Origin of the sequence: Paraburkholderia sp. BR10923, from assembly GCF_040948765.1 — a bacterium.
Lineage (GTDB): Bacteria > Pseudomonadota > Gammaproteobacteria > Burkholderiales > Burkholderiaceae > Paraburkholderia > Paraburkholderia youngii.
Map to the genome: position 1 here is coordinate 228,078 of NZ_JBFPKO010000001.1, position 114,106 is coordinate 342,183.

101 protein-coding genes, 3 tRNA genes, 2 pseudogenes and 1 riboswitch (2 of these 107 only partly in view) are annotated in these 114,106 nt (G+C 64.3%); of the genes and pseudogenes, 57 read left to right on the plus strand and 49 right to left on the minus strand.

All coding sequences use genetic code 11. The features are described 5' to 3' along the window. Window positions 1-3,641, plus strand: partial view of a hemagglutinin repeat-containing protein gene (locus AB3X94_RS01065; RefSeq protein WP_368610604.1) — the final stretch only. Its footprint begins 4,585 nt before the window's first position; only the last 3,641 of its 8,226 coding nucleotides appear in the window; the start codon falls outside the window, past its left edge; its stop codon occupies window positions 3,639-3,641. A gap of 500 nt (window positions 3,642-4,141) precedes the next feature. Beyond that, window positions 4,142-5,899 carry a ShlB/FhaC/HecB family hemolysin secretion/activation protein gene (locus AB3X94_RS01070; protein ID WP_368610605.1) on the plus strand — a complete coding sequence of 586 codons (1,758 nt, stop codon included), beginning with the start codon at window positions 4,142-4,144 and terminating at the stop codon, window positions 5,897-5,899. Between the two features lie 712 nt (window positions 5,900-6,611). On the opposite strand, the gene AB3X94_RS01075 is transcribed toward AB3X94_RS01070, so the two are convergent. After that, complete coding sequence (locus AB3X94_RS01075) at window positions 6,612-7,877, minus strand: MFS transporter (RefSeq protein WP_368610606.1); 1,266 nt, start codon at window positions 7,875-7,877, stop codon at window positions 6,612-6,614. Between the two features lie 477 nt (window positions 7,878-8,354). Here AB3X94_RS01075 and AB3X94_RS01080 point away from each other — a divergent pair, with 477 nt between their 5' ends. Further along, window positions 8,355-9,956, plus strand: coding sequence for a methyl-accepting chemotaxis protein (locus AB3X94_RS01080; RefSeq protein ID WP_368610607.1), 1,602 nt, complete (start codon window positions 8,355-8,357; stop codon window positions 9,954-9,956). On the opposite strand, the pseudogene AB3X94_RS01085 reads toward AB3X94_RS01080, so the two are convergent. Further along, window positions 9,911-10,225: pseudogene (locus AB3X94_RS01085) on the minus strand (hypothetical protein); the annotation flags it as partial. The gene AB3X94_RS01080 and the pseudogene AB3X94_RS01085 overlap by 46 nt on opposite strands. 110 nt (window positions 10,226-10,335) lie before the next feature. Between AB3X94_RS01085 and AB3X94_RS01090 the strand changes: the two are divergent. From AB3X94_RS01090 to AB3X94_RS01100, 3 genes are read left to right on the plus strand one after another with little or no spacing between them, the layout of a single operon-like run. Continuing rightward, window positions 10,336-11,652: a DUF2974 domain-containing protein gene (locus AB3X94_RS01090; protein ID WP_176108057.1), complete on the plus strand. Its 1,317-nt coding sequence runs from the start codon at window positions 10,336-10,338 to the stop codon at window positions 11,650-11,652. Window positions 11,653-11,666: 14 nt separating this feature from the next. Further along, entirely contained in the window at window positions 11,667-12,488 is an 822-nt protein-coding gene (locus AB3X94_RS01095; protein WP_176108058.1) for an ankyrin repeat domain-containing protein, read from the plus strand. Window positions 12,489-12,506: 18 nt separating this feature from the next. Next, complete coding sequence (locus tag AB3X94_RS01100; RefSeq protein WP_368610608.1) at window positions 12,507-13,325, plus strand: ankyrin repeat domain-containing protein; 819 nt, start codon at window positions 12,507-12,509, stop codon at window positions 13,323-13,325. Between the two features lie 114 nt (window positions 13,326-13,439). On the opposite strand, the gene AB3X94_RS01105 is transcribed toward AB3X94_RS01100, so the two are convergent. The 4 genes from AB3X94_RS01105 to AB3X94_RS01120 are packed head-to-tail and all read right to left on the minus strand — an operon-like array spanning window position 13,440 to window position 18,393. Further along, window positions 13,440-14,339 (minus strand): HlyD family secretion protein, encoded by a 900-nt coding sequence (locus AB3X94_RS01105; protein ID WP_176108060.1) that lies wholly within the window; start codon window positions 14,337-14,339, stop codon window positions 13,440-13,442. 13 nt (window positions 14,340-14,352) lie between these two features. Next, the gene (locus AB3X94_RS01110; RefSeq protein ID WP_013089944.1) at window positions 14,353-14,553 is read right to left on the minus strand and encodes a DUF1656 domain-containing protein; all 201 of its coding nucleotides are present in this window, start codon (window positions 14,551-14,553) and stop codon (window positions 14,353-14,355) included. After that, complete coding sequence (locus tag AB3X94_RS01115) at window positions 14,543-16,759, minus strand: FUSC family protein (protein ID WP_368610609.1); 2,217 nt, start codon at window positions 16,757-16,759, stop codon at window positions 14,543-14,545. The genes AB3X94_RS01110 and AB3X94_RS01115 overlap by 11 nt, the downstream gene beginning before the upstream one ends. A gap of 8 nt (window positions 16,760-16,767) precedes the next feature. After that, entirely contained in the window at window positions 16,768-18,393 is a 1,626-nt protein-coding gene (locus AB3X94_RS01120; protein ID WP_368610610.1) for an efflux transporter outer membrane subunit, read from the minus strand. A 211-nt stretch (window positions 18,394-18,604) separates the two neighbouring features. On the opposite strand from AB3X94_RS01120, the gene AB3X94_RS01125 reads away from it, so the two are divergent. Both AB3X94_RS01125 and AB3X94_RS01130 read left to right on the plus strand, forming a co-directional pair. Beyond that, window positions 18,605-19,543, plus strand: a complete 939-nt coding sequence (locus tag AB3X94_RS01125; RefSeq protein ID WP_176108063.1) for a LysR family transcriptional regulator — start codon at window positions 18,605-18,607, stop codon at window positions 19,541-19,543. A 198-nt stretch (window positions 19,544-19,741) separates the two neighbouring features. Continuing rightward, window positions 19,742-19,894, plus strand: a complete 153-nt coding sequence (locus tag AB3X94_RS01130) for a hypothetical protein (RefSeq protein ID WP_176108064.1) — start codon at window positions 19,742-19,744, stop codon at window positions 19,892-19,894. 19 nt (window positions 19,895-19,913) lie between these two features. Here the strand turns inward: AB3X94_RS01130 and AB3X94_RS01135 are convergent, their stop codons facing one another. From AB3X94_RS01135 to wrbA, 4 genes are read right to left on the minus strand one after another with little or no spacing between them, the layout of a single operon-like run. Beyond that, on the minus strand, window positions 19,914-20,720 hold the full coding sequence (locus tag AB3X94_RS01135) for a metallophosphoesterase (RefSeq protein ID WP_176108065.1): 807 nt from the start codon (window positions 20,718-20,720) through the stop codon (window positions 19,914-19,916). 52 nt (window positions 20,721-20,772) lie between these two features. Further along, window positions 20,773-22,191: an FAD-binding oxidoreductase gene (locus tag AB3X94_RS01140; protein ID WP_368610611.1), complete on the minus strand. Its 1,419-nt coding sequence runs from the start codon at window positions 22,189-22,191 to the stop codon at window positions 20,773-20,775. A 32-nt stretch (window positions 22,192-22,223) separates the two neighbouring features. Next, window positions 22,224-22,742 (minus strand): DUF2069 domain-containing protein, encoded by a 519-nt coding sequence (locus tag AB3X94_RS01145; RefSeq protein WP_368610612.1) that lies wholly within the window; start codon window positions 22,740-22,742, stop codon window positions 22,224-22,226. Between the two features lie 10 nt (window positions 22,743-22,752). Next, window positions 22,753-23,355, minus strand: coding sequence for an NAD(P)H:quinone oxidoreductase (wrbA, locus tag AB3X94_RS01150; protein WP_176108068.1), 603 nt, complete (start codon window positions 23,353-23,355; stop codon window positions 22,753-22,755). A gap of 142 nt (window positions 23,356-23,497) precedes the next feature. Here wrbA and AB3X94_RS01155 point away from each other — a divergent pair, with 142 nt between their 5' ends. Further along, window positions 23,498-24,808: a YihY family inner membrane protein gene (locus tag AB3X94_RS01155; RefSeq protein ID WP_176108069.1), complete on the plus strand. Its 1,311-nt coding sequence runs from the start codon at window positions 23,498-23,500 to the stop codon at window positions 24,806-24,808. 34 nt (window positions 24,809-24,842) lie between these two features. On the opposite strand, the gene AB3X94_RS01160 is transcribed toward AB3X94_RS01155, so the two are convergent. From AB3X94_RS01160 to AB3X94_RS01170, 3 genes are all read right to left on the minus strand, one after another. Further along, a complete protein-coding gene (locus tag AB3X94_RS01160) occupies window positions 24,843-25,163 on the minus strand; it encodes a DUF962 domain-containing protein (protein ID WP_176108070.1) in 321 nt (106 codons plus the stop codon). Between the two features lie 117 nt (window positions 25,164-25,280). Continuing rightward, complete coding sequence (locus AB3X94_RS01165; protein ID WP_368610613.1) at window positions 25,281-26,114, minus strand: alpha/beta fold hydrolase; 834 nt, start codon at window positions 26,112-26,114, stop codon at window positions 25,281-25,283. Beyond that, window positions 26,111-27,448 (minus strand): O-acetylhomoserine aminocarboxypropyltransferase, encoded by a 1,338-nt coding sequence (locus AB3X94_RS01170; protein WP_368610614.1) that lies wholly within the window; start codon window positions 27,446-27,448, stop codon window positions 26,111-26,113. Before AB3X94_RS01170 ends, AB3X94_RS01165 begins: the two co-directional genes overlap by 4 nt. A gap of 287 nt (window positions 27,449-27,735) precedes the next feature. Here AB3X94_RS01170 and AB3X94_RS01175 point away from each other — a divergent pair, with 287 nt between their 5' ends. The 3 genes from AB3X94_RS01175 (at window position 27,736) to aroC (ending at window position 31,570) form a co-directional block, all read left to right on the plus strand. Further along, complete coding sequence (locus AB3X94_RS01175; RefSeq protein WP_176108073.1) at window positions 27,736-28,203, plus strand: CBS domain-containing protein; 468 nt, start codon at window positions 27,736-27,738, stop codon at window positions 28,201-28,203. A 189-nt stretch (window positions 28,204-28,392) separates the two neighbouring features. Next, a complete protein-coding gene (locus AB3X94_RS01180; protein ID WP_368610615.1) occupies window positions 28,393-30,330 on the plus strand; it encodes an MFS transporter in 1,938 nt (645 codons plus the stop codon). Window positions 30,331-30,469: 139 nt separating this feature from the next. Then, on the plus strand, window positions 30,470-31,570 hold the full coding sequence (gene aroC / locus AB3X94_RS01185; RefSeq protein ID WP_176124022.1) for a chorismate synthase: 1,101 nt from the start codon (window positions 30,470-30,472) through the stop codon (window positions 31,568-31,570). Window positions 31,571-31,745: 175 nt separating this feature from the next. Here aroC and AB3X94_RS01190 read toward each other — a convergent pair whose 3' ends face one another. Next, window positions 31,746-33,419 carry an electron transfer flavoprotein-ubiquinone oxidoreductase gene (locus AB3X94_RS01190; protein WP_368610616.1) on the minus strand — a complete coding sequence of 558 codons (1,674 nt, stop codon included), beginning with the start codon at window positions 33,417-33,419 and terminating at the stop codon, window positions 31,746-31,748. Between the two features lie 187 nt (window positions 33,420-33,606). On the opposite strand from AB3X94_RS01190, the gene AB3X94_RS01195 reads away from it, so the two are divergent. Next, window positions 33,607-34,383: an SDR family oxidoreductase gene (locus tag AB3X94_RS01195; protein ID WP_013089927.1), complete on the plus strand. Its 777-nt coding sequence runs from the start codon at window positions 33,607-33,609 to the stop codon at window positions 34,381-34,383. A gap of 55 nt (window positions 34,384-34,438) precedes the next feature. Further along, the gene (locus AB3X94_RS01200; protein WP_018435249.1) at window positions 34,439-34,870 is read left to right on the plus strand and encodes a thioesterase family protein; all 432 of its coding nucleotides are present in this window, start codon (window positions 34,439-34,441) and stop codon (window positions 34,868-34,870) included. Between the two features lie 49 nt (window positions 34,871-34,919). Here the strand turns inward: AB3X94_RS01200 and AB3X94_RS01205 are convergent, their stop codons facing one another. Continuing rightward, complete coding sequence (locus tag AB3X94_RS01205; protein WP_176108078.1) at window positions 34,920-35,465, minus strand: LuxR C-terminal-related transcriptional regulator; 546 nt, start codon at window positions 35,463-35,465, stop codon at window positions 34,920-34,922. A 223-nt stretch (window positions 35,466-35,688) separates the two neighbouring features. Here AB3X94_RS01205 and AB3X94_RS01210 point away from each other — a divergent pair, with 223 nt between their 5' ends. From AB3X94_RS01210 to AB3X94_RS01280, 15 genes are all read left to right on the plus strand, one after another. Then, window positions 35,689-36,393, plus strand: a complete 705-nt coding sequence (locus AB3X94_RS01210) for a CoA transferase subunit A (protein WP_368610617.1) — start codon at window positions 35,689-35,691, stop codon at window positions 36,391-36,393. A gap of 2 nt (window positions 36,394-36,395) precedes the next feature. Continuing rightward, a complete protein-coding gene (locus AB3X94_RS01215; RefSeq protein ID WP_013089923.1) occupies window positions 36,396-37,037 on the plus strand; it encodes a CoA transferase subunit B in 642 nt (213 codons plus the stop codon). 225 nt (window positions 37,038-37,262) lie between these two features. Further along, window positions 37,263-38,177, plus strand: a complete 915-nt coding sequence (locus AB3X94_RS01220; RefSeq protein WP_176108080.1) for an alpha/beta fold hydrolase — start codon at window positions 37,263-37,265, stop codon at window positions 38,175-38,177. 78 nt (window positions 38,178-38,255) lie between these two features. Then, window positions 38,256-38,609 (plus strand): RidA family protein, encoded by a 354-nt coding sequence (locus tag AB3X94_RS01225; protein ID WP_368591847.1) that lies wholly within the window; start codon window positions 38,256-38,258, stop codon window positions 38,607-38,609. A gap of 69 nt (window positions 38,610-38,678) precedes the next feature. Continuing rightward, entirely contained in the window at window positions 38,679-40,922 is a 2,244-nt protein-coding gene (locus AB3X94_RS01230) for a bifunctional (p)ppGpp synthetase/guanosine-3',5'-bis(diphosphate) 3'-pyrophosphohydrolase (protein WP_368610618.1), read from the plus strand. 105 nt (window positions 40,923-41,027) lie between these two features. After that, a tRNA-Val gene (locus tag AB3X94_RS01235) sits at window positions 41,028-41,104 on the plus strand. 253 nt (window positions 41,105-41,357) lie between these two features. Then, window positions 41,358-43,265 carry a threonine--tRNA ligase gene (gene thrS / locus AB3X94_RS01240; RefSeq protein WP_176368087.1) on the plus strand — a complete coding sequence of 636 codons (1,908 nt, stop codon included), beginning with the start codon at window positions 41,358-41,360 and terminating at the stop codon, window positions 43,263-43,265. A gap of 48 nt (window positions 43,266-43,313) precedes the next feature. Continuing rightward, the gene (gene infC, locus AB3X94_RS01245) at window positions 43,314-43,838 is read left to right on the plus strand and encodes a translation initiation factor IF-3 (RefSeq protein ID WP_115108343.1); all 525 of its coding nucleotides are present in this window, start codon (window positions 43,314-43,316) and stop codon (window positions 43,836-43,838) included. A 258-nt stretch (window positions 43,839-44,096) separates the two neighbouring features. Then, window positions 44,097-44,294, plus strand: a complete 198-nt coding sequence (rpmI, locus tag AB3X94_RS01250; RefSeq protein ID WP_006052501.1) for a 50S ribosomal protein L35 — start codon at window positions 44,097-44,099, stop codon at window positions 44,292-44,294. Between the two features lie 29 nt (window positions 44,295-44,323). Next, window positions 44,324-44,683: a 50S ribosomal protein L20 gene (gene rplT / locus AB3X94_RS01255; RefSeq protein ID WP_006052502.1), complete on the plus strand. Its 360-nt coding sequence runs from the start codon at window positions 44,324-44,326 to the stop codon at window positions 44,681-44,683. A 158-nt stretch (window positions 44,684-44,841) separates the two neighbouring features. Next, window positions 44,842-45,855 (plus strand): phenylalanine--tRNA ligase subunit alpha, encoded by a 1,014-nt coding sequence (gene pheS, locus AB3X94_RS01260; protein ID WP_018435256.1) that lies wholly within the window; start codon window positions 44,842-44,844, stop codon window positions 45,853-45,855. Window positions 45,856-46,014: 159 nt separating this feature from the next. After that, window positions 46,015-48,450 carry a phenylalanine--tRNA ligase subunit beta gene (gene pheT, locus AB3X94_RS01265; RefSeq protein ID WP_368610619.1) on the plus strand — a complete coding sequence of 812 codons (2,436 nt, stop codon included), beginning with the start codon at window positions 46,015-46,017 and terminating at the stop codon, window positions 48,448-48,450. Window positions 48,451-48,519: 69 nt separating this feature from the next. After that, on the plus strand, window positions 48,520-48,930 hold the full coding sequence (locus AB3X94_RS01270) for an integration host factor subunit alpha (protein ID WP_176108086.1): 411 nt from the start codon (window positions 48,520-48,522) through the stop codon (window positions 48,928-48,930). Between the two features lie 43 nt (window positions 48,931-48,973). Continuing rightward, window positions 48,974-49,390 (plus strand): MerR family transcriptional regulator, encoded by a 417-nt coding sequence (locus AB3X94_RS01275; protein ID WP_176108087.1) that lies wholly within the window; start codon window positions 48,974-48,976, stop codon window positions 49,388-49,390. 76 nt (window positions 49,391-49,466) lie between these two features. Next, window positions 49,467-49,543 (plus strand) — tRNA-Pro (locus AB3X94_RS01280). A 101-nt stretch (window positions 49,544-49,644) separates the two neighbouring features. Here AB3X94_RS01280 and AB3X94_RS01285 read toward each other — a convergent pair. From AB3X94_RS01285 to AB3X94_RS01295, 3 genes are read right to left on the minus strand one after another with little or no spacing between them, the layout of a single operon-like run. Next, entirely contained in the window at window positions 49,645-50,808 is a 1,164-nt protein-coding gene (locus AB3X94_RS01285) for an acyl-CoA dehydrogenase family protein (protein WP_176108088.1), read from the minus strand. 12 nt (window positions 50,809-50,820) lie between these two features. Further along, on the minus strand, window positions 50,821-52,029 hold the full coding sequence (locus AB3X94_RS01290) for an acyl-CoA dehydrogenase family protein (protein WP_368610620.1): 1,209 nt from the start codon (window positions 52,027-52,029) through the stop codon (window positions 50,821-50,823). 30 nt (window positions 52,030-52,059) lie between these two features. Further along, the gene (locus AB3X94_RS01295) at window positions 52,060-54,180 is read right to left on the minus strand and encodes a 3-hydroxyacyl-CoA dehydrogenase NAD-binding domain-containing protein (protein ID WP_368610621.1); all 2,121 of its coding nucleotides are present in this window, start codon (window positions 54,178-54,180) and stop codon (window positions 52,060-52,062) included. Between the two features lie 126 nt (window positions 54,181-54,306). Here AB3X94_RS01295 and AB3X94_RS01300 point away from each other — a divergent pair, with 126 nt between their 5' ends. Beyond that, entirely contained in the window at window positions 54,307-55,215 is a 909-nt protein-coding gene (locus tag AB3X94_RS01300; protein WP_176368081.1) for a LysR family transcriptional regulator, read from the plus strand. Window positions 55,216-55,225: 10 nt separating this feature from the next. Here AB3X94_RS01300 and AB3X94_RS01305 read toward each other — a convergent pair whose 3' ends face one another. Further along, window positions 55,226-56,092, minus strand: coding sequence for a hypothetical protein (locus AB3X94_RS01305; protein ID WP_368610622.1), 867 nt, complete (start codon window positions 56,090-56,092; stop codon window positions 55,226-55,228). A gap of 327 nt (window positions 56,093-56,419) precedes the next feature. Between AB3X94_RS01305 and AB3X94_RS01310 the strand changes: the two genes are divergently transcribed. Both AB3X94_RS01310 and AB3X94_RS01315 read left to right on the plus strand, forming a co-directional pair. Then, window positions 56,420-58,096: an acyl-CoA synthetase gene (locus AB3X94_RS01310; protein WP_368610623.1), complete on the plus strand. Its 1,677-nt coding sequence runs from the start codon at window positions 56,420-56,422 to the stop codon at window positions 58,094-58,096. A gap of 49 nt (window positions 58,097-58,145) precedes the next feature. Then, on the plus strand, window positions 58,146-58,526 hold the full coding sequence (locus AB3X94_RS01315) for a DUF5594 family protein (RefSeq protein ID WP_176108094.1): 381 nt from the start codon (window positions 58,146-58,148) through the stop codon (window positions 58,524-58,526). Window positions 58,527-58,636: 110 nt separating this feature from the next. Here AB3X94_RS01315 and AB3X94_RS01320 read toward each other — a convergent pair whose 3' ends face one another. From AB3X94_RS01320 to AB3X94_RS01340, 5 genes are all read right to left on the minus strand, one after another. Continuing rightward, a complete protein-coding gene (locus AB3X94_RS01320; RefSeq protein ID WP_368610624.1) occupies window positions 58,637-60,754 on the minus strand; it encodes a phosphocholine-specific phospholipase C in 2,118 nt (705 codons plus the stop codon). Window positions 60,755-60,874: 120 nt separating this feature from the next. Next, on the minus strand, window positions 60,875-61,186 hold the full coding sequence (locus tag AB3X94_RS01325; RefSeq protein WP_368610625.1) for a hypothetical protein: 312 nt from the start codon (window positions 61,184-61,186) through the stop codon (window positions 60,875-60,877). Between the two features lie 121 nt (window positions 61,187-61,307). Further along, a complete protein-coding gene (locus tag AB3X94_RS01330; RefSeq protein ID WP_176108097.1) occupies window positions 61,308-62,168 on the minus strand; it encodes an alpha/beta fold hydrolase in 861 nt (286 codons plus the stop codon). Between the two features lie 11 nt (window positions 62,169-62,179). Next, window positions 62,180-63,769, minus strand: coding sequence for a benzoate-CoA ligase family protein (locus AB3X94_RS01335; RefSeq protein ID WP_368610626.1), 1,590 nt, complete (start codon window positions 63,767-63,769; stop codon window positions 62,180-62,182). A gap of 73 nt (window positions 63,770-63,842) precedes the next feature. Continuing rightward, entirely contained in the window at window positions 63,843-64,310 is a 468-nt protein-coding gene (locus tag AB3X94_RS01340; protein WP_176108099.1) for a DUF4863 family protein, read from the minus strand. A 214-nt stretch (window positions 64,311-64,524) separates the two neighbouring features. Here AB3X94_RS01340 and AB3X94_RS01345 point away from each other — a divergent pair, with 214 nt between their 5' ends. The 5 genes from AB3X94_RS01345 to AB3X94_RS01365 all read left to right on the plus strand — a co-directional run bounded on the left by AB3X94_RS01345 (window position 64,525) and on the right by AB3X94_RS01365 (window position 71,036). Then, window positions 64,525-65,526, plus strand: a complete 1,002-nt coding sequence (locus AB3X94_RS01345) for a helix-turn-helix transcriptional regulator (RefSeq protein WP_368610627.1) — start codon at window positions 64,525-64,527, stop codon at window positions 65,524-65,526. 115 nt (window positions 65,527-65,641) lie between these two features. Further along, entirely contained in the window at window positions 65,642-67,321 is a 1,680-nt protein-coding gene (boxC, locus tag AB3X94_RS01350; protein ID WP_368610628.1) for a 2,3-epoxybenzoyl-CoA dihydrolase, read from the plus strand. Window positions 67,322-67,418: 97 nt separating this feature from the next. Then, on the plus strand, window positions 67,419-68,846 hold the full coding sequence (gene boxB / locus AB3X94_RS01355) for a benzoyl-CoA 2,3-epoxidase subunit BoxB (protein ID WP_368610629.1): 1,428 nt from the start codon (window positions 67,419-67,421) through the stop codon (window positions 68,844-68,846). A gap of 59 nt (window positions 68,847-68,905) precedes the next feature. After that, a complete protein-coding gene (boxA, locus tag AB3X94_RS01360) occupies window positions 68,906-70,144 on the plus strand; it encodes a benzoyl-CoA 2,3-epoxidase subunit BoxA (protein ID WP_368610630.1) in 1,239 nt (412 codons plus the stop codon). A gap of 112 nt (window positions 70,145-70,256) precedes the next feature. Beyond that, a complete protein-coding gene (locus AB3X94_RS01365; protein WP_368610631.1) occupies window positions 70,257-71,036 on the plus strand; it encodes an amino acid ABC transporter substrate-binding protein in 780 nt (259 codons plus the stop codon). A gap of 128 nt (window positions 71,037-71,164) precedes the next feature. Here AB3X94_RS01365 and leuA read toward each other — a convergent pair whose 3' ends face one another. Continuing rightward, complete coding sequence (gene leuA, locus AB3X94_RS01370; protein WP_368610632.1) at window positions 71,165-72,871, minus strand: 2-isopropylmalate synthase; 1,707 nt, start codon at window positions 72,869-72,871, stop codon at window positions 71,165-71,167. 330 nt (window positions 72,872-73,201) lie between these two features. Here leuA and AB3X94_RS01375 point away from each other — a divergent pair, with 330 nt between their 5' ends. Beyond that, entirely contained in the window at window positions 73,202-73,534 is a 333-nt protein-coding gene (locus tag AB3X94_RS01375) for a hypothetical protein (protein WP_368610633.1), read from the plus strand. 44 nt (window positions 73,535-73,578) lie between these two features. Here the strand turns inward: AB3X94_RS01375 and AB3X94_RS01380 are convergent, their stop codons facing one another. After that, window positions 73,579-74,196 (minus strand): cadmium resistance transporter, encoded by a 618-nt coding sequence (locus tag AB3X94_RS01380; protein ID WP_368610634.1) that lies wholly within the window; start codon window positions 74,194-74,196, stop codon window positions 73,579-73,581. Window positions 74,197-74,341: 145 nt separating this feature from the next. On the opposite strand from AB3X94_RS01380, the gene AB3X94_RS01385 reads away from it, so the two are divergent. Beyond that, the gene (locus AB3X94_RS01385) at window positions 74,342-74,785 is read left to right on the plus strand and encodes a hypothetical protein (protein WP_176108108.1); all 444 of its coding nucleotides are present in this window, start codon (window positions 74,342-74,344) and stop codon (window positions 74,783-74,785) included. A 50-nt stretch (window positions 74,786-74,835) separates the two neighbouring features. Here AB3X94_RS01385 and AB3X94_RS01390 read toward each other — a convergent pair whose 3' ends face one another. Further along, window positions 74,836-76,089, minus strand: a complete 1,254-nt coding sequence (locus AB3X94_RS01390; RefSeq protein ID WP_176108109.1) for a DUF3443 domain-containing protein — start codon at window positions 76,087-76,089, stop codon at window positions 74,836-74,838. 70 nt (window positions 76,090-76,159) lie between these two features. After that, window positions 76,160-76,624, minus strand: a complete 465-nt coding sequence (locus AB3X94_RS01395) for a DUF2844 domain-containing protein (protein WP_368610635.1) — start codon at window positions 76,622-76,624, stop codon at window positions 76,160-76,162. 398 nt (window positions 76,625-77,022) lie between these two features. Between AB3X94_RS01395 and bamC the strand changes: the two genes are divergently transcribed. After that, window positions 77,023-78,252 (plus strand): outer membrane protein assembly factor BamC, encoded by a 1,230-nt coding sequence (gene bamC / locus AB3X94_RS01400; protein ID WP_176108111.1) that lies wholly within the window; start codon window positions 77,023-77,025, stop codon window positions 78,250-78,252. An 83-nt stretch (window positions 78,253-78,335) separates the two neighbouring features. Here the strand turns inward: bamC and AB3X94_RS01405 are convergent, their stop codons facing one another. The 6 genes from AB3X94_RS01405 to AB3X94_RS01430 all read right to left on the minus strand — a co-directional run bounded on the left by AB3X94_RS01405 (window position 78,336) and on the right by AB3X94_RS01430 (window position 85,144). After that, entirely contained in the window at window positions 78,336-79,265 is a 930-nt protein-coding gene (locus AB3X94_RS01405) for a DMT family transporter (RefSeq protein WP_368591823.1), read from the minus strand. 291 nt (window positions 79,266-79,556) lie between these two features. After that, a complete protein-coding gene (locus tag AB3X94_RS01410; RefSeq protein ID WP_368610636.1) occupies window positions 79,557-81,155 on the minus strand; it encodes an L-lactate permease in 1,599 nt (532 codons plus the stop codon). 218 nt (window positions 81,156-81,373) lie between these two features. Beyond that, a complete protein-coding gene (locus AB3X94_RS01415) occupies window positions 81,374-81,841 on the minus strand; it encodes a hypothetical protein (protein WP_368610637.1) in 468 nt (155 codons plus the stop codon). A 244-nt stretch (window positions 81,842-82,085) separates the two neighbouring features. After that, window positions 82,086-82,310 (minus strand): glycine zipper 2TM domain-containing protein, encoded by a 225-nt coding sequence (locus AB3X94_RS01420; RefSeq protein ID WP_176108115.1) that lies wholly within the window; start codon window positions 82,308-82,310, stop codon window positions 82,086-82,088. 150 nt (window positions 82,311-82,460) lie between these two features. After that, entirely contained in the window at window positions 82,461-84,392 is a 1,932-nt protein-coding gene (gene thiC, locus AB3X94_RS01425) for a phosphomethylpyrimidine synthase ThiC (protein WP_176136876.1), read from the minus strand. An 88-nt stretch (window positions 84,393-84,480) separates the two neighbouring features. Next, a riboswitch (TPP riboswitch) is annotated at window positions 84,481-84,598 on the minus strand. A 141-nt stretch (window positions 84,599-84,739) separates the two neighbouring features. Further along, a complete protein-coding gene (locus AB3X94_RS01430) occupies window positions 84,740-85,144 on the minus strand; it encodes a GreA/GreB family elongation factor (RefSeq protein WP_368610638.1) in 405 nt (134 codons plus the stop codon). 589 nt (window positions 85,145-85,733) lie between these two features. On the opposite strand from AB3X94_RS01430, the gene AB3X94_RS01435 reads away from it, so the two are divergent. The 6 genes from AB3X94_RS01435 (at window position 85,734) to AB3X94_RS01460 (ending at window position 90,450) form a co-directional block, all read left to right on the plus strand. Then, window positions 85,734-86,192: a hypothetical protein gene (locus tag AB3X94_RS01435; protein WP_368610639.1), complete on the plus strand. Its 459-nt coding sequence runs from the start codon at window positions 85,734-85,736 to the stop codon at window positions 86,190-86,192. A gap of 108 nt (window positions 86,193-86,300) precedes the next feature. Continuing rightward, entirely contained in the window at window positions 86,301-87,164 is an 864-nt protein-coding gene (locus tag AB3X94_RS01440) for a DUF1223 domain-containing protein (protein ID WP_368610640.1), read from the plus strand. Between the two features lie 49 nt (window positions 87,165-87,213). Further along, entirely contained in the window at window positions 87,214-87,864 is a 651-nt protein-coding gene (locus AB3X94_RS01445; RefSeq protein WP_368610641.1) for a cytochrome b/b6 domain-containing protein, read from the plus strand. Between the two features lie 75 nt (window positions 87,865-87,939). Beyond that, window positions 87,940-88,743, plus strand: coding sequence for a molybdopterin-dependent oxidoreductase (locus tag AB3X94_RS01450; protein WP_176108121.1), 804 nt, complete (start codon window positions 87,940-87,942; stop codon window positions 88,741-88,743). 93 nt (window positions 88,744-88,836) lie between these two features. Beyond that, window positions 88,837-89,085, plus strand: coding sequence for a pentapeptide MXKDX repeat protein (locus tag AB3X94_RS01455; protein ID WP_176108122.1), 249 nt, complete (start codon window positions 88,837-88,839; stop codon window positions 89,083-89,085). A 435-nt stretch (window positions 89,086-89,520) separates the two neighbouring features. After that, on the plus strand, window positions 89,521-90,450 hold the full coding sequence (locus AB3X94_RS01460) for an EamA family transporter (protein ID WP_176368056.1): 930 nt from the start codon (window positions 89,521-89,523) through the stop codon (window positions 90,448-90,450). Window positions 90,451-90,485: 35 nt separating this feature from the next. Here the strand turns inward: AB3X94_RS01460 and AB3X94_RS01465 are convergent, their stop codons facing one another. Then, entirely contained in the window at window positions 90,486-92,528 is a 2,043-nt protein-coding gene (locus AB3X94_RS01465; protein WP_368610642.1) for an FAD-dependent oxidoreductase, read from the minus strand. Between the two features lie 308 nt (window positions 92,529-92,836). On the opposite strand from AB3X94_RS01465, the gene AB3X94_RS01470 reads away from it, so the two are divergent. Then, on the plus strand, window positions 92,837-93,637 hold the full coding sequence (locus tag AB3X94_RS01470; RefSeq protein WP_368610643.1) for a DUF4397 domain-containing protein: 801 nt from the start codon (window positions 92,837-92,839) through the stop codon (window positions 93,635-93,637). A gap of 258 nt (window positions 93,638-93,895) precedes the next feature. Here AB3X94_RS01470 and AB3X94_RS01475 read toward each other — a convergent pair whose 3' ends face one another. Both AB3X94_RS01475 and AB3X94_RS01480 read right to left on the minus strand, forming a co-directional pair. After that, complete coding sequence (locus AB3X94_RS01475) at window positions 93,896-94,033, minus strand: entericidin A/B family lipoprotein (protein WP_013089876.1); 138 nt, start codon at window positions 94,031-94,033, stop codon at window positions 93,896-93,898. A gap of 218 nt (window positions 94,034-94,251) precedes the next feature. Then, on the minus strand, window positions 94,252-95,889 hold the full coding sequence (locus tag AB3X94_RS01480; RefSeq protein WP_368610644.1) for a sensor histidine kinase: 1,638 nt from the start codon (window positions 95,887-95,889) through the stop codon (window positions 94,252-94,254). Between the two features lie 40 nt (window positions 95,890-95,929). Between AB3X94_RS01480 and AB3X94_RS01485 the strand changes: the two genes are divergently transcribed. The 5 genes from AB3X94_RS01485 (at window position 95,930) to AB3X94_RS01505 (ending at window position 98,387) form a co-directional block, all read left to right on the plus strand. Next, window positions 95,930-96,106 carry a DUF1328 family protein gene (locus tag AB3X94_RS01485; RefSeq protein ID WP_026225929.1) on the plus strand — a complete coding sequence of 59 codons (177 nt, stop codon included), beginning with the start codon at window positions 95,930-95,932 and terminating at the stop codon, window positions 96,104-96,106. Between the two features lie 93 nt (window positions 96,107-96,199). After that, window positions 96,200-96,361 (plus strand): DUF1328 domain-containing protein, encoded by a 162-nt coding sequence (locus AB3X94_RS01490; RefSeq protein WP_006052455.1) that lies wholly within the window; start codon window positions 96,200-96,202, stop codon window positions 96,359-96,361. Window positions 96,362-96,579: 218 nt separating this feature from the next. Next, window positions 96,580-97,125 (plus strand): bacterioferritin, encoded by a 546-nt coding sequence (locus tag AB3X94_RS01495; RefSeq protein ID WP_176108127.1) that lies wholly within the window; start codon window positions 96,580-96,582, stop codon window positions 97,123-97,125. 181 nt (window positions 97,126-97,306) lie between these two features. Next, window positions 97,307-97,939, plus strand: a complete 633-nt coding sequence (locus AB3X94_RS01500) for a response regulator transcription factor (RefSeq protein ID WP_062129555.1) — start codon at window positions 97,307-97,309, stop codon at window positions 97,937-97,939. Window positions 97,940-97,955: 16 nt separating this feature from the next. Beyond that, window positions 97,956-98,387, plus strand: a complete 432-nt coding sequence (locus tag AB3X94_RS01505) for a response regulator (protein ID WP_176108128.1) — start codon at window positions 97,956-97,958, stop codon at window positions 98,385-98,387. Window positions 98,388-98,409: 22 nt separating this feature from the next. On the opposite strand, the gene AB3X94_RS01510 is transcribed toward AB3X94_RS01505, so the two are convergent. The 9 genes from AB3X94_RS01510 to AB3X94_RS01550 form a co-directional block, all read right to left on the minus strand. Then, complete coding sequence (locus tag AB3X94_RS01510) at window positions 98,410-98,763, minus strand: DUF1493 family protein (RefSeq protein ID WP_368610645.1); 354 nt, start codon at window positions 98,761-98,763, stop codon at window positions 98,410-98,412. After that, entirely contained in the window at window positions 98,763-99,194 is a 432-nt protein-coding gene (locus AB3X94_RS01515; protein ID WP_176108130.1) for an STM2901 family protein, read from the minus strand. Before AB3X94_RS01515 ends, AB3X94_RS01510 begins: the two co-directional genes overlap by 1 nt. A gap of 228 nt (window positions 99,195-99,422) precedes the next feature. Next, a complete protein-coding gene (locus AB3X94_RS01520; RefSeq protein ID WP_176108131.1) occupies window positions 99,423-100,622 on the minus strand; it encodes an MFS transporter in 1,200 nt (399 codons plus the stop codon). A 142-nt stretch (window positions 100,623-100,764) separates the two neighbouring features. Next, on the minus strand, window positions 100,765-101,589 hold the full coding sequence (locus AB3X94_RS01525) for a phosphodiesterase (protein ID WP_368610646.1): 825 nt from the start codon (window positions 101,587-101,589) through the stop codon (window positions 100,765-100,767). 55 nt (window positions 101,590-101,644) lie between these two features. Next, the gene (locus AB3X94_RS01530; protein ID WP_176108133.1) at window positions 101,645-102,691 is read right to left on the minus strand and encodes an ABC transporter ATP-binding protein; all 1,047 of its coding nucleotides are present in this window, start codon (window positions 102,689-102,691) and stop codon (window positions 101,645-101,647) included. Then, the gene (locus AB3X94_RS01535; protein ID WP_368610647.1) at window positions 102,688-103,617 is read right to left on the minus strand and encodes an ABC transporter permease; all 930 of its coding nucleotides are present in this window, start codon (window positions 103,615-103,617) and stop codon (window positions 102,688-102,690) included. Before AB3X94_RS01535 ends, AB3X94_RS01530 begins: the two co-directional genes overlap by 4 nt. 14 nt (window positions 103,618-103,631) lie before the next feature. Further along, complete coding sequence (locus tag AB3X94_RS01540) at window positions 103,632-104,456, minus strand: ABC transporter permease (RefSeq protein WP_176108135.1); 825 nt, start codon at window positions 104,454-104,456, stop codon at window positions 103,632-103,634. Continuing rightward, window positions 104,453-105,535 (minus strand): ABC transporter substrate-binding protein, encoded by a 1,083-nt coding sequence (locus AB3X94_RS01545; protein ID WP_368610648.1) that lies wholly within the window; start codon window positions 105,533-105,535, stop codon window positions 104,453-104,455. The genes AB3X94_RS01540 and AB3X94_RS01545 overlap by 4 nt, the downstream gene beginning before the upstream one ends. A gap of 97 nt (window positions 105,536-105,632) precedes the next feature. Next, window positions 105,633-106,700 (minus strand): LacI family DNA-binding transcriptional regulator, encoded by a 1,068-nt coding sequence (locus tag AB3X94_RS01550; RefSeq protein ID WP_368610649.1) that lies wholly within the window; start codon window positions 106,698-106,700, stop codon window positions 105,633-105,635. Window positions 106,701-106,841: 141 nt separating this feature from the next. On the opposite strand from AB3X94_RS01550, the gene AB3X94_RS01555 reads away from it, so the two are divergent. Further along, window positions 106,842-106,926, plus strand: a tRNA-Leu gene (locus AB3X94_RS01555). Window positions 106,927-106,999: 73 nt separating this feature from the next. On the opposite strand, the pseudogene AB3X94_RS01560 reads toward AB3X94_RS01555, so the two are convergent. Beyond that, window positions 107,000-107,227, minus strand: a pseudogene (locus tag AB3X94_RS01560) (helix-turn-helix domain-containing protein); the annotation flags it as partial. A gap of 288 nt (window positions 107,228-107,515) precedes the next feature. Here AB3X94_RS01560 and AB3X94_RS01565 point away from each other — a divergent pair. After that, window positions 107,516-108,019: a M48 family metallopeptidase gene (locus tag AB3X94_RS01565; protein ID WP_176108139.1), complete on the plus strand. Its 504-nt coding sequence runs from the start codon at window positions 107,516-107,518 to the stop codon at window positions 108,017-108,019. Between the two features lie 38 nt (window positions 108,020-108,057). On the opposite strand, the gene AB3X94_RS01570 is transcribed toward AB3X94_RS01565, so the two are convergent. Then, window positions 108,058-110,394, minus strand: a complete 2,337-nt coding sequence (locus AB3X94_RS01570; protein ID WP_368610650.1) for an FdhF/YdeP family oxidoreductase — start codon at window positions 110,392-110,394, stop codon at window positions 108,058-108,060. Window positions 110,395-110,534: 140 nt separating this feature from the next. Between AB3X94_RS01570 and AB3X94_RS01575 the strand changes: the two genes are divergently transcribed. Both AB3X94_RS01575 and AB3X94_RS01580 read left to right on the plus strand, forming a co-directional pair. After that, window positions 110,535-111,956, plus strand: a complete 1,422-nt coding sequence (locus tag AB3X94_RS01575; RefSeq protein WP_176108141.1) for a PLP-dependent aminotransferase family protein — start codon at window positions 110,535-110,537, stop codon at window positions 111,954-111,956. Between the two features lie 47 nt (window positions 111,957-112,003). Then, the gene (locus AB3X94_RS01580; protein ID WP_368595210.1) at window positions 112,004-112,294 is read left to right on the plus strand and encodes an ArsR family transcriptional regulator; all 291 of its coding nucleotides are present in this window, start codon (window positions 112,004-112,006) and stop codon (window positions 112,292-112,294) included. Between the two features lie 66 nt (window positions 112,295-112,360). Here AB3X94_RS01580 and AB3X94_RS01585 read toward each other — a convergent pair whose 3' ends face one another. After that, a complete protein-coding gene (locus AB3X94_RS01585) occupies window positions 112,361-112,954 on the minus strand; it encodes a lysozyme inhibitor LprI family protein (protein WP_368610651.1) in 594 nt (197 codons plus the stop codon). 259 nt (window positions 112,955-113,213) lie between these two features. Here AB3X94_RS01585 and AB3X94_RS01590 point away from each other — a divergent pair, with 259 nt between their 5' ends. Continuing rightward, window positions 113,214-114,106: the 5' portion of an SH3 domain-containing protein gene (locus AB3X94_RS01590; RefSeq protein WP_368610652.1), read on the plus strand. Its footprint extends 4 nt past the window's final position; only the first 893 of its 897 coding nucleotides appear in the window; its start codon is at window positions 113,214-113,216; the stop codon falls past the right edge of the window.

The window sequence follows — 114,106 nt, forward strand, 5'->3', positions numbered from 1 at the left end:
ACGGTCCGCTGATCGCGGCGACCGACATCGATCTGCAGAACACGCAGACATTCACGAATAGCGGCACGATGCAGGCAGGCAATACGATGTCGATCCAGGGCCAGCAGATCGACAATGCGTTCGGCAAGCTGCAAAGCGGCGGCCTGATGTCGCTGGCGACCACCGGCAATGTGGACCTGACCTCGGCCACGGTGAATGCGGGCAGCCTCGCGCTGAACGCAGGCGGCAACCTGATCCTCAATACGGCGGTGAATACCGTCGATCAGGTCAGCGCGACGGGAGCGACGCGTACCACGACCACGCTCGGCCCCATTGCGAACCTCAACGTCAAGGGCGACGCGGCCATTGTGACGGGGGGCAACCTTGAGCAGAACGGCGGCAACCTGAACGTGGGCGGCAACCTCGGCATGGCCGTGGGCGGCAACTACGATCTCGGCTCGGTGCAGACCGGCGAGCATAAGGTGGTCGCGGGCGCGAACGGCGTATCGAATACCGACTTCAACCAGACGACAGGCAGTTCGATTAACGTCGGCGGCGTCTCGCAGATCGGCGTGGGTGGCAACCTGACCGCGACGGGCGCTGATATCAACCTGGGCGGTGGCGGGACGGTTGCGGCGAACGGCGACGTCACGCTCCAGGCGGCGAAGGCGACCTCGACCGTCGACAGCAGCAGTTCCGGTAGCGATAGCCACGTCAGCTATTCAGCGTCGCAGCATACCTCAGCCGATACCCTGACAGGGACGACGCTCCATGCCGGAGATTCACTGACCGTCGCATCGGGCCACGATCTCAACCTCATCGGCAGCACGATCAGTCTCGACCAGGGGGCGGCGACGCTGGCGGCAGCGAACAACGTCAACATCGGCGCGGCCACCGCGACCTATGTCGACAATTCGCAGGAACAGCACAGCCACAGCAATATCGTGAGCGGCAAGGAAGTGGCGAGTTCGAGCAACACCACCGCCACGCGCTCGCAGGGCAGTCTCGTGTCGGCTGACGCCGTGACTATCGCCAGCGGTAACGACATCAACGTCAAGGGCAGCACGATTGTTGGCACGAACGATGTCGCGCTCAGTGCTGCGCATGACGTGAATATCACGACGACGCAGGACACCATGCAGTCGTCCAGCACCTATCAGGAGACCCGAACGGGTCTGGGGACGAGCGGCCTGAGCGTGACGGTCGGCACCAACAAGCTCGCGACGACCAGTGAGGCATCGGGTGTCACGAACAACGCGAGCACGGTCGGCTCGCTGAACGGCGACCTGTCGATCCAGGCGGGTAACACCCTGCACGTCACCGGCAGCGATCTTGTCGCGGGCGGGAACCTCGCCGGAACGGCGGCCAACGTCATCATTGACGCGGCCACCGATACCTCGCACCAGGCGCAGACGCAGAAGACCAGCAGCAGCGGCCTCACGATTGGTCTGGCGGGTTCGGTCGGCGATGCGATCAACAACGCGTATTCGGAAAGTCAGGCAGCGAAGAATTCGGCCAGCACGGGCAATGACCGCGCGGCTGCTCTGCACAGCATCGCGGCGGCTGGTGACGTAGGTCTGACCGGTATGGCGGCGGCTGACGCGGCAGCAGGTGGCAAGCCGGATATCGGCATCAAGGTCAGCATCGGGTCCAGCAAGAGCGAAAGCCAGTCGTCGGAAGATCAGACAATGCAACGCGGCTCCAGCGTGCAGGCAGGCGGCACGGCGGGATTCGTGGCAACGAACGGCAACCTGACTATCGCCGGGTCGAACATCAGCGCGAACGATGTCATTCTGGCGGCGAAAAACCAGGTGAACGTCATCAACACGACCGACACCGATTCGACGCGCAGCTCGAACAGTTCCAGCAGCGCGAGCGTCGGCGTGCAGTACACGCTGGGCGGCGGCTTTGGCGTCTCGGCGGCGATGTCGAACGCGCATGGCGATGCGAACAGCGACGCGTCGATCCAGAATGCGTCGCATGTGAACGGCGCGAACAGCGTCACGGTGATATCGGGCGGCGACACGAACATCATCGGCTCGCAGATCAACGGCAGGCAGATCGCGGCTGACGTGGGCGGCAACCTGAATATCGTGAGTGTGCAGGACGTGACGAACAGCGCCGCGCACCAGAGCAGCACGGGCGGCGGGTTCACGATCAGTCAGGGCGGCGGCAGCGCCAGCTTCAGCGCGCAGAACGGTCATGCCGATTCGAACTACGCGGGCGTCAACGAACAGGCTGGCATCAATGCGGGCGATGGCGGGTTCAACATCAACGTCAAGGGCAACACGGACCTGACGGGCGGCGTGATCTCAAGCACGGCCGACGCGTCGAACAACAGCCTGACGACCGGCACGCTCACGTTCAGCGATATCCAGAACCAGTCCCACTACAGCGCGAACAGCAACGGCATCAGTGCGGGCGTGGGCTTCGGTGGTAACACCGGCAAGGCGGTTGGCCCCGGCTCGGTGAGCGGCCATCCAGGCGTGTCGCCGATGATTTCGCAGAACGAAAGCGGCGACCAGAGCGCAACGACGCGCAGCGCGATCAGCGCGGGCACGATCAACGTGACGAACGGCGCGGGCCAGACGCAGGACGTGGCGAACCTGTCGCGCGATACAACAAACACGAACGGCACGGTTGCAAAAACGCCGGACGTGAACGCGATCCTGTCGCAGCAGGCCGACACGATGCAGGCTGCACAGGCGGCGGGTCAGACGGTGTCGCAAGGTATCGGCGCGTATGCGGACATGAAGCGTGACGACGCGCTCGACGCAGCAAAAACCGCCTACAAGAACGGCGACCTTGACGGCATGGCGGCTGCGCTGGCCGACTTCGATTCGTGGAGTGAGGGAGGCGATGCCAGAGCGGGCCTCCACTTCGCGGGCGGTGCGCTGATCGGCGGCCTGGGTGGCGGTGCGTTCGGTGCGGTGGGCGGCGCAGCAGGCGCGGCGATTTCTTCGAAGCTGGCTGACCAGATGAAGGGGCTCAGCGATTCGGTATCGGGCGCGACCGGTTCGTCGCTGCTCGGCAATCTGGCGGGGAATATTGCGTCGGGTCTTGCGGGCGCAGCGGTTGGTGGCACGGCGGGCGCGGCGATGGCATCGAACGTGAACCTGTACAACGCCGCGAACGACAAGAACGACACCGAGGCGAAGAAGGAGGCGCAGGAACTGAAGCAGGCGCTCGACAAGGAGCGCGCGATGCTGGGGCAGGCAGGTGCCAAAGTGCCAGCGGGTACCCAGGCCGCGACCGTGCCTTCGACACCGCTGGCTGCGGCGGCGGCAGCGGCCGGCAAGGGGGCGAAGGCCACAAACACGTCTGGCGATGCCGCACGGCTCGTGGGGCAAGGTCGCGAAACATCTGTCGCCAACATCGTCAATGGTTCAATATCAGGCGAGCAGGTTGCTGTCCCAGGGCTTGGCTCCACGGATATTGACGTCGTCGCGGCGAACGGTAATCTAATTGCTGTGGGTGGTCCGGCGAAAGCGAATAATCTCGGAAAGTTGGGGCAGGAGCTTCGTATCTACCAGACGATCGCTGATCAACGCGGGGTATCCGCACAAGCCTACTTCGCCGAGGGTACACCTCAGTCGGCAATCAACCTTGCAACAAAAATACTTGGTGAAGGTAACGTCAAGATTATTCCCGGGAGCAAATGATGGCGAAGCCTGTATGTCGAGTACTGATTCCCGAAACTTTGGAGCAAGCATTCCTCTTTGTCGTTGCCTTGCTGGACGGCCTAGGTCTGACGCTTACGAATCCAGACAGCTCAAAGATAACTACATGGACCGATGACGGGGACCAAGTAGAAATCGCTACCGGGAAGGTGCTCTCGGAAGTGCTCTCGGGGTCTCTGCGTAACGTCCAATTCTGGAGAAGCGCGAGTGAAGACGTTTTTGTTGCATGGGAGAATGCTCAAGGTCAATGTACTTTCACAATTTACCTTGATGGCTTGGATTCCGCTTTCGCGGTAGCGCTGACTGCGAAGTTCGCGGAGTCGGTATTGACGAAGTTTCGGTCTGGTTACGTTGATGGTCAGGCGTTCGCTGTTGAGTTTGAATAACGGTGGCATTTGTCCCGTCATTGTGATTTAACGTCCACGCCAAGTAGAAAATTCGGGGTGTGATCTTCCGGTCACACTCTCCTTGCTCACTTATACATGAAACTCCAAAAAAGGCTGGCGGCTCTGCCGCTCACAGCCCTGATAACGCTCGCCCATGCGCAGCAGACGCCGACGCCCACACCAGCGGACAAAGCAGCAGCGGCGCGCGCCAACGCTGAGCAGAACCAGCAGGTCGAGCAGCAACGCAATGCACAGGAACGCGAAGCGACGGTTAATGCGCCCTCGGTGCGCTCGGCGGTTGAGCGCGCCTCTGGCTGGTCTGATCTGCCGGCTGAAACGCCGTGCTTCCGCATTGACTCGTTCGTGCTTGACGTGCCAGTGACGCTCCCTGATGCCGTGCGCTCACAAGGCGCATCCGCATTGCCGCTCGACCGCTTCGCGTTTGCCCGCGAATGGCTCGACCACTACACGGGGCAATGCGTGGGCAAGGCAGGACTCGACACGCTCACGAAGGGACTGCAACAGGTCATCCTGAGCCGGGGCTACATCACCACGCGCGTGCTGCTGCCCGAGCAGGACCTCTCTACCGGCGCACTGAAGTTCGCGCTGGTGCCGGGTGTCGTGCGTGCGATCCGCTTCGCCGAACCTGCTACGCGCGGCACATGGAAAACCGCCTTCCCGGCCCGCGAGGGTGACCTGCTGAACCTGCGCGACCTCGAACAGGGACTCGAACAGATGAAGCGCGTCAGCAGCCAGGACGTGGACATGAAAATCGAGCCAACTGATGTACCTGGCGAAAGCGACATTGTCGTCACGGTAAAGCGCGTGAAGCCGTGGACAGTGGTCGCCTCGGTGGACAACTCGGGCACACGCGCGACCGGCAAGCTCCAGGGCAACCTGAGCCTGGGTATCGACAATCCGCTCGGGCTGAACGACGTTTTCAACGCCGATGTGAGTCAGGACCTCGAATTCGGCGACAAAGGCCTCGGCTCGCACGGCTGGAACGGTTTCTACTCGATTCCGTGGGGTTACTGGACTGGCACGCTGTCGGCCTATACGAACACGTACTATCAGCAGATCGCAGGCGTCAACACGACTTTCGTGTCGAGCGGCAATTCTCAGACGGTTGATTTGAAACTGGCGCGGGTCCTGATGCGCAGCCAGAACAACGTACTCGGCGCGCAGTTCAGGCTCACGAAGCGCTTCGGTGAAAGCTTTATTGAAGACACCGCTATCCCGCAGCAGCGGCGCAACAACACATTCATCGAGGCGGGACTGACCGACCGTCACTACTTCGGCGCATCGCAGTTCGACGGCAGTCTCGCGTACCGTCAGGGTGTGGGCGGACTTGGAGCGACACCAGACTTCTACGAGAATGGCCCGACCTACCGCTTTCGCATGGCCGTCCTCGACGCGAACCTGTCGGTGCCGTTCCAGATTGCGAACCAGCCGCTACGCTACGTCACAAGCGTTCACGGACAGTTCACCAACAACACGCTCAACTACATCGATGACCTGACCATCGGCAGCCGCTACACGGTGCGCGGCTTCGACGGCGAAACGATGCTGGCCGCCGAGCGCGGTTTCTTCTGGCGCAATGAGCTTCAGTTACCCATCGGCTCGACGGGCCAGTCTCTGTATGCGGGTATCGACTACGGCCGCGTGTTCGGGCCGAACACCGCATTTCTCGCCGGTACCCAACTCGCGGGCGCGGTGATCGGTGTGCGCGGCAGCGGATCGGCAAAGGTCGGTGCGCTCGCCTATGACCTTTTTGCAGGTACGCCGGTCTATAAACCGTCGGGCTTTCCAACTGCACGCGTGACGCTGGGCTTCCAGTTGACGGCGCAGTTCTGACAGACCGTCTGCGCCGTTTCCGCGCAGTCGTCGCAACTTCCCCACCTGCTCCCCACGGGACGCGTTTTGACGGACGCAGCGACCGGCCAAATCGCTGGAAGCCTTATGGGACAAGGCTTGTAGGGTATACGGGTTTACTCTTATAATGCCCCTGTGCGGGGCGGCACCTACTTTCTTTGCTGCTGCAAAGAAAGTAGGCAAAGAAGACAGCTAAAACCGTCAGCTCATAAGCGGGTCCCCTGGCTTGGTTGGGGCAGTGGTGCATCTGGAATCCGTGCCCCCGCACATTCCCCGTTCGTGACAAAGCCATCATCCCTCCCACTCCGCACTACGTGCGTCGCGGACGGGTCCGCCTGGGAAACCGGCGGGCTTGCCCGCGCAGCGGGAGCCCTCGGCTCCGCCTCGGCGACACGCCGAAATGACCAGTGGTTTTGGAGCGGGGATTCGGCGCGCGGAGCGCCGCCGGAAGAATGACTGCCTTGCCACGAACGCGGAATGTGCGGGAGCACGGATTCCAGATGCACCACTACCTTGTGTGGACCGAGGGACCCGCTTAAGAGTTAGCGGTTTGAGCTGTCTTCTTTGCCTACTTTCTTTGCAGCAGCAAAGAAAGTAGGTGCCGCCCCGCACAGGGGCAACGCTAATAGACCGATAACAAAGCAAGGAAAGGCCAACACTCTGGGAAGAACGAAAGGCCCATCCCGCAGCGATATCACCCCTTCACCCGCTTCTCTTCAACATCCGGCAGCAAAACAGTCAACACCCCAATCAACGGCAAGAACGAACAAACCTTATAAACAAACCCAATACTGGTAGCGTCAGCCAACTGCCCAAGCACTGCGGCGCCAACGCCGCCAAGCCCAAAGGCAAAACCAAAGAACAACCCGGCAACCATCCCCACCTTCCCAGGAATCAATTCCTGCGCATAAACAAGAATCGCCGAGAACGCGGAAGCGAGCACCACCCCGATCACAACAGTCAGCAACCCGGTCCAGAACAGATTCGCATACGGCAGCAGCAGCGTGAAAGGCGCGACGCCAAGAATCGACACCCAGATCACATATTTACGCCCGATCTTGTCGCCAATCGGCCCGCCGATCACCGTCCCCGCCGCGACCGCCGCGAGGAACACGAACAGATGAATCTGCGCGGCCTGCACCGACAGATGGAACTTGTCGATCAGATAGAACGTGAAATAGCTGTTGATGCTCGCGAGGTAGAAGTACTTGGAGAACACCAGCAGCACCAGCACGCTCATCGCGAGGATGATCTTGTTACGCGGCAGCGCCGCCTGCGCCGCGTGGCCGCGTGCCTTCCTGACCGACGGATGCCGCTTGTACCAGCGGCCGATCTGCGTGAGCACGACGATCGCCACGAGCGCCGCCGCCGAGAACCACGCAATGCTGCGCTGGCCATGCGGAATCACGATCAGCGCGGCCAGCAGCGGCCCGAGCGACGAACCCGCATTGCCGCCGACCTGGAACAGCGACTGCGCGAGACCGTGACGGCCGCCCGACGCCATCCGCGCGACCCGCGACGACTCCGGATGAAACACCGACGAGCCGCAGCCGACCAGCGCCGCGGCGACCAGCAGCACGCTGAAGTTCGGCGCAACCGACATCAGCAGCAGACCAGCAAGCGTGAAGCCCATGCCGACCGGCAGCGAGTACGGCTTCGGATGCTTGTCGGTATAGCTGCCGACGAGCGGCTGCAGCAGCGACGCGGTGATCTGATAGGTCAGCGTGATCAGACCGATCTGCCCGAACGACAACGAAAAGTTGTCCTTGAACATCGGGTAGATGGCGAGGATCAGCGACTGGATCATGTCGTTGAGCAGGTGCGAAAAGCTGATTGCACCAAGCACGGAATACACGGTGCGCTGCACCTTGGCGGCCGCCGGCGCGGCGGTGACCGGGGAGGCGCTCGCCCCCGTGGCGGATGCGCCGGCGAGGGCGCTTTTATCGAGGCTGGTTTCCATACGCGAGCAGAAGAAGATCAGGCAAATGTGAGAAAAAATCGGCGCTGGAACCGGTGCGGCAGCGCGCTTCGTAGGCGCGTTCCGCAAACCGCTGCGTCATTTGGTCGCGGCACCCGGCGTTTTGACTATTCAGCCGAAGTTTAATGTGGCCGGAGTGAATTGTAAGGACAAGTTTTGTCGCGAATCGGACATGGGGCCGGATGACTTCGCTTTCGCTGACGAATGGCGAATCGTCTGCTCTGCGCTGTCGAGGCATTTTTGGCGGGTTTTTGTCTGCGGTATAAAGCGCTCGCGAATGCGCGGCTCACGAAGCGGCGCGTCGAACATGGGATCGGGAACGGCCGGCGGGGCACGACCCGCCGTCGTCTGATCGCGCGACATTCAAGATCGCGCGGCAGGCTGCCGTAGACCCGGAGAGACAAGCGGGGACGCCGGAACCGACCTTTCCGGCGCGTCGACACGTGGGGATTGGGGACTATGGAAGCAGTGGCACACAGCGCGGCGGCAACGAAGTTCAACGGCCTGTCGGTAAAGGCGACGCTGCGGATCGCGTTCGCGATCCTGCTCGCCGGCACACTGCTGATCGGCGTGTTTTCGCTGCTGCAGATCGGCCGGCTGAACGCGTCCACGCAATCGATCTACGACCAGGGCCACGTCGCGAGCCGCGCCGCCGAGGAAGCGCGCGGCCACATGCTGCGCGCGAGCCGCGCGCAAAAAATGCTGCTGACCGCGACCACCGCGAAGGAGCGCGATGAACTCGGCGCCGACATCGAGCGCGGCCTCGCCGGCCTGAACGAGCAACTGCGCACGCTGCAACAGTACGTCGATCCGTCCGACGCGAAGGCGGTCGCCGCGCAGAAGGCGTTCGCCGCGGCGATTGGAACCTGGAGCACCCATCTGCGCGACTTCGTCACGCTCGTGAAAGCGCAGCCGCTCGATCTGTCGCAGATGAACTGGCAGGTCGGCACGCAGGACGTGTCGCTGCTCGTCGAAACCGGCAAGCTCGAAAAGCTCGTCGACGAACTCGTCACCCAGCGCGGCACCGCCGCGAAGGCGACGATCGACGCGTCCGGCTTCATCTACCAGTCGTCGTTCGTGATGATCGCGGTGATGACGCTCGCACTGATCGTGCTCGCGTTCGGCATCGCGGCGTGGGTCGTGCGGCGGCTCACCGCGCAGCTCGGCGGCGAGCCCGCGTACGCGAAGGAAATCGCGCGCCGCATTGCCGCGGGCGATCTGTCGAACCGCATTACGCTCGGCGGCAAGGACCGTTCGAGCATGCTGTTCGCGCTGTCCGACATGCAAAGCGGACTCGCGACGACGGTCGCCGACATCGCGTCGAGCGCCGATGCGATCGCAACCGCGTCCGGACAGATTTCGATGGGCAACCTGGACCTGTCGCAACGCACCGAACAGCAGGCGCTCGCGCTCGAGCGCACCGCGAGCAGCATGGAACAGCTGACGTCGACGGTGCGTCAGAACGCCGACAACGCGAAGCAGGCGAGCACGCTCGCGAACAACGCGTCGGAGATCGCCGAGCAGGGCGGCGCGGTCGTGAGCCGCGTGGTCGCGACGATGAACGACATCAACGACAGCGCGCACAGCATCGGCGACATCATCGGCGTGATCGAGGGAATCGCATTCCAGACCAACATCCTCGCGCTGAACGCGGCCGTCGAGGCGGCGCGCGCGGGCGAGGAGGGGCGCGGCTTTTCGGTGGTGGCGGCGGAAGTGCGCAATCTCGCCCAACGGAGTGCTGCGGCCGCGAAGGAGATCAAGGGCTTGATCCAGACGTCGGTCGAGCGCGTCGGCAACGGCTCGACGCTCGCCGCGGACGCCGGTCAGACGATGGACGAAGTCGTCAAGGCCGTGAAGCGCGTGACCGACATCATCGGCGAGATTTCGGCGGCGTCGTCCGAGCAGAGCGCCGGTATCGAGGCGATCAATCTCGCGGTCACGCAGATGGACGCGGGCACGCAGCAGAACGCGGCGCTGGTGGAGGAGGCCACCGCCGCCGCCCGCTCGCTCGACGATCAGGCACGCGGGCTGAAGGCGATGGTGGGGCAGTTCCGGCTGTAAAAAGCGGCGCGGTGGGAACTGGGGGCCGTTTCTGGCCCGACGACTACCATGCAGGTCGTGCCCGCCGCCAGCATCAGATCGGCCGGCACCGAGTCGATCTTCACGCGCACAGGCACGCGTTGCGCGAGGCACTTCGGCCGGATCGCTGACGCGCACGTGCGGCAGCCTGGCTTCCTCGAAATAGCCATACACCCCAACGAGTGACTATCGAAGATCGCGAGCTTCGCGGCGCCGGCGGTCGCATAGTCGCAGCTGAACACCGCGAGGTTCATCGAAAGCCGATTTTGGGCGGTCGCCCATGTACGGACTGCCTGTCGCACGGTAATTATCTGACTCTGTCAACTCCGGCAGCGACTTCAGATAGACCAACGACACACCTATGTCCCTGTCCGTATTTGAGATGCACTCCGTGGAGCTGTTCTGCCAGCGGCCACTGGGTGCCTGTTACGTCATCTGCGACGAATGGCGCTATAAGGCGTCCCTCGGCAAGGCCGCGGACCTTCCGAAGGCCAGGGCGGAGACCCGGGAATTTCTTGAGATTGCCGAACTAAATCACAGGAAGTGGGAGCAGGACCGGAAGTTGGTCAGGAATCTCCTTGACAGTCACTGGCTGTTTTTTCATAACGTGCGGGACCGTAACCCTGACACCGATGGATGGTGGGTTATCGTGGCTCTTCTCGAAGAGGTTCGCCGGGGCAAACTGCTTGCCATTAGAGGTCCGCGTAATAGCCTGTTTCCGTCACCCTACAGCAGCACGCCGTTAAGGAATCCCGTAGCGAGGACCGGCAGTCATCCGGACGGCGAACCCATTCTGTCCGTCGAGTATGATCCGGCCACCTGGCAAGCCCAGTTAGCCGCTGCGCGCGCAGCCAGGGCGACACCGCCACACATCGAGATACCACAGGCACTGACCAAGGCGCAGCGGTGGCAGACGCGCAAGGCGCTGATTGCGGCGGGAAATGCGGCCATGTCCGGGCGCGTGCGGACGGCGGCTGAACGGCTCGCACGCAACAATGTCGCGGTGGAGAAGGCCAGACTCTCCGATCATGTCTACGAGCCGTCCGGGCCAGTGCCCGAAGGGTGGGCGAACCGCAGCGGGAATATGGGATTGCTACGGCAGTACGGCTTGAAGCCAAAAGACCTGGAAATCGAAGACTCGAATTTCAGGGCGCAGCTATACGAACCGGATGCGGCGGTCTTCGGTGCCGACATGAATCCGACACTCGCCTTCAAGGGAACCGAAATGACGAGCCTGAGCGACTGGTCGAACAACTTCAACCAGAGCGTGGATATGAAGTCGCCTTACTATAGGCGAGCCGTAAATATTGGGGAAAAGCTGCGCGATAGTCGCTCGCCAATTGATATTGCCGGACACTCGCTAGGTGGCGGTCTGTGTTCTGCCGCTTCTTTGGCCAGCGGCAAGGACTGCTGGAGCTTCAATGCCGCCGGTCTGCACCCGGAGACGGTCGAACACTACGGCGGCCAGGTCACGCCATCGAACATCAATGCCTACCATGTGAACGGCGACATTCTGACCGTCGCACAGACGTGGACTCCCCTGCCCGGTGCAGTCGGAACTCCCTATCTCCTTCCCGGCAGCGGCTCGCCCGTGTCGCGGCACTTCATCACGCAGGCAATTGACGGCATCGAGCAGCAGAAGGCGGAGGACATCTCCGTACTTGAAACACTGTCATAGCGAGGCTGAAAGCGATGAAAACACTCAGCCGAATCCTTATCCTGCCGGTGCTGTTACTGGCGCTATCCCCTGTGGTTCATGCAATGAAAAAATTTCCCGCCACTGATTTCTTTAGCGGCCCGCAACTCGAACTGGCGCAGGCCATCGAACGCGGCGACATGGAGCAGGTCCGGCGACTGGCACCGAAGACGGATCTGAACACGCCTGGGCGCAAGAACATGACGATGCTGTTTTTTGCGTTTCAGGAAGCATTGCAGCGCGACCCGCATCGGCTTGCGGTTGCGTCGCAGGTGGTGAGGGCCGGGGCTGATCCCTTGCAGGCTGTACCGGATTTTGGCAGCCCCCTCGGGGTCCTGCTCAACAGCTCCCACCCGGAATTCCTGAGCGCGATGCTGGACGGGGGCGTTGATCCTAATCTGGTCTACAAGGGAGATCCACTAATTTTCTTTGTTGCAGGAGAGTCGACATCTGGCTCACTCGAACTGCTGGTGGAGCGTGGCGCAGATGTGAACCGGCGCGATTCGTTGCGTAATTCAGTGCTGTATGAGGCGCTGGCAAATCGCGCGCTAGATCAGATTGACTACTTGCTGGATCATGGGGCGAATCCCAACACCTACGATATCAAAGGCCTGTCGTTTCCTCAGGCGCTATCAACGCGCATTGCCGATAACGCATCCGCGCCGAATTCCCCGACCTACATAAAGCTAATCGAGATTCGGGATCGCATCATCAGGATGGGCGTGAAATGGCCCCCGGAGACACCGGCACAGATACGGGCGCGCTGGGGGGCAAACGCACCGCGGTGGCTCGATGACCGCAAGCTTCCGCTGCCTTGAATAACGAGGCTGAAAGCGATGAAAACACTCAGCCGAATCCTGATCGTGCTGGTGCTGTTACTGGCGCTATCCCCAGTGGTTCATGCAATGAGAAAATTTCCCGCCACTGATTTTTTTAGCGGCCCGCAACTCGAACTGGCGCAGGCCATCGAGCGAGGTGACATGGAGCAGGTCAGGCGGCTGGCACCAAAGGCGGACCTGAACACGCCTGGACGCAAGAACATGACGATGCTGTTTTTTGCGTTCCAGGAGGCATTGCAGCTCGACCCGCATCGGCTTGCGGTTATGTCGGAGGTGGTGAAGGCCGGAGCCGATCCCTTGCAGGAAGTGCCGGATTTTGGTGACCCGCTCGGGGTCATGCTCAACAGCGCGCAACCGGAATTCCTGCGTGCGATGCTGGACGGCGGTGTTGATCCCAACACCATGATCGAGGGCCGCAGACCCATCGTTTTCTTTGTTACAAGCGATCGCAAATTGGGCTCACTCCAGTTGCTGGTGGAGCGTGGCGCGGATGTGGACCAGCGCGATTCGTTGCGCAACACATCTCTCTACGAAGCGCTAACTGGCTATGACACCGGGGCAGTCAATTACCTTCTCGATCACGGAGCAAACCCGAACACTTACAACATCAATGGAATCTCGTTTCCGAGACAATTGGAATCGCAAATGGAACATGTAGGCCCCACCTCCGAATCAGGTGTCAAACTGGTCGAAATCCGGGACCGCATCATCAGGATGGGCGTGAAATGGCCCCCGGAGACTCCGGCGCAGATACGGGCTCGTTGGGGAGCCAATCCTCCGCGCCGGCTCGATGACAGCAAGCTTCCGCTGCCTTGACGCAGCTACACGCTGGCGAGAGGTTAGAAGTTCTTAACCGCCTCGCATACGACAAGGCGGATAGGGCTGAAGGCGAAGATGAGACAGTTCCGGCTATAAAAAACGATGCGCTCGTCAGCTCGCGTTGGCCGACGCGAAGTGGGAGTTGGAACCCGTCCCCGGCCGCACTACCACCGTGCAGGTCGTGCCCGCCGCCAGCATCACATCGGCCGGCACCGAGTCGATTTTCACGCGCACCGGCACGCGTTGCGCGAGGCGCACCCAGTTGAAGGTCGGATTCACGTCCGCAAGCAGCTCGTGGCTTTGCGGATTGTCGCGGTCGTAAATGCCGCGTGAGATGCTCTCCACATGGCCTTGCAGCGTGCCGCCGCTCATCAGCCGCACTTCGGCCTGATCGCCGATGCGCACGTGCGGCAGCTTGGTTTCCTCGAAATAGCCATACACCCAGAACGAACGACTATCGACGATCGCGAGCTTCGCGGCGCCGGCGGTCGCATAGTCGCCGCGGAACACCGAGAGGTTGGTCACGTAGCCATCGACCGGCGACACGACGCGCGTGCGCTCGAGGTTCAGCTTCGCGGCGTCGAGCGCGGCGAGCGCCTGCTGATAGGCGGCATCGGCGGCGGACGCGGTATGCGTCGCGTTTTCGCGGGCCTCCTTCGACACCACCTGCGAATCCATGTCGGCACGCCGTTGCGCGTCGTCGCGCTTCATCTGCAATTCGGCCTTGCGCGCGGCCACCGCGGCCTGCGCCTGCTCCACCGCGATCTGATAATGCGACGGATCGATCTGCATCAGCAGCTCGCCCTTCTTCACGAACTGGTTGTCCTTGACCGGCAGATCGACGATCGCGCCCGACACGTCCGGCGCGACGTTGACGATCTCGGCGCGTACGCGGCCGTCGCGCGTCCACGGTTCGTCCATGTAATGGACCCACAGCACGCGGCCAATCAGGATCGCGACGATGAAAATGACGGCTGTCGCGATGAAGCCCACAAGATTTCGGATGGTCATGTTTCGACTCTGATCAACGATAAACGGCGAGGCCGAGAAGGCCGCACACGGACACGAGCAAGCTCGCCCGGAACAGGGAGGGATGCCACACCACGCGATAGAGGCCCGTATAGGCGATCACGCGATCGAGTAGCCAGGTCAGCGCGGCGCCCGCGATGAACAGCAGCAGAATGGCCGGCACATAGGCATCTAGCACGGCGATATCACGCGGCATGAGGAGCTCCTTCTTCTGAGGTGTCCGCGCGCGCGCCGATCGCCGAGGCGAGCGGCGACTGCGGATCGAGCAGCGCGGTACGAATGAAATGCAGTTGACTGAGGATGCGCAGCAGCTGATGGCGTTCTTCGCGCGATGGCGTGAAGCCGGCCATCAACTGCTGTACTTGCGCGATCGCGTCGGCGGTCGCCGCGAGAGCGCGCGCGAATTGCTGTTCCCGCGGCCGCTCGAACAGCGCCGCGAGCGCATCGCGCAGCGCACGCAGTGCGACGCGCCACGGTGCCGCCTTGTGGTAGCGCGGCTCGTTGGGCAGCGTCGCGATTTCGCGGCGCAGGTCGATCACCGCGTTGCCGACCTCCAACACCGAAAACAGCCAGCGCAGCGTGTCGCGCTTCGTTTCGGGCTCGTTCTGCGACAGCGAGTTGATCTGGAACATCAGATCGCGCGCGCCGCTCTCGAAGCGCGAGCGCACGCGCGCAAGACTCGCGCGGCCAGCCAGCACCACCTGGCGGCGCAGGTCGACGAGCAGGCGGTTGCGCAGCCACGGCGTGGAGGGCGGCAGCAGCACCGCGAAAGCGATCGACGCCACCAGCATCGACAGCACCAGCGCGAGCGCGTCGTTCATGAACGAGCTCGGGTCGTAGTGAATCACGTTGTCGGGGCCGGCGAGGAAGCAGAAGAAGATGCAATAGCCGACGCCGTAGCCCGCGAGCTTCGCACGCGTGGTCATGAACACGCCGAGCAGCAGGAACGGCGTGAGCGCGACGCACAGCATCACGAAGCCGTCGATGTGCGGATAGACGCCGAACACCGCGGTCATGCCCATCAGCGTTGCGAGCACCGTGCCGCCGGCCATCTGGAACGCGGTGCGCTTCGGGTCCGGCGACGACGACGCGAGCGCGCACACGGCCGCCGCGTCCAGCGTCAGCGTCGAGCCGCTCGGCCACGCGGTCGCGATCCAGAACGCGCCGAGCACCAGCATCACGATGGCTGCGCGCAGGCCCGCGACGCCGGCCGCGATCGCGTTGGTTTTCGGTTCGTAGCGCTCGATCCAGCGTTCGCGCGCGTGCGTGTCGACCGCGAGCGACGCGTAGGTCGCCGCGTACGCGTGCAGGTCGTCGATGAAGCGGTACAGCAGTTCGGCGCCCGTGTCGAAATCGAGCAACGGCGCGTCGGGATGCGTTTCGAGCTCGTCGCGCGTCGCGCGCACGCGTTTCGGCAATTCGCTCCTGTAGGTGTCGAGCTGCGCCGCGGCGTGCGCGGCGTCGACCGCGCTCAGCACCGGCTCGCCCGACTTCGCGAGCAACGGCGCGATCTCCTTGAAGTACGGCTCGAGAGCGTCGATCGCAATCGACGCGCCGTGGGTGCCGTTCTCGCGCAGACGGTTCATCAGCTGATGCAGCGCGTGAAAGCGCGTCGACGCGGTCATGAACTCGCTGTTCAGACGCGCGAGGCGCCCGCCGCGCATCCGCGAATCGGGACCTTCGAACATGGCGATGCTGCGCGCGGCCTCGAAGCCGACGATGTCGGCGACGAAGCGCGCATTGGTCGCCTCGATCTGCGCGCGGTCGTTGCGGCCGGCCAGCGACGCCGACACGTATTCGACGAAGGCCGAGAAGCGCGCGCGCACAGTGCTGCGCATCTGCTGGCCGGCGAATTGCGGAAACACGAGGCCGCTTACCGCGCCCGCGCAGATGATGCCGATCACGACTTCGGCGACCCGCGTGAGCGCGCTGAGAAACGCGCCGTCCGGATGCTGCCACGCCGGGATGCCGATCAGCGCGGCCGTGTAGCCGGCCAGCACGAAGCCGTACGAACGGAAGTTGCGATTGCGCGCGGCGCCGGCAGTGCAGATGCCGACCCAGATCGCGGTCGTAATCAGAAACAGCTCCGGCTGCTGCGCGAACAGGCCGATCAGCGCGAGCATCACGACCAGACCGACCAGCGTGCCGCAGATCCGGTAGAAGCTCTTCGCGAACACGGCGCCGCTTTGCGGCTGCATCACGATGAACACGGTGGTCATCGCGGTGCGCGGCTGCGGCAGATCGAGTTTCATCGCGATGCCGAGCGCGAGGAAACACGCGGCGAGCGATTTGAACAGGTACATCCACACGAGGCCGTCGGTGCGCGCCCAGTGGGCGGCGGCTTCGTAGAGTGCGGCGAACGACGCGTGGCGCGCGGTCGACGGGGAGGGCGACGAGGACATGGCCTTTCTTACTCGGACGCGGGCGCGTTCGGGGCGCGCGAGGCGGTGGTGGCGGTGGTGACTGCGATCGTCCTGGCGTTGGCATTCGCATCCGCCTTTGCCTTCGCCGTGCCGGAATCCGCCGAGCCGCTCTTGCCTTCGTTGCTGCCCTTGCCATGCGCCGGCAACGTTTCGTTATCCCGCGGACCGTTGGCCGGATCGTCGAGACCGCCGCCGAGCGCCGTCATCAGCGACGCATGCGCGCCAAGACGCTCGGCCTGCACCTTGGCGACGCCTTCCTGCGCACGCAGCAACTGGTTTTGCGCGACCAGCACGTTCAGATAGTCGGTCAAGCCGCGCCGGAAACCCTCGCGCGACAGATCATAGTTCCTGCGCGCGGCAGCGACCGAGCGGTCGGCGTCGTCGGCCTGGGTGGTCAGCGAACGGATGCGGATCACCTGGTCGGAAATGTCCTTCAGCGCGGTGACGATCGACTGGTTGTAGCGCTCGACCGCTTCGTCGTAGCCCGCCGACGCGGCGCCGAGCTGCGAGCGCAGCCGGCCGCCGTCGAAGATCGGCAGCGTCAGCGCGGGGCCCACGCTCCAGCTATGTGACGGACTCTTCAGGAACTGGAACAGCGGCCCCATCGCCGCATAGCCGCCGATCGACGCGAGCAGGTTGATGTCCGGATAGAACCCGGCCTTGGCGACGTCGATGCCGCGCGCCTGTGCGGCGACCGTCCAGCGCGCCGCGACCACGTCGGGGCGGTGGCCGATCAGATCCGCGGGCAGCGCGGCCGGCAAACCGGCGGGCGCGGCGAGCGACAACGTCGGGCGCTGGATCGCGTCGCCGGCGCCTGGACCCTTGCCCGCGAGCGCGGCCAACTGATTGCGGCCGAGCGCGATCTTTTCCTCGATCGCGTCGATCTGGCGCTCGTACTCGGGCATCGGCGTTTCGGCCTGGCTCACTTCGAGCTGCGTGCCGATGCCGCCCCTCAGGCGCCGGTTCGCGAGGTCGACGATTTGCTGCTGTTGTTGCAGCGTGGCCTTCGCGATATCGAGCAGCGCGTAGTTCAGCGACATTTCGATATAGGTGCGCACGACGTTCGCTTGCAGTTCGAGCTGCGCGGCGCGCGCGTCGGCGGCGCTCGCGTGTGCGAGGTCGAGCGCGCGCTCGGCGGCGTTCTTGTCCTTGCCCCAGAAGTCGAGGTGATAGGCGAGGGCGAGGGTACCGGTGTTGTTCCACGACTGCTCGCCGGCGAGCGGCCCCGGCCCGTAGAACACATTGTCGGGCCATTGCTCGCGCTGGATCGACAGGCTGCCGTGGACTTGCGGCGCGAGCGCGGAGCGCGCGACACCGGCCATCGACGCCGCCTCGCGCACGCGCGCCTGGGCGACCGCGAGACTCGGATTGCCGGCCTGTGCGTCCGCGATCCACCGGTTCAGCTGCGGATCGTCATAGGCGCGCCACCAGTCGGCGGCGGGCCACTGCGCATCGGCGTTGGCGGCGCGAATCGCGTTGCCGGCGTCGAGCGATGAAGGATTGATCGTGCGCGTTTGCGGCGCCACGCCCCCGGTACTTGCGCATCCGGCGATTGTTAATAGGATCGTAAGAACCGAGGCTGCGGCGATCCCTTTGTGTACCGGAGACTGCACGATTTCCTCCAAATTTGACTATAGAACCTTGTGCGCAATTATATTTTTCGATCAATTGCGGAATAACCGGTAAAGATGCAAGGCATTTTTACGGGACATGAGATAATGGCCATTGCTGATCGTGTAACAATCGCTGCCGATTTTTCGCAACTGTGCTGCATGGGATCGGAGCAAGGGCTAGAGCGCAAACTCCGGTCGACAGAGGATAGGTATGGACACGCTTCAAAACATGCGCGTATTCGTCCGCGTCGTCGAAGCGGGCAGCTTCACGGGCGCCGCGCAACATCTGAATACGACGACGGCCTACGCGTCGCGCGCGGTTTCCGATCTGGAAGCGCATCTGCGCACGCGGCTGTTGAACCGGACCACGCGCCGCATCGCGCTGACCGAGGCGGGCGAGCGCTATCTGCAGCGCTGCGAGCAGATCCTCGCGTACGTGGATCAGGCGGAGGCCGAGGCGAGCGACGCGCACGCGCGCCCGTCCGGCAAGCTGAAGGTTCACGCGATGACGAGCTTCGGCCAGCACTACGTGGTGCCGGCCGTGAGCCGTTACCAGCAGCGCTACCCGGACGTGCATGTCGAACTGACGCTCGCGCAGCGCATGCCGGATCTGCTCGACGAAGGCTTCGACGTGTCGCTGACGCTCGCCACCGTCCTGCCGGACTCGGGGCTCGTGTCGCAGCGCATTGGCAGCGCGTTCAGCATTGCGTGCGCGTCGCCTGCGTATCTCGAGCGGCGCGGCGTGCCGCAAACGCCCGCGGACCTCGCGCAGCACACCTGCCTGCAGATGGTGACGCCGGTGTACCCGCCCGACAAATGGACCTTCGACGGCCCGAACGGCGAGGAAGTCGTGTCGCTCGGTTCGGCGACGTTCCAGGTGAACGTGGCCGAGGCGATGGTCGTGGCTGTCGCCCAGGGCATGGGCATCGCGCTGATTCCGATCTACTCGGCGATCAGTGGTTTGCGCAGCGGTGAACTGGTGTGGCTGCTGCCCGAGTACACGTCGCAGCAGATGAATCTGTATGCGCTGTATCCGTCGCGGCAGTATCTCGATGCGAAGATCCGCACATGGGTCGAATTCCTGCGCGACGAGTTGCCCTCGACGCTGGCGGCGGATCAGGAAGAATTGCGGCAGTTCGCGCGAACCTGAACGGTCTGCTCGTCAAGCGTTGACGTTCGAGGCGCGCGCGACGTGACAGCCTGTTACACACGCGCCGCGTCGCAACATTTCTTTACTTCTGCCGCGCAGTCGATTTGTTAACGTGTCGTTCACGCGTCGCCGCTCTGGCCGGACGCGCTGGATTCGCCGCCGTTCGGCACCTCGCAACCACTGAAGGACGACACATCCATGGATACGCACCTGATGATCGGCTTGGCCGTCATGTTCGGATTGATCGGCGTCGCCGCGTCGCGCGATTTGCTGCGCCGCATGCGTGTACAGCAGCCGCGGCTCGTGCCGGTCGAAGTCGAGTCACAGGATGCGCCGCGGCCAGAGCGGTGAGCGGGCCCGCTAGAACCAGCTAGATCTCGACGACCTTGTCCCACGCAAACAGCGGATTTTCCCACTCGCGCGTGCGCCGGTCGAAATAGCCGCGCGGATTGCACACCACACGCGTGCCGTCCACCACATAGTCGAACGACGTATGCGTGTGGCCGTGAATCCACAACGCGACGGGCGCGCGCACGAGCTCCGGCAGGTGATTGACGAAGCCCGCCGACACGCGGTCCTCGGCAAAGCGCTCGGCGAGACTCAGCCGATGCGGCGCATGGTGCGTGACCACGATCGTTTGGCCGGCGAATGGTTTGGTCAGCTCGCTTTCGAGCCACGCGCGCGCATGCTGGTGCAGCGCGAGCGAATCGGCCGGCGTGAAGTCGCGCGCGGCATCGCGCGGGTCGTGCGGCCAGTTCATCTGGATCAGCCCGCGATAATCGAGCATGACGCGCCGCGCGGCGACGATCGATTCCTCGATTGCTTCGGGCGTCGCGCCGTACAGCGCAAAGTCTGTCCACAACGTCGTGCCGAGCACGCGCCAGCGCCCCTGGCTATCGACGAGCGTGGCGTTGTTCAGCACGTGCACGTTATCGACCTGTGCGGCCGCGTCGAGCGTCGCGCTCTCCAGCGCGCCGAACTCGCCGTCGTAATACTCGTGATTGCCCGGTACGTAGACGACCGGCACCGTGTCGTCGAACGCCTGCGCGGCCCAGCGCGGGCCGGCCGCGTGGTTGTGAATGTCGCCCGCCAGCACGACCAGATCCGCCTGCGCATGCGGGATCAGTTCAGGCTCGTCGTTTTCCAGATGCAGATCGGACAGCACGCGAATCTTCACGGACGCGCCTCCTGCGAAACGCCGCCGCGCCGGATCGCGGAGGCTTCAAACATTAGCGTAGCACCTTGCCCGGATTCATCAGGTTCAGCGGATCGAGCGCCTGCTTGATCGCGCGCATCATCCGCACCTCGACGTCCTGTTTGTAGTGCGCGGCTTCGTCGATCTTCAGCTGGCCAAGTCCGTGTTCCGCGCTGATGCTGCCGCGGTGCGCATTCACGCTGTCGTAGACGATCCGGTTGATCGGGCTCTGGTACTGGCGCAGAAACGCCTTCGCATCGACGCCCTCGGGCGCCTGTACGTTGTAGTGCAGATTGCCGTCGCCGAGATGGCCGAACGTGACCATGCGCGCGCCCGGCGCGGCTTGCGCGATCGCGGCATCGGTCGCTTCGATGAAGTGGCCGATGCGTGAGATCGGCACCGCGATGTCGTGCTTGATGTTCAGGCCTTCCTCGGCCTGCGCGAGCGGAATGTGCTCGCGCAGATTCCAGAACGCGCGCGACTGCGCGAGGTTTTCCGCGACCACGGCGTCTTCGACGAGACCCTGTTCGAGCGCGGTTTCCATCAGCCCCTCGAACAGCCTGCGCGCGTGCTCTTCGCTTTCGCTGTCCGACAGTTCGAGCAGCACGATTTGCGCATGCGGTTCGGCGAACGGATAACGCATCTGTTCGAAATGCCGGCCAACGAGGCGCAGGCAGAAATCCGACATCAGTTCGAAGCCGGTCAGGAGCGGCCCGGCGACGCGTTGCGTGAGCGCGAGAAAATCGAGCGCCGCATGCGGCGATGCGAGCGCGGCGAGCGCGGTCACGCGCGCGGCCGGCTGCGGATGCAGCTTCATCACCGCCGCGGTGATCAGGCCGAGCGTGCCTTCCGCGCCGATGAACAGGTCGCGCAGATCGTAGCCGGTGTTGTCCTTGCGCAGCCCGCGCAGGCCGTCCCACAGGTCGCCTTGCGGCGTCACCAGTTCGAGGCCGAGGCACAGCTCGCGCGTGGTGCCATAGCGCAGCACGCCGGTGCCGCCCGCGTTGGTCGACAGATTGCCGCCGATCGTGCAGCTGCCTTCGGCGGCGAGGCTCAGCGCAAACAGACGCCCGGCCGCTTCGGCGTGCTTCTGCACGTCGGCGAGGATCACGCCGGCTTCGACGGTGATCGTGTTGTTGTGCGGATCGATGTCGCGCACGCGATTCAGGCGACGCAGGCTGATGACCGCCTGCGCGCCGCTGGCGTCAGGTGTCGCGCCGCCTGCGAGGCCGGTGTTGCCGCCCTGCGGCACCAGCGCGACGCGATGTTCGACCGCGAGCCTGACGAGCGCGGCGGCTTGCGCGGACGTGGCCGGGCACAGCACCGCGCAGGCCGCGCCGGTGTAGCGGCGGCGCCAGTCGGTCAGAAAGGGAGCGGTGTCGTGCGGATCGGTCAGGACGTGAGCCGCGCCGATGGCGTCGCGGCAGGCGGCGAGAAAAGCGGTGTGATTCATGTGGATCGGTTGACGGTTTTGAGGCTTGGACGTCAGCGGGGCGGGGTTGGTTCGCCGGTGGTTTGCTTTGCAGCCCGCTTTGCGGCTTGCTTCGCGGCTCGTTTCGCCGCGCGCTTGAACGGCCCGACATACGCGAGCGCGCAGGCGAAGAAGACCACGGCGAGCGCCGCTTGCAGCCCGCCGAGCCGCGCTCCCAAGCCATGATCGCTCCAGCCGCGCACGACGCCTTCGGCGAAATACAGCAGGATCAGCATCGACGCCCATTGCATCGTATAGAGCCGACGTCGCCACACGCCAGGCAACGCGGAGAGCAACGGCAACGCCTTCAGCACGAGCAGCGAGCCGCCGGGCCGCAATGGCGCGAGCCACCATTCCCATGCGACCGCCAGCACGATCATCGCGACCAGTGTGAAAGCGGCGACGAGCGCGGCGGCGGCTTTGGGCTGCACGGGTGCAACGGTTGCGGCTGCCGACGTGCTTGCGAATTCCGCGCCGCTGGCGTCCCGACGGGCGTCGTGGCGTTCGGTTGGTTGCGGATGCGGGTCGTTCACGGCTTTGCGCTCAGGGCCGTTCGGACATCGACGCCGCCGTGCGCGCAACGCGCGCACCCAGCGCAATGGCCAGCGTCCGTTCGTCGGCGGAGATGCCATGGCCGGCCGTGCCCGCGCGCGCGAAATGCGACGCGCCATACGGCGTACCACCGGTTTGCGTGGTGGTCAGCGTGCTCTCCGTGTACGGAATGCCGACGATCAGCATGCCGTGATGGAGCAGTGGCAGCATCATCGACAGCAGCGTGGATTCCTGGCCGCCGTGCAGGCTGCCGGTCGACGTGAACACACAGGCCGGCTTGCCTGACAGCGCGCCGGATAGCCACTGCGGCGTGGTGCCGTCGAGAAAGTATTTGAGCGCGGCCGCCATGTTGCCGAAGCGGGTCGGTGAGCCGAGCGCGAGGCCCGCGCATTCTTCGAGGTCACGCAGCTCGACGTACGGTGGTCCTTCGGCGGGGATGTCCGGCTCGCTCGCCTCGCAGACCGTGGAAACCGCCGGTACGGTGCGCACGCGCGCCTGCATGCCGGGGACGCTGTCGACGCCGTGCGCGATCGCCAGCGCGAGCTCGCGCGTGGCGCCGTGACGGCTGTAATAAAGCACGAGAATGTCTTTCATAGGCCTCATCATTGAACGGGTATTATAGGGGTTCGGTCCGTTGCACAGGCCATTCATAGCCGTTCGGCCAGGAGGTTCGGCCAAACGCCGCAAGGGGTTCCCGCAGTCCCGTTCTGACGGTTCAGCAAGCAAGGAGGCAGGTTTGTTGGTTAGGGTGCGTTTCGATCTCGACACGCTCAAACGGCTCGCGCAATTCGCCGCGCAACGCATCGGCGAAGACCGGATTCCGCAGGTCGCGGGCAGCCTGACGTTCACCACGATGCTCGCGCTCGTGCCGCTCGCCACCGTCGCGTTTGCGCTGTTCACCGCGTTTCCGATCTTCAGCTCGTTCCAGGCGTCGCTGCAGTTTTTTCTTGCCGATCACCTGATGCCCGCGCAACTGAACGATCAGATCTTCAAGTATCTGAACCAGTTCGCGTCGAAGGCCAAAGGGCTGACAACGATCGGCATGATCATTCTGTTCGTCACCGCGGTGATGACGATGATGACCGTCGAGTCCGCGTTCAACGTGATCTGGCGCGTGCGCAAGGCGCGGCCCGTCGCGCAGCGCATCCTCGTGTACTGGGCGATCATCACGCTCGGTCCAATCCTGATCGGCGTGAGCCTGTCCATCTCGTCGTATCTGTTCACGCAATCGATGTCGTTTAGCGCCGCGCAGCGCATCACGCCGCTGATCGAATGGGCGCTCGCGAGCGCCACGCTGCCGTTCACGATGCTCGCGTTCACGATTCTTTACGTTTATTTGCCGAACTGCCGTGTCGAATGGCGCGACGCGGTGGTCGGCGGCGTGATCGCCGCGGTCGCGTTCGAGCTCGCCAAGCGCGGTTTCGGCTACTACGTGCGCCGTATTCCGACCTATACGGCGGTGTACGGCGCGTTCGCCGCGGTGCCGCTGTTCCTGGTGTGGATGTACCTCTGCTGGTTCATCACGCTGACCGGAGCGATGATCGCATCGGCGTTGCCGGCGATCCGCATCGGTCAGTTTCACCGCCCGGTGTTCTATGGCAGCAATCTGTTCGATTCGCTCGAATTGCTCGCGCGGCTGTGCGAAGCGCGTGAGGGCGGCAGACGTGGCTACACGATGCCCGAGCTTGCGCGCATGCTTCGCCGCGACAAGGATACGACGCTGATGCTGTTGCAGCGTCTCGAGGAGATCGAATGGATCGCGCGGCTGGAGGAGGACCATACCGGCCCGCACTACGTGCTGCTCGCGAACCCGGCGCAGGTGACCGTGCAGCGGCTGTACGACCTGTTCGTGATCGACCGCGCGGAGCTTACGTATCAGCTCGAACTCGACTCCACGCGGGTTGACGGCGGAATGCTGCTCGCCGCGCTCGACAACGACCAGCTGAAGGTGACGCTCGCCGCGCTCCTTGCCTCGCGCGCGGCGGCAAGGGCAGCGCGACCCGGAAACGAGCGCGCGGCGGCTTCGATGCCGCACCAGGCGGCGTGACAGGGCGGCTCGACTTCGAGCCGCGTTGGTAAAACTACAACGAAATCTTCCCCACGCAGATGTCCTTGAACATCACCCAGTCGCCCATCAGGCTGTAAAGCGGATGACGGAAGGTGGCCGGCTTGTTCTTTTCAAAGAAGAAATGGCCGACCCACGCGAAGCCATAGCCGCACACCACGGCCGCCGGCAGCCATACCCAGTTGCCGGTGGCGAGCGCCATCGCGAGAAAGCCAATGACTCCGAGCGAGCCGACGAAATGCAGCCGCCGCGATGCGATGTTGCGATGCTCGCTCAGGTAGTACGGATAAAACTCCGCGAAGCTCGCGAAGTGATCGGTATGTGCTGTATGAGCCATAGCGGCCTCCGGAGGCTGAAAAAGACAGCTTCAATCATTCTCCGGCGATCGCCTGCCTAACGCAACCTGGCCATTCGGCCGATGGCGCGGCGGGTTCGGCGTGGATATCGTCGTGATTCAGCGCCCTTCGTGCGGTGCCCGCGTGGCGAAGCTGTACAGCGCATCGAGCGTCGCGTCGGGTTGCTCGGTCATCAACGCGTGGCCCGCATCGAGCGTGACGGTGTCGACCGGCGTGCCCGCCTGCGCGAGCGCATCGGCGAGCGCTTTCGCCGCGCGCGGTGGCGTCATCGCGTCGCGGCGGCCGACGATCAGGCGCGTCGCGCAACGCACCTGCGCCGCGCGGGCGAGGCCGTCCGCATAGGTATGGCAGGCGGTGAAATCGGTGTGGAACAGATGCGGCTCGCCGCTGGCGGACACGTGCTCCATCAGCCGCTGGTTCATACCGTGCAGCCAGAAGCCGGGGCCGGGGCACGAGGGCTTCGCGGCGAGCGTCGAATGCGACCACTGGTTGACCATGTCGATCGCCTCGGGCTCGCGATTGAGCGCCGCGTCGAGCAGCGCGTCGGAGACCGTCATCGGCAGCGCGGTCGCGAGCAGCGCAAGATGCGTGGCGCGCTGCGGATAGCGGCCGGCGAAGTCGAGCGCGATCAGCGAGCCCATGCTGTGACCGGCGACGAACGCACGCGTGACGCCCACGGCATCGAGCAGCGCGGCGAGCCAGTCGGCCAGCGCGACGATGCTGGCGAGCGCGGGGCCGGCGCTGCGTCGGTGGCCCGGCAGGTCGAGCGCGAGCACGCCGAAGCCGTGATGCGCGAAATAGCGGCTTTGGAGCGCCCACACGCTGTGATCGTGCTCGGCGCCGTGGATGAACACCGCGGTCGGCAGGCCCGCGTCGAAGGGTTTGCCGCCGGTGTAGGCGTAGGCCGGTTTGCCTTGGACGGTGACGATCATGGGGACTCCGGGCGGGCGGGGGCGTTCGTGGCGGTGGGCGCCGCAGCGGCGGTTCTTTGCGCGGCCTTCAGCGCGCGCTTGAGATCGTCGATCAGGTCATCCGGATCTTCGAGGCCGATCGACAGACGGATCGTGCCTTCGGTGATACCGGCCGCGGCGAGCGCGGCGGCATCCATGCGGAAGTGCGTCGTCGATGCCGGGTGGATCACCAGCGAGCGCGCGTCGCCGACGTTCGCGAGGTGCGAGAACAGCGTCAGCGCTTCGATGAAGGCGCGCCCGGCCGCGCGGTCGCCGCGCAGGTTGAAGCTGAACACCGCTCCGGCGCCGCGCGGTAGCAGCCGCTTCGCGAGCGCGTGGTCGGGATGCGTCGGCAGCTCGGGATAGGCAACCGATTCGACCACCGCATGAGCGGCGAGAAACTCGACCACGCGGCGTGTGTTGGCGACGTGCCGCTCCATGCGCAACGGCAGCGTCTCGATGCCTTGCAGCAGTTGCCACGCGGCCTGCGGATGCAGGCACGCGCCGAAATCGCGCAAGCCTTCGCGCCGCGCGCGCAGTAGGAACGGCGCGACGGTGCTTTCCTCGGCGAACACCATGCCGTGGAAACCGTCGTATGGCTCGGTGAACTCGGGAAAGAGGCGGGAAGCCTCGAAGTCGAACGTGCCGCCGTCGACCAGCACGCCGCCGATCGTCGTGCCGTGGCCGCCGAGAAACTTGGTCGCCGAGTGGTAGACGAAGTCGGCGCCGTGCTCGAACGGGCGCAGCAGGTAGGGCGTCGTGAAGGTCGAATCGACCAGCAGCGGCACGCGGTGCGCGTGTGCGATCTGCGCGAGCGCGGCGATGTCGAGCACCTCCAGGCCCGGATTGCCGAGCGTTTCGCCGAATAGCAGGCGCGTGTTGGGGCGCAGCGCGGCGCGCCACGCGTCGAGGTCGCCGGGCTTCACGAAGGTCGTCTCGATACCGAAGCGCCGCAGCGTGTAGTGCAGCAGATTGTGCGAGCCGCCGTACAGCGCGCTCGACGCGACGATGTGGGAGCCGGCGCCCATCAGCGTCGCGATCGCCAGATGCAGCGCGGCCTGGCCGCTTGCGGTGCCGATCGCGCCGGCGCCGTTTTCGAGCGCGGCGACGCGCTCTTCGAACACGGCGACGGTCGGATTCGAGATGCGCGAGTAGACGTGGCCGGCGCGCTCCATGTTGAACAGCGCGGCGGCGTGGTCCGAGTCGCGGAATGAAAACGACGTGGTCTGGTAGATCGGCGTCGCGCGCGCGCCGGTGGCGGGGTCGGGGGCAGCGCCGGCGTGCAGCGCAAGCGTATCGAAACGGTTGGCGGACATCGTGTGCGGCGGGCCGCGAGGGGCCACGCGAATGATCAGGGTAGGCCGGCCATCCTATCATTGGCGCGCGCCGCTTCAAGCGCGGTTTTCCCGTGGGATGGACCGCGGATTTGTGCGGCTCGTGCCGGGAGCGGGGCATGCTCGCTATCTGGAAGTCAGATGAATTGGAGCCCCCGAAACCCCGCCGAGCCTTGGCTGGCGGGCCGCTTTCCTTTTATGGGCCTTTCCGATAGGATCGAAACAACCATTTAATGCACTGCAAGATTGGCGGTACCAGGAGATAGATCATGCGAGTCAGCGACATTCTTAAAGTCAAGGGCAACACCCTTTTTACGGTCACGCCGGATACCACGCTGCATGACGCCGTCATTACCATGGCCGAGCACGACATCGGCTCGCTCGTCGTGATGGAGTACGGCGACCTCGTCGGCATGCTGACGTTTCGCGAAATCATTCTGACCTTGAGGGAAAACGGCGGCAGCGTCGGTACTTCGACGATCCGCAAGGTGATGGACGACCATCCGCTCACCTGCACGCCCGAAACCGACGTCAACGAAGTGCGCCGCATGATGCTCGAGCATCACGTGCGTTATCTGCCGGTCATGGAAAGCCGCACGCTGATGGGCGTCATCTCGTTTTACGACGTTGCGAAGGCGGTGGTCGAGGAGCAGGGGTTCGAGAATCGCATGCTGAAGGCCTATATCCGCGACTGGCCGGAAGAGCAGGAAGGACAGGATCAGCAGCCGGCGCGTTGATGCGCGTGGCTCGAAGGTCGCGCTCCGGCCGTCGCCGCGAGCGCGAATCCGCCGACAGGGCGCGCGCGCAAGCGGGCGCTTTTTTTGTGTCCGGGCCGGTGCCCGGATCTGGAGCGCGCGTCGCACCGGCCCGTTTGTCCGCCGCTCCGCGCGCTTCATCGCCATTTTCCGCGCCGTTGTTCTGACTTCATGAACGATCGTCCGTTGCCTGCCGCCCGCCGCGCCGCTCGCGCGCACGAAGCGCACGAATCCCAGTTCCGCCTGCTCCGCCAGCGCCGTTTCGCGCCGTTCTTCTGGACACAGTTTCTCGGCGCGATGAACGACAACGTGTTCAAGATCGGCTTCACGTCGCTCGTCACCTATCAGGCGGCGCAGTTTTCGGGCGTCGATCCGAAAACCGCGGCGTTCCTGATCTCCGCGATTTTCATTCTGCCGTTCGTGCTGTTCTCGGCCACTTCCGGCCAGATCGCGGACAAGTACGACAAGGCGTTGCTCACGCGACTCGTCAAGACTTTCGAGATCGCGGTGATGCTGGTCGGCGGCGCCGGCTTCTGGCTGCATAGCGCGCCGCTGCTGTATCTGTGCACGTTCCTGATGGGCGTGCATTCGACCGTATTCGGGCCGGTCAAGTACTCGTATCTGCCGCAGCATCTGTCGAAGGCCGAATTGGTCGGCGGCAACGGCATGATCGAGATGGGCACCTTCGTCGCGATCCTGGTCGGCACGATCGTCGGCGGCGCGGGCGCGGGGTTCGCCGAGCATGGCGCGGTGGTGCTCGCTGGCGCGTGTATCGCGATCGCGCTGATCGGGCGCGGCGTGTCCGGCTTCGTGCCGGCTACGCCTGCGTCGCAGCCCGGCTTGCGCATCAACTGGAACCCGGTCAGCGAAACGTGGCGCAATCTGAAGCTCGCGCACGAAAACCGCACGGTGTTTCTGAGCCTGCTCGGCATCTCGTGGCTGTGGTTCGTCGGTGCGACGTTCCTCGCGTCGTTCTTCAATTTTGCGAAGGACGTGCTGTCCGCCGATCCGGACGTCGTGACCGTGCTGCTCGCCACGTTTTCGATCGGCATCGGCATTGGCTCGCTGCTGTGCGAACGGCTGTCGAAGCGGCGGATCGAAGTCGGCCTCGTGCCGCTCGGCTCGATCGGCATGAGCGTGTTCGCGATCGATCTTTTTTTTGCGAGCCATGCGCTGCCGCCGGCGGGGCATCTGCTCAGCGTCGGGGAATTTCTCGCGCGGCTCGCGCATTGGCGCGTGCTCGCCGATCTGTTCCTGCTCGCGATGTTTGGCGGCTTCTACAGCGTGCCGCTGTATGCGCTGATTCAGAGCCGTAGTCAGCCGAGTCATCGCGCGCGCATCATCGCCGCGAACAATATCCTCAACTCGCTGTTCATGATCGTGTCGGCGCTGATGGCGATGGGCCTGACCGCCGCGGGCTTCGCCATTCCGGCAATTTTTCTCGTCACCGCGCTGCTGAACGTGGTGGTCGCGGGCTACATCTATTCGCTCGTGCCCGAGTTTCTGCTGCGCTTCGTTGCGTGGCTGCTCGTGCATACGTTTTACCGGATCCGGCTCGTGCACGCGGAGCGGATTCCGGAGCGCGGCGCGGCGGTGCTCGTGTGCAACCACGTCAGTTTCGTCGATGCGATCGTCATCATGGCCGAAAGCCCGCGGCCGATCCGCTTCGTGATGGACCATCAAATCTTCCGCTCGCCGTTCGTCGGCTGGCTATTCCGGCATGCGAAGGCGATTCCGATCGCGCCCGCGCATCAGGACGCGGCGCTGCTCTCGCGTGCGTACGATCTGTGCGCGCGGGCGCTCGCGGACGGCGAACTCGTCTGCATCTTTCCCGAAGGCAAGCTGACGCGCACCGGTGAGCTGAACCCGTTTCGCCACGGCGTCGCCGAGATCGTCAGACGCACGCCGGCGCCGGTTATTCCGATGGCGCTGCGTGGTCTGTGGGGCAGCGTGTTTTCGCGCGCGGTCGATGCCCACTGGCCGCGTCCGCTCAGAAAGGGCGTGATGAGCCGGCTGAGCCTCGCGGTCGGCGAGCCGATCGACCCGGCGCTCGCGACGCCGGAAACACTGCAGCAGATCGTGACCGAGTTGCGCGGCGCGCGCAAATAGCCTTGGGCCGGCGCGCGGATGCCGAGGTCGCTAGCTCGTCCACTATCACCCGCATTCGGCAGCGCTGTCGCCACGCCCGTCTTCGGGGCGAGCGGGCTGGCATAATAGCGTTCTCCCCGAATTTCTTTGGACGACGCTCATGTCCGGCAACACGCTCGGTACGCTTTTCACTGTCACGACCTTCGGCGAATCGCACGGCCCCGCTATCGGCTGCGTGATCGACGGCTGCCCGCCGGGCATGGCGCTCAACGAAGCCGATATCCAGTTCGAACTCGATCGCCGCAAGCCGGGCACGTCGCGCCACGTGACGCAGCGCCAGGAAGAGGACAAGGTCGAGATCCTGTCGGGCGTGTTCGAAGGTCAAACCACCGGCGCGCCGATCGCGCTGCTGATCCGCAATACCGACCAGCGCAGCAAGGACTACGGCAACATCGCCGAGACGTTCCGTCCGGGCCACGCCGACTACACGTACTGGCAGAAGTACGGCATTCGCGATTACCGCGGCGGCGGCCGCTCGTCGGCACGGCTGACGGCGCCCACGGTCGCGGCGGGCGCGGTGGCGAAGAAGTGGCTGCGCGAGAAGTTCGGCACCGAGATTCGCGGCTATATGGCGGCGCTCGGCGAGATCGACGTGCCGTTCGTCGATTGGGCGCAGGTGCGCGAAAACCCGTTCTTCGTGCCGAATGCGCAGATCGTTCCGCAGCTCGAGGCGTATATGGACGCGCTGCGCAAGGACGGTGATTCGATCGGCGCGCGCATCAACGTGGTCGCCTCCGGTGTGCCGGTCGGCCTCGGCGAGCCGCTGTTCGACCGTCTCGACGCCGACATCGCGCACGCGATGATGGGCATCAACGCGGTGAAGGGCGTCGAGATCGGTGCGGGCTTCGCGAGCGTCGCGCAACGCGGCTCGGTGCATGGCGACGAGCTGACGCCGGAGGGCTTCGTCGGCAATCACGCGGGCGGGGTGCTCGGCGGCATTTCGACGGGACAGGACATCACGGTGTCGATCGCGATCAAACCGACCTCGAGCATTCGCACGCCGCGCCGTTCGATCGACAAGGCGGGACAGCCGGTGGTCGTCGAAACCTTCGGGCGGCACGACCCGTGCGTCGGCATTCGCGCGACGCCGATCGCCGAGTCGATGCTTGCGCTCGTGCTGATCGATCACGCGCTGCGCCATCGCGCGCAATGCGGCGATGTGGCCGTGAGCACGCCGAAGATCGCGGCGAGCGCGCCGTAACGCTGACGCGGCCCCGAGATTGGCGGCGAACGAGCCGCCATGAAAATGAATAGCGAAGGGGACGGACGAAACGCGCGAGAATGCGCGCAGACGAAGGCGCGAGCGCGCTATCGGAATTTGCCTTCGCGACGCTGCCGCTTATCGCACAGCGCCGCAAAAGCAAACAGCACAACAATTACATGTTCGGATAGTTCGGACCGCCACCGCCTTCCGGCGTGACCCACACGATATTCTGCGTCGGGTCCTTGATATCGCAGGTCTTGCAGTGCACGCAGTTCTGCGCATTGATGACGAGCCGCTCGTTGCCTTCGTCGTTCTTCACGAACTCGTACACGCCAGCCGGGCAATAACGCGACTCCGGTCCGGCGTAAGTCTGCCAGTTCACGTTGACCGGCACGCTCGGATCTTTCAGCGTCAGGTGCGCCGGCTGATTTTCCTCGTGGTTCGTGTTCGAGATGAACACCGAAGAGAGCCGGTCGAACGTCAGCTTGCCGTCCGGCTTCGGATACGTGATCGGCTTGCACTGCGAAGCCGGCTTCAGCATCTCATGATCGGAATGCTGGTGATGCAGCGTCCAGGGCACGTTACCGCCGAGCAGCTTCTGCTCGACGCCGACCATCAGCGTGCCGAGGTAGAGACCCTTGCTCATCCACTGCTTGAAGTTACGCGCGCGATACAGCTCGGTGTACAGCCACGACGTCTTGAAGGTTTCCGGATAAGCGGTCAGTTCGTCCGACTGACGGCCGGCCTGTACGGCGGCGAATGCGGCGTCGGCGGCGAGCATGCCGGTCTTGATCGCGGCGTGCGAACCCTTGATGCGCGACGCGTTCAGGAAGCCCGCGTCGTCGCCGACAAGTGCGCCGCCCGGGAACACCAGCTTCGGCAGCGACATCAGACCGCCCGCGGTGATCGCGCGCGCACCGTACGACACGCGCTTGCCGCCTTCCAGAATCGCGCGGATCGCCGGATGCGTCTTGTAGCGCTGGAATTCCTCGAACGGTGACAGATACGGATTCGAATAGCCGAGGCCGACCACGAAGCCGACCACGACCTGGTTGTTGTCCATGTGGTAGAGGAACGAGCCGCCGTAGGTGTCGTTCTCGAGCGGCCAGCCGGCCGTGTGCATCACCAGACCCGGCTTGTGCTTGGCGGGATCGATCTCCCACAGCTCCTTGATACCGATGCCGTACACCTGCGGATCGACGCCGTCGCGCAGCTTGAACTTCTCGTTCAGCTGGCGGCCGAGGTGGCCGCGCGCGCCTTCGCAGAACAGCGTGTACTTCGCGTGCAGCTCCATGCCGAGCTGGAAGTTCTCGGTCGGCTCGCCGTCCTTGCCGATGCCGAGGTTGCCGGTCGCGACGCCCTTGACCGAGCCGTCGTCGTTGTACAACACTTCAGCCGCCGGAAAGCCCGGGAAAATCTCGACGCCGAGCGCCTCGGCCTGTTGACCCAGCCAGCGCGTCACGTTCGCGAGGCTGATCACGTAGTTGCCGTGGTTCTTGAAATTGTCCGGCAGCGCCCAGTTCGGCACGCTCTTCGCGCCCGTCGCCGACAGGAACAGGAAGCGGTCTTCGGTCACCTCGACCGTCAGCGGCGCGCCTTTCTCCTTCCAGTCCGGGATCAGCTCGGTCAGCGCGCGCGGGTCCATCACCGCGCCCGACAGGATATGCGCCCCGATCTCAGAGCCTTTTTCGAGTACGCAGACGCCAAGCTCGACGCCTTGTTCGGCGGCGCGCTGCTTCAGACGAATGGCAGCCGACAGGCCCGCAGGGCCGCCGCCGACGATGACGACGTCATACTCCATCGACTCGCGCGGGCCGTACTGCTCAATGAGACTTGCGGGGGTCATTGATGCTCCTCTTACCGTTAGAATGCTTTTTTCGGGTTCGTATTGTGGGCGATCGATCCCTACGCCGCAACCCAAAAGCCACAGATTAGCACGAGCGTACTATTTCATGATACGGTATAGACCCTTATCGCGGTCGTACCAAACCCCGTCAACCGCAGTTGTCACTACAACCGAGCAAGGAAAGACAATGGGCCGTTCGATCAATCTGGAAGGCAAGGTCGCGCTGATCACTGGCGCCTCGAGCGGGTTGGGCAAGCGCTTCGCGCAGGTGTTGTCGCAGGCGGGCGCGAAGGTCGTGCTGGCGAGCCGACGGACCGAGCGGCTCAAGGAACTGCGCGCGGAAATCGAGGCGTCCGGCGGCGCCGCGCACGTGGTGTCGCTCGACGTGACCGACTACCAGAGCATCAAGTCGGCGGTCGCGCACGCGGAGACCGAAGCCGGCACCATCGATATCCTCGTCAATAACTCGGGCGTGTCGACTACGCAGAAGCTGTCCGAGGTCACGCCGGCGGACTTCGAATACGTGTTCGACACCAATACGCGCGGCGCTTTTTTCGTCGCGCAGGAAGTCGCCAAGCGCATGATCATGCGCGGCAACAACGCGCAGAAGCCGTCGTACCGGATCATCAACATCGCGTCGATGGCGGGCTTGCGCGTGCTGCCGCAAATCGGCCTGTATTCGATGAGCAAGGCCGCGGTCGTCCACATGACGAAGGCGATGGCGCTCGAGTGGGGCAAGCATGGCATCAATGTGAACGCGATCTGCCCCGGCTATATCGACACCGAGATCAACCACCACCACTGGTCGACCGATCAGGGGCAGAAACTGATTGCGATGCTGCCGCGCCATCGGGTCGGCAAACCGGAGGATCTCGACGGGCTGCTCCTGCTGCTCGCGGCGGACGAATCGCAGTTCATCAACGGCTCGGTGATCGCCGCCGACGACGGTTTCGGGCTCGCGTGAGCGCGCAGTCAAACGTTTCAACAGTCAGGCAGCAAAGGAAGAACGGAAGTAAAGCATGAGCGATTTTCACGCAGTTTTCGAAATGACGATGCCGATCCGCTGGGGCGACATGGACGCCTTCGGTCACGTCAACAACACGGTTTATTTTCGCTACATGGAGCAGGTGCGGATTTCCTGGTTCGAACAGATGGACTTTCTCGGCGAGCGCCCGGACGGGCAGGGACCAGTGATCGTCAATGCGTCGATGGAGTTTCTGAAGCAACTCCACTATCCGGGTGACGTGATCGGCCGGATGTCGGTGGCCACGCCGGGGCGCAGCAGCTTCGATACGGCTTTCGAGCTTCTGCGTGCCGATGAGCCGGATACGCTCTATGCGCGGGGCGCCGCGCGATGCGTGTGGATCGACTACGCGGCGGGCAAGTCGATGCCGGTGCCCGACGTGCTGCGCGCGGCCATCGAGAGCGCGGCTCTCGTCAAGGCGGCCTGACGGCGCTGCCCTGAGCGCGCGGTCGCGCGCCTCATACTCTCTTTCTCTGTCAATCTCCGAGCAGCCGCTGCAACAGCTCGGTCGCATTGCCCGTATCGTATTTACGCATGAGCCGCGCACGGTAGACGTCGACCGTGCGCGGGCTGATGTCGAGCACGCGGCCGATCTGCTTGCTGGTCTTGCCCGTCACCAGTTGCGCGGCGATTTCGCGCTCGCGCGGCGTCAGTTCCACCGCGACCCGGCGGGTCGCGCTCAGATCCTCGAAGGTCCAGACACCCGCCGCGTGCGGGTCGGTGCGCTGCTGCGCGCGGCCCGTCACGTGACACCAGAACAGCTCGCCGTTCGCGCGTTTCATGATGCGGTCGTCCGCGTAGCTGCCTTGCGCGGTCATGATCGGCGGAATGCGCGCGCCGATCCGCTCGAACTCATCCGCCGATGGGTACAACACCTGGAATGACTGACCGATCAGCGCGTCGCGCGCGTAGCCGAAAATCGACGCGAGCTCGTCGTTGCAGTCTTCGATGGTCCGCTCGCGCGACAGCACGAGTCCGATCGGCGCGAGGTGAAATGCAGTGCGGTAATCCAGGGAGGGCATGGGCGGGGCGGCAAGTACTTATGTATTTTTGCGTATTGTGCCGTATGGCGGGCCCAGCGTACTCTTTCGGGCAGATGACAACGCGGCGCATGCCGCGGATGACTACTAGAATGACGTAGCGGTATCGTGAGGCGACGTGAAGTTCGCCAGTTGCGATATCAGCCGCAATGATCCGGCGGCCTGCGTTCAGGTTTCGGGTTTCCATAGAGGAAGGGACATACAGATGAACAAGGTCTATCCAGGCGCCGCCGAGGCGCTGAAGGACATCATCAAGGACGGGCAGACGTTCGCCGTCGGCGGCTTCGGCTTGTGCGGCATTCCCGAGGCGCTGATCGCGGCGCTGCGCGATTCGAAGGTGCGGGGCATCACCTGCATCAGCAACAACGCGGGCGTCGACGGTTTCGGCCTTGGCCTGCTGCTCGAGACGCGTCAGATCAGGAAGATGATCTCGTCGTACGTCGGTGAGAACAAGGAGTTCGAGCGCCAGTACCTGGCCGGCGAACTCGAGCTCGAATTCACGCCGCAAGGCACGCTCGCCGAGAAGCTGCGCGCAGGCGGCGCGGGCATCCCGGCGTTTTTCACGAACACTGGTTTCGGCACGCAGATCGCCGAGGGCAAGGAAACCCGTCAGTTCGGCGAGAACCACTACGTGCTCGAACATTCGCTGACCGCGGATATCGGGCTCGTCAAGGCATGGAAGGCCGACAAGGCCGGCAACCTGATCTATCGCCGCACCGCGCGCAACTTCAATCCGATGTGCGCGATGGCGGGCCGCATCACCGTCGCGGAGGTTGAAGAGATCGTCGAAGTGGGCGAGCTCGATCCGGACGCGATCCATACGCCTGGCATCTTCGTGCAGCGCATCGTGCTGAATGCGCATCCGGAAAAACGCATCGAACAACGCGTCGTCCGCGCGAAAGGAGACTGATCATGGCATGGACTCGTGACGAAATGGCCGCGCGCGCGGCGAAGGAACTGCAGGACGGCTTTTATGTGAACCTCGGCATCGGCTTGCCGACGCTGGTCGCGAACCACGTGCCGGCGGGCGTCGAAGTGTGGCTGCAGTCGGAAAACGGTCTGCTCGGCATCGGCCCGTCGCCGACCGAAGACGAAGTCGACGCCGACCTGATCAACGCCGGCAAGCAGACGGTGACGACGCTGCCCGGTTCGTCGATTTTCTCTTCGGCGGATTCGTTCGCGATGATTCGCGGCGGCCACATCAATCTGGCGATTCTCGGCGCGATGCAGATCAGCAAGAAGGGCGATCTCGCGAACTGGATGATCCCGGGCAAGATGATCAAGGGCATGGGCGGCGCGATGGACCTGGTCGCGGGCGTCAAGCGCGTGGTCGTGCTGATGGAGCACGTCGCCAAGGGCGATCAGCACAAGATCCTCGAAGAATGCACGCTGCCGCTGACGGGCGTGGGTGTGGTCGATGAGATCATCACCGATCTCGGCGTGATCGAAGTGACCGAAAACGGCTTGAAAGTGACCGAACTTGCGCCGGGCGTGAGCGTCGACGAAATCAAGGCGAAGACCGGCGCGCCGCTCGATGTGAGCGCGGTGAGCTGACGCGGGTTGAGACGCCGCTGCGCGCGTCGATGCGAGCGCGGCGGCAACGATGCTTTCCGGACGGGCGAGACGCGAGTCTCGCCCGTTCTATTTTTGGCGCGCGGCGCCGGATGCGCCGGACGGTTTGCACGATCTTCCTAAGCCTTCTGGCCGATGCTTGCCGCGCGACGAAGCGGTTTACAATCGTTCGCAGCCCAATCCGCAGCGTCTTTGCAAGGACACCAGATGACCGCAACGACTTATGCTTCCACCACCGGGCGGCCCGCGCCGCGTCAACGTTACGTGCAGTGCGCGAGCGCGGCCGGCCTGCATCGCGTCTCCTATACCGAGTGGGGCGATCCGGACAATCCGCGCGTGCTGCTGTGCGTGCACGGACTGACACGATCGGGGCGCGATTTCGACCGACTCGCTGCCAACTTCGCGGACACCTATCGCGTGGTGTGCCCGGACGTGGTTGGCCGGGGCTTGTCGTCGTGGCTCGCGAACCCCAACTTATATGCGGTACCGCAGTACGTCGCCGACATGGTCACGCTGATCGCGCGGCTCGACGTCGATACCGTCGACTGGTTCGGCACCTCGATGGGCGGCCTGATCGGCATGGGGCTCGCCGGTCTGCCGGACACGCCGATCCGCAAGCTGCTGCTGAACGACGTCGGGCCGCATCTGGAGCCGGTCGCGGTCAAGCGCATCGGCGATTATCTGGGCAAGCCCGCACGCTTCGATACGCTGCAGCAGGGTGTCGACTACGCGGCGCAACTCGCGCAGGGCTTCGGCCCGCTGACGCCTGACGAATGGCGCGAAATCAATACGCCGTTGCTGCGCGAAGAAGACGGCGCGTGGGTGCTGCGCTATGACCCGCGCATCGCCCAGCCGTTCGCGGCGGTCACCGAGGAAGCGGCGAAGCTCGGCGAAGCGGCGCTGTGGCATTCGCTCGCGTCGTTCCAGGGGCCGGTGCTCGTGGTGCGCGGCGAGCAGTCGGATTTGCTGTCGCGTGAAACGGTCGCGAAGATGGTGGCGGCCGGGCGTGCGGTATCGAGCGTGGAGATCGCGGGCGTCGGTCATGCGCCGGCGTTTCTCGCGGCGGACCAGATCGCGCTCGCGAGGGAGTTCTTCATCGGCTCGGCCGCGAACGGGTCATAATATTGAGTTCCGCATGAAGCTTTTATTAACAGTGTCGTGCGGCGTGTAGTTCGATCAACCCTCAGCTCAGGACATTTCATGGCAGTCATTCGTTATCACGTCGGCAAGCGTCTCTCGGAAATGGCCGTGCACAACGGCACCGTGTACCTCGCGGGTCAGATCGCCGAGGACGACGAGCAGGACATCACCGGCCAGACGCGCGAAGTGCTCGGCCACATCGACCGTCTGCTCGCTGAAGCGAACAGCGACAAGTCGCTGCTGCTGTCGGTGCAGATCTATATCTCGGACATGGCGCATTTCGCCGGCATGAACGCAGTGTGGGACGAGTGGGTCGCGCAGGGTGACACGCCGCCGCGCGCCACCGTCGAAACAAAGCTCGCGAATCCAAAGTGCCTCGTCGAAATAGTCGTGATCGCGGCGCAGCGCAGCTGATTTGCGATTGAGAGGCCGCACCGTTGTTGATTTTCCGTTGAATCGTCTGGCCCGGCGGGCCGTCGCACCATGAATACCGAAACCGTTCCGAACGCGCCTCATCCCCATCGTTCCTTCGACGAAGCGATGGCGTTCGTGCGCGAACATGCGGGCGAGGTGCGGCTGTCGTCGGGCGAATTGCTCGCGGATCACGCGGCGGGCACCGCGTCGATCATGCGCAAGCTCAACGTCGATCCGCCGGCGGTGCTGGCCGCGGCCCTGTTCGCGCTGACACCGCATCTGCACGATCCGGAGCGCGTGATCGCCGACAACTTCGGCGAAGAAGTCGCGCAACTGGTCGGCGACGTGCGCAAACTGCTGCGGCTCGGCACGGTCAGTTTGCGTGCGGCGCAAAACGCGATGCCCGAGGCCGGGCGTGACGCGCAGGCTGCGCGCCGCGCGCAGGTCGAGGCGCTGCGCAAGATGCTGCTCGCGTTCGCGCAGGACATTCGCGTCGTGCTGATCCGCCTCGCGTCGCGGCTGCAATCGCTGCGTTACTACGCGGCCGCGAAGATCACGCCGTCGCCCGACGTCGCGCGCGAAACCCTCGATATCTACGCACCGCTCGCGAACCGCCTCGGCATCTGGCAATTGAAGTGGGAGCTCGAGGATCTCGCGTTCCGTTTCGAGGAGCCGGACACCTACAAGCGCATCGCGAAGCTGCTCGACGAGAAGCGCGTCGAGCGTGAGAGCTATGTCGCACAGGCGATCGAACGCCTGCAGCAGGAGCTGGCCGCCGCGCACATCCGCGCCGAAGTGAGCGGTCGGCCGAAGCATATCTACAGCATCTGGCGCAAGATGCGCGGCAAGCAGCTCGACTTCGCGGAGCTGTACGACGTGCGCGCGTTTCGCGTGATCGTGCCGGACATCAAGGACTGCTACACCGTGCTCGGCATCGTGCACAACCTGTGGCAGCCGGTGCCGAAGGAGTTCGACGATTACATTTCCCGGCCGAAGCCGAACGGCTACAAGTCGCTGCACACGGTCGTGATCGGCGACGACGGCCGCGCGTTCGAAGTGCAGATCCGCACGCAGGAAATGCATCGCTTCGCCGAATACGGCGTGGCCGCGCACTGGCGCTACAAGGAAGCGGGTGCGCGCGGCTATGGCGGCACGTTCACCGCGAGCGAGAAATACGACGAGAAGATCGCCTGGTTGCGACAGCTGCTCGCGTGGAAGGACGAGGTGTCCGAGGGCGAGCATGGCGAAGCGGGCGCGGTGCAGCCATGGGAGCAGTTGCGGCAGGCCACGCTCGACGACGATCACATCTACGTGCTGACGCCGCAGGCGCGCGTGATTCCGTTGCCGCACGGCGCGACGCCGATCGACTTCGCGTATCACCTGCACAGCGAGCTTGGGCATCGTTGCCGCGGCGCGCGCGTCGACGGCGTGATGGTGCCGCTCAACACCGCATTGCAGAATGGCCAGACGGTCGAGATCGTGGCGGTGAAGGAGGGTGGTCCGTCGCGCGACTGGCTCAATCCGCAGCTTGGCTATCTGCAAAGCGGGCGAGCGCGGCAGAAGGTGCGCGCGTGGTTCAACGCGGTCGAGTTGCAGGAGCACATCGCGAACGGTCGCGCGATGGTTGAAAAAACCCTGCAGCGCGAAGGCAAGACCTCGGTCAATCTCGATCAGCTGGCCGCGCGGCTTGGTTTCAAGACCACCGACGACCTGTTCTCCGTGATCGGCAAGGAGGAATTCAGCCTGCGGCTCGTCGAGCAGGCGCTGCAGGACGCGCCGCCGCCCGAGCCCGAGCTCGAGGCGCCGGAAAAATTCGAGAAACGCAGCAGTGGCGCGAGCGTCGCGCGCGGCGCGTCTACCGGCGTGCTGGTGGTCGGCGTCGATGCATTGCTCACCCAGCTCGCGCGCTGCTGCCGGCCCGCGCCGCCCGACGACATCTGCGGCTTCGTCACGCGCGGCAAGGGCATGTCGGTGCATCGCAGCGACTGCGCGACGTTCCGCCGGATGGCAGAGCGCGCGCCGGAGCGCGTGCTGCAGACCGCGTGGTCGGCGGACGTGATGAGCGGTCGCGGCCAGTCCGTCTACCCGGTCGACCTCAGCATCGAGGCGACGGACCGACAAGGCTTGCTGCGCGATATCTCCGAAGTGTTCGCGCGGGAAAAGATGAACGTGATTGGCGTGAAGACGCAAACGCGCCGCAATGCCGCGTTCATGCAATTTACCGTCGAGGTTTCTAGCTCTGCGCAGATCCAGCGCGCGTGCACGTTGCTGGGCGAAATCACGGGCGTGGTGCGGGCGACGCGCAAGAACTGAGGCGCAGACGATTGGAAAAGGGCCTGCCGACGGCGAGACGAATTAAAGTCGCTGCATAAAAGTACTTGCCAAGCTGGGCTGTACCCCATATACTCTCGTTTCTTCAGGCTCGTAGCTCAGCTGGTTAGAGCACCACCTTGACATGGTGGGGGTCGTTGGTTCGAGTCCAATCGAGCCTACCAACGAAATGGAATTCCGGTCTCGCCGGGGTTTCGCAAGATGCAGTAAGCGCTTTGAGCGCAAAAAGGCGAATACGGTTATGACACCGCGAACGTTGACCGAAACCACTTCGGAGCGACGCTAGTCGAGGACCTCTTTCGCCAGTGATGTTTGCGTAAAATGTGAATGCGGCCCCTCGAAAGTGGGGCCGCATTTTTTTTGTCTTTTTGACCCTGGTTGTATGTGCCGCCGCCGGTCGGCACCACGGAGAACGCAATGGTTTCGATACGTTTGCCTGACGGTTCTGTTCGACAGTACGAGCATCCGGTGACCGTCGCCGAAGTGGCCGCCTCGATCGGCCCCGGCCTCGCGAAAGCCGCACTCGGCGGGAAGATCGACGGGGAGTTGGTCGATACGTCTGCGCTGATCGATCGCGACGTGGCGCTCGCCATCATCACGGAGAAGGATGCAGACGGACTCGATATCATCCGCCACTCGACGGCACACCTGCTCGCGTATGCGGTGAAGGATCTTTACCCCGAAGCGCAGGTTACGATCGGCCCCGTCATTGACAACGGCTTTTATTACGACTTCTCGTACAACCGTCCTTTCACGCCGGAAGACCTCGAAAAGATCGAAAAGCGCATGCAGGAGCTCGCGAAGAAGGACGAGCCGGTGTCACGTCGCGTGGTGTCGCGCGACGAAGCGGTCGAGTACTTCAAGAGCATCGGCGAAAAGTACAAGGCCGAAATCATCGAATCGATTCCCGCCAGCGACGAAATCAAACTGTACTCCCATGGCGGCTTCACGGACCTGTGCCGCGGCCCGCACGTGCCGTCCACCGGCAAGCTGAAGGTCTTCAAGCTGATGAAAGTCGCGGGAGCCTACTGGCGCGGGGACTCGAAGAACGAGCAGTTGCAGCGAATTTACGGCACGGCCTGGACGAAGAAGGAAGACCAGGAAGCATACCTGCACATGCTCGAAGAGGCCGAGAAGCGCGATCATCGGAAGCTGGGCAAGCAGCTCGACCTGTTCCACATGCAGGACGAGTCGCCGGGCATGGTGTTCTGGCATCCGCGCGGCTGGACGCTGTGGCAGCAGGTCGAGCAGTACATGCGCCGTCGCGTGAATGACGCCGGCTACCTTGAAATCAAGACGCCGTTGATCATGGACCGCTCGCTGTGGGAAGCGTCGGGACACTGGCAGAACTATCGTGAAAATATGTTCACGACCGAATCGGAAAAGCGCGACTACGCAATCAAGCCGATGAACTGCCCCGGTCACGTGCAGGTGTTCAACCACGGTCTGCGCTCGTATCGCGATCTGCCGCTGCGTTACGCTGAGTTCGGTTCGTGCCATCGCAACGAATCGTCGGGCGCGCTGCATGGACTGATGCGCGTGCGCGGCTTCGTGCAGGACGACGCCCATATTTTTTGTACCGAAGACCAGTTCATCAGCGAATCGATCGCGTTCAACACGCTGGCGATGAGCGTCTACCGCGACTTCGGCTTCGACAACGTTGAGATCAAGCTGTCGCTGCGTCCGGATGCGCGCGCCGGCACCGACGAAACGTGGGATCGCGCGGAGCAGGGGCTGCGCGAGGCGCTGACGGCCTGCGGCGTCACGTGGGAAGAACTGCCCGGCGAGGGTGCGTTCTACGGCCCGAAGGTCGAGTATCACATCAAGGACGCGCTCGGCCGCTCGTGGCAGTGCGGTACGCTGCAACTCGACATGGTGCTGCCGGAGCGTCTGGGTGCCGAATACGTCGCCGAAGACAATAGTCGTCGTCGCCCCATCATGCTCCACCGGGCAATCGTCGGATCGATGGAACGCTTCCTCGGGATTCTCATCGAGCACCATGCTGGTGCAATGCCCGCCTGGCTCGCGCCGATCCAGGTCGTCGTGATGAATATCGCGGAAAGTCAGGCCGAATATGCGCAGTCGCTAGCCCAATCGTTGCAAAAACAAGGGGTTAGAGTCGAGGCCGATTTGCGCAACGAGAAGATTAGCTATAAAATACGCGAGCACACGCTGGAAAAGGTGCCGTACCTGCTGGTGGTCGGCGACAAGGAGCGTGAAGCGCAAACGGTAGCCGTGCGTGCCCGTGGTGGTGTCGATATGGGTGTGATGCCTGTTGACGCCTTCATTGAGCGTCTGCGCCAGGATGTGCAGTCGTTCAACTAACCACTCGGTACCCGGCTCGTTTTTTTTAATTTTTAGAGGAAACGTAACATCGCTACTGATAAGTCTGCGCACCGCATCAACGGTGAAATTACAGCACCCGAGGTGCGTCTGGTCGGCGTCGAGAACGAACCGCTCGGCATCGTGAAACTCGCTGATGCGTTCCGCTTGTCGGAACAGCAGGACGTGGATCTGGTCGAAATCGCCCCGCAAGCGGTTCCGCCGGTTTGCCGCTTGATGGACTACGGCAAGTTCAAGTACCAGGAAGCGAAGAAGCAACACGAGGCCAAGCTCAAGCAGAAGGTCATTCAGGTCAAGGAAGTCAAATTCCGCCCGGGTACCGACGACGGCGATTACAACGTCAAACTGCGCAACCTCGTCCGCTTCCTCGAAGACGGCGACAAGACGAAAATCACGTTGCGTTTCCGTGGCCGCGAAATGGCTCACCAGGAAATCGGCATGCGCATGCTCGAACGCCTGCGCACCGACCTCGACGAAGTCGGTCAGGTCGAGCAGATGCCGAAAATGGAAGGGCGCCAGATGATCATGGTGCTCGCTCCGAAGAAAAAGAAGTAAGCGGGGAGCAGTTGGCCGGAGCGGCGGCGTGCCATGCGGCCCGCTCTCCGGTAGCGCAAGGTTGTTTGACGCTGTGCTGGGTGTCTGGCGCGGTGTTGGAAAATTTCGGAACGTCGCGCATGCAAGCGCGCAGTCGTTCCCGAAAAGCGGCCGCTGGCGGTATCGGCGGCCTGCATACCAAGTGGAATGGGTTTCGAAGGGCGGGAAATGGCCATCTGGCCGACCGCACACCCATGTCCATCTAATAATGGAGTTGTCATGCCGAAGATGAAGACCAAGAAGAGCGCTGCAAAGCGCTTCGTGGTGCGTCCGGGCGGTACCGTTAAGCGCGGTCAGGCCTTCAAGCGTCACATTCTTACCAAGAAGACCACCAAGAACAAACGCCATCTGCGCGGCTCCACGGCAGTTCATGATTCCGATCTGAACTCCGTTCGCGCAATGCTGCCGTTCGCTTAACCCTTAACCGACACTCATAGGAGCGAAACATGCCTCGAGTAAAACGTGGGGTTACCGCACGGGCCCGTCACAAGAAGATCATCAAGCTGGCCAAGGGTTACCGCGGCCGTCGCAATAACGTCTATCGCATCGCCAAGCAGGCGGTCATGCGCGCAGGCCAGTACGCCTACCGCGATCGCCGCAACAAGAAGCGGGTGTTCCGCGCACTGTGGATCACGCGTATCAACGCGGCGGTGCGTCAGCACGACATGACGTACAGCGTGTTCATCAACGGCCTGAAGAAGGCGTCGATCGAACTGGACCGCAAGGTGCTGGCCGACATGGCTGTATTCGACAAGGCTGCTTTTGCTGCGATCGTTCAGCAGGTGAAAGCCGCCGTTGCAGCCTGATTGCGCTTCTGGCAATTAAAACTGCGTGGTTCGTTGCAGCGAACATCCGGTAGTCTCGGTGACGCTGCAACAAAAACGGGGCTCCTCACCGAGCCCCGTTTTTGTTGGTAGAACCAGTTTTGTTTCGATAGAACACTGACGTTGAAATGATGGGATCAATGGATCTGGACCAGATTGTCGCCGACGCGCAAAAAGCCTTCGCAGAAGCCCCCGACGTCACCACCCTCGAGAACGAGAAAGCGCGCTTTCTCGGTAAGGCGGGTGCGCTGACCGAGCTGTTGAAGGGCCTTGGCAAACTCGATCCCGAAACGCGCAAGACAGAAGGCGCTCGGATCAACCTCGTCAAGCAACAGGTCGAAGCCGCGTTGACGGCACGTCGTCAGTCGCTCGCCGACGCGCTTCTGAACCAGCGCCTCGCCGCTGAAGCGATCGACGTCACGCTGCCGGGCCGCGGCGCCAATGCTGGCAGCCTGCACCCGGTGATGCGCACCTGGGAGCGCGTCGAGCAAATTTTTCGTACGATCGGATTCGACGTGGCCGACGGCCCCGAGATCGAAACCGACTGGTACAACTTCACTTCGCTGAACAGCCCGGAAAACCATCCGGCGCGTTCGATGCAGGATACCTTCTACGTCGACGGCAAGGACGCCGACGGCCGCCCGCTGCTGCTGCGTACGCATACGAGTCCGATGCAGGTACGCTACGCGCGTACCAACACGCCGCCGATCAAGGTGATCGTGCCCGGCCGCACGTATCGCGTGGATAGCGACGCCACGCATTCGCCGATGTTCAACCAGGTCGAAGGCCTGTGGATCGACGAGAACATCAGCTTCGCGGACCTGAAGGGTGTCTATACCGACTTCCTGAAAAAATTCTTCGAGCGCGACGACATTCTCGTGCGCTTCCGTCCGTCGTATTTCCCGTTCACCGAACCGTCGGCCGAGATCGACATGCAGTTCGAAACGGGCAAGAACGCGGGCAAGTGGCTCGAAATTTCGGGCTCCGGCCAGGTGCATCCGACCGTGATCCGTAACATGGGTCTGGACCCGGAGCGCTATATCGGCTTCGCTTTCGGCAGCGGCCTCGAGCGTCTCACGATGCTGCGTTACGGCGTGCAGGACCTGCGCCTGTTCTTCGAAAACGACCTGCGTTTCCTGCGTCAATTCGCGTGAACCGGCGCGCGCGAGCGCTACAAAGCAAAGAACGCGGCAGCGCACCCGGTGCGCGCCGCGAGCGTCCCCGGCAGAGTTCGCTGAACCGGCGCAAGACCACCGGCTTTACGAAGCACCTGCCGGACGTGGACCTAACCTGATCAGAACGTACACAGAACCATGCAATTTCCGGAATCCTGGCTCAGAACTTTTGTCGATCCCCGACTGACCACCGACGAACTGTCGCACGCGTTGACGATGGCGGGTCTCGAAGTCGAGGACCTGCGGCCGGCCGCGCCGCCGACCTCGAAGATCGTTGTCGGCCAGGTGCTGGAAGTCGTCAAGCACCCGGATGCGGACAAGCTCAACGTGTGTCAGGTCAACGCCGGCACCGGCGCGACGCTGAACATCGTATGCGGCGCGCCGAATGTCGCGCCCGGCATCAAGGTGCCGGTCGCGCTGGTCGGCGCGCAACTGCCGCCGGCCGAAGAAGGCGGCGCGCCGTTCGCGATCAGGCTGTCGAAGCTGCGCGGCGTCGAAAGCCAGGGCATGCTGTGTTCGGCGCGCGAGCTGAAGCTCTCCGAAGATCACAGTGGTCTGATGATCCTGCCGGAAGATACCCCGATCGGCCAGGACATCCGCGAGACCCTCAACCTCGACGACACCGTTTTTGAAATCAAGCTGACGCCGAACAAGGCCGACTGTTTGTCGGTATTCGGCGTCGCGCGCGAAACGTCGGCGATTACCGGGGCACCGCTGCGCTCGCTCGACATCAAGCCGGCTCCGGTGAAGCTGAATGAAATGCTGCCCGTGAAAATCTCGGCGCCCGATCTGTGCGGCCGTTTCTCGGGCCGCGTGATCCGCGGCGTCAATGCGCGCGCGAAGTCGCCGCAATGGATGGTCGAGCGTCTCGAGCGCTCCGGCCAGCGTAGCATCTCCGCGCTCGTCGACATCTCGAACTATGTGATGCTCGAGCTGGGGCGTCCGTCGCACGTGTTCGATCTCGACAAGATCCACGGCGGCATGGACGTGCGCTGGGGACGCAAGGGCGAAACGCTGAAACTTCTGAACGGCAACACGGTCGAGCTCGATGAAACGGTCGGCGTGATCGCCGACGAGCAGCACATCGAAAGCCTCGCGGGCATCATGGGCGGCGACAGCACCGCGGTCACGCTCGACACCACCAACATCTATCTCGAAGCCGCGTTCTGGTGGCCCGATAGCATTCGTGGCCGCTCGCGCAAGTACAACTTTTCGACCGATGCAGGCCATCGCTTCGAGCGCGGCGTGGATTACGCAACGACCGTCGATCATATCGAGCACATCACGCAGTTGATCCTCGACATCTGCGGCGGCGAAGCGGGTCCGGTCGACGATCAGATCGTCAACGTGCCAAAGCGCGCGCCCGTGAAGATGCGCGTTTCGCGCGCGAACCGCATCATCGGCGTCGCGATCGGCGCCGATGAAATCGGGCAGATCTTCACGCGCCTCGGCCTGTCGTTCGAGCGTGACGGCGATACGTTCTCGGTGATGCCGCCGTCGTACCGCTTCGATATCGAAATCGAAGAGGATCTGATCGAAGAAGTCGCACGTATCTACGGCTTCGAAAAGATTCCGGCGCGCCCGCCGGTCGCGACCAGCGAAATGCGCGCGACCAAGGAGACGCAACGCTCGATCCACGCGCTCCGGCATGCACTCGCCGCGCGCGACTACGCGGAAACGGTGAACTTCAGCTTCGTCGACGCCGAGTGGGAGCAGGACTTCGCGGGCAATAGCAATCCGGTGCGTCTGATTAACCCGATCGCAAGCCAGCTGTCGGTGATGCGCACGACGCTGTTCGGCAGCCTGATTCATGTGCTGCGCACGAACCTGAACCGTCGCGCGGCGGACCGCGTGCGCGTGTTCGAAGCGGGCCGCGTGTTCCTGCACGATCCGTCGATCAAGGACGGCGAGCTGACGGTCGAAGGTTTCGCGCAGCCGAAGATGATCGGCGCGCTCGCCTATGGTCCCGCGCTCGACGAGCAATGGGGCGCACCGACGCGTGCCGTCGACTTCTTCGACATGAAGGGCGACATCGAAGCGCTGCTCGCACCGGCGCTCGCGCGGTTCGTAAAGGCCGAGCATCCGGCGCTGCATCCGGGACGCAGCGCGCGTATCGAATTGAATGGTCGCGCAGTGGGCTGGATTGGCGAATTGCATCCGCGCTGGATGCAAAAATATGATTTGCCGCATGCGCCGATTCTGTTTGAAATCGAAGCGGAAGCATTAATGCAACGGGTATTGCCGGTTCCGTCGGAAGTTTCAAAATTCCCGCCGGTACGACGTGATATTGCGGTGGTCGTCGATCAGAAAATCGAGGTTCAGGCGCTGCTCGACGAGCTCCAGAAGGCCCAGTCCGAACCGGCCTGCAAGGCTGTCCAGAAGGTTGCGCTTTTCGACGAATTTCGTCCAAAATCAAACACTTCCGGTGGTCTGGCCGCGCACGAGAAAAGCCTTGCGTTCCGGGTGACCTTGCAAGATACTGGCGGAACCCTTCAGGATGAAACGGTCGATCTGGCTATTCAAACTCTGGTGGAACGTCTGGCTCGAGTATATGGCGCACGGTTGCGCGGATAACCCGCATTTAACATTTGCACGGCTGTTTCCGCATCCATTGTTTTATGCTTGGCGCGCCATTTGATAGATATGAATGAAATGAACTCGAGTGATTTCGAAGCCCTTCTTACGGCGCAACGCAGCGCCATGATTCGAGAAATTCCGACATCACCCGCCGTCGTTTCCAATGAAACGCCGACGCTCACCAAGGCGGAACTTGCCGAGTTGCTGTTCGACAATGTCGGGCTCAACAAGCGGGAAGCGAAGGACATGGTCGAGGCGTTCTTCGAGGTGATCCGCGATGCGCTCGAGAGCGGCGACAGCGTCAAGCTGTCGGGCTTCGGCAACTTCCAGTTGCGCGATAAGCCGCAGCGTCCCGGCAGAAATCCGAAGACGGGCGAGGCGATTCCGATCGCCGCGCGTCGCGTGGTGACGTTTCATGCAAGTCAAAAGCTGAAGGCGCTCGTCGAAAACGGCGCCGAAGCGAGCTTCGCGCGCTGATCGACTGGCGCGCTTTCGGGCAACCCATCACGGCTAACTGACGATGACAGCGACGATCGAAAAAGTCGTCTTGCCTCCGATTCCGGCGAAGCGATACTTCACGATTGGTGAGGTCAGCGAACTTTGCGGCGTGAAGCCCCACGTGCTGCGTTACTGGGAGCAGGAGTTCACCCAGTTGAGGCCGGTCAAGCGGCGCGGCAATCGTCGGTATTATCAGCATCACGAGGTGCTGCTGATCAGGCGGATTCGAGAGTTGCTGTACGAGCAGGGTTTTACAATCAACGGCGCCCGCAACCGGCTCGATTCGCATGGCAGCGGTGGGCCGGATGCCGTCATCGAAGAGGGTGAGGCTGCCGCCGGAGCCGCGGGGCAGGTCCAGGCATCGGCGGCAACGGTTGCTGTCGATGTCGAGAAGTTGCGCGAGGAACTGCAGAGCGTAATCGATCTGCTGGGCCACTAGTTAATGGGCTCGTTCGCTTTGTTCGTGTCGGGCAGTTCTAATCGAATGAAGTGTCTGTTATAATTTTTCTTCTGTTCGGGGCGTAGCGCAGCCTGGTAGCGTACCTGCATGGGGTGCAGGTGGTCGGAGGTTCAAATCCTCTCGCCCCGACCAAGATCAAAAAGGACTTACGGTGAAAGCTGTAAGTCCTTTTTTCTTGCCCGTCGCGGATAACTGCGACGCTCCGCGTCTCCGACAAGCAGGGCGCCTGATGATCAGGCCTGCGCGAGCGACGCCGCAGCTCCCAGCGCCACAAACCGCTCCAAATGATGATCCTCATCGCCAAGCTGATGATCGATCATCACGAGCCGCTTCGCGTAATGCGCAAGCGGCAACTCCCATGTCATGCCGATCGCGCCGTGCATCTGGATGCATTCCTCTGCGACCCGGGTGCCGATCCGGCCGATGCTGTACTTCGCCGCCGACACCGCGCGCTCGCGCGCATTGCGTTCACCATCGAGAGCCGCCGCCGCATTGATCACCGCCGAGCGCGCCTGCTCGATTTCGAGCAGCAAATCGGCCATGCGATGCTGCAACGCCTGGAAGCTGCCGATCGGCACGCCGAACTGCCTGCGCGTGCGCAGATAGTCGAGCGTGTAGTCTTTCGCGACGTCCATGGCGCCGACCGCTTCCGCGCACAGCGCGAGCACGCCGCAGCTCATCGCATATTCGAGCGTCGCAAAGCCCTGGCCGACTGAGCCGAGCACGGAGTCGTCGTCGAGCGTGACATTGTCGAACGTCACTTCGGCCGCGCGTCCCCCGTCGATCTTCCGATAGCCGCGCACGCTCACGCCCGCCGCGTCCCTCGGCACCAGAAACAGCGTGATGCCGGCTTCGGCATCGTCTTCGCCGCTCGTGCGTGCCGAGACGAGGAACACCTGAGCATGCTCGCTATGCTGAACGACGGCCTTCGCGCCATACAAAGTCCACGCGCCCCTGTTGCCTTCAACGCTGCGCCGCGCGCGCGTCGCTGCGACACGAGCCAGTTCGTAATGACTGTCCGGTTCGCCATGCGCGAGCGCAACGATTCGCGAGCCGTCGATCAACGAATCCAGTGCCGATTTTTGCGCGTCACTGCCGCTGCGAGCGATCGCCCGGCCGACGATCAGCGTATCGAGAAACGGCTCGACGACGAGGCCCCGGCCGATACTCTCGAACACCACGGAAATATCGAACGCGCCGCCGCCAAAACCGCCGCTCGCTTCGTCGAACAGTGCGCCGATCACGCCAAGCTCCGCGAAGCGCGCCCACAATTCGGTGCTGAAGCCTTGCGTCGAGCGCGCGATCTGGTCGCGCGTCGCGAAGCCGTACTGCTCGCTGATAAACCGGTTCAGCGTATCCGCCAGCATGCGGCGGTCTTCGGTGTGCTGGAAATTCATGACGCGCGCCTCTTACAGTCCGAGGATCGTTTTGGAAATGATGTTCTTCTGGATTTCGTTCGAGCCGCCGAAGATCGACAGCTTGCGATTATTGAAGTACTGCGACGCGGCACTCGCGGCTTCGTCGGGGCCGACCGGCACGCCGTCGAAACCTTCGTACAGCGCTTCCTCGACGAATGGCTGCGCAAAAGCGCCCATCGCGCGCCGCGTCAGCGACGAGATTTCCTGACGGATTTCGGTACCGCGAATCTTCAGCATCGAACTCTCGGCACCGGGCACGCCGCCGCCCGCCACTGCCGCGATCACGCACAGGTTGGTCGTCTTCATGTTCTCGAGATCGATCTCGACGCGCGCCATGCGTGCCGCGAACGCGGGATCCTCGGCGAGCGGCCGGCCATTGCGCAGCTGTTTCGCGGCGATCTTGCGCAGACGGTTGAACGCGGCGACCGAAAAGCCGACGCCCGCGATATTGGTGCGCTCGTACGTGAGCAGATATTTCGCGTAGGTCCAGCCCTTGTTCTCTTCGCCGACGAGATTTGCGGCAGGCACGCGCACGTCGGTGAAAAACACTTCATTGACTTCGTGCTCGCCGTCGAGCGTGATGATCGGCCGCACTTCGACGCCCGGCGTATTCATGTCGATCAGCAGAAAGCTGATGCCTTCCTGTTTGCGCACGTCGGTCGCGGTGCGCACGAGACAGAAGATCATGTTCGCGTAATGCGCGAGCGTGGTCCACGTCTTCTGGCCAGTGACGATGTAGTGTTCGCCCTGCGCATCCTTGCCGCGCACCGCCGTCGTTTTGACTGACGCGAGGTCGGAGCCCGCGCCCGGCTCCGAATAGCCCTGGCACCACCAGTCGGAACCATCGAGAATGCGCGGCAGCCAGTGACGCTTCTGCGCTTCGCTGCCGTACCTGATCAGCACGGGCCCGAGCATGTTGACGCCGAACGGTACGACGCGCGGCGCGCCGGCCAGCGCGCATTCGTTCTCGAAGATGAACTTCTGCACCGCATTCCAGCCTGGGCCGCCGTATTCCTTCGGCCAGTGATTCGCGAGCCAGCCCTGCGCGTTCAGAATCGCGTGCCACTCGGCCATGTCGTCGCGCGTCAGACGCCGGCCGGCGTGCACCTTGCCGGCGAGGCGTTGCGGCAGCTTGTCGCGCAGAAACGCCAGCACGCTGGCGCGAAACGCTTCTTCTTCAGGGGTGAAGTTCAGATCCATCGCAGTCGTACCGTCCGGGTTCGTGGCGGCTCAGGCCGTCGTGTTCAGGCTCGCGAAATCCGCTCCGCGCTCGACCAGTTCAACGAGCAGCGGCGACGGCCGCCAGAACAGCGGGTCTTCCTTCGCGTACTCGCGGATGTCGGCGAGGATCGTCGCGAGGCCGACGCTGTCCGCGTATTTCATCGGACCGCCGCGGTAGCGCGGAAAACCGTAGCCGTACAGCAGCGTCACGTCGACGTCGAGCGGGCGCAGCGCGATGCCTTCGTGCACGACGTTCGCGCCTTCGTTGATCATCGCGGCCATATAGCGGCGAATGATCTGCTCGTCGGTGAAGCTGCGCGGCGTGACGCCCGCGCGCTTACGTTCGGCGTCGATGATCGCCTCGACTTCGGGATCGGGCATGCCGCCGCGCGATCCTTCGGGGTACAGATAGAATCCGCGGCCCGTCTTCTGGCCGAACCAGCCGCGCTCGCACAGGCGGTCGGCGATCTGCACGTAGCGTGCGTTCGGGTCGCGCGTGGCCGCACGGCGTTTGCGCGCCGCCCAGCCGATGTCGCCGCCCGCGAGGTCGACCACCTGGAACGGGCCCATCGGCAAGCCGAACGCGCGCACGGCCGCGTCGATCTGATACGGCGACGCACCGTCTTCCATCAGCGCGTCCGCGGCGGCGCGATAAACGGCGAGCAGGCGATTGCCGATGAAACCGTCGCACACTCCCGCGCGCACCGGCGTCTTGCGCAGCTTCTTCGCGAGCTCGAACGCGGTCGCGACGACGTCGGCGCTGACGTGCTTCGGCACCACGACTTCGAGCAGCTTCATGATGTTGGCGGGCGAGAAGAAGTGCAGGCCGATCACATCGGCGGCGCGCGGGATGCTGGCCGCGATCGCTTCGATGTCCAGATACGACGTGTTGGTCGCGAGCACCGCGCCGGGCTTGCAGACGCGATCGAGCTCGGCGAACACGGCCTTTTTGACGTCGAGATCTTCGAACACGGCTTCGATCACGAGGTCGACGTGAGCAAGCGCATCGTACGACGTGCTGCCGCTCCAGCGCGCCATGGTCGCGGCTTTCTTTTCCGCGGTGAGGCGGCCTTTGGCGATCAGCCCGTCGTAGACCTTGTCGATGTGCGCGCGGCCGCGCGCGAGCGACGCTTCGTCGCGTTCGATCATCGTGACGGGCAGACCAGCGTCGAGCAGCGCGACCGCAATGCCGGCGCCCATCGTGCCGCCGCCGATCACGCCTATCGCCTCGAGCGCGCGCGGTTTCGCGTCGCGCGTTTCGGGCGCTTTCAGCACTTCGCGCTCGGCGAAGAATGCGTGCACGAGACCGGCTCGCTGCGGGCTGTCGAGGCATTGCAGGAACAGCGTGCGTTCGAACTTCAGGCCTTCGTCGAAGGGCTGTTCGATCGCGGCTTCGACGGCGTCGACGATTTTTAGCGGCGAGAACAGGCCGCGCGCTTTCTTCGCGGTTTCGTCACGCGCTTTCGCGACGGCGGCGAGGCTCGCGGCGCGATCGTTCAATGCGGCGGCGTCGCGCGTGCGGCGCACCGGCGCATGCGCGGCGAGCAATTCGTGCGTGTAGGCGAGTCCTTCGGCGAGGATGTCGTCGCTGTCGCCGAGACGGTCGATCAAGCCCAGCGCGAACGCTTCCTTCGCGCTCGCATGACGGCCGCTCAGGATCAGATCGAGCGCGGCCGGCGCGCCGATCAGGCGCGGCGTGCGTTGCGTGCCGCCCGCGCCGGGCAGCAGGCCGAGCTGCACTTCGGGCAGGCCGAGCTTCGCGCCCTCGACGGCGATCCGGTAATGCGCGGCGAGCGCCACTTCGAGCCCGCCGCCGAGCGCGGCGCCATGCAACGCGGCAATCACGGGTTTCCCGCAGGCCTCGATGCGATTGCACACGTCCGGCAGCGAAGGCGGCACCGGCGGCTTGCCGAACTCGCGAATATCGGCACCGGCGATGAAATTGCGCCCCGCGCCGACGATCAGCACGGCTTCGACGTCGCGATCGGCGTCGGCGGCTTCGATCGCGGCCAGCAGGCCGCGCCGCACGTCGGCAGAGAGCGCGTTGACCGGCGCGTGGTCGATCGTGACGAGCAGGACCTTGCCGCGCAATTCGCGCATGACGACGTCTGCTGTGGGGGAATGGTTCATCGTGGGTGTCTCCGTATGAGGGTGGCGAAGTGCGCCGGATCGCCCCATTCTGGAGTGGTCAACGTTCATTGACAATCACATGGCTGATTGACAGACTGTCAAAATCATTTTGACAACGGCATGCCAATGGACGTCAACTCGCTGACCCTGCTCGTCGACATCCTCGATGCCGGCAATCTGAGCGAAGCGGCGCGCCGGCTCAAGATGAGCCGCGCGAACGTTAGCTATCATCTGAACCAGCTCGAGCGTTCGGTGGGCCTGCAATTGGTGCGGCGCACCACGCGCCGCGTCGAGCCGACCGAGATCGGTCTGCGGCTCTACGAGCACGGCCGTACTATTCGCAACGCATTGCTGGCCGCGCGCGAGTCGGTGACGACGCTGGGCCAAAGCCTGCAAGGGCGAGTGCGGCTGAGCGTGCCGAGCGGCTATGGCCAGCTCGTGATGTCCGACTGGCTGATCGCGTTCAAGCGGCTGTATCCGGGCATCGTGCTCGACGTAATGTTCGAGAACCGCGTCGAGGATCTGATGCGCGACGAGATCGACATCGCCGTGCGCGTGATGTCGGAGCCGCCGCAAAACCTCGTCGCTCGGGACATGGGGCCGGTCCGGTACGTGGCCTGCGCATCCCCCGAATTCGCGCGGACGCACGGCATGCCCGCGACGCTCGACGACCTGCGCAGCGCGCCGTTGATTACCGCGGCCGTGATCGGCAAGCAATTGCGGCTCGCCGCGTATCTGCGCGACGAGCGTCATGAAGTGCTGCTCGAACCGACGATTATTTCGGAAAACTTTCTATTTTTGCGGCAGGCGGTGCTGGCCGGTCTGGGCGTCGGACTCGTGCCGGACTACGTGGTGCAGGACGATCTGAAGCGCGGCGCCGTGCTGAGCGCGCTCGATGCCTGGCGGCTCAGCATCTTCGGCACCCACATGTACATGCTGTACATGCCGAACCGGCACCACACGCGCGCGGCCGCGACGTTCATCGACTTCGTGCTGGAGCAGGCGCAGGGCTCGGGCAGGGGCGGCGCGAACTGAAGCGGCGAACTCAGGCGCCGAGTCTGCGCGCAATGGCCGTCGTGACCATCGGCACGCCGACGCGCAGCAGCTTGCGCACGCCTTCGTCGCTGCCGACTTTCTCCACCGCGTTGTCGATCATCGCCTGCATCACGCTGGCCGGATAAAACTCGCGAAACAGCTCGTTGGCGCCGGTTTGCTCGAAGACGTGATGCAGGAACGACCCAACGGGCGGGCCGATGCGCTTGAAGAGCCCCATCTTGACGACCCGGTTGTTGCACAGATGCAGCGTGTACGCGTCGGAACAGAGCGCCGCGCATTCTTCGAAATAGCGCGGCAGGAACACCTTGTAGTAATCGTTGAAGTGCACCGGATAGAACAGGCTTTCGGGAAGACCGGCCTTCACGCCGTAGACGGCGGTCAATAGACGCGGGCCGGTGTCGCCCCACTTCAGTGCGGTGCCTTTCATCGCTTCGACCCGTTCGATCGCCTCGTGCAAGCGCGGCTGATCCGGATCGAGCCTCAGAATCGCATTGCAGATGCTCGTCTGGGTCTCCCGCCCGATCAGGTCGCCCTTGGCGTTGAGGTCGAAATCACGAAGCAGCAGCATGTCCGTGTCGACCCAGATCTCGTCGGTCTTCGTGAACATCACGAAGCGGAAATAGTCGGTGAAATGCTGCATCGACGGCACCCCGCGAATCGGGAAGTCGTTCAGCGAATCGCGCGGCAGTATCGTGGTCGCATCTTTCGCACTCACGCCGGGCGGCAATTCAGCGATCGGCTCGTAGCTATAAAGCGCGACCTCGCTGCCGTACTGCGTGAACGAACTTAGACAGGCGACTTCATAGGGAGATAGTTCCGGACCGTGCCAGAACGATGCAAATCTTGCCTTGCGCATATGTCATCCGGGGTAGCGATCATGCGGCGCAACATAGGCACCGAACCTGTGTAACGATCCTAGACGGGGACGGCACTGGTCAGATCTAAAGGGCTTGAATCACACAGGAGTTGTCGCAAAACGTTGAGTTCAGCGCGACGTGTCGGCGATTATGTGCGGGACTATGTCGTATTTGGCAAATCCAATTGCGCAAGGCGACGCGGCGAACGGGACAGGCAAGATCGTGGGCTTAAACTGCGGAACACCGGCCATGCGCGCGCAGTAGAAGCAAGCAATGGGCCATGCATTACTCCATGCAGCGATAGCGACGATATTCAGGAGAACGCGATGAACCTCGACGGCGAGACTTACGATTCGCTCACGGCCAATTTCACGTGGCGCATTCCACCGCGCTACAACATCGGCGTCGATGCATGCGACAAGTGGGCCGATGGCTCGGGGCGTCTCGCGCTGATCTACGAAGATGCCGACGGCCGCGCGACCCGCTATACGTTCGACGAACTGAAAGCCCTGTCCGACCGCTTCGCCAATGCGCTGCTCGCGGCGGGCGCACGGCGCGGCGAGCGCGTCGGCATCTTCCTGTCACAATCGATCGAAACGGCCATCGCGCATCTCGCGGCCTACAAGGCCGGCATGGTCGCGGTGCCGTTGTTCGCGCTGCTCGGCGTCGACGCGATCGAGCATCGGCTCGGCGATAGCGGTGCGGTCGCACTCATCACTGATCACGCCGGCGTGCAAAAGATCGACGAAATCCGCGGCGCGGTGCCGGAGTTGCGACACGTGTTCAGCGTCGATATCCAGCAGGATGACGAAGCATCGGACGCGCCCGTGAGGTCGTTCTGGCAGGCGTTGCATAGCGCTTCCGCTGAGTTCACGCCGGCCGATACCGCCGCGGACGATCCGGCGATCATCATCTATACGTCGGGCACGACCGGAAAACCGAAGGGCGCGCTGCACGGGCATCGCGTGTTGCTCGGGCATCTGCCCGGCGTCGAGATGTCGCAGCAGGGCTTTCCCGCGCACGCGACGCTGATGTGGACGCCCGCGGACTGGGCGTGGATCGGCGGTCTGTTCGATGTGCTGCTGCCGTCGTGGCATCACGGCGTCGCGGTGCTCGCGCGCCGTTTTGCAAAATTCGACGGCCACGCCGCTTTCGATCTGCTCGCGCGTCACGCGGTCTCCCATGCGTTTTTACCGCCGACCGCGCTGAAGATGATGCGCGGCGTCGAGCGGCCCGCTCATCTGCGGCTCGCGTTGCGATCGGTCGCGAGCGGCGGCGAATCCCTTGGCGAGGAACTGATCGGCTGGGGGCGCGATGCGCTCGGCGTGACGATCAACGAGTTCTACGGGCAGACCGAGTGCAACGTCGTGGTGTCGTCGTGCGCGGCGCTGTTCGAGCCGCGCTTCGGCGCGATCGGGCGCGCGGTGCCGGGGCACCATGTCGCGATCGTCGATGCCGCCGGCAGCGAACTGCCGCCCGGCGCGATCGGCGATATCGCGGTGGCCGCGCCCGATCCGGTGATGTTTGTCGGCTACTGGCGCAACGAGGCGGCGACGCGCGAGAAATTTCGCGGCAAGTTTCTGCTGACCGGCGATCTCGGCACGCGCGACGCGGACGGCTTCATTCGCTTCGTGGGCCGCGGCGACGACGTGATCACGAGCGCCGGCTACCGGATCGGGCCCGCGTCGATCGAGGATTCGCTGCTGCGTCATCCGGCCGTCGCGATGGCCGCCGTGGTCGGCGCGCCCGATCGCGACCGCACCGAAATCGTGATGGCGTTCGTCGTGCTGAAAGCGGGCTTCGTCGGCGACGATGCGCTGGTGCGCGAGATCCAGCAGCACGTAAAGACGCGTCTGGCTGCGCACGAATATCCGCGCGAGATTCGCTTCGTCGAAAGTCTGCCAATGACGGCCACCGGCAAGGTGATCCGCAAGGCGCTGCGCGAGGCGCTGGGGGAGACCGGCGCGCACGACCCGGACGCGATCCCACCGGCGAAAAACTGAGTCTGCTACGATGACCCACCCACGATGAGAGTCACAGCGGAGACATGGGATGCGCCCCGAGAGTGCAATTCGTTTCGACCAGGAGTTCGCGCCGCGCATTGCCGAGGCGATCGCCGCGTGTGTCGGGAAGACCGTTCACACCGACGTGCTGCCGCATGGTGAACCGGGGCAGCCCACCCGCGTGCGGATTCACGCAACGCCGCTCGATGAACTCGGTCATTACCCGCATCCATTGAATCTGTATCTGACCTGGGACAGCGATGAAATAGAAAGACTGATGGGCGAGCAAGGCGCGACGCGTTTCGCCAGATATCTGGCCGCGTTGCCGCGCAAGCTCAACGCGTGGACCCAGGCGCGCGAACTCGATTTCTCCACGCACACGCAGGGTGAACCGGTTACGTTGATCGGCGGGCTCGATTTCGAAGCGTAGACGCTCGCGCGCGTTTGCGGGTTTGCGCTCGAGATAGCTGGATAAAAAGCGGCCGCTGTGCTCGAAGAGCCAGCGGCCGTTGCTTTTGCAGCGTTGGGTGAGCGCGATGTTCAGGCGCCCAGCGCCGGATCGCTGATGCTGTCATTGCCCGTCTCGACGTGACCGGCGATGCGGCGGGCAAACGTCGGGTCCGTATCGACGGTGATCGCGAGATCGTACCAGCCGTATGCTTTGCGCAGATCGAGGTACAGATTGTCGGTGTCGCCGCCGCGCACCGAATGCTTGATGACATGGTCCTTGTCGTACGCGTTGACGATCGTGAACTGGCACCGCGCGCTGCCGACGTTCTCGAGCCGCAGTTGCAGATTGCCGTTCGCGACGTCGTAGCCTTCGACGACGGCCGGCCGTGCGGTGTCCGAACCAATCCACCAGTTCCGCGCAACCACTTTGCCCGCGAAGCGGCGCAGGAAGCCGTTCGGTCCGTGCACGCTGAAGTCGTAGCTGCCATCGGCGTTGAGCATCAGCGTGTCCTGCAGATGCTTGCCCGCTTCGACGGTATAGCTGCGCGGCGCGTCGGCGCTATCGGCCGCGTACACGAGGAACACCGCGCCCGCGCGGCCCGTGTTGACGAAGCGCATCGTCAGCTTGCCGTTCGAGCCTTCGTCGACGCGCACGAACAGTTCGTATGGCAGCGCGCGTGCCGGGCGCACGCCCGCTTCCTGCTTCGGTACCGTCTGCACCGTCGGCGTTTGCGGCACGTAGTCCGGGTGACGGTTCTGGTCGGGCGGCACGTAGCCGCTCGTGCTCGGCAGCGACGGCACCGACGCGTTCGGATTCGCGAAATTGAACGCAGAGGTCAGATCGCCGCACACCGCGCGACGCCACGGCGTGATGTTCGATTCGCCGAGATTGTGCTCGCGGCCGAAGCGCTTTTCGATGAAGCGAATCACCGACGAGTGGTCGAACACTTCGGAGCACACGTAGCCGCCTTTGGACCACGGCGACACCACCAGCATCGGCACGCGCGGTCCAAGCCCGTACGGCCCGGCGACGTTCTTCGGATCGCCCGGATAGATTTCATTCGCGATCTCGACGGTCGACAGACCGTTCGCGCTCGACGCGGCCGCGAACGGCGCGGCGATGTGATCGAAGAAGCCGTCGTTTTCGTCGTAGTTGATCAGCAGCACGGTCTTGCTCCACACGTCCGGGTTCGACGTGAGGATCTGCAGCACCTGGTCGATGTACCACGCGCCGTAGTTGGTCGGCCAGTTCGGGTGTTCGCTGTACGCTTCGGGCGCGACGATCCACGATACCTGCGGCAGCGTGCCGTTTTGCACGTCGCGCTTCAGGATGTCGAAGTAGCCGTCGCCGTTCGCCGCGTTGGTGCCGGTACGTGCGTTGTCATACAGCGGGTTGCCCGGCTGCGCGTTGCGATACTGGTTGAAACAGAGCAGCGAGTTGTCGCCGTAGTTGCCGATATACGCGTTCTGCGTCCAGCCCCAGGAGCCGTTCGCGTCGAGCCCGGTGCCGATGTCCTGATAGATCTTCCACGTGATGCCCGCGTTCTGCAGCACTTCGGGGAAGGTCGACCAGCCGTAGCCGAGCTCCGAATTGTCGATCACCGGACCGCCGCCGCTGCCGTCGTTGCCGACCCAGCCGCTCCACATGTAGTAGCGGTTCGGATCGGTCGGACCCATCAGCGAGCAGTGGTACGCGTCGCAGATCGTGAATGCGTCGGCGAGCTGATAGTGGAACGGGATGTCGTCGCGCGTCAGGTAGGCCATCGTGGTCGCGCCTTTCGACGGTACCCACTGATCGTTGCGGCCGCCGTTCCATGCGGCGTGTGTGGTGCCCCAGTCGTGCGCCAGATCCTGCAGGAATTGCAGGCCGAGGTTCGGCGCGCTCGGACGGAACGGCAGCACGTAGCTGGCGCCGGTGGTATCGGTGGTGAGCGGCTGATACCACACCGGCTGGCCGTTCGCGAGGTTGATCGCACGCGTGTCGCCGAAGCCCCGCACGCCCTTGAGCGTGCCGAAGTAGTGGTCGAACGAGCGGTTCTCCTGCATCAGCACGACGATATGCTCGACGTCGCGGATCGTGCCGGTGCGGTTGTTGGCCGGAAGCGCGAGCGCATTGCGGATGCCGGGCGGCAGCATGCTCAACGCGGTGAAGGAAGCGGCGGCTTGCGCGGCCGAGCGCAGAAAATCACGGCGATCTGTTGAAGTCATGGTTATGGCTCAAATCTTCGGTGGAGGAAAAAGGCACGGGGAAGACGAGTTGCGGTACTGAAACGGCAATGTTGCGTCGGACGCGCGAAGGCAGGCTAGTCTCCGCGCGCGGCGCAATTCTCAATCGACGGTATGGATGACGGGGCGGGCAAGCGGCGGTGAGGCGGCGGACAGCGCCGTGCCGGCTTCGGATGCCGGTGCCGCCGGTGTCTGGATCGTCAGTGTCGGCGGCGCGAAGTCGGCCGGCGGCTGGGCGATCGACGGGGCGCCGGGGTTAGCGGCGGAATGTTCCGTTGAACTGATCGTATTCGTGCTCGCGGGCGGGTCGTCGTTGCTGCATGCTCCCGCTAGCGCGCACAGCGCGATGACCGTCACGGCGCCGGTCAAACGTTTGCGGCGCGGCGCACGAACCGGCTTCGACACGAAAGGCATGGCACTGTCTCCGGGCGGGGAAGGGATGCCTCGCCATCGATGTGCCGAGGTCAGCGATGCCGCAGCATAATCGCCGATCCGTGTAATTTTTATGAAGTATCGGTAACAGCCAGGGCGCCGCTTATCGCTGCGCGCGAACGAACGCAGCGATCGCGTCGTTGAGCGCCGCGGGCGCATCGCGATGCGGCGAGTGTCCGCATGCGTCGAGCTTCACGAGTTGCGCGTGTGGCACGCGCGCGGCGATCGTGTCGATCTGCGCCATCGTGCCGTAGTCGTCGTCGTGGCCCTGGATCGCGAGCAGCGGTCGGCGGATCGGCGCGAGCGCCTCGACGATCGACCACTGCCTGAACTCGGGATCGAGCCAGATATCGTTCCAGCCGTAGAACGCGGAATCGACGTCCGCGTGATAGCGGGCGAGCTTCGCCCGCAGATCGGTGGTTTCGTAAAGCTGCTTCGTCTGCGCGATGCTTTGCACCGAGATGTCTTCGACGAATACGTGCGGTGCGATCACGACCGCGCCCGCGAGCGCATCGGGATACAGCGCCGCGTACAGCAGCGCGATCGAGCCGCCGTCGCTATGGCCGATCACCCACATCCGCTGGCGTTGCCGCAAGTCGATATCGAGCGCGTCGAGCAAGGCGGGGAGAATGTCGCGCGCCTGCGCGGTCATGAAATCGACCGGCCATTTCTCGTCAGGCGCACGCGGGGTCGAGAGTCCGTAACCGGGCCGCGAATAGACGAGCCCGCGCATGCCGAGCCGCTCGCACAACGTCTGCGGCCAGTCGCGCCACATCGCGATCGAGCCGAGACCTTCGTGCAGGAAGACCGCGATCGGCGCATCGTCCTGTTGAGCATTCGCCTGCTCGTTGACCCAGCAATACTCGATGTGCAGCGAGCCATGCGACGCAGTCGCCTGCAGTTCGGCGAAGCCTCCCGCGGCCCCCGCGGAGGAAGTGGCAGGAGCGGTACCTCGGTTCTGCATCAATGAAACACCTATGACAGTTCGCGCAGCTTGAAGCGTTGAATCTTGCCGGTGGCGGTTTTCGGAAGATCGTCGGTGAATACGATATCGCGCGGGTACTTGTGCGGCGCGAGCCGTTCCTTGACGAAGGCCTTCAGTTCATCTGCGAGCAGATCGGACGGCATGAAGTCGCGCTTGAGTACGACGAATGCGCGCGTTTTAACGAGTCCGCCATGATCGACGCCGACCACCGCCGCTTCGAGCACCGCCGGATGCGCGACGAGCACCATCTCGACCTCGATTGGCGACACATACTGGCCGCTTACTTTCAGCATGTCGTCGCTGCGGCCCGCGTAGACGTAACAGCCGTTCGTGAGACGCCGATACTTGTCGCCGCTTCTGATCCATTCGCCGAGAAACGTCGCGCGCGTTTTCTCGCGATTGCTCCAGTACATCAGCGCCGCGCTCGGCCCTTTGATGAACAGATCGCCGACTTCGCCATCGGGCACTGGCCGCCCAGCTTCGTCGCGCAACTCGACTTCGTAGCCCGGCACGGGGCGCCCGGTCGTGCCGTATTCGACTTCGCCCGGGCGATTCGACAGGAAGATGTGCAGCATTTCCGTCGAGCCGATGCCATCGAGAATCTCGGCACCGAAGTGCGCGGTGAAGCGTTCGCCGACATCGCGCGGCAACGCCTCGCCGGCCGACGCGCACACGCGGATCGCGACGTCGGCGCGTGCGGGCAGATTGGGCGACACCAGCATGTTCGCGTACAAGGTCGGCACGCCGCAGAACACGGTCGGGCGCTGCTTGACGAGGCGCGTGAAAATCGCGTCGGCGGTCGGGCGCACGGCCATCAGGATCGCGGTCGCGCCGACCGACAGCGGAAACGTCAGCGCGTTGCCGAGCCCATACGCAAAGAACAGCTTCGCCGCCGAAAAAACCACGTCGCTCTCGACGATGCCGAGCACCGGCTTCGCATACAGCTCGGCGGTCCAGTACAGATTCGCGTGCGTGTGGACGGTGCCTTTCGGCTTGCCGGTCGAGCCCGACGAATAGAGCCAGAAGGCGATGTCGTCCGCGTTGCTCGCACAGCCTTTAACGGCCGGTGTGGCGGTATCGACCAGCGTTTCGAAGTGGGGCGCCCCGAGCGGCTTTCCGGTGGAAGCGTCTGGCTGCGAGACGATCAGGTGGCAGCCGTCGTCGTCGATGCTGCTCAGCGCCTGCGTCACGTTGGATAGCAACGGTTCCGACACGATCACCGCGCGCGCATGGCTGTGCGTCAGCATGTACGTATAGTCGGCGGCGGTCAGCAAGGTGTTCGCGACGACCGGCACGATGCCCGCGTACAGCGCGCCGAGAAACGCGACCGGCAACGATACGGTGTCGAGCATCACGAGCAGCACGCGCTCCTCGGGATGCACGCCGAGCGCACGCAGTGCGCTGGCGCAGCGCCGAGCGCGCTGTTCGAGTTCGCCGTAAGTCGTCGCGCCGTGGTCATCGATATAAGCGACTTTGCTCGCGCGAGCTTCGTTCAATTGGAACAGATGCCTCGCGAAGTTGAACAGTGGGGGCGGCGGCGCAACCGGCTCGCGCGCGCTCGTTTCCAGCAGGGCTTCCATATGTCTCCTCCGTCCGTGGACGCGGTCCGGCTTTTGTGTGCGCGTGATCCGCTCGATGCTGGCCGCTCGCGGCTCAAGCGCGCGTGAATTCGATCGCCCCTTGCGGCAGCAGATACAGCACCAGCGCCTGGCCGTTCGCGACGGTCGGCCGATGCGCGGAGCCGGGGCCGTACACGCACCAGCCGGCCGGATGGCCGTCGAACGTCGCGCCTTCGGTGAGCGGCATGATCAGATCGATCTCGCCGTGCGGATGGACGTGGTGCGGACCGGCAATGTCCTGCATGTCGACGACGTCGACGGAAAAGCCGTGCGTGTCGGGCAACGCCTTGAAGATGCGGCCGTAGCGGATGCCGCCGGCCTCGCGGTTGCACAGCCAGCCTTCGGCGACGCCTGTGCGGCATGCGTTCGCGAGTTCGTGAAAGGTGGGACTGTCGGCGGGCCAGGTGTCGTTCAGCCAGTCGGCGAGCGCGGCGTCGAGCGGCCGCCCGGCGAGTTGCCCAGTGACGCCTGCGATCAGGCGCTGGAATTCCTGTGCGGACATGCGAGCCTCCAGAAGCGCGCTCACGCAGGCCGGTTGGCCGGCCCCCTGAACTTTGGTGCATGCGTGGTGCGGCGCCGTCTCCGTGACGCGGCCGGAATGCCAGGGCGGCGCGCGACTGTTTGTGATTGGATCAGCTTTTGGCGAAAATTAAACCGTTCATCTGGTGCGTGTCAAGCACTATAGTACATATATCGTAGTCACGAGCTCGGAAAACATGAACCAAAAGTACCCTCCCGCATCGTTGGACGCAACCGACGGCGACGCGGCCCGCGCCGAACGCACCGAGCGCGCGGGTGACCGCGCGGCCGAACGCGGCGGTGATCGCGAAGAACGCGACCCGTTCCTGACCGCGATGGGCGAGCGCGTGCGTTTGCTGCGCGCTCGCCGCGGCATGACACGCAAGACGCTGGCGGCCGAAACCGGTTTGTCGGAGCGGCATCTGGCGAATCTCGAATCCGGCGTCGGCAATGCGTCGGTGCTGGTGCTGCGGCAGCTCGCGGCCGCGCTGAACTGCCCGCTCGCCGAGGTGATCGGCGACGAAACCACTGCGTCGGCCGAATGGCTGCTGATTCGCGAACTGCTGCAGGGGCGCGACCAGGCCGCGCTGCAGCGCGCGCGCATCGCGCTCGCGGAGATGTTCGCGCAGGCGCCGCGTGACCCACATCGCAAGGACCGTATTGCGCTGATCGGTCTGCGCGGCGCGGGCAAGTCGACGCTCGGACGCATGCTCGCGCAGGAGCGCAAGGTGCCGTTCATCGAACTCACGCGCGTGATCGAACAGCTCGCGGGTTGTCCGCCGTCGGAGATTCATTCGCTATACGGCGCGAGCGCGTATCGACGCTACGAGCAGCGCGCGCTAGAGGCGGTGATCCACGAACATTCGCGCGCGGTGATCGCGTCCCCGGGCGGGCTCGTGTCGGAATCGGGCACGTTCAACGTGCTGCTGTCGCACTGCTTTACCGTGTGGTTGCAGGCGACGCCCGAAGAACATATGCGCCGCGTCGTCGCGCAAGGCGATCTGCGGCCGATGTCCGGCAACCGCGAGGCGATGGACGACCTGAAACGCATCCTTGCCGGGCGCGCGGAGCTGTACGGGCGGGCCGACATGACGTTCGACACCAGCGAAAAGACGCTCGCCGATGCGTACCTGCAGTTGCGCGACCGTCTCGCCGCGCGTCTCGCGGCGGAAGCGCCCGACGAAGCGCGCGTGAACTGACCGATCGGGAGCGCCAGGGTTTCCCCGTAAAAATGCACTAAAGTGCTTTACGCTGGTATGCTGATGCACTATTGTTCAACAAAACAGATTGCATCGTCCAGTCAGGAGACGCCCCATGTCCACAGCACCTACCGTCGTTGCCGAGGCCGCGCCGGTCGACTACCGCACCGAGCCGTCGCAGTACAAGCACTGGAAGCTGAGCTTCAACGGCCCGGTTGCGACGCTCGGCATCGACATCGCCGAGGACGGCGGCATTCGCGGCGGCTACAAGCTGAAGCTCAATTCGTACGACCTCGGCGTCGACATCGAGCTGCATGATGCGATCCAGCGGATTCGCTTCGAGCATCCGGAAGTCCGCACGGTGGTGGTGACGAGTCTGAAGGACCGGGTGTTCTGCTCGGGCGCGAATATCTTCATGCTGGGACTGTCGTCGCACGCTTGGAAGGTCAACTTCTGCAAGTTCACGAACGAAACGCGCAACGGGCTCGAAGATTCGTCGCGCCATTCGGGGCTGAAGTTTCTCGCCGCGGTGAACGGCGCGTGCGCGGGCGGCGGTTATGAACTCGCGCTCGCCTGCGACGAAATCTATCTGATCGACGATCGTTCCTCTTCGGTGTCACTGCCGGAAGTGCCGCTGCTCGGCGTGCTGCCCGGCACCGGCGGCCTCACGCGCGTGACCGATAAACGCAAGGTGCGCCACGATCGCGCGGATATTTTCTGCACGGTGGTCGAGGGTGTGCGTGGCGAGCGTGCGAAGGCATGGCGTCTCGTCGACGAAGTCGTGAAGCCGAACCAGTTCGAGCAGGCGATTCAGGCGCGCGCGCTCGAACTCGGCGCGCACAGCGATCGTCCGGCCGATGCCAAGGGCGTCGCGCTCACGCGCATAGAACGCACGGATCGCGAAGACGGCCTCGGCTATCAAACCGTGGACGTGACCATCGATCGCGCGAAACGTGTGGCGACCTTCACCGCGCGCGCGCCGCGCACCGAGCAACCGACCGACCTGGCCGCGATCGTCGCGGCCGGCGCCAACTGGTGGCCGCTGCAATTCGCCCGTGAACTCGACGACGCGATCCTGTCGATGCGCACCAACGCGCTCGACATCGGCACCTGGGTGTTCAAGACCGAAGGCGACGCCCGCCACCTGCTCGCCGTCGATGCGACGCTGCTGCGGCACAAGGATCACTGGTTCGTGCGCGAAACGATCGGCATGCTGCGCCGCACGTTCGCGCGCCTCGACGTGTCGTCGCGTTCCATCTTCACGCTGATCGAGCCGGGTTCGTGCTTCGCCGGCACGTTCGCCGAACTCGCGTTCGCTGCCGATCGCACCTACATGGCGGCGCTGCCCGACAACGAGGACGAGGAGCCGTCGATCACGCTGTCGGAAGTCAACTTCGGTCTGTATCCGATGGTCACGCATCAATCGCGGCTCGCGCGGCGCTTCTACGAGGAAGCCGGGCCCCTCGACGCGGTGCGCGCGCTGATCGGCCAGCCGGTCAAGGCGCTCGACGCCGAGCGCCTCGGTCTCGTCACCGCGTCGCCGGACGATATCGATTGGGCCGACGAAATCCGCATCGCGCTCGAAGAGCGCGCGGCGATGTCGCCCGATGCATTGACCGGCCTCGAAGCGAATCTGCGCTTCAATGGGCCGGAGACGATGGAGACGCGCATCTTCGGCCGTCTCACCGCCTGGCAGAACTGGATCTTCAACCGGCCGAACGCAGTGGGCGACAAGGGTGCGCTCAAGGTGTACGGCAAGGGCAGCAAGGCGCAATTCGATGTGTCGCGCGTGTAATCGGCATCGCGCTCACACCGACTAAACGACGCCGCCTGCCGATACGCGCCTTTCGCACTGCAGCTTCCGAACAGGGAATTGACCCAGGGAACCGACCATGTCCTCGATCAACTACAGCGAAAAGATTCCGAACAACGTCAACCTCGCCGACGACCGCGCGCTGCAACGCGCGCTCGAACAGTGGCAGCCGAACTTTCTGTCGTGGTGGTGCGATATGGGCCCGGAAGGCTCGCACAGCTACGACGTGTATCTGCGCACCGCGGTCAGCGTGGACGCGGGCGGCTGGGCGCACTTCGACTACGTGAAGATGCCGGAGTACCGCTGGGGCATTTTCCTCACGCCGGGCGAACAGGATCGCAAGATCCACTTCGGCGAGCACAAGGGCGAGGCCGCGTGGCAGGACGTGCCCGGCGAGCATCGCGCGAACCTGCGCCGCATCATCGTCACGCAGGGTGATACGGAGCCGGCTTCGGTCGAGCAGCAGCGTCACCTCGGCTTGACCGCGCCGTCGCTGTACGATCTGCGCAACCTGTTCCAGGTCAACGTCGAGGAAGGCCGTCATCTGTGGGCGATGGTGTATCTGCTGCATCGCTACTTCGGCCGCGACGGTCGCGAGGAAGCCGAAGCCTTGCTTGGCCGCCGCTCGGGCGACGAAGACAATCCGCGCATTCTCGGCGCGTTCAACGAGAAAACGCCGGACTGGCTCGCGTTCTACATGTTCACGTACTTCACCGACCGCGACGGCAAGTTCCAGCTGTCGGCGCTCGCGGAGTCGGGCTTCGATCCGCTCGCGCGCACCACGAAGTTCATGCTGACCGAGGAAGCGCATCATATGTTCGTCGGCGAATCGGGCGTGTCGCGCGTGATCCAGCGCACCGCGCAGGTGATGAACGAACTCGGCACCGACGACGTCGCCAGGATCCGCGCGGCCGGCGTGATCGATCTGCCGACCATCCAGCGCTATCTGAACTTCCATTACTCGGTCACGATCGACCTGTTCGGCGCCGATCATTCGTCGAACGCGGCGACGTTCTATAGCTCCGGCCTGAAGGGGCGCTACGAGGAAGGCAAGCGCGACGACGATCATCGCCTGAACGAGCATAGCTACAAGCTGCTCGACGTGCAGGACGGCAAGCTCGTCGAGCGCGAAGTGCCGATGCTCAACGCGATGAACGAAGTGCTGCGCGACGATTACATCAAGGACTCGGTCGCGGGCGTTGGCCGCTGGAACAAGGTGCTCGAGAAGGCCGGCATCGACTTTCGCATGACGGTGCCGCACAAGGCGTTCAACCGGCAGATCGGCACGTTCGCGGGCACTCGGGTGTCGCCCGAGGGGCGCGTCATCAGCGAAGCCGAATGGGCCGCCAACGAAGCGAAGTGGCTCGCCACGCCGGAAGACCGCGCGTTCGTCGCTTCGCTGATGGGGCGCGTTGCCGAACCGGGCAAGTTCGCGAACTGGATCGCGCCGCCTGCGATGGGCGTGAACCGTCAGCCGGTCGATTTCGAATACGTGCGCTTCAACTGAAGCAAGCGAAGCACGAATGGCACGCCACGCGCGCGCCGTATTGCCAGGTGGAGGAAGTCATGAACGGCCCAGTATCGGTCGAAGTGCTGCGGCAACATCTGATCGATCCGGAGATCTGCATTCGCTGCAACACCTGCGAAGAGACCTGTCCGATCGATGCGATCACGCACGACGACAACAACTACGTCGTGAAGGCGGACGTCTGCAACGGCTGCATGGCCTGCGTGCCGCCTTGCCCGACCGGTGCGATCGACAACTGGCGCACGGTGCTGAAGGCCGACGCGTATTCGATCGACGAGCAGTTCACATGGGACGTGCTGCCGGAGCAGAACACGATGGCGGTGCCGGCTGAAGAAACGGCGGCCGCGTCCGCCGCGGGCGACAGTTCCGACGAAGCGGACGGCCTCGAAGTCGATACCGTGCGCGGCGCGGTCGTGCCGCCGTGGTCGGCCGCGAAGCCGTACGTGAATCTGTACACGCACAAGGCGCCGACCACCGCGACGGTGGTCGGCAACTACCGGCTCACCGACAGCGCGACGTCGAGCGACATCCATCACATCGTGCTCGACTTCGGCTCGATGCCGTTTCCGGTGCTCGAAGGCCAGTCGATCGGCATTCTGCCGCCGGGCACCGCCGCCGACGGCCGCGTGCACCACGCGCGCCAGTACTCGATCGCGAGTCCGCGCGACGGCGAGCGGCCCGGCTATAACAACGTGTCGCTGACGGTGAAGCGCGTGTCGCAGCAGCACGGCGACGCGATCGACGGCGTCTGCTCGAACTATCTGTGCGATCTGAAGAAGGGCGACGCGGTCAACGTGATCGGTCCGTTCGGCAGCACCTTCCTGATGCCGAATCATCCGAACTCGCATCTGCTGATGATCTGCACGGGCACCGGTTCCGCACCGATGCGCGCAATGACCGAGTACCGTCGGCGCAAGCGCCTCAAAGGCGCGACCGGCAAGCTGATGCTGTTCTTCGGCGCGCGCACCAAGGAGGAACTGCCGTACTTTGGACCGCTGACGAATCTGCCAAAGGACTTCATCGACACCACGCTCGCGTTTTCGCGCACGCCGGGACAGCCGAAGCGCTATGTGCAAGACGCGATGCGCGAACGTTCGGCCGACGTCGCGAACCTGCTGAAGGACGACAACACCTATATCTACGTGTGCGGCCTCAAAGGCATGGAGGACGGCGTGCTGCAGGCGCTCAAGGACATCGGCGAGCAGCATCGGCTCGATTGGCAAGCGTTGTGGGCGAAGCTGAAGCGGGAAGGGCGGCTGCATCTGGAGACGTACTGACGTACTGACGGACTGATCGCGCGCGCGACGCTTTGAAAATCGCGGACGGTTTGCTACAGTCGGCCCACGCAGCCGGCCGCCACCTGCGCAGCCACTCAGACGGAGCCGTCCGATGAAGCCGATTCGTTCACTCGCGATGCTCGCGCTATTGCAGGCCGTGCTGGCGCATCCGGCGAGCGCCGACGACCTCGCGCAGATCAAGGCAGCGGGCGTGTTCCGGATTGGCACCGAAGGCACGTACGCACCGTTCACTTATCACGACGACACGGGCAAGCTGACCGGCTTCGACGTCGAACTCGCCCGCGCGATCGCGCAGCGTCTCGGGGTCAAGCCGCTATTCATCGAAGCCAGATGGGATGGGTTGATCGCCGGTCTCGACGTCAACCGCTACGACGCGGTGATCAACGAGGTCGCGATCACCGACGAGCGCAAGCTCAAATACGATTACTCGGACCCGTACATCACGTCGCACGCGGTGCTGATCGTCGCATCGGACAATACGACGATCAAATCTTTCGATGACCTGAACGGCCGCAAGTCGGCCAATACGCTGAGCAGCAACGTCGGCAGGATCGCGGCAGCGCACGGCGCGCAGGTGATTCCGGCGCAGGGCTTCGACGAATCGATCGATCTGCTCGTCACGGGCCGCGTCGATGCGACCGTCAACGATTCATTATCGTTTCTCGACTATAAGAAGCGCGTGCCCGACGCAAGAATCAAGGTCGTCGCGGTCGATACGTCGCCCGATAGCAGCGACAAGTCGGCGGTACTGATCCGCAAGGGCAATCCGAAGCTGCGCGTCGCGATCGACGACGCGCTCGCCCGCATGAGAAAAGACGGTACCTATCAGCGGATTTCGCTGAAGTACTTCGGCCGCGACGTGTTTCATTGAATCTCGGCCTGCGGTGACGCGGACAAATTCACGAAAAAAAAGGGGTGTCGTCGAGACACCCCTTCTTCATTGCCATCAGCCCGTTGAACATGTGGCGGGACGCGCGTTCAACGCGGCAGACTCAGGACTCACACCGTCGCGTCGCTCAGCGCGGCGTCGAAGAAACGCTCCTGTGCATCCGCGTTCACGCGTGCATACGCGCGGTTCACGCCGCTGATCACCGCGCGAATCGACGCGGTGATCAGGTTCGCATCGACACCGACGCCGAACGCGCTGCCGGCCACATCGGCGCCCGCCATTTCGGCGATCGCGATCGCGCGCGCATCGGCGCCCTGCGTGAGCGCGCGTTCCTCGTAGTGCTGGATGCGCACGGGCACGTCGAACGCGTGCATCAGCGCGTCGAGCGGGCCGTTGCCTGCGCCCGTCAGCACGCGCGGCGTGCCGTCGATTTCGACGTTGAGCTTGATGTGCTCGCGGCCGTCATGCTCGGACAGGCTGTGGCCGATGTAGCGGACCGGCTCGGCCGTGCGCACGTATTCCTGCTGGAACAGTTCCCAGATCTGCGCGGGCGTGACTTCCTGGCCGCTGGTGTCGGTGAAGCGCTGCACGGCCGAGCTGAAGTCCACCTGCAGGCGGCGCGGCAACACAACGCCGTAGCTCTGCTCGAGCAGATATGCGATGCCGCCCTTGCCCGACTGGCTGTTCACGCGAATCACGGAGTCGTAGGTGCGGCCGAGGTCGCTCGGATCGATCGGCATGTACGGCACTTCCCAGATCGCGTCCGGCTTCTGCGCGGCGAAGCCCTTCTTGATCGCGTCCTGGTGCGAGCCCGAGAACGCGGTGAAGACGAGATCGCCGACATACGGGTGACGCGGATGGATCGGCAACTGCGTGCATTCCTCGGCCGTGCGCGCGACTTCGTTGATGTTCGAGAAATCGAGCTCGGGATCGACGCCTTGCGTGTACAAATTCAACGCGAGCGTGACGAGATCGACGTTGCCGGTGCGCTCGCCGTTGCCGAACAGGCAGCCTTCGACGCGATCCGCGCCCGCCATCACGGCGAGCTCCGCGGCGGCGACGGCCGTACCACGGTCGTTATGCGGATGGACGGAGACGATCAGCGAATCGCGGCGTGCGAGATTGCGGTGCATCCATTCGATCTGGTCCGCGTAGACGTTCGGCGTGGCCATTTCGACGGTGGCCGGCAGATTGACGATCGCCTTATGCTCGGGCGTCGGTTGCCAGATGTCGAACACCGCGTCGCAAACTTCCTTCGCGAATTCGAGTTCGGTGCCGCTGAACACTTCCGGGCTGTATTGCAGCGTGAAGTGCGTTTCCGGCTGCGTGTCGGCGAGGCGCTTCACCGTGCGCGCGGCCTTCTGCGCGAGTTCGATCACGCCGCTCTTTTCGAGGCCGAACACAATCTTGCGGAAGTCCGGCGCAGTCGCGTTGTACAGGTGGACGATCGCGCGCGGGGCGCCGCGCAACGATTCGAACGTACGCTCGATCAGATCGTCGCGCGCCTGCGTGAGCACTTCGATCGTCACGTCGTCGGGAATATGGCTACCCTCGATCAGCTCGCGCACGAAGTCGAAATCGGTCTGCGAGGCTGACGGAAACCCGACTTCGATTTCCTTGAAGCCGATCTGCACCAGCGTCTTGAACATGCGCATCTTGCGCTCGGCGTTCATCGGCTCGAACAGCGCCTGGTTGCCGTCACGCAGGTCGGTGCTCATCCAGATCGGCGCGCGCGTGATGGTGCGCGACGGCCACTGGCGATCCGTCAAATTGATCGGCTTGAACGAACGGTACTTGGTAGCGGGGTTTTTCAACATTTTCATCATCCGAGGGAGAGACCGTGGAACGGGTGTCGACCGGACGACGAAAACGCGATACTGGGCCGCCGGTCGGAAACCGGGGCTGGGTCAGTTACTGGGGATTCAAGCGATGCTTCGGTGTATCAGAGAGAAGCGGACGCGCGCAGCAGCAGACCTAGCCCGGTAGAGCGGGCTAGTAGTAGCGATAGGGTGGTCTGGGCGCGGTACATAGTGCGCAATGGGAACATATTATTGAGATTGCGTCAAGGGCACGCAGTGTGCTCGTGCCGCGTTCGATTCACGGGTGAGCTCACGAGGCATCGTCAATTCACTGAGCAGGAGGCGAACATGAAACGAGTAGCGTGGATATCCGCTGTCGCAAGGATCGGCGCGTGCGCGGCGTTGGCGTGCGGGTTCGTCGGGCAGGCCGGCGCGCAGGGGCTCAGCGCGCAGAACGACATGCACGCGCCGCAGAACAGCACGCGCCTGATGCCACATGCGGCGCTCGGCAGCGAGTATCCGACGCACGGCAACCAGCAGGCGGGCGAGTTGAATCTGAATCCGACCGATCCTCGCGCGCAACTGGTCAACGGCTTGCCGAACAACCCGAGCGCGGGCGGCTATGGCGCGCCGCTGGCCGGCGTGCGTACTTACGTGCAACCGCTGCGGCCGGCAAATTGACTTCGTCGACGCCTGGACAGTGTTTCGACCGAGCCCCGCGTTGCTCACCCGCCGGACAAAAGCCGCAGCGTATCGCTGTTCAACAACACCGATACGCCTATCGCGAACAGGATCAGCGGCAGCACCGCCGAGCCGTACCGCCGGATCGGCCCGCCGAGCAACGGATGATCGACGAGCCATGCCGCGCCCGCGCACCACAGCCCGATCATCACGATGAACACGAGCGAAACCAGCGCGTTCTCGGCGGGTGTATGACTGGCGTACAGCGGCACGTAGACGGCGAGGTTGTCCGAGCCGTTGGCGATGGCGACGCTCGCGACGGTCCAGCTCGATGAGCCGCGAATGGATGGCGGAGCGCTTGTACGGCCGTCCTCGCTATCCCTATTCAGTGCGTGGCCAGAACCGAAGCGCTGCCACGCCTTGTGTAGTCCCACGACGATCGGCAGCAAGCCGAGCAGGCCGACATACCCGGCCGGCAGGCGCGTGAGCAAGGCCGCGAGCACGAGCGCCGCGGCGACGAGGATCAATGATCCCGCGTACTGTCCCGCGACCACGCGACGCCGTTTTGCGCCCGCTTCGGCCAGAAAGCCGAGCAGGACGAACAGGTTGTCGATATTGGTCGCGGCATAGGCGACGATTGCGAGCAGGACGAGGCTGAGCATGAAGAAGCCGGAGTCGTTACCGGAGGGAGTCGCTTGGAATTCGCCGCGCCATGTGGGCAACCGGGCGGCCGGCCAACACGATGCCGATGCGCCGCGTCAAGGTCAAGCGGCTACAATGGCCGGGACCTCGAACAACGGAATATCGATGAAGATTCGCCTTCTCTCTGTCGCCTGTCTCGCGAGCGCCGCGGCGCTGCTGCCGGCCTGCACCATCGTCACCCGCAACTCGAGCGCCTGTGAACAATTGATGCGCAGCAAGCTGGCCGAGCCGTCGTCGGGGATGTCGTCGGATCGGCTGCGGGTCACGCATCGCGGGGCCGCGATTCGCGGCTCGCGGGTCGTGGTGGAGGGGACCATCGAGCATGCGGTGAGCGCGTCCGCGACCGCGGCTTCCGCGCCGCTCACGGCATCGGCGTCGCAAGCGGCCTCCGAGGCCAAGGTGGCCGCGAAGCCGGCCCAGCCGTCGAGAGTCCGCACGCCGGCGGCCGCCGAGTGCACATTCCACGGCGAACAGCTCGACGTATTCCGCTGGCTCGCGCCGCCGCAGCTGGCCACGCCGGCAGCACAACCGGCCAGCGCGGCGGGCTGAGTTCGCAGCCGCGTGCCGCACCGTCGCTGCGCATCCAACCCAGGCAACCCTCAGAACGCGTAATACGGTCCCTGGCCGGCCGACGTATTGCGCGTCGCAATCGCCGTGTAAATGCGTTTGCCGTAAAAGAACGGCAAGCCCCAGCCGAAACCCAGACTCGAATTGCCGGCGAGATTATCGAACGCGTTGTTCGACGACGAGAACAGCGTGTTCGAATTGGCGATGTCGAACGAAACCGTGCTCGACACGCCATCGATGCCGCTGATCGACGCGCTTGCCGACTGCGTCGAAGTCGGGCAGTACCAGAAGCCGCACAACGGGAACTGCGTCGAGTGGAAGAAGAGGCCGTTCGAGCCGCTGTCGAGATAGCTCACCGCATAGGTCAGGCCGCCCGTGTTCGTCGTCACGTAACCGGTCGCCGAGTTCGCCCTCAGAACGTTCGTGCCCGTGAGCATATTGTTCGACTGGGTGCCGATGCCGAAGATCAGCGAGCCTGACACGCTCGCCGCGCCCGCATCGGCGACGGCTGGCAGGTCGATCACGACGCCGTTGTTATCGAGCGGGAAGCTGCTGACCGGATTGGTCACCTGCTGCGCGAGCGGCTGCGCGGTCGGGCTGCAGCCGCTCGTCGTGCAGCTGTAGTACCAGCGCGGCAACGCGGAGTTCGCGCAGCCGTTGCCGCAGTCGACCGGGAACAGGCCCACGCCGAGGATGCCATTCGCGTGCAGGCTCGATACGGTCAGCAGCGACGCGCCGCCGGAGTTCGCGCAGTCGGCGGGTGCGCCGGGCAGCGCGCTGTCGGCGATCAGTTGGATCGGAATCGATGACGCCTGTTGGCCAGCCATGCGTACGTCCGCGGTGTGAATCGAGCCCCACGCGTAGCCGCTGCCGAATACCGCACATTCGGCGCTTACGCCGCTGCCCGCGGCGATGGTCGGCAGCGACAGGGTGGTCGGCAGCGCCGATGCGAGGATGCGCAGGCCGTTCGAGCCGGTGTCCACCTGGATGTCGTCGATCGTCGCACAGTTGCCGGTGCCGGCCTGGCAGACGGTGACGCTCGTCATCAGCATGTTGCGCGTATTGCCGGGCGATACGCCGACCGTGACCGGCTGCACGTTGGGCGTGGTCGATTGCGGCACGTTCGCGCTGGGAGTCGGCGCGCTCGCGGAACTGGTCGGCGCGCTCGCGGACGGCGTCGAGCCGGAGCCGGACGAGCCGGACGAACTGCCGCCTCCGCCGCCGCAGCCGACCAGGGCCGCGCAGACGATCATAAGCAGGGCATGGAAACGCAAGGCGGATTTCATGGCGTGGCGGTCCGTCTGGTGGAACTCAGGCGTGAAAGGGGGCGCGACCGACGCGTGCGGGGCGCGCGCGTCACTGGATGTCGTCCGAGGTGACGCCGGCGGGCAAAGCCGCCGGCAGCCACGCGCGGCCGACGTAGCCACGCATCGGTCCGCCGGACTCGACGATCACGTCGGAGCGCGCGACCCGCGACGAATGCAGATTGCCGCTGCCGGCCGCCGCCGCGGCGCCGGTCTTGTACGAGTCGCCGTATTTGCCGAGCAGCGCGTGCAGATCCGGCATCGTCGGGCCTTGCCATGCGTAGGCGACGATCAGGCCGGTGCTGGTCGCGTATTCGTTGATGGTGGTATTGCCGGCGTCGGTCCACGTGCGCTCGCGCAGTGCGCCATTGAGCAGCGTGCGCGGCGCGCTCGCGCCCACCACCGCCTGGCTCGGCATCGTGCCGCCCAATTCGGCATGCGCGCCGAAGCTCGCGCAGCACGCGACGACGGCGATCACCGAGGCGATCGCGGATGGATGGAGACTGCACTTGGACATGAGGCCTTCCTCGTTTGGTGCCGGATTTTTATTGAGATAACTCGATTAACGTAGCACCGGTTTTCTTCTGGTCTTTGCACATTGCGGCGGACAGGACCGCACGCCATGTTGAAAAACAAGCCGCATGCAGACCGGAAGCCCTTATTCGGCGGGCCTCCGGCGAAGACTTGGGAATACTCCCAAGGGTCAACTCGAAAGTGTCATTGAGTGTTAAATTTACCTCATAAGAGGGCAAATAGCGTGACGGGCGCGGCCTTTTTTCCCGAGGCCGTTGCGTCGCCATGGCATCGGCGAGTCCCGGGCAAACCCCAGTTTTTGCACACGCCTCGCCGGGACCGGTAAAATGTTGGGTTGATCCACGGAAACTTGCCGTGGCGTAGCGGAAGGATTCCCCGAACATGACTGATTTTCGTCTCACCAAGCGGTTTGCAGTAATGCTCATGGCAGGCGGGCTGGTCGCCGGCTGCGGTACCTCGTCGCCGACCAAAATCGACTATAGGAGCGACTCCCGTTCGAAGCAGGTATCGCTTGCCGTACCGCCGAACATGATCGACGAGACGGCCGATCAGCGTTCGCTGCCGCCGCAGGGCGGCGAAACCTCGCTGTCCACGCTGAAACAGGTGCAGGCGCAGGCGCCGGCCGGCGATGCGGTTGCGGTCGTGCCGCCCGTCCAGGGCATCCACATCCAGCGCGACGGCACCGAAAGCTGGCTCGTGATCGACAACAAAACGCCCGATCAGGCCTGGCCGCAAATCCGCCGCTTCTGGCAGGAGCAGGGCTTCCTGCTCGTCGTCGACCAGCGCGACAAGGGCGTGATGGAAACCGACTGGAACGAAACCCACGCGCAGATCAACGACGGCTTTATCCGCAACACGCTGTCGAAGGCGATGGGCAACAGCTACGTGAGCTCGGAGCGCAACAAGTTCCGCACGCGTCTCGAAGCCGCGCCGAAGGGCGGCACCTACGTGTTCGTCAGCCAGAAAGGCATGCGTGAGGCGATCACCGGTACGAACAACGAGTCGACCCAGTGGCAACCCAAGCCGAACGACCCGGCGCTCGAGCAGGAATATCTGAAGCGCCTGATGGCCTCGCTCGCGCGGGCTGAATCGGGTGCGGGTGGCACGCAGAACGCCGAGCTGTCGCCTGCGGGCACGCAGATCGCGCCGAACGCGGCGACGGCGGGTGCGAAGTCGGCGACGGCCGCCGTTGTCGCGCAGAACGTCGCGCTGGCGGCACAGCCGTCGACGCCGGACGTGGATTCGGCCAACAATACGTCGGCGCAGCTGTCATCGACCGAACTCACGCTCGGCGAGCCGTATGACCGTGCGTGGCTGCGCGTAGGCCTCGCGCTCGATCGCAGCAATTTCACGGTCGACGACCGCGACGTGAGCCGCGGCCTGTATTTCGTGCGCTACGTCGATCCGAAGGATATGTCGTCGGCCGAGCAGGGCTTCTGGAGCCAGGTCTTCCACGGCCGGAAGGAGAAGGTCGCCAAGGAGTATCGCGTGAACGTGCGCGCGGTGACCCCGAATCAGACCCGCGTGGCCGTGGTCGACGACAAGGGGCAAGTCGACGAAAGCTCGCAGGCCAAGCAGATCATGAGCCTGATGGCCTATCAGCTGCGCTGATACGAGAGCCTCGCGGCCAACGCCGCCGGTTCGACGAAAAAACCGCCCGGAGCAATCCAGGCGGTTTTTTTTCGACCGCGCCCTCAGGTATCCGCGCGCCGCCGGGTGCCCACCCACGGCAGCCGCTTGATCACGCCGGTCGCCAACGCGGTGCCGACCAGAATCACCGCGCACCCCTCAAGCATGCCGGGCGACACCGTCTCGCCCAGAAACAGCGCGCCCCACAGAATGCCGAAGATCGGAATCACGAAGGTCACGGTGATCGCGCGTGTCGGCCCGGCGACCGCGATCAGATGGAAGAACAGCATGTACGCGATGCCGGTGCAGGCGACGCCGAGCGCGATCACCGCGCCCCACGCGCGCAGCGAGATCGGCGCGGCGGGCCAGTAGATCACCGCGAGCGGCAGCAATACGATCGTCGCGCCGATCATCGTGCCGGTCGCGACGCTGAGCGCGTCGACGCCAGTCAGGTGACGCTTCGTGTAATTGGCGGCGATGCCATAGAGCAGCGTGGCACCGAGCGCGGCGCCGGCCGCAAGTGCGACGGTGAGCGGCGAGGCCGCCGAGCCGTCCGGCGCCGCGATCTGGTCCCACACGAGCATCAGCACGCCGAGAAAGCCGACCACGAGGCCGAGCGTGCGCAGCGCGCTGAGCCGGTCGCGCAGCCACAGAAAGCCGACCAGCGCGCCCCACAGCGGCGCGCACGCATTGATCACCGACGTGACGCCCGCCGACAGCGTCAACTCGGCATACGCGAACAGGCAGAATGGCGCCGCCGAATTGAGGATGCCGACAACGAGCAGCGGCAACGCATGCGTGCGCAACACCGTGGCGGACTGTTGCAGCGGCCGTCGCGCGATCAGCACGATCGCGAGAAAGAGGGCGCCGATGCCGACGCGCAGCGCCATCAGCGGCGCGACGCCGAAGTCGGTCACGCCGACGCGGATGAACAGGAACGATGCGCCCCACAGGGCGGCGAGGATCAGCAGTTGCAGAAGGTTTCTGGCTTTCATTGGAATGGCGCCGCGCGCAGTTGAGTCGAGACGCCAGCTCATCCTAACAGTGCGATCGCGCGATTCGTTTCAATGCGGGATGAAACGGCAAGATCCGGGAGACGGCCGCGTCCGGGTAGGTCGATCGTAAACGCCGCGAGGGTGCGCGCCAAACGAGCAATTCTCACCGATATGTGAGAAAAATTGCGATGCGGCGGAGCGGTAGCGGGGACGGAATTGCAAACGGCGCCTGCGATGCGCGGGCGCCGTCCGAAACAATGTGAACTGCGTTGCGCCGTCAGCGGCGCGAGCTCAGTGCGGAATCATCCATTGCAGGAAGTTCTGCTGCGCCCACACGAGCACGCCGAGCAGCACCGTGAGCAGAATCGAATGTTTGAAGGTCTTGGCGAACACGACGCCTTCCTTGCCCTTCAACTCGGTGGTCGCGACGCCGGTCGAAATGTTCTGCGGCGAGATCATCTTGCCCATCACGCCGCCCGACGAGTTGGTCGCCGCCATCAGCACCGGATTCAGATTGAGCTGCTTGGCCGCCACCACCTGCAGATTGCCGAACAGCGCATTGCCCGACGTATCGCTGCCCGACAGGAACACCGCGACCCATCCAAGGAATGCCGACACGAGCGGAAACACCGGCCCGACCGACGCGACTCCGAGGCCGAGCGTGTAGTTGAGGCCCGAGTAGTTCATCAGATACGCGAGGCCGACGATCGTCGCCACGGTCAGAATCGCGATGCGCGTTTGCACCCACGTGTCGGAGATCGCCTTGCCGAACTCGGCGGGGGAGAGCCGCACGACGAACGCGGTGATGAGCGCCGCGACGAGGATCGCGGTGCCGGTCGCAAGCGGCTGGAAGTCCCAGATCGCGCCGTACGGCGTGTTGTACAGCGTGATGAACACGGCCTTGTCGAGACCCGGCCACGATACCTTGACGTCGCCGATCGTGAAGATCCTCGCGACCGTCCAGACGATCACGACAACCGACACGATGATCCACGGATACCAGCCCTGCACGCCGCCGATTTTGCCGCGCACCTCGTTGATGCGATCGACGTTGATCGCAAATTTCGGATCGGCGACGGGCTTCCAGACCCGCAGGAACGCCACGGTCAGGATCAGCGAAACCAGCGAAGACAGCACGTCGGTCAGGCTGTAGTTCACGAAGTTCGAGACGACGAACTGGGTCAGCGCGAAGCTCAGGCCCGACACCAGCAGCACCGGCCAGATCCGCAGCATGTTGCGAAAGCCCGCGTACACGCCGATCACATAGAAGGGCAGCAGGACTGCAAAGAACGGCAATTGCCGCCCGACCATCTTGCCGAGCACATCGGACGGCAAATGCGTGACCGCGCCGAGGACCGTGATCGGCACGCCGAGCGCGCCGAACGCGACCGGCGCGGTATTGAAGATCAGCGTGAAGACCAGCGCTTCGAGCGTTGGAAAGCCGAGCATGATCAAGAGTGAGCTCGTGATCGCGACCGGAGTGCCGAAGCCCGAAATGCCCTCGAGCAGCGCGCCGAACGAAAAGCCGACCACGACGAGCACAATGCGCCGGTCGTTCGGCAGGTTGTCGATCATCCACAGGCGGAAGGCCTCGAAGCGTCCCGAGCGCTGCGCGATGTTGTACAGCAGGATCGCGGTGAACACGATCCACATCACTGGCCAGATCGCAAAGACGACGCCGGCCGCGACCGAGTTGAACGCGAGCCCGAGCGGAAACTGCCAGACGAAAATCGCTACGATCAAACCGACGATCAATCCCGCGAGCGACGCCTGCCACGCTGGCCTGCGCGCCCAGCCGAGCAGCGCGAGCACGACGATGATCGGCAGCGCGGCGACGATAAACGACGCAACAAGCGAATTACCGACTGGAGTGAGCAGTTGATGAAACATCACCTCTCCTTCGTTATTGTGTAATTCGACGCGGGAGATTGCGCATGACGGCGCGTCGCTCTGGCACGGCGGACGCTCGCGAGTGGCCTCGACCAAGCGGCGGCGCCTGATTTAAGCGGGTGCTGCGTGCAACCTTTCAAGAATAGAGCGCCATATCGGCGAGTCAAGCCGGGAAAGTACGGGCGGGTGTGCGCGGTGGCGGGCGAACGAAAGACAGGTCAATGCCAATGGCCGCCCCAATGGCCCCCCCAGTAGCCACCAATGCCGATCGCAATCGACGGTCCATAGTAGGCGGGATAGCCGTAATAGGCGGGATAAGGATAAGCGGGCGGCGGATAGTAGGCGGGATACACCGGCGGCGCCACATACACGGGCGCGGCGGTTGCATAACCGGGCGGCATGTCCTGCGGCGCGACCTGCATTTGCGCCTGGGCTTGAGGTGTCTGCTGTGGATCGGTGGCCGGTGCGGTTTGGTCCGGTGTGGTCGCGGGCGCGGTCGAATAGTACGACGTGTAATAGCCCGCGGGATAGTAGCCGACGGGGTAATAGCAGCCGGCTAAAAACAGACTGGAGGCGAGCGCGGAAATCGCGGCGGCGGGCCGCGCGAACCTTGCGGAAAAACTGGATGCCTCGCGTGGCGTCGAGAGGCGCACCGCGCGAAGATGGGTGACGACGCGGGACTTCATAACGCGCTCCTCGATGAACCGATGCCGCCTCGCGCGACGTCGTTATGAGGAGCTTACGCTTCTGCCGCGGCAGCGCTGTGGCAAAACCGCAACCGCATATTTCAGTCTATTTCCACGCGCGCTGTCGGGACGAGGGCGCACCGCATTCGCGGCCCTCGTCAGTCCAGTGCGTGGTCGGAATAAATGGTTGGCTGTCCTGTATGAATCGTCAGACGCATCATCGGACGCAACGCTCGCTTGCCGCTCACTTGCCGATCTGGTTACCGATGACACCGCCCACGGCCGCGCCGCCCAACGTCGACAAGCCGCTGCCGCCGATCGCCGCGCCGGCCGCGCCGCCGACACCCGCGCCGATCGCGGTATCGCGTGTGCGTGGGGACATGTCGCCGCATGCCGCCACACCCGCGACGAGCGCAAGCGCGACTGCGACCGTGCCAAGACGAGTACCGAGTTGACGGATCGATTTCATGATGCTGACTCCCTTCGTTGTTGGAAGTAGTTGTTTCTTTCTGTCAGCACACAACGTGCCTGCTCGACGCGGCGGAATAAAAAAAGCCCGCCATGCCGGCGGGCTTCGATACTGCAGGGCGCTAGGTCGCGCGCGCGTCGCGCAAGCCGCTTATTGCCGCTGATAAATCTCCGCGCCTTGCTTCATGAATTCGATCGACTTGACTTCCATGCCTTTCTGCAGCGCTTCGTTATCGCTGACGCCCTGTTGCGCGGCGAACTCGCGCACGTCCTGGGTGATCTTCATCGAGCAGAAGTGCGGGCCGCACATCGAGCAGAAATGCGCGACCTTGGCCGAATCCTTCGGCAGCGTCTCGTCGTGGAATTCGCGCGCCTTGTCCGGGTCGAGACCGAGATTGAACTGGTCTTCCCAGCGGAATTCGAAGCGTGCCTTCGACAGCGCGTTGTCGCGTACCTGCGCGCCCGGATGACCCTTCGCGAGGTCCGCTGCGTGCGCCGCGAGCTTGTACGTGATGATGCCGGTCTTCACGTCGTCCTTGTTCGGCAGACCGAGGTGTTCCTTCGGCGTCACGTAGCACAGCATCGCGGTGCCGAACCAGCCGATCATCGCGGCGCCGATGCCCGACGTGATGTGGTCGTAGCCCGGCGCGATGTCGGTGGTCAGCGGCCCGAGCGTGTAGAACGGCGCTTCGTCGCACCAGTCGAGCTGCAGGTCCATGTTCTCCTTGATCAGCTGCATCGGCACATGGCCCGGACCTTCGATCATCACCTGCACGTCGTGCTTCCATGCGATCTGCGTGAGCTCGCCGAGCGTCTTCAGCTCGCCCAGTTGCGCTTCGTCGTTCGCGTCGTAGATCGAGCCGGGACGCAGGCCGTCGCCGAGCGAGAAGGCCACGTCGTAGGCCTTCATGATTTCGCAGATCTCTTCGAAGTGCTCGTACAGGAAGCTTTCCTTGTGATGCGCGAGACACCACTTCGCCATGATCGAGCCGCCGCGCGACACGATGCCGGTCATCCGGTTCGCGGTGAGCGGCACGTATTGCAGACGCACGCCCGCGTGGATCGTGAAGTAGTCGACGCCCTGCTCAGCCTGTTCAATGAGGGTGTCGCGGAAGATTTCCCACGTCAGATCTTCGGCCTTGCCGTTGACCTTTTCGAGCGCCTGGTAGATCGGCACCGTGCCGATCGGCACCGGGCTGTTGCGGATGATCCATTCGCGCGTTTCATGAATGTGCTTGCCGGTCGACAGATCCATCACCGTGTCGCCGCCCCAGCGGATCGCCCACGTCATCTTGTCGACTTCCTCGCCGATGGAGGAGGTCACCGCCGAGTTGCCGATGTTCGCATTGACCTTCACGAGGAAGTTGCGGCCGATGATCATCGGCTCGCTCTCCGGATGATTGATGTTGTTCGGGATGATCGCGCGGCCGCGCGCGATTTCCTCGCGCACGAATTCCGCGGTGATTTCGCTGAGACCGTTCGGACCGAACGCGCTCGCGCCGAATGCCTGGCCGGGGTGCTGGCGGCCCATCATCGCGGCGAGCTTCGCGCCGTTCGGGCCGCTCGCCTTCAAGGTCTCCAGATACTCGGCACGACGCTGGTTCTCGCGAATCGCGATGTATTCCATTTCCGGCGTGATGATGCCTTGCTTCGCGTAGTGCATCTGCGTCACGTTCTTGCCGGCGATCGCGCGGCGCGGCGTGCGATGCAGGCCCGGGAAACGCAGCTGCGCGGTGGCCGGATCGGCGGCGCGCTCGCGGCTGAAGCTGCTCGACAGACCGGTCAGCGGCTCGGTGTCGCCGCGCTCCTCGATCCACGCCTGACGCAGCGCGGGCAGACCCGCGCGGATGTCGATCTTCGCGTCCGGGTCGGAGTAGGGGCCCGACGTGTCGTACACGTAGATCGGCGGATTCTTTTCGCCGCCGAAGCTGTCGGGCGTGTCTGCCTGCGAGATTTCGCGCATCGGCACGCGGATGTCGGGGCGCGAGCCGGTCACGTAGACCTTGCGCGAATTCGGCAGCGGCGCGACGGCGGCCTCGTCCACATGGGCTTCGGCGGAAATAAACTTCGGATTGGCGTTCATGTAAGTCTCCGTACAAAGTGGGGCGGCTAAGCAGGAGACTGAGATGGAAGTGGTCGGAAATCGCTAAGAGGTGACGCTGTTGAGGCTGGTGCGAGATCCGTACGCTTCCCTGCGCTGGCATTATCCAGATCAGGTTCAAAGGGTATTTCTCACCCACGCAACACGGACCTCCAGCTCCGCGCTACGCAGGACCCCCGCGTTAGCAGCGCACACGATACACCGCCCGCCCGCGGTTTGGCAACCTGTCTGAGTGATTCAAAAAACTGGTCCAGATGAATCCAGACATCTCCTATGCTAATTTCGAGACCGCATCAGACAGGGCAATTTACAGCAATTGAACAGCCGGCTTACAGCGAAAAATCGTCGGCGGCTTCGGGCTGATACAGAATTTTGTCGATCTTGAGCACTTGCTGATCGCCGCTGGGTGGCGTAAAGCTGATGCTCTCGCCGCGGCGCGCGCCGAGCAGCGCGAGGCCAGCCGGCGAGAATACGTTCAGCCGCCCTTGCGCGAAATCGGCGTTGGGCGGATAGACGACGGTCCACGTCATTTGTTCGCCGCTCGCCGAATCGATCAGCGTTGCTTGCGAGTTCATCGTGACGACGTCGGCCGGGATGTCGTGCGAGTCGACGATTACCGCACGTTCGAGCACGTCGTCGAGCATGTGCTGCAGCTTGGCGTTGGCGGCCGCATGTTTCTCGAGGCGGGTCACGTCGAGTTCGGTCAGATAGCAGGTTTTGATCTTCTTCATCATCAGGACTCCGATAAGGCGGTGAAGGATGGCCGCGTGCGACGATCCCATGCGGGTGGTCGGCGGATGAGTGCGAATGGGAAAGCCCGGAGCCCGGCGACGCGGCCCCCGGATATCGGCAGGCTACGTCAGCGAGGGCGCCGGGCGGCGTGAAGCGGGAGCATTCGGGACGTCTCGCCGGTGCCGTGCGGCGCGACGCCCGCGCGCGCGCAGCCGCCTGCGCGGCATGGGCGCAAGCGGGCGAGAGCACGGAAAGTCGGACGACGCAGCGAAGTCACGGGCAAAACGACCAGGTGATGGGAATAGCGAACGGCAGGTTGCCGCGCAGCAAAACGTGAAGCCCGCGACACCAGCGACGAAAGCTTGATGTTAGCACGCTGTCTCGGGCACTTCCGTTGGCGACATCGCGCTCCGTCGATCGGCCGTCTTTGTGCGGTGCCAGAAGAAAGCGACCTGATCCGCATTGCGTTCAAGCCAGTCAAAGGATTGCCGTTAAACAAAGTGCAGCGAAGGCCGCACTCCAGCGAAGCGATTCGCGGGATGGCGCGAGAATGGCGCGACGCGATTCGCGCCGATTGACAGAGAGGTGCACATGAAAGCGGAAACAATGCGGTGGCGAACGTTCGGTCGCACAGCCGCGGTGGTGGCATTGCTTGCCGCGCCGCTGGCGGCGCCGGCGGCATCGGCGGTGACGGGCGGCGTGATCCGGTTCGTGGGGATGATCGTCGCACCGCCGCTGCAGATCAGCGCGGATACGGCGCCCACTGGCATCGCCGTCGATAGCGCGAGCGTGGCCGGTCAGCGCTTCTCGCGCACGGTGACGTTCAGCGCGCCGCCGGGCGTCGTCAGCGGGGCCGATGTCGCGCTCGAAGTGAACGGCGGTACGCAGTCGCGCGATCGGGTGGCAGCGCGTTTCGTCGATGGCGCCGGGCACGGCGTGCTGGCCCGCGACGGCCACTACGCGGTCGATCGCACGGGCGGGGTGCTGTCGCTGAACGCGCGGCGCACCGATACGGACACGCGCGTGACGGTAGTGGTCAGTTACGACTGAGTCGCGGCGAGCCTTGGCTCGCTACCCATGCCGGAAAAAAATTAAAAGAGGCTTGTCATAACCGGCCGCGCGGTTCGACAAACGTGCAGATTACGATCGGAGCACGTCATGTCGACCGCGCACAATCGCTCGCTACTTCAGCGCTTTGCGACTTTTTCCAGGGCCGCCGCCGGCCTCGCGCTCGTTGTGCTGAGCGCTTCGGGCATCCGTGCGGCCGATGCGGCCGGGCCCCTATGCGCGACGCACAGCCCCGCGCACCGGTTAGCGCTCGTCGAGCTGTACAGCAGCGAGGGCTGCGATAGCTGCCCGCCCGCCGACCGTTGGCTCGGTCAATGGAAAAGCAACGGCGTCGCCCACGGCATCGTGCCGCTCGCACTGCACGTCGACTACTGGAACAGCCTCGGCTGGAGCGACCGGTTTTCCCAGCATCGCTTCACCGAACGTCAGGAGACGCTGACGCATCTCGCGGGCGCGCACACGATCTATACGCCGGAAGTGTTCGTCGCGGGCCGCGAGTTGCGCGACTGGTCGCAACGCGACAGTTTCGAGCGCCGCATCGACGAGCTCGTCGCCGCACCCGCGCAGGCCAATGTCGCGCTCGCGCTGAGCCCGCGTGCGCCCGGCGCGTTCGATGTCGATGCGCAGTTCAGCACGACGGCAGCCGCCATCACGGGTCCGTCGAGCGCCTATGTTGCGGTCTACGAGAACGCGCTGACGACGCAGGTCGGCGCGGGCGAAAACCGCGGCGCGACGCTGCATCACGAACGGGTCGTCCGTGCCTGGTTCGGGCCCGTGCCACTCGTCGCCGGTCACGCGCGGATTCGTCAGGACATCGCTCTACGCGAAGCGAGCGTCGACGCGAAAGCCGATCCGATCGACAACGCCGCCGACCGCTTCGGCGTGGTCGCGTTCGTCGAAAACGACGCGAGCGGCGATGTGCTGCAAGCGGCCGATCTTCCCGCGTGCCGTTGATCGACATCGCACGCGCCGCATTCTCTACCGCTGCCCGAGGAGAGCCGCCATGTCCACACCCACACCGCACGCCTTGCGCCCCGGCGCGCCCTCCGCGCCAGCCGCACCCAAGCGCGGCGTCATTCACCCGCTGTGGCTGCGCATCACGCATTGGCTGAACGCGCTCGCGGCGATCGTGATGATGCTGTCGGGCTGGCGCATCTACGACGCGTCGCCGATCTTCACGGCGTTCAGCTTTCCGACCGCGATCACGCTGGGCGGCTGGCTCGGCGGCGCGCTGCAATGGCACTTCGCGGCGATGTGGCTGCTGGTGTTCAACGGCCTCGTGTATATCGCGCTGAATCTCGCGAGCGGGCGTTTCCTGCGCAAGTTCCTGCCGCTGACGCCGCGCGCGGTGCTGCGCGATTTCATCGCCGCGTTGCGCGGGAAGCTGTCGCACGACGATCTGCGCGTCTATAACGCGGTGCAGAAATTCGCCTACCTGTTCGCGATCGCCGATCTGATCGTGCTGGTGCTCTCGGGGCTCGCGATCTGGAAGTCGGTGCAGTTTCCGCTGCTGCGTGACCTGATGGGCGGCTACGACAACGCACGCGTCGTGCACTTCATCGCGATGTCGCTGCTGGCCGCGTTTCTTGCGGTGCATCTGGCGATGGTCGCGCTCGTGCCGCGGTCGTTGCTCGCGATGCTGCGCGGACGTTGAGCCGCGGCTGCTCACGGCCATCCCGATATTCACGCTCATCGACGCGCCACCCGAACCCCCTATGGATACCGAATCATGAACAAGCCGATCGACAAACCAGCAGACCAACCCACGCAGCGTGTTGGCCACACGCTCGACCGCGCATCGATCCTGCTCGATGTGAAGCGCGAACTCGCGATGCCGTCGCGCCGCCTGTTCGGCAAGCAGCTATTGACGCTCGGCGGTCTATCGATGCTGAGCGGCTGCTCGCTGACCGACGACGCTTCCGTGAACCGCTTCCTCACCGCCGTGTCGCGGCTGAACGATCGCGCCCAGGCCGCGCTGTTCGACCCCAAGCAGCTCGCGCCGACCTACACGGAAGCGCAGATCACGCGACCGTTTCCCTTCAACGCGTACTACGGCATCGACGACGTGCCGCACGTCGACGGCTCCGATTATCAGCTGAAGCTGAGCGGGCTCGTGACCGGCAAGCGCGTGTGGACGCTGCCCGAACTGTACGCGCTGCCGCATGCCGAGCAGATCACGCGGCATATCTGCGTCGAAGGCTGGAGCGCGATCGGCCGCTGGGGCGGCACGCCCTTCGGCGATTTTCTGCGGCGTGTCGGCGCGGATACGACGGCGAAGTACGTCGGCTTCAAATGCGCGGACGACTACTACGAAAGCATCGACATGCCGACCGCATTACATCCGCAAACGCTGCTGACGTTTTCTTACGACGGCGAGCGACTACCCGCGAAATACGGCTACCCGATGAAGCTGCGCATGCCGACCAAGCTCGGCTACAAGAATCCGAAGCACATCGTCGAGATATTCGTCACCAATACGTATCCCGGCGGCTATTGGGTCGACCAGGGCTACAACTGGTTCGGAGGCTCCTGACGCATGCGGGCGCACGCGCGGTTGCGGCAGCGGCTTCGGAAGCACGCCGGCACGGGCCGGTTTCGATTCATCCACCACCAACGGAGTCATCCCATGAAGAAGATTGCAATCACCACGATCGCACTGCTGATGCTGGCAAGCGGCGGCGCCGCATTCGCGCAGGCAAGCGGCGCGATGTCGAACGATGCGATGTCGAAAGACGCGATGTCGAAAGATTCGATGTCCAAAGACAGCATGTCGAAGGACAGCATGAAAAAGGACGCAATGAAACACGATTCGATGAAAAAGGGCGGCGGCGCGATGGGCATGAAGCACGAGGCGTCGGGCGCGATGGGCAACTGAGTCGGCGCCAGGGTGCTTAGCGATCCTGCCGATGCGCGGAGCATCGAACGGATTCGACACCGAATGCAAGCCGGGGATGCGTCCCCGGCTTTTCTGTTGCGGGAACACCAAAAAGTTACGATTCTGTCGCGCGGCGCACTCGGCGCTTACTGCATAATGCGTTGCGCGCCGTGGCTTTCGCCCGCGGCGTCGCCGCGCATCGCGGCCGCGTTGCATGGGGTCGTTTTGACCGATTCCGCCGCCACAGCCGTTTCTGGCGCTTCCTGCGCCGCCCATCGTCTTACTGTTCCACCGACATGTCCGCCAGCCTCACCCGTCAGACCGCATCGCCGATGCGGTGCCCGCCATCCCGTCCGAAAGGCATCGACGCAGGCGCGGCGCCTCGCGGGCATCGAGCGCAGCGCGCGGGTCGAGTGGCGACGGCGGGCTGAACGCATGTCGCTGCAACGCTCGGTTTTTTCTCCGTCTGGCTGGCCGCTGCGTCTGCCGCAGTCGCGCAAAGGGAGGGTCGCGCTCGCGCTTGCCGTCGTTTATCTGGTGTGGGGCTCGACCTATCTCGCCGTGCACGTCGCGCTCGGCTCGTTCCCGCCGCTGCTGATGTCGGGCTTGCGCAACCTGTTCGCCGGCATCGGTCTGTTCGTGTTCGCCGCGCGCCGCAAGCCGGTCTGGCCGAGCGTCGCCGAAATTCGCAACGCGGGCCTCGTCGGCACGATGCTGGTGGGTCTGTCGAGCGGCATGCTCGCGTACGGCATGCGCACGGTCGGCACCGGCACCGCGGCCGTGATGGTCGCGACCGTGCCGCTGTTCGCGACCGTGATCGCGGCCGTCGCCGGACAGAAGATCGGCCGCGGCGAATGGTTCGCGGTCGGGCTCGGGCTCGCCGGCATCGTGATTCTGAGTCACGGCGACAGCACGCCGGGCTCGGTGGGAGGCAGTCTCGCGATTCTGTGCGGCGCCCTGTTCTGGGCCGGCGGCGCGCATCTGGCCGGGGTGTTGAAGCTGCCGTCGGACCTGTTTCTATCGACCTCGCTGCAGATCGGCCTCGGCGGCGCGATCTCGACGCTGGTCGCGTGGGCGGCGGGCGAGCGGATGCTCGAGCTGCATTTCCTGCCGCTCGTCGCGTTCCTGTATCTGATGCTGATCGGCACGATGGCCGCGTTCGTCGCGTACGGTTATCTGATTCGCCACACGAGCCCGATCATCGCGAGCAGCTGCATGTACGTGAATCCGATCGTCGCGGTTGCATTGGGTGCGCTGCTGCTCGGCGAGCCGGTCACACGCTCGACGGTGATCGCGACGATCGTGATCCTGAGCAGCGTCGGTTTGTCGTTCTGGTTCGATTACCAGAAGAAGGGCAGCGCCTGAGCGCGGTCGGTTCTCGTCGAACCGCGCCGCCGTTGTCAAAGCGCCGCCGCCAGCTCTGCGCCCTCGCGGATCGCGCGCTTCGCATCGAGCTCGGTGGCGAGCTTCGCGCCGCCGATCACATGAAAACGCGGGCCGCCGCTGCCGTGCTTGCCATCGACGGTCGACGGCATTAGCTCGCGCAACGACTCCTGCCCCGCGCACACGACGATCGTATCGACGTCGAGCCATTCGTCGGCACCGTCTCGCGCGATCCTCAGACCGCGCGCGCTGATCTCCCGATACTCGACACCGCCTAGCATCTGCACGCCGTTCCTCGCGAGCGCCGCGCGATGCACCCAGCCCGACGTCTTGCCGAGCCCCGCGCCGAGCTTGCCGGCCTTGCGCTGCAATAGCCAGATCTGCCGCGCCGGTTGCGCGGCAACGGGTGGCTTCAGGCCGCCGCGCTCGCGCACCGCGAGGTCGACGCCCCATTCGTCGAGCCACGTATCGCGCGGCACCGGCAGCGGCTCCCCCGCGCGATGCAGCAAAAACTCGCTGACGTCGAAGCCGATGCCGCCCGCGCCGATCACCGCGACGCGCGCGCCGACCGGCGCACCGCGCAGCACGTCCACATACGACAGCACGTTGGGCCCGTCGATGCCGGCAATCGCCGGCCGCCGCGGCACGATGCCGGTCGCGACGATCACGTCGTCGTAGGCGCCCGCGGCGAGCAGCGCGGCATCGACGCGCGTGCCGAGCCGCACCTCGACGCGATGGCGTTGCAACTGGCTGCGGAAGTAGCGGATCGTTTCGCTGAACTCTTCCTTGCCCGGCACGCGCATCGCGAGATTGAACTGGCCGCCGAGCGTGTCGCTGGCCTCGAACAGCGTCACGCGATGCCCGCGCGAGGCCGCCACCGTCGCGGCCGATAGCCCGGCCGGCCCTGCGCCGACCACCGCGATCGAGCGCGCCTGTCGCACGCTCGCTAGCGGCCGGTAGACGAGCTCGGTTTCGCGTCCCGCGCGAGGATTGACGAGGCAGCTCGCGCGCTGATTCCTGAACGTGTGATCGAGGCAGGCCTGATTGCACGCGATGCAGGTGTTGATTTCGTGCGCGCGGTCCTCGGCGGTCTTCAGCACGAAGTCGGGATCGGCGAGCAGCGGCCGCGCCATCGACACGAGATCCGCGGTGCCGTCGGCGATCAGCGCTTCAGCCACCTCGGGCGTGTTGATACGATTCGACGCGATCACCGGCACGTTGACGGATGCCTTCAGGCGCGCGGTCAGCGAGGCGAACGCCGCGCGCGGCACCGAGGTCACGATGGTCGGCACGCGCGCCTCGTGCCAGCCGATGCCGGTGTTGAAGATCGTCACGCCGGCCGCTTCGAGCGCCTGCGCGACCTGCACGGTTTCCTCCCACGTATTGCCGCCCTCGACCAGATCGATCAGCGACAGCCGGTACACGACGATGAAGCGCTCGCCGCATTCGGCACGCACCCGCTCGACGATCTCACAGGCGAGCCGCATGCGATTCTCGATGCTGCCGCCGTATCGATCGGTGCGCCGGTTCGTGCGCGGGCACATGAACTGGTTCAGCAAATAGCCTTCGCTGCCCATGATCTCGACGCCGTCGTAGCCCGCGCGTTGCGCGAGCCGCGCGCAGCGCGCGTAGTCGCGCACGGTTCGGTCGATGCCGGCGAGCGTCAGCGCGCGCGGCTTGAACTTCGAGATCGGCGATTTCAACGCCGACGCCGATACTGCGAACGGCTGATAGCCATAACGGCCCGCATGCAGGATCTGCAGCGCGATCTTGCCGCCCTCCGCGTGCACGGCCTCGGTCACGAGCCGGTGATTGCGCAGATCGAACACCGAGTTGAGCGTGCCGCCGAACGGCAGCAGCCAGCCCTCGCGATTCGGCGAAATGCCGCCCGTGATGATCAGGCCGACGCCGCCTTTCGCGCGCTCGCGGAAGTACGCGGCCAGTTGCGGGTAATGCCAGAAGCGGTCTTCCATGCCCGTGTGCATCGAGCCCATCACGACGCGGTTGGACAGACGTGTGAAGCCTAGGTCGAGATCGGCGAGTAAGTGTTGGTAAGACATGCAGGGACCGTGTAAGTGGGGGGCCGCACGAACGATACACCGCGCGCCGGACCAGACCGCCGAGGAAAAATTCTAAATCGCAGCAATCCATTGATTCGCAAGACCTGGGTCGGTTGTCTCAGGCCAGCTATTTGGGGCACGGCACACCCATTGCTGATTTTGAGCGTCCATCGACACGGACGCGCCACCGACAAAACCAGCGCGCCGTGCGGCACGGATGGGAGGAGGGCGACCGCGAGGCTTCCCGCGGCCGCCCGCGTATCAATGGGCGCTGAGCGTCAAGCCCTATATCGAGACAGGTGAACACAATGAAAATTATCCGAATCATGGTGGCGGTCGTTGCGGCCGCGGCGGTACTGAGCGCGTGCGGCGGCGGTGGTGATGGCAGCGATGTGGGCAAGACGCTGGGGTTGACCAATCCCGAGATCCATTTCGTTCACGCGCTTCCGGGTGGCCCCGCGGTCGACTTCCTTGTCAATGGCAGCGCGCCTTCCGGACAGACCAACATCTCGTATAAAGGCGTGACCAACCTCACCAATATCGACACGGGCCCGACGACCGTCGCGTATGCGGCGACCGGCACGAAGAACGCGCTCGCGAGCGGCAGCTTCCCCGATGTCGCGAAGGGCCACGTGTACACGGTGCTCGCGTTGCCAGGTCTGTCGGCGCCCGACATCGGCCTGATCGACGATCCGTTTGACAAGGGCCTGCTGACCAACGACGCGCGCGTGCGCGGCTTCAACGCGTCGGCGAACGCGCCGGACCTCGACCTCTACCTCGTGCAGGCCACCGCCACCAGCATCACCAACGTGTCGCCGACGCTCGCCGGCGTGTCGTTCAAGAACGCGGTGCCGGCGAGCGGCCAGGATTCGATCTACGTGTCGGGTGGCCAGTACGTGCTGATCGCGACGGTGGCCGGCAGCAAGACGCCGATCTTCCAGTCGAACTCGTTCTCGCTGGCGAACAACGCCGACTGGCTGATCACCTCGGTGCCGATCGCGGGCGTGTTGAGCCAACTGGCGCTTGGGCAGATTCATCTGCTGATCGTACAGAACGGCAATACGAGCACGCCGAGCGTGGAACTGTCGAATACGTTGACCGGGCAATGACGAGGGCCGCCGATCACCGGATGAGCCTCGCGCGGCGCGAGCATCGATGAGCCGCTCGCGCCAGCCGGACAATCAAGGACTCCGATGGTCGGAAAGTGGGGAGGACGACACGGCGATCCACGACAGTGGGTCGCCGTTCTCTTTGATGGCGCTCCGAAAACGCGTCGCATCGCTAGCCAGCAAGCCAGCATGCACGAAAAAAAAGCCCGCCGCGGCATCCCGCGACGGGCTCTGCAAAACCTGCTGCCATGTGCCGGCTTATTTTGCCTTTTCCGCCTCGTTCGTGATGGCGTGGCCGCCCTTCGAAATGTCCTGGCCGGCGCCCGCCATCGTGTTGCAACCCGTGACGAGCATGGCGGTTCCTGCGAGCACAAGCAAAGCGATCAGTCGAGTCATGAAACTTCTCCTTGTCGAGAATGCATCGGTTGATGTCGTCCGACCGGGGCCATGCCAGTCGATCAGGTTTCGATCCGGTTTCGAACCGGCCTGATTGCATGGTAAAAAAAGGGTGGGGGCGGCGCTGTCGGCCGTGCCGCGATTTTGTTGTAGGCGTGCTCCGGTGTTTGCGTCGGCGCACTCCTACAACGGCTTTGCGGTGCCACGGCCAGCACGCGTCAGACGGGGCTTTGCGACGAAGTGGTCGGTGTGGCCGGCGACGCCGGCGGCTGATCGATCGAAGGCGTCGCCGTGCTTGCGCTCGGCATCACGACGTCGATTTCGGTGCCGCTTTGCGCGCCACGGCGGATGTCGAAGCGTCCGCCATGCGCGGCCACGCGCTGGCGCATGCCGAGCAGGCCATGCGTATGCGTGCGTTTCAGATCGGCCGGCATGATGCCGACGCCGTTGTCCGCGATATGCAGCGCGACCTCGCCATCGCCGACCCGCAGCGCGATGCCGACCTTCGAGGCCCGCGCGTACTTGGCGGCGTTCGTCAGCGACTCCTGCGCGACCCGAAAGAGCGCGATCTCGGTCTGCTCATCGAGCTGGACATCGTCGGCGGGCAGGTGCAGTTCGAGCGTCCAGTTGTTGCGCTGCGCGGCTTCGTCGGCGAGCGTGCGCAGCGCGGTGACGAGCCCGAAATTGGCGAGTACGGTCGGCCGCATGTCCTCGATGATGCGCCGCTTCAACGCGATACCCTGGTCGAGATTGGCGAGCGCGCGCTGCAGCTTGTCGGCGATGTCTGGCTCGCTGTCCTTCAGCTTGCGGCGCGCCCACGCGACGTCCATCCGGCATGCGGTCAGAATCGCGCCGAGCTCGTCGTGCAGCTCACGCGCGAGCTGGGTCTTTTCGTTTTCGCTGACCGCCTGCAGATGCCAGCCGAGCGCTTCGAGCTGGCGCGTGCGCTCGCCCACCAGCTGGTCAAGTTCCTCCTGCTGCGTAATCAGCTGACGCTGCGCGCGCGCCTGCCGGTCGATCTGGATGCCGAGATTGCGAAACAGCAGAATGAACAGCACGATGTTCAGCGCCGACAGCCCCGCCGCGCACAGCGTCGACAGCCGCTGATCGGCGCGGCTCGCGGCCAGCGCGTGCTGCGCGCGGCGCTCCTCGTTGTCGCGCAGCAGCGTGAGCGTGCTGTCGATCAACGACGCGTCCGCCGGATTGACGTCGCTCGCGGGCCCGCATCCGCCGAGTTCGAGCGGATGCGGCGCCGCGTGCTGCATCGCGGCGGCGCCCGCGCCGATGCGCGCGTCGATCAGCGCGAGAATCTGCGTAAAGCTCGCGAGCTCCGCGCTGTCCGCGCGGCCGCCGCGATAGAAGTGGTCCAACTGCCGGGTGGTCTCGCGAATGCGCGCGGCGCTCGCGCAGAACGCTTGGGCGGATGCGTCGTCCTTCGTCAGAAGAAACTGGTTTTGTTGTGCGCTCAGGCGCGACAGGTCGCTCGCGAGCGTGCTCAGTTGCACGGTGACGTCGCGCGCTTCGAGCGCGGTCTCGTACTCGGCGGCGATGCGCTCACGCGCGCTCTCCAGAATCACGAGGCCGCCCACCGTGATCACGATCGCGACCGTCATCGCGATCGCCCAACTGCGCCTGCGCATCCAGTCGGCGAGCCGCGCCGTGGCGCGCGCGCCAGGCTGTTTCGGCGGGTTCTGCAGATTCGACACTTGCTGCTCCGGAAAGAGGGCATCGACTCGGGCGTCGACTTCGGCATCGAGCGAAGCCGCGCGTAACGTCGTCGTAATCCAATGTAAGCGGATTCTCACACGAAAAACGGCGAGCGTCGGAATGCGCGCGGCGCCGCGCATCGATAGCATGGACCCGATCGTTCATTCAATGTTTCGGGAGAAAACCATCATGCTGAAGTGGGCGCTGTTCTTCGCGATCGTCGCGGTGATCGCGGGTCTTCTCGGCTTCACCGGCATTGCGGCCGGCGCGGCGGCGATCGCGAAGTTCCTGTTCTTCGTGTTTGTCGTGCTGTGCGTGGTGTTCCTCGTGCTCGGCTTCGTCGTGACGAAGAAAACGATCGATTAGCGCGGCCATCGCAGTGGCGGCAAGCCGCGCCTTCATAGCAGGCGAGGGGTTTGCTGGTAGTCGATTGCAGGGCCAACAAAAGGGAGAAATGCCATGCTTCACTATGCCATCGTCTTCTTCGTGATCGCGATCATCGCGGCGGTGTTCGGCTTTACCGGCATCGCGGCCGGCGCGGCCGAAATCGCGAAGATCCTGTTCTACATCTTCCTCGTCGTGTTCGTGGTCACGTTGCTGCTCGGCGTGTTTCGAACCTAGCCACGCGAGCCCTGGATGAACGTAACACGAGATCGGCAGCGAAGTACGCAATACGTATAGGTAGGTACAGGTAGTCAACAAGGCGCGGGAACGCGCGGCGTTTGAATCCTCGATCGAGGCGCCCGCGTTCGAAGCGCGCCGTCATTCCACCGTCGGCGCATCAGGCGCGATTCGTGCTGATGCGCGATTCCCCCAATACCGGATAAAGGAGAAGTTCGATGACGAAGCAATCTGGCGACACGTTCGTGATGGACATCAAAAAGATCCGCGAGGACGCGCGCAAGCATATGTCGGATGGTCCGGTCACGCCGAGCTACGGCGCGAATCGCGACACGGTGCTCAAGCTGCTCAACGACGCGCTCGCCACCGAGCTCGTCTGCACGCTGCGTTACAAGCGTCACTACTTCATGGCGAAGGGCATCAACTCCGAAGCGGTCGCGACGGAATTCGCCCAGCACGCGAGCGAGGAGCAGGAACACGCCGATCGCATCGCCGAGCGCATCGTGCAGCTTGGCGGCGAACCCGATTTCGCGCCGGACGGCATCAAGGCACGCGCGCATTCGGAATACAAGGAAGGCACCGATCTGACCGACATGATTCGTGAGAACCTGGTCGCGGAGCGTATCGCGATCGACACGTACCGCGAGATCGTCCGCTATCTCGGCGAAAAGGACGTGACCACGCGCCGGCTGTTCGAGGAGATTCTCGCGGTCGAGGAAGAGCACGCCGACGATATGGCGGATCTGCTCGCGGGGCGTGAGTAGCGCGCCAAAGTGACAGGGAAGCGACGAAGACGCGGCGCAATAGTGTTGACCGGGCGCCAGCGAACTCGGGAATGCCGGCGGCTGCGGTACGAAGCCGCCCTCGCAGTCCACGTTCTGCCGTGGCCGCGGATCATTACAATGTCGGCTTAGGAGCGACTCCCTTTGCACGGACACCCAACCGATGATTCGAGTGCTGATAGCTGACGATCATGCGATCGTTCGAGGTGGTTTCAGACAGTTCGTCGCCGACGAGCCGGATATGTGCGTCGCCGCCGAGGCCGCGACCGGCGAGGAAGCGATCGTCCTCGTGCGCGAGCAGGCATTCGACGTGGTGCTGCTCGACATCGCGATGCCGGACAAGAACGGCATCGATACGTTGCGGGTGATCAAGCAGGTGCGTCCGGAGCAGGGCGTGCTGATCCTGTCGGGCTACCCCGAGAGCCAGTACGCGATCAATCTGCTGCGCGCGGGCGCGAACGGCTATCTGAACAAAGACTGCGAGCCGGAGGAAATCGTCCGCGCGATCCGCTCGGTTGCGCGCGGTCACCGCTATCTGTCGGAGGCGGTCGCCGATACGCTTGCCGACAATCTCGACAAGCCCGCCGCCGGGCGTCCCCATGAAGCGCTATCGGAGCGCGAATTCCAGATCTTCTGCAAGCTCGCGGCAGGGCAGTTGCCGACCGAGATCGCGGAAGAGCTGCATCTGTCGGTCAAAACGGTGAGCACGTATCGCGCGCGGGTGCTCGAGAAGATGCGACTCGCGAACAACGCGGACCTCACGTACTACGCGATCAAGAATGGTCTGATCGAATGACGATCGAGACATCCTGATGAACAGCGAATCGAACCCTGCTACCGATCCAGCCAGCCGCGCGCCGTTGCGCGTGCTGCTGATCGAGGATTCGCCGCTGATCCGCCGCAGCCTCGTCGAGGCGATCGATGCTTCGGGCTTGCTGCGCGTGGCCGCTTATGCCGATTCCGCCGATCAGGCGATCGCGTTGCTCGGCGACGAAGCGTTCGACGCGGTAATCGTCGATTTGCAGCTGAAGCGGGGCTCGGGTGTGCCGGTGCTCGCGTATCTGCAGCGCGAGGGGCTGATCGATTCGATGTTCGCGGCGGTGCTGACCAATCATGCGTTGCCCGCGTATCGAGCGCGCTGCGAGCAGTACGGCGTGCGGCACTTTTACGACAAATCGTTCGAGTTCGATCGTGTGCTCGACGCGCTGCATGAGTATGCGTTGGGGCGGGGGGGCGGCGAGTAAGAGCCTGCGCGGGAGGACGTTTCTAGTCAGTTTTCCATGATCCGCATTTCATGGCTTCTTCGAGCATCCCAAGGGTAAGCGAACGTCCACCGAGTAATTCTCGCGCGCTGGCACTGAACGGGGACTTCAACGCGGCCGCGACGATGTCGAGTTTTCGCATATTGGCGGACGGAACGTAATAGGCGACGTCGAAATCGCGCAGGTCCACCTGGAAGCGTTGAGCCCATGCCTGCATCACGTCGAGGATTCTCGCCGTCTCCCACTCCAGATCGTGATACAGATCCATGTCGCGGGTCAGCTCGTCGTCGAGGGGCAGCCCGGCGGGCGTGCGCATTTCGCGGATGAACCGAGTGAGATCGAGCCAAGTGTCGTTCATTACAGGCGATCCTCCGGTTTGACCAGGCGGTTATAGGCATTGACCGTTTTGTAGCCGATTATTGCCACGTCAGATGCGGTGATTATCCACCCGACTCCGGGAATTGCTCGACCGACGAATACGCCCAGATGGCTCGTCAACTTCACGCGCAGTAGCACGACGCTCGTCCATGACGTGAATGTAGGCAGAATTCGATGCTTTAACTCGAAGGGCAATAGCGAGCGGGACAGCTTCGACGCCACTGACGTGCCTTTTACCGCGCCGCCAAATTTGCCTCGCGTCGGAATGAAGCGCGAGCCTGCGACGATCATGGAGGCGCCCACGGCATCGCTGATACCGATTTGGGCCATGGTTTCATCCACGGAGATTAGAAGGAACAGTTGCGTCGCGGTTAGATTGCTGTGTATTCCATAGTTATATTTATTCGACATACCGGCGTGTGGACTTGATCGGGCAGGGGACAACGCATAACGCGTCGATGAACAATGGCGCGAGTCTTCGACTCGTGCCACATCAGTCCGTTAAGCTATCAAGTAACGACGGTAATGAAATGGGCGAAGGATGATTCCGCGCGACGGAATGCGACAGGCGTTACCAGGCTCCGCCAGCGGTGGCAAATCGACAAGACGATTCTTATCCGGCCCTGGTCAGCATTGATATCAATGCCCCGTCCGCGCCGGCAAGCGCAAATGATTCCACGCGCCGAGCCCGGCAAACCCGATCCCCGCGATAGTGACGCCGATCCACCCGAACGCCGGCCACACGATCGCGCCGACACCCGAGCCCAGCGCACCGCCGATGAAATACGCGACCATGTACACGGTATTCACGCGGCTGCGCGCGTCGGGCTTCAACGCGTAGATGCGCGACTGATTGGAAATCTGCGCGGCCTGCACGCCGATGTCGAGAATGATCACGCCGACCACGAGTCCCGCGATGCTCTTCGCCGATGCGCCGAAGATCACGAACGCGATCACGACCAGCACGAGCGACACGGTGATGATCGCGCGCGGGCCACGCCGGTCGGCGAACTTGCCGGCCAGCGGCGCGGCCAGCGCGCCAGCCGCGCCGACGATACCGAACAGCCCCGCCGCCTGCGGCCCAAGATGAAACGGCGCACCCGCGAGCAACAGCGCGAGCACCGACCAGAAAAGGCTGAACGCGCCGAACAACGCCGCACCGGTCAGCGACGCCTCGCGCAGCGCGCGATGCTCGGTCACCAGATGCCACATCGACACGAGCAGCTTGCCGTACGGCAGCGTCGAGGTCGGCTGGCTCTTCGGCAGACGCAAAATGATGACGACCGCGAGCGCGAGCAGCGCGACGACCGATGCGCCAAACACCGCGCGCCAGCCGAAGTATTCACCGACGATGCCCGCCGCGGTCCGCGCGAGCAGGATGCCGAGCAACAGGCCGCTCATCACGGTGCCGACCGCGTGGCCGCGCTCGGACGGCAACGCGAGTTCGGCCGCGAACGGCACCGCCTGTTGCGCGATCGTCGCGAGCACGCCGATCGCCAGACTCGCGACGATCAGCACCGCGAGCGTCGGCGCCGACGCCGCGACGATGAGCGCGACGCACATGCCGGCGATCTGCAGCAGGATCAGCAAACGCCGGTCGAAGCGGTCGCCGAGCGGCGCGAGCAGCAGCATGCCGGCGGCGTAGCCGAGCTGTGTGACGGCAGGCACCGCGCCGACCCAGGACGCGCTGTCCGGAAACGACTGGCGCAAATTGTCGAGGAGTGGCTGATTGAAGTAGATGTTCGCCACAGAGACACCGGCGATCGTCGCGAGCAGCAGCAACACGCCGCGCAACGACCGGGCGGAGGAAGCGGAAGTGGAAGCGTCGGAAGTGGACATGACAGAGGCGGATCGACGGACCGGCCCATGCGCGGTCCTCAAGCGTGCCGATCATACCGGAGCGGCGGGGTTCCTGCTGACGGTCGCGCGAGCGCTCGCCCGCGCGGCCGCCATCCGGTTGCAGATAGATCTGCCGCTCCTGTCAGTCGATCAACGCGCCAGCATCGTAGAACGGATACGGGCCGTCGGCCGGATCCACATACGCGTGATGCGTGACGATGCCCGTCGCCGGCGCGTAGTAATGCAGCGCGTAAGCGGGGGGCTCCATCACGAACGCCGACGGTCCTTCCTCGCGAAAATCGAGCGCCACCTGGTGCGCGGGCGCGGGAATCGCGCTCGCGATCGTGCCGCCGAAGCGCACGAACATCGAGCGATGCACGTGCCCGCAGAGCACGCGCTCGACGTTGGGATAGCGGGCGATCAATGCGGCGAGCTTGTCCGATGCCGCTGGGTCGAGCCGGATCTCGTCCATATGTCCGATGCCGCACGCGAACGGCGGATGATGCAGCGCGACCACGACCGGCGTGCCGCGCGCCGCATCGAGCTGCTGCGCGAGCCACGCGAGCCGCGTGTCACACAGCATGCCGGCGCTCGAACCGGGCACCAGCGAATCGAGCGCGATCACGCGCAGCGGGCCGACGTCGCCCGCGTACTGAACGAACTCGCCGCCGCTTTGCAATTCCTCGCGCTCGGGAAACGCCGCGCGCAGCGCGTTGCGTTCGTCGTGATTGCCGACCATCAGGAAGTAGGGGATCTCGAGCGGTGCGAGCAGTGCCTTCAGGTGCGCGTACTGCTCTGGGTCGCCCTGATCGACGAGGTCGCCGGTCATCAGCACCGCGTCGGGGCGCGGTGTGAGCGCGTTCAGCGCGTCGATGCAGCGCGCGAGGTAGGGAGCGGTATCGACGCGGCGATACGCGAGTGCGCCGGGTTGCTTGATATGCAGGTCGCTAATTTGAGCCAGCAGCATGAGAGGTCCTTCGGGTTGCTTCGTGTTGAGCGCCAGGCTGCGGCGCTGTTTGTACCTACGATAGCGCAATCAGTGCGTCCCGCTCGATCGAAATGCCGACCGGCGTGCCACGCGCAAGCTCGATACGGCCCGCGACGTCGACGAAGAGCGGCTCGGGCGCGGCGCCGCCAATCGTCAGACGCGTGCGTTCGCCGAGGAACGCGGTGCTTTCGATCAGGCCGCGCAGCTGCGCGAGCGCGGGGTCGGTGAGCCGCGCGTCCTCGGGGCGAAAGAAGATTTCGTGCGGGCCGGTCGCATTCGATGCATGCGCGGGCACCGGCACGGCGCCGCCGCTCGTCGTCAGCATGCCGTCGCGCGGCTCGCCCGCGATACGGTTGATCGTGCCGACGAACTGCGCGACCGTGCGATTGGCCGGACGATAGTAGATGTCACGCGGCGAACCGATCTGCTCGATGCGTCCCGCGCTCATCACGACGATCCGATCGCCGAGCTCCATCGCCTCGGCCTGATCGTGCGTCACGTAGACGGTGGTGATGCCGAGCTCGCGCAACAGCGCGTTCATTTCCGTGCGCAATGCGTCGCGCAGACGCGCGTCGAGCGCGGTCAGCGGTTCGTCGAGCAGCAGCACGCGCGGCTGCACCGCGAGCGCGCGAGCGAGCGCCACACGTTGACGCTGGCCGCCCGACAGTTGATCGATCGGTTTGTCCGCGTGCGCGGCAAGCCGCATCATGCCGAGCAGTTCGTCGACGCGTTGGCGGGCAGTTGCCGCCGGCACGCGCCTGATCTTCAGACCGTAGCCGATGTTGCCGCGCACGGTCAGGTTCGGAAACAGCGCGTAGCTCTGGAACACCATGCCGACCGCGCGTTTTTCGATCGGCAGCGTGGTCACGTCGTCGTCGCCGAATGCGATGCGGCCGCCCGCGTCCGGGGTTTCGAGGCCCGCGATCAGGCGCAGCGTCGTCGTCTTGCCGCAGCCCGACGGTCCGAGCAGCACGAGGGTTTCGCCCGCGCCGATCGACAGGTCGAGCGGTTCGAGCACGCGCGTGCCGCGAAACGTCTTGGCGCATTGCGTGAGCGTGATGGGAACCGAGGTGAGTTTCATGGCGTGTCGATGGGTTTCGCGAAAGAGGCGGCGCCGTGCCTGTTCGACGCGCTGCGCTGGCCGGTCGCATCGACGCCGAGCCATTGCATCGCGACGAGCAGCGGCATCGTCATGATGAAGAACACGATCGTGTACGCGCTGCCGATCTCGATGCGCATCGACGCGTAGGTATCGGCGAGGCCGACCGGCAGCGTCTTCGTATCGGGCGTGTGCAGCATCCATGTGAGGTTGAATTCGCCGATCGACAGCGTCAGCACCGCGAGCGCGCCCGCGACGATGCCGGGCCGCGCGTTCGGCAGCACGATCGTCACGAAGCGCGTGAAGAAGCCCGCGCCGAGGCTTGCCGCGCCTTCTTCTAGCGTGCGCAGATCGCTGCTCGCGCAGACCGCCGCGACCGCGCGCACCATGAACGGGAGCGTGAATACCACATGCCCGACCACGATGAACGCCGCGCTCATCCGGAACGCCGTGAAGCCGCCGTAGATCACCAGCAGCGCGAGCGCCGATGCGAGGCCGGGCAGCGCGATCGGCAGCACCAGAAACTCCTCGACGATGCGTGCGAAGCTTGTCTTGCTGCGCGCGAGCACGTAGCCCGCGGGTACGCCGGTCAACAGCGTGACGACGAGCGTCGCGGCGGCCACTTCGAGCGACAGCCACACCGAGCCGTGATACTGGCCCCACACTTCGACGAGCCAGCGCAGCGTGAATCCGCTCGACACGCCCTTGAAGTAGTTGACCGTCAGCCCCGCGACGATCGACATGATGACCGGCACGATCAGGAACGCGCACAGCAGCAGCGTGACGAACCATTGACCCGCGGCGAGCCAGGTTCGCGAGGAAGGCCACGCGCGTCGCGCGCGCGGTCCCGCTGCCGGTTGCGACGGCGAGGAGGACGATGAGGCCGAGGAGGCCGTGACTGAGTTCATGGATGGGTTGTCGTTCATGCGCTCGCCGCCACGCCCGAACCGCTCGCGCTGCGCGCGATCGCCAGCACCGCCCACGTGACGATGCCCAGCACGATCGACAGCCCCGCGGCGGTCACCATGTTCGCGTTCAGCGTGAACTCGGTATAGATGGTCATCGGCAGCACGTCGATGTCGGTGGCGAGCGTGAACGCTGTGCCGAACGCGCCCATCGCGGTCGCGAAGCACACGGCGCCTGCCGCGATCAGACCGGGCGACAGCGCCGGCAACACGATGTCGCGTATGATGCGCCACGGCGATGCGCCGAGCGAGCGCGCGGCCTCTTCGAGCGATTGATCGAGCTTGGTCGCGGAGGCCATCACGGTGACGATCACACGCGGAATCGAGAAGTACAGATAGCCGAGAAACAGGCCGCTCATCGAATACGCGAATACCCAGCGATCGCCCGCGAGTTTCAGCGAGAGCGCGCCGATCAGCCCCTGACGCCCGGCCAGCATGATGACCATGAAGCCCACGACGACACCGGGAAATGCGAGCGGAAACGTCAGCAGCGCGAGCAGCGTGCGCTTGCCGGCGAACTCGCGGCGCGCGAGCAGCAGCCCCGCGATCACCGACAGCACCAGGGTGGCCGCCGTGACCGCCGCCGACAGCACGACGGTCGCGCCGAGGCTCGACATATAACGCGGATTGGTCAGCATCGCGCGATAGGTCGCGAACGCGTGGCCGCCGCCGGAGAGCTGCGCGAGCGCGCCCATCGGCAGCAGCCAGAACGCGATGAACACCGCGAGCGCCGGCGCGAGCAACGCGATGCGCCAGCGCAACGGGAACGTGACGTCGTTCAATGCATCACCTGCAGATAGCGCTCGCCGAAGCCCGACTGTTTCTCGGCCATCTTCGCGAAGTCGACCGGCTTCGCGCGCGCGTATTCGCTCGCGGGCAGGAACTGCGCGGCGGTCTCGGCATTCATCGCGCTCGCGCGCACCGGCCGCAGATACGCCTGCGCCCACAGCTTCTGGCCTTCGTCGGACAGCACGAAATCGAGCACCTTCTTGCCGTTCGTTTCATGCGGCGCGCCCTTCACGAGGCTCATCACGTACGGCACCGAGATCGTGCCTTCCTGCGGAATCACGAATTCGACGTTCGCATGATCCTTGTACTTCGCGCGATACGCGTCGAAGTCATAGTCGAGCAGGATGGGGATTTCGCCGGACAGCACGCGCGCGTACGCGGTTTGTTTCGGCACGATCGGCGCGTTCGCCTTGAGCTTCCTGAACCAGTCGAGGCCCGGCGCGAAGTTATCGAGCGTGCCGCCGAGCGCCTGGTTCACCGCGACCGCGCCCGCATAGCCGACGAAGGCGCTCGACGGATCGAGGTAGCCGATCATCCCTTTGTATTCGGGCTTCAGCAGATCGGCCCACGAGCGCGGCACCGGCTTGCCTTCGAGCGCGTCCTTGTTGACGAAGAAGCCGAGCGTGCCCGAGTGGATCGTGAACCAGTAGCCTTGCGGGTCTTTCAGGCTGGCGGGAATGTCGTCCCAGTGCGCGGGCTTGTACGCCTGGATCACGCCCTTGTCCTTGGCCTGGAACGCCGACGACACGCCGAGATACACGACGTCGGCAACCGGGCTTTTCTGCTCGGCCATCAGCTGTGCGATCGATTGGCCCGAGTTCTTGTTGTCGAACGGCACGCGAATGCCGGTCTTTTGCTGGATCGCCTTGATCTGGCTCGCCCAGTCGGCCCATTCGGGCGGGCAGTTGTAGCAGATCGCGGTTTCATCGGCGCGCGCGGTTTGCGGCGCGAGCGTGACGAACGCCGCGCCGGCGACGAGCAGGCTCGCCGGCAGCGCGGTCGCGGCGACGAGCGACAGTTTCTGCCGGAGCGGTTTGAGCGAGGATGCGAAGCGTGAGGTCAAGCGGGTCACTGCAGGTCTCCTGTGTCGATCGGTGCAAGTGCTTGCGCACTCACGCCGGGCCCGTAAAAGGTGGTGGTTGCAAGCGGTTGTAGTGCGCGAGGGCTGCCTAGGCGGTCAGCCCTTGCGTTGGTGATGCGCTGTCGAAATCTGCGTGGGACCCGAGCGCCGCGATCGTCGCGCCTTCGCGCACGCTGTGCGGAAGGGTCAACGCGAGTGAGGTGGCGGGGAATGCGCGATCGTCGCGCGCGCCGCCGATGCGTGCGAGCAAGCGCTGCCACGCCGCGCAGCCGATCTCGCGATTCGGCGCGCAGATGCTGGCGAGCGCTGGCGACAGCAGTTCGCCCATCGCGAGGCCGTCGAAGCCGAGAATCGACATGTCCTGCGGAATCTTCAGACGCGCGCGACGCAGGCCGCGCATCACGACCATCGCGAGCAGATCGTTGCTGCAGAAGAGGGCGGTCGGACGGTTTGCGCCGTGCGTCAGGTGCGCGAGCACGGACGGCGCGAGTTCGTCGGCGTTGAAATCGACTTCGAGCGCGGGCGCGGCCGTGAGGCTGGCTTGCTGCATCGCCTGCGTGTAGCCGAGATGCCGCTGACGCGCGCGATCCGACGCGGCGAACGAGCCGGCCAACATCAGGATGCGGCGATGGCCGTTGGCGATGAGCCGGCGTACGCCGTCGTAGGCGGCGAGGCGATTGTCGACCGACACCGACGGGCGGCGCACCGTGTCGTTGTGCATCAGCACGTACAGCAGGCCGTCGCGGTCGAGTTCGTCGAGCAGCGGATGGGTGTCGGCATCGGCGACGGTCAGGATCAGGCCTTCGACGCGATGCTCGCGCAGCGTTTCGATGGCGTGGCGTTCGCGATCCACGTCGTACTGCGTGGTCATCAGCATCAGCCGGTAGCCTTGCGCCGACGCGAGATCGTCGATGCCTTGCAGGCATTCGGCGAACACCGGGTTCGCGAGCGTCGGCAGAACGACGCCGATCAGGCGCGTGCGCTCGCCGCGCAATTGCCGGCCTAGCGGGCTCGGGCGGAAGTTCAGCGCGTCGATCGACTGACGCACCTTGTCGAGCGTGATGGGGTTCACGGTATGCGGCGCGTTGATCGCGCGCGATACCGTGGCGATGGAAAAGCCCGCGTGGGCGGCGACATCCTTGATCGTCGGCGTCATCGGTTTGCGGCCCGCTGTAATCGTTTTCGTGAGCGGATTATCGGCAAGGTTTGTGACTTGGGGATGAACGTGGTGTCGGGCGTTCTTGGGGCTCCGGCGAGGCGATGGTAGAATTCGCGACCACGCGCGATTGCGACCCTTGCCGGGGTGATGAAATTGGTAAACATAGCGGACTTAAAATCCGCCGCCTTCGGGCTTGCCGGTTCAAGTCCGGTCCCCGGCACCAGTGTTGCAAATCACAGGCGCGATGCGCGCACGCCGATCATCGCCGTGCCGAGCTCGCTCTCCAGTTTTCCCGATCAGAAATCCAGTTGCTTCGCGCTGATAGCGAGCGCAGCCGCGATCTTTTCGCGCGATGATTTGCGCACGCGATCGCTGTTTTCCTGTTGTGCATAAGCAGACTGGCTGATGCCAAGACGCGCCGCAAGGTCCGCCTGAGTGAAACCGAGATGTTCGCGCCATGCGCGTGCGGGTGAAGCGCCGTCAACCGTGCGGCTCACGACGTCGTTCGGAATCAGGTTTCGGTCCACATTGCGCTCAGTCAAACAGACGAATCGCAAACCGTAGCATCCGCTAGAAAGTACAGGTCAATATTTTTTTACGTATCACTGGCGGCAGCGTGCTGCTCGAATCTGCGGTGCATCGCACGGAAGCGAGCAAACTCGTTGGCCTATGCGGACAAAATTGAGTGAGAAACTGTCACGCCGCATAACGCGATGAGCCCCCAGAACTCGGCGTAAATTCGGACAAACGCCCAACCTTGTCGATCGGCGCGACCCTGCGTAATATCACCTCGCCAACCTCGGTCCACCTTCATGTCTTCGCTCAAATACCTGACCGGCTACCCCGCACCTCTGCAAGAGAAGGTGAGAATGCTGATCGCCGAGGATCAGCTCGGCTCCTATCTCGCGCAGAAGTACCCGAACACGCACGAGGTGCAAACCGACCGCGCGCTGTACGAGTACTGCGGCGAGCTCAAACGCGAGTACCTGCGCAACGCGGAGCAGATCGACAAGGTCACTTACGACAGCAAGCTCGACGTGATGCGTCACGCGCTCGGCCTGCATACGAGCATTTCGCGCGTGCAGGGCAGCAAGCTGAAAGCGAAGAAGGAAATCCGCATCGCGTCGCTATTCAAGGGCGCGGCGCCGGAGTTTCTGAAGATGATCGTCGTGCACGAACTCGCTCATCTGAAAGAGAGCGATCACAACAAGGCGTTCTATCGTCTGTGCGAGTTCATGCAGCCGGGTTACCACCAGATCGAGTTCGATCTACGTCTGTATCTGACGCATCGCGATCTGGCGAAGAAGCCCGTGTGAGGGACGCCGCGCGCAACGCGCGGAAAATAGAGCTGAGTTCAGGCCGCCAGAACGGCGGCATCCTCCACCACCGACGCCGTCAACAACACCGGAATCGACTTCGACGTCGGCGTACCCGCGCCATCCGCGACCGAGGAGAGCGGCACCAGCGGATTCGTCTCCGGGTAATAAGCGCCGAGGCAGCCGCGCGGAATGTCGTACTCGACGAGCAGAAAACCGTCCACTCGTCGCTCGATGCCATCGGCCCACACGCTCGTGATATCGACACGCTGACCGGCCGCGAACCCGAGCATCGCGAGATCGTCCTTGTTGGCGAACAGCACGCGCCGCTGTCCGTACACGCCGCGATAGCGATCGTCGAGACCGTAAATCGTCGTGTTGTACTGATCGTGTGAGCGGGTGGTCATCAGCGTCATCAGGCGTTCGCCGTGACGCTTCTTCGCCTGATGAATGGGCGTGTCGAGCGCGATCGCGTGGACCATGAACTGCGCCTTGCCGCTCGGCGTTTTCCAGATGCGATCGCGCGACGCGACGCCGAGATGGAAACCGCCGGGCTTCTTCAGCCGCTCGTTGTAGTCGTCGAAACCGTCGATCACCTTCGCGATGCCATCGCGAATCAGCGCATAGTCGGCCGCATGCGCGAGCCAGTCCACCTTGCCGCTGCCCAAAGTCGCATGCGCCATGCGCGCGACGATCGCCACTTCGGATAGCAGATTGTCCGACGCCGGCTTGTTCATCCCATACGAGATGTGCACCATGCTCATCGAATCCTCGACGCTGACGCCTTGCGCCACGCCGTTCTGAATATCGATCTCGGTGCGCCCGAGCGTGGGCAGGATGAGGGCGTCGCGGCCATGCACGAGGTGGCTGCGATTGAGCTTCGTCGTCACGTGCACGGTCAGCTCGCATGCGCGCATCGCGTCCCACGTGCGCGGCGTATCCGGCGTCGCGATCGAGAAATTGCCGCCGAGGCCGATGAACACTTTCACCTTGCCATCGAGCATCGCCTGAATCGTGTTGACGACGTCGAGACCGTGCTCACGCGGCGGCGCGAAATCGTAGACTGCGCCAAGCTTGTCGAGAAACGCTTCGGTAGGCTTTTCCTCGATGCCGACCGTGCGGTCGCCCTGCACGTTCGAGTGGCCGCGCACCGGGCACAGCCCCGCGCCGCGCCGGCCGATATTGCCGCGCATCATCATCAGATTCGACAGCAGTTGCACCGTCGCGACAGAGTTCTTGTGCTGCGTGAGACCCATGCCCCAGGTCGAAATCACCGCGCGGCCCTTCACGTAGATATCGGCGAGCTTCAGCACCTCGTCGAGCGGCACGCCGGCCTCGGCGACGATCGTGTCCCAGCGCTCGGCGCGCAGATCATCGGCGAATGCGGCGAAGCCGACCGTGTGCTGGGCGATGAAGTCGACGTCGAGCACGCGCTCGAGGCCTGACACGAGCGCTTCGTCGTCGAGTTCGAGCACGCGTTTGGCGACGCCCTTGATCAGCGCGAAATCGCCGCCGACCTTCGGACGGATGAACACGGAGCTGATTTTCGTGCTGCCCATCGTCAGCATTTCGACCGGATGCTGCGGGCTCGCGAAACGTTCGAGGCCGCGCTCCTTCAGCGGATTGATCGACACGATCGTGGCGCCGCGCTTCGCGCATTCGCGCAGCTCGCCGAGCATGCGCGGATGGTTGGTGGCCGGGTTCTGGCCGAAGATCAGCAGCGTATCCGCGTGTTCGAAGTCGTCGAGCGTGACCGTGCCCTTGCCGACGCCGACCGTGTGCGGCAGGCCACGGCTCGTCGCCTCGTGGCACATGTTCGAGCAATCGGGAAAATTGTTGGTGCCGTACATGCGCACGAACAGCTGGTACAGGAACGCGGCTTCGTTGCTCGCGCGGCCCGACGTATAGAACGCGGCGCGGTTCGGATCGTCGAGGCGCTTCAGATGGCTTGCGATGAGCTCGAACGCGCCGTCCCAGCCGATCGGCACGTAGCGGTCGCGCGCGGCGTCGTAGACGAGCGGATCGGTCAGACGGCCGTGCTGCTCGAGCTCGAAGTCGGATTGCGTCATCAGCTCGGCGACGCTGTGCTGCTCGAAGAACGCCGGCGTCACGCGCTTGCCGGTGGCCTCGGCGGCCACCGCCTTCACGCCGTTTTCGCAGAACTCGAACGTCGACGCGTGCTCGCGATCCGGCCACGCGCAGCCGGGGCAGTCGAAGCCGTCAGGCTGATTCTGCTTGAGCAGCGTGCGGTAGTTGCCGCCCGCGACCTTTTCCTTGAGCAGGTTGATGGCGACATACTTCAGCGCGCCCCAGCCGGCGGCGGGGTGCTTGTACGGCTCGATGCGGGGTTCGGCTTGTGCTTCGTTCTTCTTCATGACGTGACGATGGACAGATTCGACAGATTTTGCAGACCAATGCCCGCAAGCGTACTGTGTTCCACAATCCACGTCGGATACAGAAAATCGAAAAGAATAGGAGTACAGTTGCGCGACGATCCCTGAACCGCCCAAATCGCATGAAGCTCTACGAAAAACTCGCCGACGAAATCACCGAAGCCGTGCGCCGCGGCGTATTCGCGGCCGGCGAGCGGATTGCGTCGGTGCGGCAGGCGAGCCAGCAACACGGCGTCAGCATCAAGACGGTGCTGCATGCGTATGCGCTGCTGGAGAGCCGCGGCATCATCGAGAGCCGGCCGCAGTCGGGCTATTTCGTGCGCGACGCTGCCGCGCCGGTGCCCGCCTCGGCGCGCGCCGGCCGCAAGTCCGCGCCGCCGCCGATGCCCGCGACGGTCGACGTGAGCCGGCTCGTGCTGTCGACCCTGCGCAGCATCCGCGCGCACGACGCCGTGCCGTTCGGCTCGCCGTATCCCGATCCGTCGCTGTTCCCCTGGAGGCGCATCAACCAGTACGCGAACGCGGTTGCGCGGCGGCACGCGAGCTGGAATCTGATCGACGATCTGCCGCCGGGCAACCCCGAGCTGATCCGCCAGATCGCGCGGCGCTACGCGGAAAACGGTCTGCCGGTCGATCCGGGCGAAATCGTGATCACGCTCGGCGCGACCGAGGCGATCAACCTGAGCCTGCAGGCGGTCGCGAAGCCGGGCGACACCGTCGCGGTCGAATCGCCGACCTTCTACGCGATGCTGCACGCGATCGAGCGCCTCGGCATGCGCGCAATCGAGGTGGCGACGCATCCGGTCGACGGCATCGACATCGACGCGCTCGCGAAGGTGATCGCGCGGCAGAAGATCGCCGCGTGCATGGTGATGCCGAACTTCCAGAATCCGCTCGGTTTCTGCATGTCCGACGAGCGCAAGCGGCAGCTGGTCGAACTGCTGGCCGCGCACGAGATTCCGGCGATCGAAAACGACGTCTACCAGGAGCTGTATTTCGGCGACGCGCGGCCATCGACGCTAAAGACGTTCGACACCAAAGGGCTCGTGCTGCATTGTGCGTCGTTTTCGAAAAGCCTGAGCGCGTCGTACCGGATCGGCTGGGCGCTGCCGGGGCGTTATCGCGCGCAGGTCGAGAAGCTCAAGTTCCTGAATACGCTGACGACGCCGTCGGTGCCGCAGGTCGCGGTCGCCGATTATCTGCGTCAGGACGGCTACGACCGGCATTTGCGGCATCTGCGCCGCGTGTACCGGCAGCAGGCGAGCATCATGAGTGCGCTGGTGCTGCGCTTCTTCCCGGTCGGCACGCGCGTGTCGACGCCGCGCGGCGGCTACGTGCTGTGGGTCGAGCTGCCGGTTGCGATCGACTCGATGCGGCTTTATCAGGCCGCGCTCGAACGCGGTATCACGGTCGGGCCGGGGATGATGTTTTCGACGCGCAACGATTATCGGCACTTCATCCGGCTCAACTACAGCTATCCGTGGACCGCGCAGGCCGAGGCGGCGTTGAAGACGCTCGGCGAGCTGGCTACGGCGATGGCGTGAAGGGCGCAACCGCGATACGACCGACACCTCACAACTGCGAGACCGACATGAACGACGACGACATCGACCCGCAACTCGCCGCGATACTCGCGCAGCTATGGCGCGCGCATCGCGAGACACCCCGGCGCGCATGGTCGCTAGCGAAGCTGTCGAAGCAGGCCGGCGTGCCGATGAGCAGCTTGCGGCGGCAATTGACGGCGCTATCGGGCGGCGGTCTCGTCGATACGATGTTCCACGACGATGGCACCGGAGCCGCGTCGCTGAGCGAAATCGGCGCGCAGCTTTGCGCGGAGCTGTTCGGCCCAGGCGAGGGCGGTGAGCCGTCGGCCGCTGACTGAGCTTTGCGCGCGCAATTCACCCGGCGCGCAGGCTGATCGCCGTCGCGGCCAGTGTGTTTCGCCGTCTCATTGCCCAACGCTCGCCTGCACCTGCGGTTGCACCGGCATCGGCGCTTGTGCTTGCGGCGGCGCCATGTCCACAGCCTCGAGCGTGGCCACGCCGCAAAACCAGTCGCCATCGTGCGGCTGATACTTCCAACGCTTGCCCGACTGTCCGATCACGCTCGCACACTGCTCGTTGACGACGAGGCCGGGCTTCGCGGCCGTGCATTGCAGCGTCGACGGGTCCGGGTGCGCGTCCACATCCCCACCCGCGGACGCCGCGTGCCGCGAGCCGCCCGGCAAGCTCGCCAGCAGCCGCTGCAATTCGTCGATGCGCGTCGCGTACCACGTCCGCAGACACGCGGCGTCACGGCAGTTCGCTTCGCGCCAGGCCCACTTGCTGTCGCGGTCGTCGATGAACGCGCGGCGCTGGGCGACTCGTCGACGCGCTTTCCAGTAGAGTTGGCCCAACGTGTCGTCGAGCGCCGACAGCGCGGAGTCGCCGCAAATCATGCGCTCGGCCGGCGAGCGGCCGCGCTGGCAGTCGAAGCTGGTGGCGTTGGCATACGGATGCGCGAGCAGCAGTCCGGCGATCAGGAGGGGGCGGAAGAGGGTCATCAGGGTCCCGGCGGTGCATCGATTGATCATGCCGCCGATGATCGACCGGTCGCGCGCCTCGCGGACGTCCGAACAACGCGGGAGTTCGGGCTGTCGTTACCAGATGTTGCCGCACGGGCTTGCCGGCCGGCATGTGCCGTGCGCGAGTACGGCGCGCGCACGTTCGCGTGTCATGAAGAAGGCGCAATGTCTATATATTGGAAGTGGGGGCACATAGGCCGGCGTGGTCAAAAGGTGGCCATCGAAATAGGAAGAACGAATGCAACGACAACTCGTGATCGGTCTTTACATGGCAGCGGGCCTGCTGATTTTGCCCGGCGTGGCCAGCGCGCAGTCGCAGGCCTATACGAATAGCGGCACAAACCTGCGCGCGGGCCCGGCGTCCGACTACCCGATCGTCGCGCAGCTACCGGGCGGCGTTCCGGTGACGGTGATGGGGTGCCTGAGCAACTACCAGTGGTGCGACGTCGCCACACCAAATCTGCGCGGCTGGGTGTATGCGTCTCGGCTCAGTTCGCCGTACCAGGGCTACAACATGCCGCTGAACTACGGCGCCGCGCTCGGCCTGCCGATCCTCGCGTTCTCGATCAACGATTACTGGGGCAACTACTACCGCGGCCAGCCGTGGTACGGCCAGCGGTCGCGCTGGGCGCGTCATGCGCCGCCCCCGCCGCCGCGACCGGGCGCCGGGCATCCGCCGCCGAACTGGCGGCCGTTGCCGGGGCATGTCGGCGGGCGTCCTCCGGGCGGGCCGCCGCCGGGCAACGCGGGCGGCCGTCCTCCGGGTGGGTCGCCGCCGGGTGACGCGGGTGGCCGTCCTCCGGGTGGGCCGCCGCCGGGCCATGCAGGCGGACGGCCTCCAGGTAACGAGGGCGGCCGACCACCGGGCAACGCGGGCGGCCGCCCACCGGGTGGCCCGCCTCCGGGCAGCGCCGGCGGCCGTCCTCCCGGCGCGCAGCAGGGCGGTGGGGCTGGCCGGCCACCGGGCGGCGGACCGCAAGGCGGCGGAGGCGGTCGCCCGCCGGGCGGCGCTCAGCAGGGCGGCGGCAATCGTCCCCCAGGTGGTCAAGGCGGACCTCAAGGCGGTCATCAAGGCGGACCCCAAGGCGGTGGTGGCGGCGGAACACGGCCACCAGGAGGCGGCGGCAACAA

Bases quoted from the DNA above. Each gene is read 5' to 3' on its own strand.
- AB3X94_RS01315 (WP_176108094.1), top strand. From the start codon at position 58,146: ATGCGCCCCGAGAGTGCAATTCGTTTCGACCAGGAGTTCGCGCCGCGC.
- AB3X94_RS01580 (WP_368595210.1), top strand. From the start codon at position 112,004: ATGAACGACGACGACATCGACCCGCAACTCGCCGCGATACTCGCGCAG.
- boxC (WP_368610628.1), top strand. From the start codon at position 65,642: ATGTCCACAGCACCTACCGTCGTTGCCGAGGCCGCGCCGGTCGACTAC.
- AB3X94_RS01225 (WP_368591847.1), top strand. From the start codon at position 38,256: ATGGCAGTCATTCGTTATCACGTCGGCAAGCGTCTCTCGGAAATGGCC.
- AB3X94_RS01200 (WP_018435249.1), top strand. From the start codon at position 34,439: ATGAGCGATTTTCACGCAGTTTTCGAAATGACGATGCCGATCCGCTGG.
- AB3X94_RS01475 (WP_013089876.1), bottom strand. From the start codon at position 94,033: ATGACTCGACTGATCGCTTTGCTTGTGCTCGCAGGAACCGCCATGCTC.
- AB3X94_RS01445 (WP_368610641.1), top strand. From the start codon at position 87,214: ATGTCCACACCCACACCGCACGCCTTGCGCCCCGGCGCGCCCTCCGCG.
- AB3X94_RS01520 (WP_176108131.1), bottom strand. From the start codon at position 100,622: ATGTCCACTTCCGACGCTTCCACTTCCGCTTCCTCCGCCCGGTCGTTG.
- AB3X94_RS01230 (WP_368610618.1), top strand. From the start codon at position 38,679: ATGAATACCGAAACCGTTCCGAACGCGCCTCATCCCCATCGTTCCTTC.
- AB3X94_RS01335 (WP_368610626.1), bottom strand. From the start codon at position 63,769: ATGGAAGCCCTGCTGGAAACGAGCGCGCGCGAGCCGGTTGCGCCGCCG.
- AB3X94_RS01515 (WP_176108130.1), bottom strand. From the start codon at position 99,194: ATGTCGAATAAATATAACTATGGAATACACAGCAATCTAACCGCGACG.
- thrS (WP_176368087.1), top strand. From the start codon at position 41,358: ATGGTTTCGATACGTTTGCCTGACGGTTCTGTTCGACAGTACGAGCAT.
- AB3X94_RS01210 (WP_368610617.1), top strand. From the start codon at position 35,689: ATGAACAAGGTCTATCCAGGCGCCGCCGAGGCGCTGAAGGACATCATC.
- AB3X94_RS01180 (WP_368610615.1), top strand. From the start codon at position 28,393: ATGAACGATCGTCCGTTGCCTGCCGCCCGCCGCGCCGCTCGCGCGCAC.
- AB3X94_RS01455 (WP_176108122.1), top strand. From the start codon at position 88,837: ATGAAGAAGATTGCAATCACCACGATCGCACTGCTGATGCTGGCAAGC.
- AB3X94_RS01420 (WP_176108115.1), bottom strand. From the start codon at position 82,310: ATGAAATCGATCCGTCAACTCGGTACTCGTCTTGGCACGGTCGCAGTC.
- rpmI (WP_006052501.1), top strand. From the start codon at position 44,097: ATGCCGAAGATGAAGACCAAGAAGAGCGCTGCAAAGCGCTTCGTGGTG.
- AB3X94_RS01365 (WP_368610631.1), top strand. From the start codon at position 70,257: ATGAAGCCGATTCGTTCACTCGCGATGCTCGCGCTATTGCAGGCCGTG.
- AB3X94_RS01440 (WP_368610640.1), top strand. From the start codon at position 86,301: ATGTCGACCGCGCACAATCGCTCGCTACTTCAGCGCTTTGCGACTTTT.
- AB3X94_RS01410 (WP_368610636.1), bottom strand. From the start codon at position 81,155: ATGTTTCATCAACTGCTCACTCCAGTCGGTAATTCGCTTGTTGCGTCG.
- AB3X94_RS01320 (WP_368610624.1), bottom strand. From the start codon at position 60,754: ATGACTTCAACAGATCGCCGTGATTTTCTGCGCTCGGCCGCGCAAGCC.
- AB3X94_RS01305 (WP_368610622.1), bottom strand. From the start codon at position 56,092: ATGCGCAAGGCAAGATTTGCATCGTTCTGGCACGGTCCGGAACTATCT.
- AB3X94_RS01285 (WP_176108088.1), bottom strand. From the start codon at position 50,808: ATGAATTTCCAGCACACCGAAGACCGCCGCATGCTGGCGGATACGCTG.
- AB3X94_RS01525 (WP_368610646.1), bottom strand. From the start codon at position 101,589: ATGCTGCTGGCTCAAATTAGCGACCTGCATATCAAGCAACCCGGCGCA.
- AB3X94_RS01510 (WP_368610645.1), bottom strand. From the start codon at position 98,763: ATGAACGACACTTGGCTCGATCTCACTCGGTTCATCCGCGAAATGCGC.
- AB3X94_RS01140 (WP_368610611.1), bottom strand. From the start codon at position 22,191: ATGAATCACACCGCTTTTCTCGCCGCCTGCCGCGACGCCATCGGCGCG.
- AB3X94_RS01415 (WP_368610637.1), bottom strand. From the start codon at position 81,841: ATGAAGTCCCGCGTCGTCACCCATCTTCGCGCGGTGCGCCTCTCGACG.
- AB3X94_RS01535 (WP_368610647.1), bottom strand. From the start codon at position 103,617: ATGAACTCAGTCACGGCCTCCTCGGCCTCATCGTCCTCCTCGCCGTCG.
- AB3X94_RS01345 (WP_368610627.1), top strand. From the start codon at position 64,525: ATGAACCAAAAGTACCCTCCCGCATCGTTGGACGCAACCGACGGCGAC.
- thiC (WP_176136876.1), bottom strand. From the start codon at position 84,392: ATGAACGCCAATCCGAAGTTTATTTCCGCCGAAGCCCATGTGGACGAG.
- AB3X94_RS01110 (WP_013089944.1), bottom strand. From the start codon at position 14,553: ATGCCGCGTGATATCGCCGTGCTAGATGCCTATGTGCCGGCCATTCTG.
- aroC (WP_176124022.1), top strand. From the start codon at position 30,470: ATGTCCGGCAACACGCTCGGTACGCTTTTCACTGTCACGACCTTCGGC.
- AB3X94_RS01375 (WP_368610633.1), top strand. From the start codon at position 73,202: ATGAAACGAGTAGCGTGGATATCCGCTGTCGCAAGGATCGGCGCGTGC.
- AB3X94_RS01500 (WP_062129555.1), top strand. From the start codon at position 97,307: ATGATTCGAGTGCTGATAGCTGACGATCATGCGATCGTTCGAGGTGGT.
- AB3X94_RS01290 (WP_368610620.1), bottom strand. From the start codon at position 52,029: ATGGATCTGAACTTCACCCCTGAAGAAGAAGCGTTTCGCGCCAGCGTG.
- boxB (WP_368610629.1), top strand. From the start codon at position 67,419: ATGTCCTCGATCAACTACAGCGAAAAGATTCCGAACAACGTCAACCTC.
- AB3X94_RS01570 (WP_368610650.1), bottom strand. From the start codon at position 110,394: ATGAAGAAGAACGAAGCACAAGCCGAACCCCGCATCGAGCCGTACAAG.
- AB3X94_RS01430 (WP_368610638.1), bottom strand. From the start codon at position 85,144: ATGATGAAGAAGATCAAAACCTGCTATCTGACCGAACTCGACGTGACC.
- boxA (WP_368610630.1), top strand. From the start codon at position 68,906: ATGAACGGCCCAGTATCGGTCGAAGTGCTGCGGCAACATCTGATCGAT.
- AB3X94_RS01165 (WP_368610613.1), bottom strand. From the start codon at position 26,114: ATGATCGTCACCGTCCAAGGCAAACCGGCCTACGCCTACACCGGCGGC.
- AB3X94_RS01480 (WP_368610644.1), bottom strand. From the start codon at position 95,889: ATGCTATCGATGCGCGGCGCCGCGCGCATTCCGACGCTCGCCGTTTTT.
- AB3X94_RS01170 (WP_368610614.1), bottom strand. From the start codon at position 27,448: ATGTCCGCCAACCGTTTCGATACGCTTGCGCTGCACGCCGGCGCTGCC.
- AB3X94_RS01130 (WP_176108064.1), top strand. From the start codon at position 19,742: ATGGATACGCACCTGATGATCGGCTTGGCCGTCATGTTCGGATTGATC.
- AB3X94_RS01380 (WP_368610634.1), bottom strand. From the start codon at position 74,196: ATGCTCAGCCTCGTCCTGCTCGCAATCGTCGCCTATGCCGCGACCAAT.
- AB3X94_RS01330 (WP_176108097.1), bottom strand. From the start codon at position 62,168: ATGCAGAACCGAGGTACCGCTCCTGCCACTTCCTCCGCGGGGGCCGCG.
- AB3X94_RS01505 (WP_176108128.1), top strand. From the start codon at position 97,956: ATGAACAGCGAATCGAACCCTGCTACCGATCCAGCCAGCCGCGCGCCG.
- AB3X94_RS01395 (WP_368610635.1), bottom strand. From the start codon at position 76,624: ATGTCCAAGTGCAGTCTCCATCCATCCGCGATCGCCTCGGTGATCGCC.
- AB3X94_RS01125 (WP_176108063.1), top strand. From the start codon at position 18,605: ATGGACACGCTTCAAAACATGCGCGTATTCGTCCGCGTCGTCGAAGCG.
- AB3X94_RS01190 (WP_368610616.1), bottom strand. From the start codon at position 33,419: ATGACCCCCGCAAGTCTCATTGAGCAGTACGGCCCGCGCGAGTCGATG.
- AB3X94_RS01550 (WP_368610649.1), bottom strand. From the start codon at position 106,700: ATGACGCCGACGATCAAGGATGTCGCCGCCCACGCGGGCTTTTCCATC.
- AB3X94_RS01270 (WP_176108086.1), top strand. From the start codon at position 48,520: ATGAATGAAATGAACTCGAGTGATTTCGAAGCCCTTCTTACGGCGCAA.
- AB3X94_RS01575 (WP_176108141.1), top strand. From the start codon at position 110,535: ATGAAGCTCTACGAAAAACTCGCCGACGAAATCACCGAAGCCGTGCGC.
- AB3X94_RS01300 (WP_176368081.1), top strand. From the start codon at position 54,307: ATGGACGTCAACTCGCTGACCCTGCTCGTCGACATCCTCGATGCCGGC.
- AB3X94_RS01070 (WP_368610605.1), top strand. From the start codon at position 4,142: ATGAAACTCCAAAAAAGGCTGGCGGCTCTGCCGCTCACAGCCCTGATA.
- AB3X94_RS01275 (WP_176108087.1), top strand. From the start codon at position 48,974: ATGACAGCGACGATCGAAAAAGTCGTCTTGCCTCCGATTCCGGCGAAG.
- pheT (WP_368610619.1), top strand. From the start codon at position 46,015: ATGCAATTTCCGGAATCCTGGCTCAGAACTTTTGTCGATCCCCGACTG.
- AB3X94_RS01340 (WP_176108099.1), bottom strand. From the start codon at position 64,310: ATGTCCGCACAGGAATTCCAGCGCCTGATCGCAGGCGTCACTGGGCAA.
- AB3X94_RS01450 (WP_176108121.1), top strand. From the start codon at position 87,940: ATGAACAAGCCGATCGACAAACCAGCAGACCAACCCACGCAGCGTGTT.
- AB3X94_RS01325 (WP_368610625.1), bottom strand. From the start codon at position 61,186: ATGCCTTTCGTGTCGAAGCCGGTTCGTGCGCCGCGCCGCAAACGTTTG.
- pheS (WP_018435256.1), top strand. From the start codon at position 44,842: ATGGATCTGGACCAGATTGTCGCCGACGCGCAAAAAGCCTTCGCAGAA.
- AB3X94_RS01435 (WP_368610639.1), top strand. From the start codon at position 85,734: ATGAAAGCGGAAACAATGCGGTGGCGAACGTTCGGTCGCACAGCCGCG.
- AB3X94_RS01220 (WP_176108080.1), top strand. From the start codon at position 37,263: ATGACCGCAACGACTTATGCTTCCACCACCGGGCGGCCCGCGCCGCGT.
- AB3X94_RS01530 (WP_176108133.1), bottom strand. From the start codon at position 102,691: ATGAAACTCACCTCGGTTCCCATCACGCTCACGCAATGCGCCAAGACG.
- AB3X94_RS01115 (WP_368610609.1), bottom strand. From the start codon at position 16,759: ATGTCCTCGTCGCCCTCCCCGTCGACCGCGCGCCACGCGTCGTTCGCC.
- AB3X94_RS01205 (WP_176108078.1), bottom strand. From the start codon at position 35,465: ATGCCCTCCCTGGATTACCGCACTGCATTTCACCTCGCGCCGATCGGA.
- AB3X94_RS01160 (WP_176108070.1), bottom strand. From the start codon at position 25,163: ATGGCTCATACAGCACATACCGATCACTTCGCGAGCTTCGCGGAGTTT.
- AB3X94_RS01175 (WP_176108073.1), top strand. From the start codon at position 27,736: ATGCGAGTCAGCGACATTCTTAAAGTCAAGGGCAACACCCTTTTTACG.
- AB3X94_RS01405 (WP_368591823.1), bottom strand. From the start codon at position 79,265: ATGAAAGCCAGAAACCTTCTGCAACTGCTGATCCTCGCCGCCCTGTGG.
- AB3X94_RS01460 (WP_176368056.1), top strand. From the start codon at position 89,521: ATGTCGCTGCAACGCTCGGTTTTTTCTCCGTCTGGCTGGCCGCTGCGT.
- AB3X94_RS01075 (WP_368610606.1), bottom strand. From the start codon at position 7,877: ATGGAAACCAGCCTCGATAAAAGCGCCCTCGCCGGCGCATCCGCCACG.
- AB3X94_RS01485 (WP_026225929.1), top strand. From the start codon at position 95,930: ATGCTGAAGTGGGCGCTGTTCTTCGCGATCGTCGCGGTGATCGCGGGT.
- AB3X94_RS01565 (WP_176108139.1), top strand. From the start codon at position 107,516: ATGTCTTCGCTCAAATACCTGACCGGCTACCCCGCACCTCTGCAAGAG.
- AB3X94_RS01215 (WP_013089923.1), top strand. From the start codon at position 36,396: ATGGCATGGACTCGTGACGAAATGGCCGCGCGCGCGGCGAAGGAACTG.
- AB3X94_RS01080 (WP_368610607.1), top strand. From the start codon at position 8,355: ATGGAAGCAGTGGCACACAGCGCGGCGGCAACGAAGTTCAACGGCCTG.
- AB3X94_RS01585 (WP_368610651.1), bottom strand. From the start codon at position 112,954: ATGACCCTCTTCCGCCCCCTCCTGATCGCCGGACTGCTGCTCGCGCAT.
- AB3X94_RS01100 (WP_368610608.1), top strand. From the start codon at position 12,507: ATGAAAACACTCAGCCGAATCCTGATCGTGCTGGTGCTGTTACTGGCG.
- AB3X94_RS01295 (WP_368610621.1), bottom strand. From the start codon at position 54,180: ATGAACCATTCCCCCACAGCAGACGTCGTCATGCGCGAATTGCGCGGC.
- AB3X94_RS01195 (WP_013089927.1), top strand. From the start codon at position 33,607: ATGGGCCGTTCGATCAATCTGGAAGGCAAGGTCGCGCTGATCACTGGC.
- AB3X94_RS01390 (WP_176108109.1), bottom strand. From the start codon at position 76,089: ATGAAATCCGCCTTGCGTTTCCATGCCCTGCTTATGATCGTCTGCGCG.
- AB3X94_RS01385 (WP_176108108.1), top strand. From the start codon at position 74,342: ATGAAGATTCGCCTTCTCTCTGTCGCCTGTCTCGCGAGCGCCGCGGCG.
- wrbA (WP_176108068.1), bottom strand. From the start codon at position 23,355: ATGAAAGACATTCTCGTGCTTTATTACAGCCGTCACGGCGCCACGCGC.
- rplT (WP_006052502.1), top strand. From the start codon at position 44,324: ATGCCTCGAGTAAAACGTGGGGTTACCGCACGGGCCCGTCACAAGAAG.
- AB3X94_RS01090 (WP_176108057.1), top strand. From the start codon at position 10,336: ATGTCCCTGTCCGTATTTGAGATGCACTCCGTGGAGCTGTTCTGCCAG.
- AB3X94_RS01470 (WP_368610643.1), top strand. From the start codon at position 92,837: ATGAAAATTATCCGAATCATGGTGGCGGTCGTTGCGGCCGCGGCGGTA.
- leuA (WP_368610632.1), bottom strand. From the start codon at position 72,871: ATGTTGAAAAACCCCGCTACCAAGTACCGTTCGTTCAAGCCGATCAAT.
- AB3X94_RS01105 (WP_176108060.1), bottom strand. From the start codon at position 14,339: ATGACCATCCGAAATCTTGTGGGCTTCATCGCGACAGCCGTCATTTTC.
- AB3X94_RS01310 (WP_368610623.1), top strand. From the start codon at position 56,420: ATGAACCTCGACGGCGAGACTTACGATTCGCTCACGGCCAATTTCACG.
- AB3X94_RS01465 (WP_368610642.1), bottom strand. From the start codon at position 92,528: ATGTCTTACCAACACTTACTCGCCGATCTCGACCTAGGCTTCACACGT.
- AB3X94_RS01095 (WP_176108058.1), top strand. From the start codon at position 11,667: ATGAAAACACTCAGCCGAATCCTTATCCTGCCGGTGCTGTTACTGGCG.
- bamC (WP_176108111.1), top strand. From the start codon at position 77,023: ATGACTGATTTTCGTCTCACCAAGCGGTTTGCAGTAATGCTCATGGCA.
- AB3X94_RS01495 (WP_176108127.1), top strand. From the start codon at position 96,580: ATGACGAAGCAATCTGGCGACACGTTCGTGATGGACATCAAAAAGATC.
- AB3X94_RS01490 (WP_006052455.1), top strand. From the start codon at position 96,200: ATGCTTCACTATGCCATCGTCTTCTTCGTGATCGCGATCATCGCGGCG.